Origin of the sequence: Streptomyces lavendulae subsp. lavendulae, assembly GCF_002803845.1 — a bacterium.
GTDB lineage: Bacteria > Actinomycetota > Actinomycetes > Streptomycetales > Streptomycetaceae > Streptomyces > Streptomyces lavendulae.
Genome location: NZ_CP024985.1, coordinates 8,107,645 through 8,219,794 on the forward strand (window position 1 = coordinate 8,107,645; position 112,150 = coordinate 8,219,794).

Consider the following 112,150-nt stretch of genomic DNA (forward strand, 5'->3'; position numbering starts at 1 on the left):
CGAACGGCGTGCCAGGTGCCCCGCCAGGTCCCGGTGACCTTCGACTTCCCGGCGCGCGGCAGGTAGGGGATGTCCGTCTCGGTCACCCGCCAGCCCGCGTCGGCGGCCCGTACGACCATCTGGAGCGGGTATCCGCTGCGGCGGTCGGTCAGGCCCAGAGCGAGCAATGCCTCGCGGCGCGCGACCCGCATCGGCCCGAGGTCGTGCAGCCGAAGCCCGGTGCGGCGGCGCAGCATCCGTGAGAGTGCGAGGTTCCCGGCCCGGGCGTGCGCGGGCCAGGCGCCGTGTCCTTGCGGGCGGCGTCGGCCGAGCAGGAGGTCGGTCTCGCCGGACGCGATCCGCTCGGCCATGGGCGCGAGCAGGCCGGGGTCCATGGAGGCGTCGCAGTCGCAGAAGCAGACCAGTTCGGCCCGTGCGGCGAGCAGCCCGGCGTGGCAGGCGGCGCCGAAGCCGCGCCGGGTCTCGTGCACGACGGTGGCGCCGAGGGAGCGGGCGATGTCGGCCGAGCCGTCGGTGGAGCCGTTGTCGACGACGATGGCCCGCCATCCGGCGGGCACCCGGGCCAGCACCCAGGGGAGGGCTTCCGCCTCGTCGAGGCACGGCAGTACGAGGTCCGCGAGGGGCGGACGGGAAACAGAAGGAGTCACCCTCCACAGGGTAGGAACCGCAGGGGCCGCAAGGGCGGCCGAAGACCTTACGAAACGCGGACACCACGTCGTACGGCGGCGGTCCCGGGCTCAGCCGATCGCGGCCGCCGACTCGCGCTGGCCCGCCCGCGCGAACTCGGTCATCCCCTCGGCGAAGCCGACCACCGGACGCCAGCCCAGCTCCTCGCGCAGCCGGGCGGAGTCGGCGGTGATGTGCCGTACGTCGCCCAGGCGGAACTCGCCCGTCACCACCGGGGCGGGTCCGCCGTGCGCCGAGGCCAGTTCCGCTGCCATCTCACCGACCGTGTGCGGCTCCCCGCTGCCGGTGTTGTACGCGACCAGCGCGCCCGCCTGCCCGGCGGCGACCGCTTCGAGCGCCACCGCGTTGGCCGCCGCCACGTCCGCCACATGGACGAAGTCCCTCCGCTGGGCCCCGTCCTCGTAGACCCGGGGGGCCTCGCCCCGGGCGAGCGCGGAACGGAAGAAGGAGGCCACCCCGGCGTACGGGGTGTCGCGCGGCATGCCCGGCCCGTACACGTTGTGGTAGCGCAGCGACACCGCACGGCCCTCCACGCACCGGGCCCAGCTCGCCGCCAGGTGCTCCTGGGCCAGCTTCGTCGTCGCGTACACGTTGCGGGGGTCCGTCGGCGCGTCCTCGCCGACCAGACCCGGGACGAGCTCGGCTCCGCAGTCGGGGCAGAGGGGTTCGAACCGGCCCGCCGTCAGGTCCTCGGTCCGACGCGGCCCGGGGCGAACCGTTCCGTGCCGCCCGCAGGTGTACCGGCCCTCCCCGTAGACCACCATCGACCCGGCGAGTACGAGCGCCCCGACCCCGGCGGCCGCCATCTCCGCCAGCAGCACCGCCGTCCCGAGGTCGTTGCAGCCCACGTAGTCGGGGGCGTCCACGAAGTCCTTCCCGAGCCCGACCATGGCCGCCTGGTGGCACACCGCGTCCACTCCGCGCAGCGCGGCCCGGACCGCACCGGCGTCCCGTACGTCGGCGCGGACGAACTCGGCGTCGGGCAGGGGCGGTGTGCCGGGGTGGGCGGCGGGCAGCAGGGCGTCGAGGACGACGGGGTCGTGCCCCCGGTCCCGCAGGGCGGTGACGATGTGGGAGCCGATGAACCCGGCCCCTCCGGTGACGAGTACGCGCATGCTTCCGACGCTACGCAGTGCGCGGCCCCCGGGGGGTGTCCCACGCGTGCGCGTAAGACTTCCGTCATGCGTTGACGCGGGCACCAGGGTGCCGCGCACACCGTGGGTGAGGGCCGTCCGGGGGAATCACCGGTCCCGGACGCGCCACGGCCACCGGGCGCGGCGAGACATGGGAGATGACCGCTCACGAATACCTGGCCTGGAACACCGGTTCCTACGCTCGTGCGATCCACACCCCGGAGCGCGCCCCGTCCCTGTCCCTGTGCGACGCGGAGGGCTGGTCCCTGACCCTGGACGTGGACAGGTGGTGCGCCCGGGCGGACGACGCCGACCGGACGGTGTTGCGGCGGTGCACCGGCCGGGTACTGGACGTCGGGTGCGGCGCCGGCCGCATGGTCGAGGCCCTCGCCGGGCACGGCCACCACGTCCTCGGTATCGACGTCTGCCCCGCCGCCGTGATCACGACGGCGTGCCGGGGCGGCTCGGCGGTGAGCAGATCGGTCTTCGACCCGCTCCCCGACGAGGGCCGGTGGGGAACGGCACTGCTGATCGACGGCAACATCGGGATCGGCGGCGAGCCCCGGCTGCTGCTGCACCGGATCCGGGAGCTGGTGGCTCCGGAGGGTCTCCTCCTGGTGGAGACCGCCGCCCGTGAGGTGGACGAGCGCCGCCGCGTCCGGATCCACTCCGGCCACCGCCCGGTCAGCGCCGTCTTCCCGTGGGCCGTGGTCGGAGCCGCGGCCCTCGGCCGCCACGCCGAGGCGTCGGGATGGACCGAGACCGAGCGGTGGAGCGGCGCCCGAGGACGTCACTTCGTGGCGCTGCGGGCCCGCCGGTGACCCCGGTGCAGGCGCCGGGTCCGTACGACCAGGACCACGGCCGAGGCCGCGAACAGCGCCGCGGTGATCAGTAGCCAGCGTCCGAGGAACCCGTCCGCGGGGAGGGCGGTCGCGGCCGTGTAGTGCTCGACCCGGCGAAGGACCAGCGGCCACCACACCAGCAGCAGGACACCGGAGACGAACGCGGGCACCCGGACGTAGTTCACGCTCACCCGCGGGGCGGTCCGGCCGGCGCCCGCCCCCCGCGTGAACAGCGCCTGCGCCGCCCGGTCGGTCACCGAGTACAGGGGCAGCAGGACCAGGTCGTGGAGGAGCGCCGCCCCGACGAACCAGACGGCCACCCCGAGGGTGTCCCCCTCGAACAGGCGCAGACCGGCGTAGGCGGCGAGGGCGAAGGAGACCAGGACGAGCAGCAGGTGCAGTGGGGAGGCGCCGTAACGGCGCCGGAAAGCGGTCGGTGCGCTCATGCGGGCTCTCCGAACGTCAGCCGGGTGACCCACTTGGTGTTGTGGACCCCCGGAGCCCCCGCGACGATGACCCGCGCCGGGTAGCCGTGGTCGGCCGAGAGGACCGCCCCGTTGACGCGGACGGCCAGGAGCGAGCGGCCGTCACGGACCTGGTTGTCGCCCAGCACGGCCGACCTGAACGAGCCGCCGCGCTGCACCGACTCCACGAGGACCGGCGGCGTGTCCACCCCGAGCCCGACGAGGGCGGCCAGATCGGTGAGCCGGACCCCGCCCCACCGTTGGTCGGGGGTCGACCAGCCCTCCACGCAGGCGATGGGCAGCGCCGACTCGTGCTGCGCCATGGCCAGCAGCTGCCCGTACGTCAGGTCGACCTGACGCCCCTGGCCCCGTACGGTCAGCCGCCAGGCGGGGCCGACGTCACTGGGCCGGATGCCGACCGAGGCGGCGGTCTTGTTGATCTGGAACCCGTTCGGCCCCGAACCGGGGTCCCGGCCGTGCGGGGCCAGCAGCGCGGTCTGTCGCCACCACCCGCCGATGCTCTGCCCCGCCGTGACCACCAGCAGCGCCAGAGACCCCAGACCCACCATGGCCAGGGCGCCCCGCCGGGAGATGGTGGGCGCCGCGGGGCGGGGCGACACCAGCCCGACGGCCTCCTCGCTGCCCGCGGGCGGCTCCCCGGGACCCGCCCGTACCGCCCTCAGGGCCCTGGGCAGCCGGAAGGCCACGTGCACGACGAAGGCGCCGATGAACACCCAGGCCCCGTAGAAGTGCAGCGTGTAGAAGGAGCCGGGGAAGATGTAGTGCAGCTGGACGTTCAGGATGCCGGTGACGAACTCGAAGCCGGCGCCGCCGACCAGCAGGAGCAACGACAGCCGCTCCAGGGCGTGGCTGACCGAGCGGACCGGTGGCCACTCGAACAGCTTCGGAATGACCGACCACAGTTTCGCCAGCAGCACGGGTACGAGGACGATCCCCAGCGTCACGTGGACGCCCTGGGTGAGGCGGTAGAGCCAGTACGGGGACGTCGGCCAGGGGAACAGGTAGAAGCCGAGCCAGCCCTTGTCCGGCGTCTGGTCGTTGACCGCCGCGAGATCGGGGTCGTACGCCGCGTACGACAGCAGGCCCGTCACGAAGACCACCGTGATCCCGAACAGCAGGACCAGCCCGAACACCGCGGTCAGCCACGGACCGCGCAGCGGACTCCGCCAGAACTCCGGCCGGGCCGGCCCCGGCGGCGGCGTCCGGCCCGCGCCGGCGGCCTCCTTCGGGGAGGGTCCGGCCGTCGGCGGGGCAGCAGGCTTCGCCGGTCCCTCGCCCTTCGCCGGTCCCTCGCCCTTCGCCGGTCCCTCGCCCTTCGCCGGCCCCCCGCCTTTCGGCGGCGGCACGTCGTCCGCCTGTCCCCGTCCGATGCCACTCGTACCCATCGGGTACCTCCACGGGCCACCCATTCGCGCTGTTTCTTCGCATTCCGCCTGCCCGAAGAACATGCCGCACGCGTGCCGCACCTGCTCCGGCGACACGCCAGGCAAGAGGAAGCGGAAGTCGCGTCAGATTCCGTTCGGGGACCCGTAAACGGCAGCCATCGGGGAGGCGCCGGTGGTGACGTAGTCGTGGATCCCGGCGAGGTAGGCATCGCGCCCGACGAATCCGGCGTGGCCGGTGTCCAGGTCATCGAAGGCCCGGTCGGCGTCCTGGGCCGTGTTCCGCGAGGCGACCCGCAGACGGGTGAACTCCTCACGGGAGAGCCGGCCGTCACCGTCGAGGTCGGCGACGTCGAAGAGGGACCCCAGGGCGGGACGGCAGGAGCGCTCGAACGCGTCGTGCCCGGCCCAGGTGCGGTACTCCTCGAACGTCACCCGGCCGTCGTGGTCGGCGTCCATGTCCGCCCAGACCTCCTCGTGAGCGGCGCGCGCGGCACCGACCACGGGGTGGTCGGCCCCGCGCCCCATCGCCGCAGCCGCGCGATCCACCCTCGCGAGGTACTCCGCCCGCGTGATGACGCCGTCACCGTCCACGTCCAGCATGGCGAAGATCCGCCGCTTGGCCGCATCGGTGATCGTCACGGTGGTTCCCTGAGACATCGGTCCTGCTCCCGCCTGTTCGGTCGACGAACCCCCACCGACACCCGCGGCGGCCGTGCCTCGGACCGCCGCAGGAATGCCGGGGAGGTGACACGGGCAAGATCATCACAGACCGTCAGGGAGCCGCCACCCTCCGCACCGACTGTCCCCCGGACGGCCGAACGTCCCCGGTGGACCTCCGTGTGCGGGCGACGCCGACGGCGGCTCCGGAACCCGAACGGCGGGGGATACGTCCCACCGGCGGCCGGTGTCGGGGTGCGGGAGGTCGTGGGATGCGTGTACGGACGGGAGTGGCCGTGGCGGCGCTGCTGCTCATGGCCGGCTGCGGACCGGGCGCCGTGCCCGCCGGTCCGGCGCCGGGGGAGACGGCCCCGGCCTCCGCCGGCGCCGGGTGCGGGACCGCCACCGAGGTGACCGTCACGGCGGCGGACAACGGTCATCACGTCTGTCTGGACAGGCGGGGCACGGTCCGGGTACGCCTGCCGGGAACGCCCGCCGCCCCGGTGACCGTGTCGGGGACGGCGTTGGCCGAAGTGTCCGAGCACCTCTACCGGGGCGTGTCGGCCGGTACGGCCGTGCTGGCGTCCACGGTCCCGGTGTGTGCGTCGCCCGCCGGGCCGGGCGGGGTCCGCTGCCTCGCGGTGACGGCCTGGCAGGTCACCGTGGTGGTGCGGTGACCGCCTCATGGGCGGACGGGCCCGGACCGGTGACTGCGGTCCGGGCCCGTCCTTCTTCACGTGCGGGTCAGCCGGTGGTGACCGAGGTGTCGTCGATCACGAACGAGGTCTGCAGGCTGGGGTCCTCGGTGCCGGTGAACCTGACGGTCACCGTCTGTCCCGCGAAGGAGGACAGGTCGAAGGACTTCTGCACGTAGCCGGTGTTCTTGTCGAGGTTGGAGTACGAGGCCAGGGTGGTGGAGTCGGCCTGGACGGTCAGCCTGTCGTAGGCGGTCGCGGTGGTCGTCTCCGCCGTGTCGATGTGCAGGTAGTAGCTGAGGGTGGTGTGGCAGCCGGCCGGGATCTTCACCGACTGGGAGAGCGAGTCGGTGTGCGTGGAGCCGTAGCCGTCCAGCCAGGCCTTCCAGGAGCCGGAGCGGGCCGCCTCGCCGCTGCCGTTGTCGACGACGCCGCTGCTGGCGGTCCAGGGGTTGGCGCTGCCGGTCTCGAAGCCCGGGTTGCCGAGGAGCTGCGTGGCGCCGCAGCTGCCGCCTGCCGGGGTGACGGTCCAGGTGAAGGAGGCGGTGCCGACGGCGTTGGTGGTGTCCTTGGCGGTGACCGTCACGTCGTAGCTGCCCGTGGTGGTCGGCGTGCCGCTGATCAGGCCGGTCGAGGCGTTGATCGACAGACCGGGCGGGAGCCCGGCGGCGCTGAGGGTGAGGGTCTCGCCACCGGCGGAGTCGGTGGCCTGGATCTGCAGGGAGGCCGCGGTGTCCACCGTGGTGGAGCGGGGTCCGGGGTTGGCCACGGTGACGGTGTTCCCGCCGGTGCCGCCACCGGTGAAGGCGGCGGTGCCGTTGGGTGTGCCCAGGCCGGTCGGACCGTCGTAGCCCGCCTTGGCGGTGCAGAGGTAGCTGCTCCCGCAGGAGCCGTTGGCGCCGCTGGTCACGTCGTTGAGGGAGGCGGTGTGGGCGTACGGGTACGACGAGGGGTAGCTGCCCGCCGCCGGGGTTCCGGCGAGGGCGTAGACGGCGGCGACGATCGGTGCCGAGGCGCTGGTGCCGCCGTACACGTTCCAGCCGTTCGCCTGGTAGCTGTCGTAGACGGCGAGGCCGGTGGCCGGGTCGGCGACCGCCGAGACGTCGGAGACGGTGCGCTTGGCGCAGCCGCTGTCGTGCTGCCAGGAGGGTTTGGCGGTGTAGGCGGAGCAGCCGGAGCCCGCGCCGTTGCCGCCGGAGCCGGTGCCCCAGACCGATTCGGACCAGCCGCGCGTCGTGCCGCCCGCGCGGTTCAGCGAGGTGCCGCCGACGGAGGTGACGTACTGGGAGGCCGCCGGGTACTCGACCCCGTAGCCGCTGTCACCGGAGCTGACGGTGATCGCGACGCCCGGGTGGTCGAAGTACGAGGAGTCGGAGCCCGGGTCGGTGGAGTCCTCGCCGCCGCCGTAGCTGTTGGAGACGTACTTCGCCCCCATCGTCACCGCCCGGTTGACGGCCGCGCCCAGGTCGGCCATGGACGGCTGGGCCGCCTCCACGAGCAGGATGTGGCACGACGGGCAGACGGCGCTGACCATGTCCACGTCGAGGGAGATCTCGCCGGCCCAGCCGGAGTCGGCGGTCGGGTAGGCGGTCCCGCCGTTCTGGTCGACCTTGCGGAAGCAGCCGTTGGCGGTGGTACAGGGCGGCAGGCCGTACTGGGAGCGGTACGTCGCCAGGTCGGACTCGGCGTTCGGGTCGTCGTAGGCGTCGATGATGGCCACCGTCGCGCCGGCGCCGGCCGAGGCGGGCAGTGCGTAGGCGCTCCGCAGGTCCGTGGGGCCGTAGCCGGACGGCAGGATGTCCGGTGCCAGGCTGAGCTGTTGCTTGAGGTCGGTGCGGGCCAGTGCGTGGCAGGCCATGAAGCCGGCCTCCGCGGGCTCCGAGCAGAGCCGCCGGGTGTGCACGGCGGAGGCGGAAGCGCCGGGAGCGGCGGGTGCGGCGGAAGCTTGGGCGGGCGACGCGAGCGCGCATAAGCCGCCGGACAACAGCGCGGCCGCCGACAGGGCGGCGGTCACGGCGCGGCGCGTGAGTCTTGTGGCGCGGCAGGCGGGTTTCGATGGCAATGAACTGCCCTCCATGGGGGGTCGGATCCCCGCGGCGCGGGACGTGGCCCCCATGAACTGCCAGGTCCATGACATGTCTGGGACCAGGGGACACCGCGGGTTGCGAGTGGCGCAGGTTCATTGGTGCTGACTGCCACCACGTTCAGTGGTGGCCACCGATGAACGTAGTGAGGGGCAGGCCCAAGGGAATACCCGTCGAGGGCAAAGGATTGCTTTCGGACAGTGATTTCCGCGTATACCGTGTCGTGCCATGGAGTTGGACGACGGTGCCGTCAACGACCTCGTGGCGCTGGGCCTTTCGCGCTACGAGGCACGGGTCTACCTCACCCTGGTCACGCGGGAGTCGTACACCGCGGCGGAGGTGGCGCGTGCGGCGCAGGTCCCCCGCCAGCGGGTCTACGACGTACTCGACGCTCTGGTGCGAAGGCACCTGGCCATCCCGCGCCCCGGACGGGTGGCCGGGTACTCCGCCGCGTCACCCGAGCTGGCCCTCACCCGGCTGACGGCCCTTCGCAGGGAGTCGCTGGAGCGGCTGGAGCAGGCGTCGGCCGCACTCGCCACCGCCCTGACACCGGTGTGGACCGCCGGACGGGCCCACACCGATCCGCTGGACTACATCGAGGTGCTGCGCGATCCCAAGGCGATCGCCGAACGGTTCGCCGGCATCCAGGAACAGGCCGCCCACGAGCTGCTCAGCTTCTGCAAGCCCCCCTTCGTCGCTCCCGCGGCCAATACCGAAGGCATCCGGACCGTCCGCAGGCTGCGGCGGGCCGGGGGCACCGCCCGCGCGGTCTACACCCATGACGCGCTCGACGACGCGGACGTGCTGGAGAACGTACGGCGGTTCGGCGAGGCGGGGGAGGAGGCCCGGTTCGCGCCGGAGCTCCCGCTGAAGCTGGTCGTCGCCGATGCCTCGCTGGTGCTGTGCGACATGCCCGACCCGATGGCCGGTACCGGTGCCACCACCGCCCTGTTCATCGAACACCCGGCGCTGGCCGCCTGTTTGAGGATGTCGTTCCTCGCGGTCTGGGAACGGGCCGCGACGGTGGCCGGGTTGGACGGCCCGGGCCACGTCGGTCCGTGAGACCGGCCGCGTCGGTCGGCCTCCCGGAACCGGGACGTCAGCTGGAGCCGGTGCCGCCTCCCCGTCGGCTGCCGCCGTAGGGGAGCAGGGCCATCTCACGGGCGGTCTTGACGGCCGCGGCGATCCTTCGCTGCTGCCGGGCCGTGACCCGGGTGACACGGCGACTGCGGATCTTCCCGCGGTCGGAGATGAACTTCCGCAGCAGATCGGTGTCCTTGTAGTCGATGTGGGTGACCTTCGCCGCCTCCAGGGGATTGGGGCGGGATTTCACGGGCTTGTGCGTGCTCTGACGGCGGGGCATGAGGGTTCCTTCTGCGTCGTGGACGATGGAGACGGGTGCGATCCCGGATGGTTCAGGGGACAGGGTCGAGGAGGGAGTCGAAGGCGGCGGGGAGCGTCTTCCAGGCCTCGCGTCCCGCCGCGTACTCGGCGTCGGTGAGCAGACAGGACTCCAGGAGCCGTTCCAACCCCTGGCGGTCGAGGCCGGGCGAGGTGAAGACGAGGTGCTGACAGCAGTCGCCGTGTTCGGGGTGCCAGTCGAGTGAGGCCGCCGCTCTGCGCATCGGCGCCACCATCTCCCAGGCGGCGTCCGGGAGGGAGGCCAGCCAGGGCCCGGCCTTCTCCACGCACAGGGCGCCGCCGGCGGCGTCCCAGGCCAGCAGGGTGTCGGGGCGGTCGGCGAGCCAGAACCGGCCGCGGCTGCGGGCGGCGGCGCAGCAGAGGTCTTCCAGCGCCTCGTAGAGGCGTTCGGGGTGGAAGGGGCGGCGCCGGTGCCACACGAAGGTGGTGACGCCGGCCTCCTCGGCCTCTTGGGGCAGCAGTGCGCAGGCCGGGTGCTGGGCGGCCGCCGCCGCTTCCACGTCGAAGCCGGCGAAGGCCAGCCGGGCGAGCGCGCCGGAACCCGCGGGCACGTGGTGGGCGGTCGGGTGGAGCTGGGCGAGGAGGGCCCGGTCCTCGTCGTCGGCTTCCTCGCCGTCGACGAGGGCGAGTACGGAGGCGTATTCGAGTTGGCGTGCCCAGGTGTCTCCCACGGTGCGCTGGTCGGAGGCCGCCGCCGCGAGTCCCGCGTCGGCGAGGTCGTCCCCGTTGACGAGGTACGGCAGGACCAGCGCCGGGTCGACAGCGGTCATGACGCCGGTGAGATCGAGTGCGTCCCCACCGTGTTGCGCGATGACCTCGGCCATCGCCTTGGGCTCGACGGAGTCCCAGAGCTCGACGACGGCCAGCCGGGTCGTACCGCCGACGGCCAGCCGCTCCAGCTCCGGGACCAGGTCCTCGCGCAGCGCGCAGCAGGCGCAGTCGTTGATCAGGGGGGTCTCGCCCCGGGAGAGCTCGCCCGAGGCGTCCCGCACCAGCCGCAGCACCGTGCCCGCCGGCGCGGTGGAGAGGTCGTGGTGCAGGGCGACGCTGCCCGGGACGGTGTGCAGCAGCCGGTCGACGACCTGCTTGCGGGCGTCGCAGTGGAGCCCGCCGACGATGACGACGGGCAGGGTCACGCCTTGCTCCCGTAACGGCGCTGGAAGCGCTCGACGCGGCCGGCGGTGTCCAGGACCCGGGCGGTGCCGGTGTAGAAGGGGTGGCTCCGCGAGGAGATCTCCACGTCGATGACCGGGTACGTGTTCCCGTCCTCCCATTCGATCGTCTTCGCGCCGGTGGCCGTCGAGCGGGTGAGGAAGGCGAAGTCGGCGGCTTTGTCGCGGAAGACGACGGGGCCGTACGCGGGGTGGATTCCGGGCTTCATGACGGTGTCCTTGAGTCAGGGGGCGGGGGCCGGCGCCACTTCGGCGCCGGCCGTGCCGCTACTATACGGGAATGGAAATCGTTTCCAATAACGGTTTCCGCTCTCCAGAGAGGCAGGTCCCCCTTGTCCGCCCACTGTCAGCTGACCGGCGCCCGGCCGGGCTTCGGCAACAACGTCGCCCACTCGCACCGGCGCACCTCCCGCCGCTTCGACCCCAACATCCAGAGCAAGCGCTACTGGCTGCCCGGCGAGGGCCGGTACGTACGGCTGAGGCTCTCCGCCAGGGCCGTCAAGACGGTCGACGCCATCGGTGTCGAGGCCGCCGTGGCGCGGATCCGCGCCCGGGGGGTGAAGGTCTGATGGCCAAGCGGAGCAAGGTCGCGCAGAACGAGAAGCGCAAGACGGTCGTCGCGCGGTACGCCGCCCGGCGTGCGGAACTCAAGGAGGTCATCCGGCGCCCGTCCTCCACGGAGACCGAACGCGCGGCCGCGCTGGCGGAGTTGCGCAGGCAGCCCCGCGATGCCAGCGCGACGCGGGTCCGCAACCGTGACGGCGTGGACGGGAGGCCCCGCGGACACCTCCGCAAGTTCGGACTGTCCCGGGTGCGCATGCGGGAACAGGCGCACGCCGGATTCCTTCCCGGAGTCACCAAGTCGTCCTGGTAGTACGGCGGTCCGTCACATCGGTGTGCCCACGTCCCCGACGGGATGCGGGCACACCGGAGGCCGGCGTCGGCCGGGGCGGCCGCGCAAGCCGCCGAGCCGGGGCCCCGGCGTCACGCACCACGTCCGCCCCGGGCCGCCCCGGCCGTCGGTCAGGGACCCGAGGCGGCGCCCAGAGCGGCGGTCCGCAGGGCGGCCGCGAGGCGGACGACGGGCTCGGGCGTCGGCCCGGGGAGCCGCGCCAGCAGCAGACGCCGCTGCTCCTGCCGGTCCGCCGCGGACCGGCAGGACGCGCACGCCCGGCGGAGCCGCGGCGGCCAGCCCGGCCGGCACGGTGGTCAGCCCGCAGCCTGCGGCCACCAGATGCCGTTTCGCCAGCCGGTCCCGGGCCGTGTGCACGATCTCGGGGCGCTCGTCCAGCCCCGGCCACACCCCCATCAGCCGGTCCGTGCCGGACGGGGAAGCGGCGATCCACTGCTGTCCGCGCAGGTCGGCCACGTCGACGAACTCCCCGCGGGCCGGCGGATGCTCCGCCGGCACCGCCAGACACAGGGCGCGCTCCGTCAGCGTCTCCGACGCCAGCGGCGGCGATTCGTCGTCCGGAGCGCGGAACGACGGAGCCGACGCCAGCAGCGCGATGTCGATGCTGCCCGCCCGCAGGTCCCGGGCCAGCGCCGGAGTGGTGCCCTCGCGGCTGACGACCCGCACGTGCGGCCAGGGCGCAGGGCACCAGCGTCGTACCGGAGGTGGCGCGGCGCCCCGGTACCCGGGCCCGCGTCGAGGGCCGGGTCCTCGACGTCACCGACACCGACGCCATCGACCGGCTCGCCGACGAACTCGCGGCCCGGCACGGCGGCGTCGACGTCGTGATCTCCAACGCCGTGGCCCGCGTGCTGCCGGAGGAATCACAGGCCGCACGCGCCGACGAGTTCATCGACGTGTCCAACACCGCCACCCACGCGATCCTGCGCTCCTTCGGTCCCGTCCTGCGCCCCGGCGGCCGGCTGCTCGTGGTGGCGAGCAGCCTGGGCACCCTCGGCCACCTGGATCCCCGCCTGCGCCACCTCTTCGACGGTGCGGGCCTCGACCAGGTCGAGTACGCCGTCGAGTCCTGGCGTACCAGCGCCACACCGACGGCGGCCGGGGCGGCGGCACCGTCCCGGCCGAACTCATGAAAACGGTCGGCCGGGGTGCCGCCACCACCGTCCTCGTGGCCACCTCGCCCCTGCTGCAGGGCAGCGGCGGCCGCTACTTCGCCGACTGCAACGAGGCCGAGGTCCTCGACCGCCGGGGCGCCCCGCTGCTCGGAGTGACCCGCTACGCCCTCGACCCGGCCGGGGCCCGGCGCCTGTGAACCCTGTCCGAGGCGATGCTCGCGGACGCGGCGGGGGTATAGGACCGGCCTATGGGGTCATCGGGCGGCGGGTCCTACCAGCGGCTTCGGGGCGGGGCGACATTGGGGGCAAGAGCCTTTCGATGAAGCAAGGACACCATGTACACCCTCCTCTTCCTCCTGATCTCCGTCTGCGTATGGGCCGTCCTGCGTGACTGGCCGCGCAGGACACGGCTGTTGCTGTGGGCCGGAACCCTGGTGCTCACCACGCTCGCGTTCCTTCCCCACCTCGACCGTTCCTTCGGCCTGAGCTTCTGAGGAGGGGCCGAAATGACCGCCACCGCTACCACCGTGACCCCCGAAACCTCCCCCGGGCGGGGTCTGCCCCCCGCCCGGCTCACCCACCGGCTCGGCCTCTGGTTCGCCCACGCCTACGTCCTGGGCATGTGCGCGACCATCGGCGGCGCGTACGTCTTCCAGTTCGGCCTGTGGGAGTACCCCTGCCCGATGTGTCTGCTCCAGCGGATGTTCATGCTGCTCAGCGCACTCGGCCCGGCCATGATCATCGCCCGCTCGCGCAAGGGCGCCGTGGGAACCGCCGAGTTCGCGTCCGGGTGGGGCGTCGCCATCGTCTCGGCGCTGATCGGCAGCACCGTCTCCGCCTCGCAGGTACTGATGCACATCGTGCCCCCGGACCCCGGATACGCCGGTGCCCTCTTCGGCCTGCACCTGTACACCTGGGCCGCGATCACCTTCCTGGTCGCCGTGCTCGCCGCCGCCGTGAACCTCGTCCTGGCGCACGGTTTCCAGCCCCTGGGCTCCGCCCAGGCCTCGCCGGTCCTGCGTGCCGCGGGCGGCTTCACCCTTGCCGTCCTGGCGTTCTTCGCGGTCAGCAACCTGGTGGCCTGCTTCCTGCTGCAGGGGGTCCACTGGCAGATGCCCGGTGACCCGACCGCCTACCGGTTCTTCACCGATCTGCTGTCGTGAGGCCGCGCGGCTACGATCCACGGCTTGAGGCAGCCGAAGGCGGTCCGGCGCTCCACCGGGGAGACGCCGGGCCGCCGACAGCCGCGCCGCCTTCCCTGTCGGCGGACGGAGCTGCGCAACGTCGGCGTCAAGGAATTCTTGACAAGCCGATCATGTCAAGGTTTCCTTGACGCATGGTGATCTTGAATTCGAAGGCCCGGAACCGGGCCGCCCTGGCCGCCCGGGCGGCGGCTCACGACTCCGCCGAGCAGGCGCGCCGCGACGAGGAAGTCCTCGATGCCCTCGAACCCCTTGCCGGGCTGAGCAGATGAACGACGGACCGCTGCTCCACCCGACGGAGGCGGACCGGATCCGGGAGGGGATCGCCGCAGCCGTACTCGGCGCCCCCGAAGGGCTGGCCGACTCCCTCGAACACGACGCCCACGGGTACCTGCGCCTGCTGGACGCCTCGCGCGTCGGCGCCGAGGAGGCGAGTCGGCTGCTGCGCCAGGCCGTTCAGGGCGCCAGGGCCGCCGGTCACAGCTGGGACACGGTGGGCCGCGTCCTGGGGGTGAGCCGCCAGGCCGCCCAGCAACGCTTCGCGGGCAAGGCCGGGGGAGGGGATTCGCCGGCGCCGCCCAGCGGGGGATCGGACGCCCCCGAGCGCCGCACGCTCGGCGGGCTGACCGCGTTCGACGAGATGGCGGCCCTGGAGGAGGCCGGACGTGACGGTTGGCACGTGGTGGGTTACGGCCCCTTCTTCCATGAGGTGGAGGCCTCCGACCACCCCTGGGAGCACTGCCGGGTCGCCCTGCCGTCCGCCGCGCGGCACCGGCGGATGGAATCCGAAGGATGGATTCCGGTCGGTGCGGGATGGTTCCCGTGGCGGTACTACAAGCGACCCCTCAACCCGGACGCCTGAGGTCGCGGCGGTACATGCGCACGCCGCGCACCCTTCACTTCACCTATCGATATTCGATAGATTTCCATTGAGGGTCGATGGGAGGACAGGTCGTGGGGAAACTGACAGTGGGTGCGCTGCGCGCCGTGCTCGTGGTGGTGCTCGCAGGCACCGTGTTCGTACAGGCGTCGATGGTGTGGGCGTTGGCCACCGATCCCGAGGACGGGTCGCTCCCGCTCACCCCGCTGCGCGTGATCACGATGCTGGGCATGGTGTCGGCCCAGGTCGTCATGGTCTGCGTATGGCGGCTGGTGACGATGGTGCGGCGCGGAACCGTCTTCTCCCACGCGGCCTTCCGGTACGTGGACGGAGTGATCGGCGCGATCGTGGCGGCCGCCCTGCTGTGGTTCGCGGTCACGATCGTCAATGCGCCGGGCCAGCGTGAGGACCCGGGCGTCACGGTCATCATGGGCGGGGTCGGCGTGGCCATCCTCGGCGTCGCGCTCATCGTGCTCGTGCTGCGGATGCTGCTCGCCCAGGCCGTCGCGCGCGATGTCGAAGCGGCGCGGATGCAGGCCGAGTTGGACGAGGTGATCTGATGCCGATCGCCGTCGACATCGACGTGATGCTGGCCAGGCGGAAGATGTCCGTGGGCGAGCTCGCGGACCGGGTGGGGATCACGCCCGCCAACCTGGCGGTACTCAAGAACGGCCGTGCCAAGGCGGTGCGCTTCGCGACGCTCGCCGCGCTCTGCGAGGTACTGGAGTGCCAGCCGGGCGACCTGCTGCGCTGGGAAGCCGGGGAAGCCGGGGAGGCCGGGGAAACCGGGGAAGCCGGGGAGGCCGAGGGAGCCGGGGACGGATGACGTGCCCCGGGGGGCGCCGACCGTCCTCCCGCCGGCCGCTCGGCGCCCGGCGGGGGAGGCCCGTGTGCTACCTGAACAGACGGGTCACCGGGGGCGGCCATGCGATGGGTGCCGCCATTGCGGCTCACCCAGTCGCGGACGAGGCCGACGGCGTTGGCGCACTGCCGGCTGTCGTCGTACTCGCGCACTCCGGTGAAGGCCGCGTAGCCCGCGGTGATGCCGTCCACACGCCCGTCGCCCAGTAGTTTGTCGACGTACCACGGGTCGTTGTACGTCGTGGTCCAAGACGGCGCGGCCGCGAGTCGTCCGGCGTCACGGTCCCCGGCGCCCTTCTTCGGTTCGGCGCACGTGTAGGGCGCTGATCGGCTGCTGCCGCCGGGCTCACACCGAGTGCGGTGGTGCCGATGACCGCGCAGAGGGTCGCGACCAGTGCCCGTAACGTCCGTTGGCCTGCACCACGCCTGAGGTCAGTGGTCAGAACGTACTCCTTGGAGTCGGCCTGCCGGAGCGGCAGTTGATCCCGCCGCCCCATGGCGACACCCGATACATGCATGATGAATGAAGTTCGGCCGATGGCGCCCCCGGTGAGACGTCAACTTGGGCGGTGACTGATTCACCCTCAAGTGGGTCGAGCGCTTGCGGTTTGACGGAAGCTTTCGGTCGTGACGGCGCGGACGGGTGGGCGCCGGGAGGCGAGTGTGGTGGGGGCGGCGTGCCTGTGCCGTCAGGGATGACGGCGTGGCGGGAGTGGTCCCGGGGCGGGTCCCGCAAACCCGCCGCGCGGGATTGGCCGAGCCCCTCCATTCGTCACTTTACGTGTTCGGCCGCATGGGATGCCCTTACGGAGTGTCCGCTCCGCCACGGCACGCGCGCAGTCGCGGCCGATCGGCGGTGCGTTCCGGCAGCGTCGACTCGAAGGGAACAACCATGACCACACCTCCCGCTCCGCTCCGGGTTGCCCTGGCCAACGGCAGCTTCGAACAGCCCGTCGTGGCCAATGTGGAGATCCTGCCCGACGCCTCGCAGACGCAGGCGTCCAAGCGGGTCCCGGGCTGGCTCACCACCGCCTCCGATCACAGGATCGAGCTGTGGCACTCGGGGTTCCAGGGCGTTCCGGCGGCGGACGGCACCCAGTTCGCCGAGCTCAACGCGAACGAGGTCTCCACGCTCTACCAGGACCTGCCGACGACCCCCGGCAGCAAGCTGTACTGGCGGCTGTACCACCGCGGGCGCCAGGGGGACGACACGATGGCGCTGGACATCGGCGCACCCAGCGCCCCCGTGGAGCAGCGGCGCTTCACCGACGGCAACACCGCCTGGGGTTACTACACCGGCACCTACACCGTCCCGGCGGGCCAGACGCTGACGCGCTTCGCGTTCCGTTCCATCTCCGCCGCAGGCGGGAACCGCAGCGTCGGCAACTTCCTGGACGGCATCTTCTTCGGTACCGCCCCGTACGTGGTGCTCGACAAGACCGCCGCCCCCACAGGGCCGCTGGAGGTGGGCGACGTCATCACCTACCGCATCGCCGTGAGGAACGAGGGCGGCGGCGCGGCGGAGAACCTCGCCCTGACCGATGTCATTCCGCAGGGAACGACCTATCTGCCCGGTTCCCTGAGGATCATCGACGGCCCCAACGCCGGGGTGAAGAGCGACGCTCCGGGCGATGACCAGGCGCACTACGACAGCGGGGCGGACAAGGTCGTCTTCCGCCTCGGCAACGGCGCCGGCGCCGTGGACGGGGGCAGCCTGCCCAGCACCGAGACGCTGCCGGCGGGGACCACGGTCGAGTACCGGGTCACCGTCGACCGCGCAGCCGGCGGCGGGCAGATCAGCAACACCGCGAGCGCCGCGTACGAGAACCGGCTCGGAGACAAGCCGGAACCCCTGACATCCACTTCGAACGAGCAGGTCACGCAGGTCAAGCCGGCTGCCGATCTGAGCGTGACGAAGGCGGCCGACGCGACGACCGTCACCGTCGGCCAGACGGTGACCTACCGCCTCACCGTCCGCAATGCCGGTCCGAACGACGCCACCGGCGTCACCGTCACCGATCAGCTCCCCGACGGCCTCGCCTTCCTGTCCGCCGACGGCCCCGGAAGCTACGACCCGGCCACCGGACTGTGGAGGGTGGGAGGCCTGGCGGAGGGTGCCGGTGCCACCCTCGTGCTGCGGGCCAAGGCCACTGCGGCAGGCCTGATCGGCAACACCGCCACGGTCACCGCCAACGAGAAGGACCCCGACACCACCGACAACACCGACAGCGTCAGCGTCTGCGTCGAACCGGCCCCCTCCTGCTGCGACCCCTGCGCCGGCCGGAACTAGCCTTCCTTGGCCACGCCCGCCCCCGTCAGGAAGTCCAGGAGGAGAGCGGTGACTTCCTCGGGGCGCTCCAGGGAGGGGAGGTGGCCGGCCCAGTCGAGGTCCAGGTGGCGCGCGTTCGGGAGGAGGTCGGCCAGGGCCACGGCGATCTCGCGGTAGTCGGCGAAGTCATGGGCTCCGGTGATGGCGAGGGCGGGGGCCGCGATCCCGGAGAGGTCGAACGTGGGGGCCGTCGGCGGGATTTGCTCCGCCGCCTCCGCCTCGTTCGCCGCCGGCACGGACGGCTCGGCGGTCTCGGCGGCGGCTTCGGCGGCCAGCTGGATCCGGAAGGCGTGCCGCTGCATGTCGGCGACCGCCGCGCGGGTCCCGGGGGTGGCGTCCGGGCCGAGCCAGGTCTCGACGTTCAGGGCCACCGCGCCCTCAAGGTCGTCCGCCTCCAGCAGGGCGTCCTCCCGGGCGCCCCAGGCGCGGAGTTCCGCACTCGGCGCGCGGCCGGGCAGGCCGGAGGCGAGCAGGGCCAGGGCGGTGACCCGCTCCGGGTGGCGCGCGGCGGCGGCCAGGGCCAGCTTGCCCCCGTACGAAGCGCCGACCAGGGCGGCCCGCTCGATGCCGAGCGAGTCCAGCAGCTCCCACACGTCCGCGACGGGGTCGTAGTCGCCCGTCTTGGCGGGGGTCTCGCCGAAACCGCGCAGGTCGGCGCGGACCACCCGGTATCCGGCGGCCTGCAGGGCCTCCCACTGCGGATCCCACATGCGGCGGTCGCAGACGCCGGAGTGGAGGAGGACGAGAGCAGGGCCGGAACCGGCCGCGTCATGAGAAAGGGTCACGCCGCCGATCATGTCCGGCCGGAGACCTTCCATCAAATGGGTATTCGATCACATGGGCATTCGATGCGCCTCGGCCCGTCTTTCAGGCCCGGCCGAGCAGGCCCGCCCCGGCGGCGCCGTCCGTCCGGGCGGAGAAGAACGCGCGGAACGCGGCGACGAACTCCGCCTCCTCGACCCGGCCGTCCCCGTCCGCGTCCATCTCCCGGAACCCGTCGTTGAGTTCGGCCGGGTGCACCCGAGGCCCCCCGAACAAGACCCGGTACTCGTCCGCCCCCAGGCAGCCGCTGCCGTCGGTGTCGGCGGCCCGGAACAGCGCCCGGAGCGCCGGTACGAGGCCGTTCTCCAGGTACGCCGGGTCACGGTCCACCCCGGCCAGCATCGCGGACACGAACTCGCGGCAGTCCACGCCTCCGTCGCCGTCGGCATCGGCCGCCTGCCGGAGCTGGCGCCACCAGCCCTCGAACGCGGCGTAGACCTCGTCCTCCCGTTCGGCGGGCAGTTCGAGCCGCCAGCACACGGTGTGCACCATGGCCTGGAGGTCGGCGGAGTCGACCCTGCCGTTGCCGGTCTGGTCCAGGACCTGGCGGAAGAACGCCTCCAGCCTTGCCGGACGGGAGTCGCCGCCGCTCCGCGTCCTCGGCACCACCACCCTTGCGGGCGCCGCCGCGCCGCTCACGGACCGGCGGCGGTAGCGCACCCGGTCGGGCGCCAGGGCCATGGCGTGGCGCAGCCCGTGGTGCAGCGTCCACGACAGCGCGGCGCCCCCGGCCCCGCGCGAGGTCCCGAACCTCTCGTGCCAGGCCGCCGGCAGGTCGGCGACCGTGAGGGCGGCCAGTGCGCGGGAGATCACCACCCGCAGCAGCGGCCACGCGGGTGCCAGCCGCCCCAGCCGGCGCGGGGCGGGGGCCTGGCGGAGCATCCCGTACAGCATGTCGCGGACCTCCGGACCGTACTCCAGTACCTCCCGGACGGTCCGCTCCACATACGCCGGAACATCGCCGGCGCTCGCCGGGAACACCTCGGCCGGGATCCCGAGGGCGGCGCAGACGTCCAGGAACTCCGCGTACAGCAGGTCGAGTTCGGCGGCCGACAGGGGATCGCCGGACAGTTCGCGCATGGCGGTCATGGACTCGTACAGCGTCACCATCACCCAGCCGCGGACCGCGGGATCCTCGGCGCTGTACTCCCGTCCGGCCGCGTCGGTCCCGTGGATGCGCCGGTGCGTGCGCTGGAGGCGGGCCACTTCCAGGCGCCGTTCCTCGGGCCCGGCGAAGAACAGCCGGCTGCCGCTCTCCATGGTGTGCCCGATCCGCCGCCAGGGGTGGGCGCGGTAGGTGGAGTACCGGTCCATGCCCGCGGCGACGACGGGATGGGCGATCTGCAGCACGAGCAACCGCCATGCCACGAGTCCGATGCGCCGCTCGCCGAGGGTGCGCCGCAGCAGGGTCTCGACAGCGGGTAAGGCCACAGAGGTCACAGGAGTTTCCTTCTCTCGTAGGGGCACCAACACCCGTACAACGCCCGTGACCCCTTCCCGGCCCAGCCGGGCCCTGGTCTCCACCCTGACGTGCGTCTTCCCGAACGCCCGCCCGCCCCGCGAGGCGGTCTGTCGGTGGGATGTCGGCCGTCCGGCGGGAGCGTCGGTGATCGATGGGCCAGGTGTCGGTGGCCGCCGCAACCATGGGGACCGAGTTGCCCGCCCCCAGCGGCAGCCGCCTTAACCAGCAGGGGAGCCACCGTCGCCATGTCGTCCGCATCCTTCACCCCGCCCTGGAACGTCCGACGGCTGCCGCGTGCCGACGGCAGCGTCTTCCTCGTCACCGGCGGCAACGCCGGCATCGGGTACTTCGTCGCGGAGCAGTTGTCGGCAACCGGTGCGACCGTCGTGCTCGGCAGCCGGGAGCCGGCGAAGGCCGACGTCGCCATGGCGTCGATACGCGCACGTGTCGCCGGTGCGCGGGTGCGGGCCGTCCGGCTGGACCTCGCCGACCTGTCCTCGCTGCGACCGGTGGTGGAGTCCCTGGGGGTGGATCGCCTCGACGCGGTGGTCCACAACGCCGGCGTTGCGCTGGACGACCCGCCGCGCCGGGAGACGGGGGACGGTCACGAGCTCATGTTCGGTACGAACCACCTCGGGCACTTCGCGTTGACGGCGCGGCTCATGCCGCTGCTCTCGGCCGCCCCTGCGGCACGCGTCGTGACCGTGGGCAGCTTCGCGGCGAAGTCGGAGCGGCTCGACCTGGACGACCTGCAGTCCGGGAACGACTACCGGCCCAAGCGCTCCTACGGACGGTCCAAGCTGGCGCAGATGTACTTCGGTTTCGAGCTCGACCGCCGTCTGCGCGCCGTCGGCTCCAGGGTGGCGAGCGTCGTGGTCCATCCCGGCGGCGCGCTGGACTCCCTCACCCCGTCACGGCCGCCGATCCAGGTGAGGACCGCCGGCGCACGGCTGAGCGCCGCACCCGCGGCCCTCCTCGTCCAGGGCAAGCACGCCGGCGCGTGGCCCGCGGTCCGGGCCGTGCTCGACCCGGCCGTGGACGGAGGTCAGCTGTGGGGTCCGCGCGTCTTCGGCCTGCGGGGCGAACCCCGACGGGAACGGGTGTGGAACCACCTCGCCGACGTCTCCGTCGCGGCGCGGTTGTGGGACACGAGCCGTGACCTGACGGGCGTCGACCCCGGTGACCTCCCAGGGCCCTCCGAGGGACATATGCCATGAACATTTCTATAATAGGAGGAAAGCCTCGCGCTGGCCTGTCGATGCATCGCGCGGAGGGTCCCATGGCCGGTTTCACGGTGCACCTCGACGAGAACGCGGGGCCCGCGTCCACCCACGCGCTCGTCATCGGGGTAGGGGCGTACACGCACCTTCAGGGCGGGGCCTCGCCGACGGCCCATCCGGGCGCCGTGGGAATGCGGCAGTTGACCTCACCGCCCCTTTCGGCGCGCCGGTTCGCCACCTGGATGATCGACAAGTACCACGACGCGGGCAGACCGCTCGGCAGCCTGGCGCTCCTGCTCGGCGAGGAGGTGCCCGGTCCCTTCGTCCATCCGCGGACGGGTGCGGAGCACGCCGTCGCAGCCGCGACCATCGACAACATCGTGGCCGCCGTCCTGGAGTGGAAGGACCGGGGCGACCACGACCAGGCCCGGCTGGTCTTCTACTTCTGCGGCCACGGCGTCTCGCTGGGGTTCGACACCTCCCTCCTGGCCTCGGACATGTTCGCCGACCTCAACAGCCCGATGAACGGCGCCCTGCACTTCGAAGGACTCAAGAGGGGGCTCAACAGCTGCCGGGCCGGCCAGCAGGTCTTCTTCGTCGACGCCTGCCGGGCCGGTTCCGACGCACTGGGCAGGACCGTCGGCGGAGCCTCGCTCGGACGGGTCCCGGTCGACGGCAACGAGATGTTCCGCCCCGAAGGGTTCGTGCCGCGCGAGCACGCCGTCCTCTACGCGACCCTGCACGGCGAGGAGACCTTCGGGCGGGCCGGCGAGGCCAGCCTGTTCACCTCCGCGCTGCTGCAGAGCGTGGACGGCGCCGCGAGCGAGAACACCGAAGGCCACGTGTGGCGGGTGACCACGGGCACCCTGACGCACGCGATCGGCCACTTCATGAAGGAGCCCGCCTTCGCCGGAACCCTCACCAACGCGGCCGTACCCGTCAACTCCGAGTCGTTCGACTTCGTCTTCCACGAACTGCCCGGCGACCCGATCGTCCCGGTGTACATCGGCTGCCTCCCGCAGACGGACAACGCGCTCGCCGAGTTCGTCTGCAGGCACCCCGGGCAGGACGACCGGCGCCGCCCGCCCCCGGCGGCCGGGGACGAACCCGACCTCACCGAGTGGTCCCTGTTCCTGCCGTTCGGGCAGTACGAGGTCGAGGCCGTCCTCGGTCCCGGGGACGTGCGCAGGGACGGACTCGACGCCCGCCCGCCCCTGTTCCACCTCCGATTGGCCCGGCCGTGAGCGCCGTACTCGCCGTCAGGCTGCTCCTTGCGCCCGGCGGGGAGCCCGATGAGGCCGTGATCGTCGGGGACATCCGCCCGTCCGACCTCTCGGGCACGTCCCGCCGCGGCATCCTCATCCCCTGCGGGAGCTCACCGAGCCCCAGGTCCTACCCCGTGGAACCGGGGCGCTACGTCGTCTCGGCGTCCCTGCCCTCCGGGCTGGTGCTGACGGAGGGCGCCGTGGCGGTGGAGGGCCGGGAGACCCCGGTGGACTTCGCCATGACCGACTCGCCCTACGGGACACACTCGTGGCAGTACCTCATGGGCAACATCGAGCCGGGCGGCGTCTACCACGGCGCGGCCCGGAGCCCGCTCGCGGAGTCGGTCGCCTCGCGCTCCATGGTCGCCACCGCCTCCCGGCCGGACGGCACCGTGTCCGGGGGAGCCGTGGACCTGACGGCCCTCGCCACCTGGGTCGGCGACTCCGCGCCCGCGTGCTGGTCCTTCGCGTCGATGCTGGCCCTGGCGCAGACCCCGCCGGGGACCCCGGTCGCCGGATCGATCGGCTCGGGCGGTTCCCGCGTCCTGCCCGCGTCCCTCCACCCCGCAGGAGCGGTCACGCCGCTCTACCGGTTCGGTCCCGACGGCCCCCTCGGGGCTCCCGGCGGGCCCGTCGGCGAGCGGCAGTTCCTCGTCGTGGAGGCCGCGGGGTCCGTACGGCTGGTCACCCTTCCCCTGCCCTGGGGCGAAGCCGAGGCCGAGGTGCTGGTCAACCTCCGGCAGAGCCCCACCGGCAGCGCCGTCTCCGTGGCCGTCCGCGACGCCGACGTCGGCGCGGGCCTCGCGTACATGGCCCAGGGCGCCCTGGACACCGCGGCCCGGCTCTTCGCCGACGTGGAGGCGACGCTCTACTCCAGGCTCGCCAACCCGCTCGCGGCGGCGGCCGGGTGCTACGTCCTCCTCGGCACCGACCACTCGCCGGGTGCGACGCGCTGGGACCCCTGGCTGGAACGGCTGGCCGACGGGTTCCCCCGGCTCGGCGACGGGGCGATCCTGCGGGCGGTACGCCTGCTGCGCCGGGCCCGCGGGGACCCGGGGCAGGTACGGCGGGGCCGGGACGGGCTGATCGAGGCCTTCGACCGCGGCATCCCCTTCTACACGCTCGGGCTCGCCTGGCTCGTCGACGGGCTCGCGGCCTTCCCCGAGGACCCCGAGTGCGCACGCCGCCTGGACGCGGCGCGCCGGCTCTCCTGGCTGGTCGACACGCGCGAGCCCTTCCTCATCCTCGACCTGCGGCAAAGGAGGACGTGATGATCCGTCTCAGGATGCTGCCCGCGGAGGACGGCGACTGCCTGCTGCTCGAATACGGCAACGCCGACTTCACCCGCCGGGTCCTCGTCGACGGCGGACGCCACGACACCTACCAACGGATCAAGCCGCTCCTCGCCGAGCTGGACCGCACCGTCGACGTGCTCGTGGTGACGCACGTGGACCAGGACCACATCCTCGGCGTGCTGGCGCTGCTCGATGACGCGCAGGAGCCGGTGGAGCTCGGGGACGTGTGGTTCAACGGCTTCGACCACCTCCACGACCGCGACGTCTTCGGCGCGGTCGAAGGAGAGATGCTCACGACCACGCTCATGACCCGGCAACTGCCGTGGAACAAGGCGTTCCAAGGGCGCAGCATCGCATCCGCTGACCTGGTTCGACGACGGCTCCACGATGGAGGTGCTGGCGCCGGACCGCGGTCTGCTGGAGGCGCTGATCCCCGTGTGGGAGACCAAGTGCGCGGAGGCCGGCCTGATCCCGGGGGTCGATCCCCAGGAGAGGCGGCCGGTGCCCGGCATCGAACACTTCGGCGCGGTCGACGTTCCCGCGCTGGCCGCCGCGCCGTTCCTACGGGACGGCTCCGCGACGAACCGCACCAGCATCGGCCTGCTCTTCTCCTTCGAGGGCACCCGGATCGTCCTCACCGGCGACGCGGATGACCGGCGCCTGGCGGCCTCGCTGCGCCCGCGCGCCGAAGCCGAGGGCGGCCGCCTGCGGATCGACGCCCTGAAGGTGGCCCACCACGGCAGCGCCCACAACATCTCGAACGAGCTCCTCGGCCTCCTCGACTGCGGCCGCTATCTCATCTCCACCAACGGAAAGATCCACGGACACCCGGACGACATCGCCGTCGCCCGCATCCTCCAGCACGGCGGGGAGGCGAAGGACCTCGTCTTCAACTACCGGGAACGGGCGGCGAACTGGGACCTGGACGCCCTGAAGGAGCAGTTCGGGTACCGGGTGGTCGAACCGGCCGCGCCGGACGAGGACGGCTTCGTCACCGTGGAGTTCTGACCCGGAGCGGGCGTCGCGCCCAGGTGAGGGGGCGGGCTACGGAGGGTCGGCGGGGAGGGTGAAGTGGGTGCCGTGAGCGGCGGCGTCGACGTGGACGACATGGCGGCCCACGCGGACGGTCTGGGTACCGGCCGCGGTCCAGGAGCCGGCGGGGCCGTCGCTGCCGGGCAGGGGCGTCCAGACTTCCAGGAAGGTGCTGCCGTCGAGGTTGGTGCCGGTCTCGACCATGCGGGTTCCCTCGGACCGCAGGGTTCCGATGTCATGGCCGGGGGAGCCCACGTCGTGGTGGAAGGTGACCTGCTCGCCGTCGTAGGAGGTGCTTCCGGCGAAGCCGCGGCTGTCCGCGTACAGGGTGCCGCTCTGGAGCCAGACGACGTGCTCGGTCTCTTCGAGCGGGCCGCCGTCACGGCTGATTCCGGCGCGGAGCCACGCGCCACGGGTCGGGGCGTCCATGGACCCATGGTGACAGAGGCCCGGTGCCTCGGCCGCGCCCCGGGTCGGGCCGGTCGCGCGCCCCTCCAAGTATCTTGACGTCGAGATTAATCTCGGGCAGGCTGCCTCCGGGTATCTCGACATCGAGATACTTTCGCTGAGGATTCGGGGGGCTCGGGATGCGGCGGGGCGGGGAGGGTCGGGGGAGCGGGAAGACCCGGCGGGGTGAGGCCGGTCTGGTGGCGCAGCTGCGCCGACCGCCGGGGGGACGCCCCGCACGGATCATGCTGCTCGCCCTGTTGCTGGACCGGACCGGCTCGGGAGTATGGGCCGCGGCCTCCGTCCTGTACTTCACCTTCGTCGTCGGGCTGGACGCCGGCCAGCTGGGCCTGCTGTTCGGCGTGGCCGGGGTGGCGGGCATCGCCGGCTCGCCGCTCGCCGGGCACCTGGCCGGCCGGTTCCCGGTGCGCCCGCTGCTGATCGGCTGTCATCTGCTGCGGCTGGCGACCCTGTGCGCGCTGCTCGTCGTCACCCGCTTCGAAGCGCTGCTGCCCGTGGTCGCCCTCACCAACCTGGGCGACCGGGCGGCCAAGACGCTGGAGATGCTCTTCGCGACACGCGTCGCGGGCGAACGCCGCGCCACCTACCAGGCGTTGTCGCGCAGCTCGGCGAACGCCGGTTACGCGCTCGGCGCGGGTCTCGCCGCGATCGGCCTCGCGGTGGGCAGCCGCCAGGCCTACCAGGTCCTGATCCTCGCCAACGCCCTGTCCTTCGTCGCCGCCGCCGCCCTGGTGTGGCGCACCGGGGAGGCGGGCGGCCGCCCGCGGGCGCGGGCCCGCGCGGGCAGCCGGGCCGCAGCGGACGGGCCCGCCGCACCGAACGGGCGGCGGCAGCCCGCACCGAGCCCTTGGCGGGACCGCGGATACCTGCGGTTCGTCCTGCTGGACATGCCGATGAACCTGGACGACTCGATCCTCGGCGTGGGGCTGCCGCTGTGGCTGGTCCACCACACGGACGCACCCCACGCGCTGGTCCCGGCCTTCCTCGTGATCAACACCGTGCTCGTCGTCGTACTGCAACTGCGGGTCTCCGCCCGGGTCGAGGAGCCGCGCCAGGCGGCGGCCGCGGTCCGCCTGTACGGGCTGACGATGTTCGCCTCCTGCGCCCTGCTCGCGCTGTCGACGGGAGGCGGGGCCTGGACCGCCTCGGTCGTCCTGCTGGCTGTGGCGGTACTGGCCACCCTGGCGGAGCTGATGCGGTCGGTGAGCTCCTGGGAGCTGGCGGTGTCCCTCGCGCCCCAGGAGGCACGGGCGTCCTACCTCGGGGTGGCGGGCATGGCCCAGTCGGTGCAGAAGTCGGCCGGGCCGGTGCTGCTGACGGGGGCCGTGATGGCGGCCGGCCCCACCGGATGGCTCGTCCTCGGAGCGGCGGTCGCGGGCCTGTCCGTCGTACAGCGGCGTTACAGCGTACGGCGGTTGGACGCCCTGGACGCGAAGGACGTCTTGGACGCCGCGGCGCCCACCGCCGCCGGGGCCCCGGCCGACAAGGTCCGTTGAGGGGTCACCGCCGGCGGCGGCGCCCGCCCTCGTCGGACGAGGACGAGGACGAGGACGAGGCCTCAAGGATGGTCTCGACCTCGGCGTGGCCCGCCTCGTCCGCCCCGACCGGACCCGGTTCTCGTGCTGGGCACCACCGACGCGTCCCTGAGGGTAGTCGTTGAGGAACTCCGGTGCTTCGTGGGACGGGTCGGCCTGCCGCCGCAGCGCGCTGCGGATGTGCTTGAGGGCTCCCGGCTCGCGAAGCGCCTCGGCGTTGGCGATCCCCATGAGCATCGCCGCCGCCCGGCACTGGTCGTCGCTCAGGCCCTCGATCTCCTCCTCACGGACGTAGCGGCCGTCGGTCTTCTCCGTTCCCGGATACTGCGTCATGTTGGTGGTGATCCACGGAGCTCCGCCGCGTCCCGGGCGCTCGTTGTACAGTCCGAACGGGGTGTCGTGCGTGGTGAAGCGGGCCGCTGGGGTCCGCGGCGGCAGAGCCCTTCCGTCCCGCTCGCCGCCCTCTTTCCTCCGGTCGTGACCCATGACGCCGCCGCTTCCCGTAAGGGGGCCGGAGCCCGGACGCACTGCCCGGGCTCCGAACCGTTCCGCCAGTGGCCTTCGACGACAGGCGCACCGGAGGCGTCCGCACATGCCCCTGAGGGCAGACCTGCGTCCCATGCGGAGCCGGGCGTCCCGGGGAGAGGGTGCGCGAAGGTGCCCGGAGCCTCCAGGGCTCCGGGCACCTTCGCTCAGGTCGTGGTCGGTCAGAAGGTGAGCTTGAAGTCGGTGATCGTGCCGGTGTCAGCGGCTCCCTTGTCCTGGACCTTGAGCTTCCAGGTGCCGTTGGCCGCCACGGCCGAGGCGTTCACCGTGAACGTCTTGTCCAGGTTGGCCGTGGAGTCGGACGAGGAGTTCTGCAGGCGGTACGAGGTCCCGTTGGGGGCCACCAGGTCGATCTGGAGGTCACCGATGTAGGTGTGGGTGATCTTCACGCCGACCTTGAGGGCGCTCGGCGCGTTGCCGGTGACGCCGGTGACGCTGACCGACGACGTGACCGCCGGGCCGGGGGAGTCCGGAATGGCCACCCGGGTCGTGCTCTCGAAGACCTTGCCCGGGGTGGGGGTGCCACCGTTCGAGCGGGCGCCCACGTTCACGGCGGCCCAGGCGTCGGTGACGCTGTTGACCTCGGGGCTGCCGGCCCCGTACAGCTCGGTCGCCGCGGCGATCGTGCCCGCGCGGGCCCCCGCGTAGTCCGTGCTGGAGTTGAACTTGCTGGTCAGCGCCTTGTACCAGATCAGCTGAGCCTTGTCCCGGCCGATGCCGGTGACGGGCAGGCCGTCGGAGGTCGGGGAGTTGTAGCTGACGCCGTTGATCGTCTTGGCGCCGGAGCCCTCGGAGGCCAGGTAGAACCAGTGGTTGGCCGGGCCCGAGGAGTAGTGGACGTCGAGGTTGCCGACGCCGGAGTACCACGCGTCCGCGGAGCCGCCGTCCTTGCTCGGCTTGTCCATGTAGCGCAGCGGGGTGCCGTCGCCGTTGATGTTGATCTGCTCGCCGATGAGGTAGTTGCCCGGCGCGCTGGGGTTGTTCGCGTAGAACTCGACGGACGTGCCCATGATGTCGGAGGTCGCCTCGTTCAGGCCGCCCGACTCGCCGCTGTAGTTGAGGCCGGCGGTGGCGGCGGTGACGCCGTGCGTCATCTCGTGACCGGCGACGTCGAGCGAGGTCAGCGGGTCGTTGTTGCCCGTTCCGTCGCCGTACGTCATGCAGAAGCAGCCGTCGTCCCAGAACGCGTTGACGTACGCGTTGCCGTAGTGGACCCGGGAGTAGGCGGCGACGCCGTCGCCGCGGATTCCGGAGCGGCCCAGGACGTTCTTGTAGAAGTCCCAGGTGACCCCGGCGCCGTAGGCGGCGTCGGCGCCCGCGGTGGCGGCGTTGGAGTTGGCCCCGTTGCCCCAGGTGTCGGTGGACTGGGTGAAGAGCGAGCCCGTGCCGGACGTACCGCGGTTCAGGTTGTACGTCTTGTGGCCGCCGCGGGCCGCGTCGTTCAGCGTGAAGTTCGAACCGGACGCCGAGGTGCCGAGGGTGACCTGGCCGCTGTAGTGGGTGTTGCCGACACCGGTCTCGATGCCCTGCCACTGGTGGAGCTTGGCGCCCGTCTTGGCGTCGGTGATGACGTGGAGCTGGTTGGGGGTGCCGTCGTCCTGGAGGCCGCCGATGACGGTCTCGTAGGCCAGGGTCGGCACGCCCTTCGCCATCCACACGACCTTGCGGGGCGCGGCGTCGGCCTTGTCGGCCTTGGAGCCGATCGCCTTGGCGGCGTCGAGGGCCTTCGCGGAGGCGGCCGCCGGAGCGTCGGCCGGGGCGGCGGTGGAGACGCCCTGCAGCTGGGCGGTGGACGCCTTGCTCACGCTCTGCGTCCGGTCCGCCGAAGTGCGGTTGACGACCAGGTCGCCGCCGAGGACGGGGAGTCCCTCGTAGGTGCGCTCGTATCGGGTGTGGGTGGTACCGTCCTGGTCCTTGACCACGTCGTGGACCAAGAGCTTCTCCTGGTCGCCGAGGCCGAGTTCCTTGGCCGTGGCGGCCGTGGTGCTCTGGGCCTTGGCTATGAGCTCGGCGCGCTGGGACGGCGAGAGCTGCGCGGGCAGTGCGCCCGGGTTGCGAACGGGCCCGCCCTTGGGGGCGGTCGCGTTCGAGGACCCTTCGGGCTGCGCGCTGGCGCTGCCCGCCTGGACGCCGACGGTGAGCAGTGCGGCGGCGGCGAGCAGGGCGCCGGTGGCGGTGGCGTTCCGCCGGTGCGTGGACTTCACGCGGACTCCTTCTGAGCGTGGGGGGTGGAACCGGCGGCCGGGATGAGGCCGGCCGGGTGGAGCGTGTGTCGCTCGTCGTGCTGGGGATGGGGAGAGGTTGCCAGCGATCGCCATGATCGCCATGGACACGTCAGGTATTCGCCGAAAGGCGTCCGAATTTCGCCGGGTCGCGTCCGCTGACCGGACACCTCGGGGCGGCGCAGACGGGCTTAAATGAGCTCAAAACCGCCCATACTGGACGGGATTTGACCAGAACCCGGTACTCGGCGTCGTCTTGCGCATTCAGGTAAAGCGTTCGGCATCAAGCGTCAAACAGCCTTGTAATGCGCATGACTTGGCAGGTGTGATCGCGGGAGCCGCTCCGAGCGGCGCCACCCCCCAAGGGAGTCCGCAATGCACTCAGTTCGTCGTACGTGGCCGCGCGCCGCGGCCACCACGGCCGCCGCCGCCGGCCTCGCGCTCACCGCGGTGGCGGCCGCTCCGGTGACCGGTACCGTGACCGCCTCCGCGCACACCTCCGCGGTGCCGCGCACCGTGGCCCGCCCCGCCGTCGCCGGGCACCAGCTGGTCCGCGCCGTGGGGAGCCCGCTCTCCATCGAGGAGTGCCGGACCAAGTGGAAGATCGCGTGCTACACCCCGCTGCAGTACCGCGAGGCGTACGACCTGAACCCGCTCTACAAGGCGGGCATCACCGGCAAGGGCCGCACGATCGTGATCGTGGACTCCTTCGGCTCGCCGACGGTCCAGCACGACCTGGACGTCTACAGCAAGCAGTTCGGGATACCGAGCGCCAAGGTGCAGGTGGTCAAGTGGGGCAACGTCCCCAAGTGGGACCCGAAGAACGAGGACATGCTCGGCTGGGCCGGTGAGACCACCCTCGACGTGGAGATGGCGCACGCGGTGGCGCCGGACGCGAAGATCGTCCTGGTGGAGACCGCGGTCGCGGAGACCGAAGGCACCACCGGGCTGCCGGAGATGATGGACGCCGAGAAGGCCCTGATCGACCACGGCATCGGCGACGTGATCACGCAGAGCTTCGGCGCAACCGAGAACACCTTCCCCGGGTTCGACAAGGGTGACTTCTCCAGCATCGGGAAACTGCGCTACGCCTTCGAGGCTGCCGCCCGCAACCACGTCACCGTCCTCGCCTCCTCGGGCGACGGCGGCGCCACCGACAACACCGCCGACGGCACCGGCTACTACCACGAGCGCGTCAACTCCTGGCCCTCCTCCGATCCGCTGGTGACCTCCGTCGGCGGCACCCAGCTGCACCTGGACGACGCGGGCAGGCGGACCGCTCCCGAGAGCGTCTACAACGACAACGGCGCGGGCGGCGGGGGCCAGTCCCACGTCTTCACCCGCCCGGCCTTCCAGAACGGCGTCAAGAACGTCGTCGGCGACCGTCGCGGCACCCCGGACATCTCGATGGCCGCAGCGGTCAACGGCGGCGCCTGGATCTACTCCAGCTTCGACCCCACCGCCACCGGCTGGGACGTCTCCGGCGGCACCAGCGAGTCCAGCCCCCTGTTCTCCGGCATCGTGGCCCTTGCCGACCAGGCCGCGGGCAAGCGCCTGGGCAACATCCACGAAGCCCTGTACTCCCTCTACGGGCGCTCCGCCTACGACCGTTCCACCGGCATCGTCGACGTCAACGACGGTACGGACAACAGCTACCAGGGCGTCACCGGCTACCCCGCGGTGAACGGCTATGACATGGCCACCGGCGTAGGCACCCTGGACGCGGCCCGCTTCGTGCCCGCCCTCGCCCGCGAAGGCCGCCGCGGCTGACGCTCCCCCCGCCGGACGGTCCGTCCGGCCTTCAACGAGGCCCGGGCCGCCCCGCAGCTGATGCGGGGCGGCCCGGGTGGACGGGCCCGGCGTCAGCCGGGCCCGTCGGACGACTCGGTGGTGCGGGGCTGATCCGTCTCAGTTGCCGATGCCGGAGGTGCCGACGCCCGAGTTGCCGATGCCGGAGGTGCCGACGCCCGAGTTGCCGATGCCGTGACTGCCGAGGCCCGTGTTTCCGAGCCCCGCGTTGCCCAGTCCCCAGTTGGCGATTCCGGCGTTTCCGACGCCGTGGTTGGCGATTCCGGCGTTTCCGACGCCGTCATTGACGAAGCCGGCGTTTCCCACGCCGTGGTTGCCGATGCCTGAGTTGCCCACGCCGTCGGCGCTGGCGGCGCCGGCTCCGCAGATGGCCAGCACTGCCGCGGTACCCAGCGCGGTCGTCACGCGGAGAAGAGTTGCGCGCATCGTCGCATACCTCCTATTTCGGGATATTGGCCTGCTATGCCTAACACATAGGCGTGCCAAAAATCGGAAGAAACCCCCGAAAATCGCCGTGTCGTTTCGTCCTTGAGCGCGTGTCGGGGGGGCCGGAGGGGCCCGCCGGGACGCGCTTCAGCCGCGGGCGCGGTAGCCGGGGTGGACCCCGGGGGTCAGCTCCTGTTCGGCGGCGACGCGTTCGAGGAGGCCGAGGAGCCGGGTGCGCTGCTCCGGGTCGAGGGCGGCGAGCAGGGCGTCCTCGTGGGCCGCGGCCGCGCGGGAGACCGCGCCGAGAGTGCGTTTGCCCTCCGCCGTGAGGTGGAGTTCGTGGTTGCGGCGGTCCTCGGCGCTGCGTCGCCGTTCGACGAGGCCCTTGCGCTCCAGGCCGTCGATGAGCGTGACCACGCGACTCGGTACGACGCCCAGCTCCTCGGAGAGGGCTCGCTGGCTGCGCCCCGGCTGTCCGGCGATCATGCGCAGCAGTCCGACGTCCGCCGGGGTCACTCCCAGGTGGCCGATGCGTTCGGCGAAGCGTCCGGCGGCGTGCGCGCCGATCTGGGCGAGGAGGAACGCGGCTCCGCGCGGCCCGGTGGCCGGGGCGGGGCCCGTCGTATGCGGTTGCCCTGGACTGTTCACCGGCCTATCGTAAGCCACGAGCAATGATTCAGCTCAGTGAACGATTGACTTCAGAGAACGGATTCTGCCGTGACCGCCACCCCAGAGACCGCCACCACCGCCACCCCCGCGACCCGCAGCCGACGCGACGCGCAGGCCGGGCCGCCGCCCGGCATCCTCGCCGTGGTCTTCACCGCCCTCTTCCTCGCCGGGCTCGTGCTCAGCACCCTCCTCGCGGACGGGGACACCTTCCCCTCCCCCTTCGGCTCCTCCGACACGGTGACCTCGTACTTCCGCGACCACACCGGTGCGGTCCGCCTCTCCGGAGCCCTGCAGTTCGCGGCCTCGGTGCCGCTCGCGATCTACGCCGCGACCGTCTCCGCGCGGCTGCACAAGCTCGGGGTCCGTGCCCCGGGCGCCACCATCGCCCTCGCCGGGGGAGTCCTCGCCTCGGCCTTCCTGACCTGCTCGGGACTGGTCACCTGGGTGCTGTCCCGGCCCGAGGTCGCGGATCACGCAGAACTCGTACGGGCCCTGCAGTACCTGGCCTTCGGACTCGGCGGGCCCGCCCACGTCGTCCTGCTGGGGCTGCTGATCGCCGGGATCGCCGTACCGGGCCTGCTCGCGGGCCTGCTGCCCCGCGCCCTCGCCGTGACGGGCCTGGCCGTCGCGGCGATCGCCGAACTGTCCACGCTGGTCCTGCTGGCCGACGGCGCCGCCCTGCTGCTGCCGGTCGCCCGGTTCGCCGGTCTGCTGTGGCTGATCGCGGCCGGGTTCCTGCTGCCGCGCCGCCGCGTCCGTACGGAGGGCTGACCGCCATGACCACCGCGACCACCACCCCCGCACACGACCCGGCGGAACGGATGCTCCGCTTCCATCAGCCCGAGAAGGTCCTGCGCCACCTCGGGCCCGCCCCCGACGAGGCGGCGCTCGCGGCCCTGTTCGGACTCGACCCGGCCGGCTACCGCACGCGACTGGACCGCTTCGAGGAGTGCAACCGAGCGGCCGCCGCCGCGCTCGAAGCCGCGCCGGGGACGTCCGCACGTCTGGCCGGACTGCCGTTCCGGCCGGGCGAGCACGTGGTGGCCGTCGGGGAGAGCACCACCGCCGACCGGCTCTCCTGGTTCGAGATCCTGCGGCACCTGCTCCCGGAGGGCGTCCGCTGCACCAACCTGGCCGTGTCCGGCAGTACGACGACCCAGGCCCTGGCGAACCTCCCGCTGCTCGGGTTCCAGCGGCCCGACTGGGTGCTGTGCATGCTGGGGGCCAACGACGTCCAGCGACTGGACGGGGTCCCGCTGGTCGCCGCCGCCGAGACCCGCCGCGCCCTGCGGGCCCTGCGCGACCTGACGGTCCGCCGGACCGGGGCCCGCTGGATCTGGCTCACCCCGACCGCCGTCGACCCCGGGCGCGTCGCGGAGTACGTGCACTTCCGCAGGGCGGGGCTCTCCTGGGCCGGGGAGGACCTCGACGCCGTCGCGGAACTGCTGCTCGCGGAGCCCGAGGCCACGGTCGACACACGGGCCGCCGCGCACGGCCACCTGGAGGAGGACGGCGTCCACCTCACCCCGGCCGGTCAACGACGCGTCGCAGCGGCCGTGCTCGACGCGCTCGGTCCGGTGGAGGAACGGACATCCGGCGTCCCTCAGGGAGCCGATCGCCCCTGAGCGGTGTCCTCGGCCGCAAGCGTGCGGGGGCCGGAAGCGGACCGGTGCCTGGAAGCGGGCCTTGCGGGCGGCGCGGCGGAAGACGGTGAGGACGGCCGGGCCGGCCAGGCAGATGCAGACGAGGTTCGTGACGCCCCGGCCCGCCATCCGGCACCGGCCGAGCGGGGTCAGGCGGGGCCGGTGCTCTGGCCGGGGTGGGGCGAGTCGTCATTTATGCTTCGAAGCGGCCGCGGGGCGGTGAGGCATCGCCGTCCGCGGCAAGCGCGAAGCGGTCGGTCCGGCCGGTCGAGGGGTGTGGCCGGACACGGCCGCGCCCCGGACGGGGACCGCGTGACGCTGATCATGACGATCTCGGGGAATCGAGTGCCTGCCGAAACGCGTCTCAATGGTGTGGGGTCTGCAGCGCCCCCGCCCGCGAACAGAAGACCCCCAGGGAGAAGCGAGGTATGGCAGTGATCTGCGTCGGAGGCATGATCGGAATCGGCAAGACGAGTGTGGCCGAGCTGCTCGCCAAGGAGCTGGGCAGCGAAGTCTTCTACGAGAGCGTGGAAGACAACCCGATCCTGCCGCTCTTCTACACGGCGAGCCCCGAGGAGATCCAGGCCAAGCGCTACCCCTTCCTGCTCCAGCTCCACTTCCTGCGGACCCGGTTCGCCTCGATCAAGGAGGCGTACAAGCAGGGCGACAACGTCCTGGACCGGTCGATCTACGAGGACTGGTACTTCGCCAAGGTCAATCACGACCTCGGCCGGATCAGCTCCCTCGAGATGCAGGTGTACGAGGGACTGCTCGGCGAGATGATGCGCGAGATCGAGGGCCTGCCGTACCGCAAGGCACCCGATCTCATGGTCTACCTCAAGGCGGACTTCGAGACGGTGCTGCACCGCATCGGGCTGCGGGGCCGCGATTTCGAGCAGGACGAGAGCCTGGTGGAGTACTACCGGACGCTGTGGTCGGGCTACGACGACTGGGTGCACGAGCACTACGCGGCCAGCGAGGTCCTCGTCGTCGACATGAGCCACACCGATGTGGTGAACAACCCCGAGGACGCGGCCCGCGTGGCGCAGGAGGTCAGGGACGCCCTGTCGGCGGCCAGGAGCCGCGGCTGAAGCCGTTCGAGGGGCTCCGGCCGGGCCCGGGCCGCCGGTGTCCGGTGCGGCGCGCCTATCGCGCGGGAGGGCACAGGGCCGTGTCCACCGCGGCCAGGAGGGTGGCGGCCGCGGTGTCCGTGGTGGGGGTTTCGTCGACCACGACGGTCACCTGGCGCCCGTCCGGTGCGACCGCGCCGATCCCGTGGTGTCCTGCCCGGGCGGAGCCGGTGTGCCCGGTCCACACTCCGCCGCACGACAGCGGCTCGGTGATCAGCCCCAGGCCGTAGCGGCCGTCCGGTCCGAGCCGTTCCGGATCGCCCGCCACCGTCGTGCGCATCTCCGTGAGCCGGGCGGGTGACAGGAGGCGGCCGACCAGCAGGGCGGCGAAGAACGTGTTGACGTCGTGCGGCGTGGAGACCAGTGCGCCTCCTGTGCCCCCGGCCGTGGTGTTCCACTCGGTGCCGTCCACCGCACGGCCTTGCCGTCCTCCTCGGTGGTGAAGTAGCTGCGCGAATGAGGGCCCCGGATCCGCTCCGCGTCGCCCGGCCAGTAGGTGTCGTGGAGGTCGAGCGGCTTGATGATCCGGCGCGAGATCTCGGCTTCGGCGGGCCGGCCGGTGGCCTTCTCGATCAGCAGTCCGGCCAGGATGTAGTCGGTGGTGGAGCAGTGCCACGGGTGCGCGGGCGGCGGCAGGCGCAGCGCCCGCCGGACCAGGTCCTGCGGGGTGAAGTGGTGGTGGCGCAGCCACTCGACGTCGGCCGTGGCGAGCGCCTCGCTGTGGTCGGGCGGTCCGCTGGTCTGCTGGAGGAGCTGCCGTACGGTGATCTTGTTGCCGTCGTAGCCGTTGCCCTGGACGAGGCCGGGCAGGTAGTGCTCGACGAACGCGTCGAGGGACAGCCGGCCCTCGTCGGCCAGTTGCAGGACGGTCGCGGCGGTGAAGGTCTTGGTGATGCTGCCGATGCGGAGCCGGTCGCGGACGTCCATGGGCCTGCCCGTGCGCAGATCGGCCGTGCCCGAGGCGTAGCCCCAGCGGCCGCAGGCCGGATCGACCACCTCCACCGCGGCTCCGGTGCGATTTCACCGGTGACCCGGTCCAGCGCGTTCTTGAGCTCAGGGCGGTCGCCGCAGGTCCACGCGGTGGCAGGGCTCGCGGGGGTCGTGGCCGCATAGGCCGGAGCGGCGGCGCCGACGCAAACGGCGAAGGCCGTCAACAAGCGCTCGTCCTGCGCCGGGCCCACGAGTGGCTGCGCACGGCCGGCGGGATCACCCGCCCGCACCTGACGATGGATGAGTTCAGCCGGGCCCTGTACCAGGCGGCGCAGGCGGTCGGCGCGGAGCTCGGCCGGAGCCTGTCCCTGGACTGCCGGCCGCTGATGGGCGGAAAGCCGCACGTGGCGACCGCCGCGCTGCCGAACCCGGGCCACCGGCCTAGGCAGGCCGCGGTGGAGGAGAGCCGGCAGGAGGTGGCGGCGACCCCGGAGGACCTCGACTACTGGCTGGAGAAGGCGAGCGGCCGCACCGGCGCCGACGACCCCGGCTGGTACTTCTCGGGCCGCAGGCGCCTGAACGCCTCAGTGGTCCCCTTCCTGAAGGGCCCGCCGGGGGTCCTCCTCGTCACGGGCATCACCGCGAGCGGGAAGTCGGCGATCCTGGGCCGCGCGGTGGCCTTGAGCGACGCGACGTTCGGGACGTCGGCCCTGTTCGCGGCCGCGGTCGGCCACTGCCCGCCGCACACCGTCCCGGACGAGGGCGCGGTGACCACCGCGGTCACCGCTCACAACCGGGAGCCGCTGGGGCTGTTGACGGTCATCGCGAAGAAGCTGGGTGCCGCGGCGGACCCCTCGGGCAGGGACCAGCTGAGCCGGCTGGTCGTCGCCGTCCGCAGCAGCGACGGAGCCGACGGCCCCGTCCCGGACGGTGGCGGTAGCGGCGGTGGCCGGGAGCTGCTGGGCCGGCTGCGGGACGCGTTCCCCGGGGCGGCCGTGCTGCGCACCGACGACGAGGACCTGGGCACGGATGTCGAGGGGTACGTACGGGCCCTCCTGGACGGGGAGGCCAACTGGGCGGGATACGACCTCGCCGAGGTCGCGCGGACGGTCGCCGGGGCGGTCGGGCGCGTCGTGCTCTCCTTCGCGGGGGACGCGGGGGCGGCCGCGGTGGAGATCGACCTCACCCAGTGCCGCGCGGGCGGAACCTGAGGACCCGTGACGCGGCTCGTGCCGTTCGACATCCGCCCGCGTCGGCATCGGAGACCATCGATGCCGGCAGAGCCCTGACTCGGCCGCCCATGACCCCGCCGACGACCGGGCCGCTCATGCATCGGCCCATGACACCGAGGAGCCTCGCCCAGGGCGAGAGAGAAGTACCTCTCCCGGTACACCGACGGGATCGAGCGCGTAGAGCTCGGCATCGCCGCGCGCGTGTCCGGAACTGCTCTTCTGACCGGCCGCCTCCGCCGGTTGACTCGGCAGGGTCGATCTTGTTTCGGACAGAACGGAGTGCCAATCATGTTCAGACGGCTGTTCAGCCTCACCGCAGCCCTCGCGACCGTAGCGGTCCTCGGTGCGGGCCCGGCCCAGGCCGAGGACCAGGTGCAGGAGCCGCGGGCGGCCAAGCGCGTGTACAACTCCATGCAGATCGCCTTCGACCCGGACCGCCCCGACGCCTTCTGCACCATCGGGGCGGTCGGCAACGACGATTACGGCCGCAAGATTGCGATCTCAGCCGGCCACTGCCTGAGCGCGCCGGCCTACGCCGACCGCGAGCTGCGCGACAACATCGCCCCCGTCTACCACCGGCAGGACATCGGCTACGGTCCGATCGGCTGGGTGCGGTACTTCAAGGACCCCGAGGGGTCCATGACCGGACACCTCACCAAGGACTACATGGTGATCGAGCTGGTGCCGGAAGTGACCCTCTCCTCACAGGGGCCGTACCTGAAGCAGACCGGTGTGCTGGAGGTGCCCGGCGGCACGCCCAGCCCCAACGCGCTCAGCCCGGCTCTGAACAGCGAACGACTACTCGGCGCGGCCTGGTTCAACAACAACGAACTGGTGGTCTCCGGTCAGCTCGGCATCTGGTACGGGCGGATCACCAACAACTCCCAGGGCGTCTACCAGGCACACCCGCAGCACAAGGCCGGTGACTCCGGCGGTCCCACGATCTGGCATGTGCCGGGGTCGGCCTACCCGTCCGAGGCCAACGGTTTCCACGCGGAGGGTCCCTGGGCGGGCATCACCAAGGGGATCATCATCGGCATTCCCCCGTACGTGTACACCAGCTCCGCGAACATCCTGGCCGACCTACGCGCCCGGGACGCCGCCGACCCAGCCGACGTCTTCGGTGCCGGCTTCGAGGTGACCGCCAACCCGTGACCCGGGGGCGGGGGCTCTGCCGGCCTCCGGGGTTCCCGCTCCACCCCGCTTGGCCTGCACGGTGGGGCCCATGGTCACCAGCGCCGCCCCCCTGACCGCGGGGAGGGGCGGCACGGTGCTGTGGCCCCCCACCACACCGCCGGCTACCGCTTCACCCGCCTCAACATCCTGACGGCGCCGCCGACATGGTCCGTCACACGCGCACCCGCCTCGGGCCGCACGCCGAAGTCCGGCAGCACGACCCAACGAACCCCTCGCCTGGGCCGGCGACGCCCGGTGAGGATTCATCGCCTTTCAGCTCATCAAGACCTCGGCCCGGCCTCTCGGCGGTGCCGTCGGCACGGCCGAGAGGCCGAACCAGTACAGGGAATCAGGCCGCGGCGAGCTCCCGCTCGCGGTCCGGCATCGTGATCTTGGGCTTCTTGTTCGGCAGCGAGAGCCGGAAGACCTTGCGCCACGCGGAGAACACCTGCTTGGGCAGCGGCCCGGTGACGTACTCCAACTCGTACTTCTCGAACAAGGCGCGCACCCTCACCGCGACCTCGGCGTACCGGTTGCTCGGCAGGTCCGGGAACAGGTGGTGCTCGATCTGGTGCGACAGGTTGCCGGTCATGAAGTGCATGGCCTTGCTGCCGCTGATGTTCGCGGAGCCCATCATCTGGCGCAGGTACCACTGGCCGCGCGTCTCGCCCTTGATCGACCGGCGCTCGAAGACCTGCACGCCCTCGGGGAAGTGCCCGCACATGATCACCGAGTGGGACCAGATGTTGCGGACCAGGTTCGCGGTGAACGTGGCGGCGAGCGTGGTGAGGAACGACGGGCCCGAAAGGAGCGGGTGGATCACGTAGTCCTTGAGGACCTGCTTGCGGATCTTGCGGCCCACGGCCCTGGCCCGCGCGCGGAACTCCGGGGTCTTGCGACGGTGCTTGTGCAGGTTCCTGCCGAGTTCCAGGTCGTAGGCGGCGATGCCGTACTCGAAGAAGCAGGCGTTGATGAAGTTCCACAGCGGCTGTCCGAGGTGGAACGGGTGCCACTTCTGGTCCTCGTCGACGCGCATGATGCCGTAGCCGAGGTCGTTGTCCTTGCCGATCACGTTGGTGTACGTGTGGTGCAGCTCGTTGTGCGAGTGCTTCCACTGCTCGGCCGGCGAGACGTGATCCCATTCCCAGGTGGTGGAGTGGATCTTCGGGTCCCGCATCCAGTCCCACTGGCCGTGCAGGACGTTGTGGCCGATCTCCATGTTCTCCATGATCTTCGCCACGGACAGGCCGGCGGTGCCGATCAGCCACGCGGGCGGGAAGATCGAGAACAGCAGGACGCCCCTGCTGACCAGCTCGAGTCTGCGCTGCGCCGAGATGACCTTGCGGATGTAGGCGGCGTCCTTCTCACCGCGGCTGGCGATCACCTCGTCGCGGATCGCGTCCAGCTCGCGGCCGAGCTCCTCGATCTGCTCCGCGGTCAGGTGGGCGGTGGGGTCGATGGCGGTCAAGGTGCTCCTACCGTTCGATGTCGCAGGGGCCCGCCGCGGCGGACACGCAGGTCTGGATGAGGACGCCCGGCCCGGCCTCGGTGATCTCGCCGGTGCGCAGGTCGCGGACGGCACCCGCCGTGAGCGGCGTGACGCAGCCGAAGCAGATGCCCATGCGGCACCCGGACGGCATGAGCACGCCGGCCTCCTCGCCGACGTCCAGCAACGGCGTGGCGCCGTCCGCGTCGACGGTCTTGTCGGTGGCGGCGAACGTGACCTCGCCGCCGTCGCCGGTTGCGACGACGGCGGGGCGGAAGCGCTCGGTGTGCAGGCGCTCTGGGACGCCGTGCTCGGTCCAGTGGTCCTCGGCGGCGTCGAGCAGGCCCGCGGGCCCGCACGCCCAGGTCTCGCGCTCGGCCCAGTCGGGGACGAGTTCGCCCAGACGGGCGATGTCCAGCATGCCGTCCGTGTCGGTGTGCAGCTCGGTGAGACGCAGCTTCTTGTCCGCGACCAGGTCGTGCAGGTCGTTGCGGAAGATCACGTCGTGCGGCTGCGGTGCGGAGTGGACCATGACGACGTCGTCGAACTCGACGTCGCGCAGCATGCCCATCACCGGCGTGATGCCGCTGCCGGCCGTCAGGTAGAGCACCTTGGCGGGCTTGGCCTGCGGCAGCACGAAGTCACCGGTCGCCTGGTCGAGCTGGATCAGCGTGCCCGGCTGCGCCCTGCGGACCAGGTGGTTGCTGACCTTGCCGTCCGGGATGGCCTTCACGGTGATCGTGATCCGGCCGTCCCCGCGGTGTGTCGGTGAGGTGACCGAGTAGGCACGCCACAGGCGCACCCCGTCGACGTCGACCCCGATCCGCACGTACTGACCGGCTGTGTGGCCGCGCCAGCCCCGCCCCGGCTTGATCACGATGGTCGCGGCGTCGCCCGTCTCGGGGTGCACGGCCTCGATGCGCCCCCGCAGGTCGCCGCCCGCACGCAGCGGGCTGACCAGGTCGAGGTAGTCCGACGGCAGCAGCGGCGTCGTGACCATCTCCAGCAGTTTCCACGCCCTACTGCGGAGGGCTGCACTCGTCATGACCCCAGCTTGATGCGCTTCAGGGGGTAAAGTCCTATCCACAGGACGTGAATCTAATCAGTTGAATTGTTCGCAGGGAACAAAAACGTGAGCCATGCAGTCCGGAGGGCCAGCGAACTGGTCCTGGACGAGACGACGGTCACCGCGATTCGGGCCGCGCTGAGGACCACTGCCGACGAGGTCGTCCAGGCGATCATCGACGAGGTGCCTTCCTACGCCAACGCGCTCTCGGGCCGCATGGGCGCCACCATCCGCCGAGCCGTCCGCACCGCCCTGAGCCTCTACCTGGACCTCGCGAGCGGGAAGGCCACGGGCGGCGACGCCAGTGCCGCGGCCTACGAGCTGGGCCGCGGCGAGGTCCGCGACGGCCGTTCGATGGACGCCCTGCTCAGCGCCTACCGGGTTGGCGCCCGCGTGGCCTGGCGAGGCCTGGCCGCAGGTGCCGTACCCGCAGGTCTGCCCGCCGCCCAGGTCGCCAAGTTCGCCGAGCTGACCTTCGCCTACATCGACGAGCTCTCCGCCGCGAGCGCCGCGGGCCACGCCGACGAACTGGCCGCGCGGGGCCGGGCCCACGAGCGCCACCTGGAACAGCTGGCCCGCGATCTCCTCTCCGGCGCGAGCCCGGAAGTGCTCCTTGCCGGCGCTGGGCGGGCTGGGTGGCAGCCGCCGGTTTCGCTGACCGCAGTCCTGCTGCCCGCCGCCCACGCCCGGCCGGCCTACCGCGCGCTCGACCCGGGCACCCTCGTCCTCGACGATCTGCCGGACGCCTCCGGCGTGCTGCTCGTCCCCGATGCCGACCGAGCACATCTCCTGAGGCAGCTGCCCGACCGCGCCGCCGTGGTCGGCCCGGCCCGGCCGTGGACGCGTGCGTCCGCCTCGTACGCACGAGCCGTACGCGCGCGCTCCCTCTCCTGCGACATCCGCGACACCGAGGACCACCTGCCCGAGCTGGTACTGAGCGCCGACGCGGACGCGCTCGCCGACCTGCGTGCCCGAGCCCTCGCACCGTTGCGGACCTTGCCGGCCGCGACCGCGCGGCGGCTCGAGGAGACGTTGCGGGCGTGGCTGCTGCACCAGGGCAGGCGGGACGAGGTGGCGGCGGCGTTGTTCGTCCATCCCCAGACCGTCCGGTACCGGATGTCGCAGCTGCGGGAGCTGTTTCCGGATCTCGGGTCGCCGCACCGGGTTCTCGAACTGACGCTGGCGGTCGGTCTCCGGGTGGGCTGACGTGCCCTTCCCATAGGAGCGTTGGCGGTACAGCGGCGGACCAACCTGAGGTGCGGCGCTCGGCTGACGGCCAGTCCAGTGCCGATCACTCCCAGAACGTCCCACCTCTCCCCCCTCCCCGCCCGGGCCAAGATCCGGACCATTTCCGGACCAGCCCTCGCCAACGGTGCGCGCCAGCTGCCTTCTTCCCAGGTCAGAGCGCGTGCAGCTGCTGTACCACCAGGAGACCAAGAACCTGCTCCGAACCGACATCGGGCCAGGCATCAGCGAGCGAACCTCGACGAAGGAGGTTCTCATCTATCCGTAGGGGAGCTGGTTATGACGATGCGTCCTGTCTTCCGCAAGGGTGCTAAGACGGTGGTGGCCGGGCCGGCGGCAGTTGCGGTCCTGACAGGGGGGACGGCTACGGCTCAAGCCGCGGACTCCCCCGGGACGGTCAGCGCCGAGGAGCAGTACCAGTGGGATCTGGCGGACGGAAAGTTCGACCCCGCGCATCTGGCACATCTGTAGGAGAAGGAGGAGCAGGAGCGGCGTGACGGCATCAAGGACATCCGGCTGAAGCAGGGCGTCGAGGGCAATGTCCAGCTCACTCCAGTGACCCGTGACGGAGTGAGCGGCATGGTCGCGATGCTCGAAGACGGCACGCCGATGAACAACACGTACCCGTGCACAGGCGGCTACACCTGCCTGTTCTACAACTCCACCTTCAAGGGCGCGACGATCCGCCAGGGTCAGGGCGCCAAGCCGGCCAACATCCCCGACTATGCGCCGTACAACTTCTACGGGGAAGGCGCGGGGAGTGGCCAGGGAGTGAAGAACAACGCGGCCTCGGGGATGAGCGTGGCGCCCGTCAGCAGCAGGCCTGGCGAAGCCAGGCCACTCGGGTGAAGCGAAGCGCAACACCACCAGTCCGAAGCGAAGCGGAGGACCCTCGCAGCTGGCCAGCTCGGCAGCGGCGCGGTAACTCCCCGTGAGGTCGTATGCCTCCAGGATTTCCATGATCTCCATACCTTGGTTCTGGGCTGATCCCGGTCATTCGTAAGATCGGGACACCCAGGGGTGCCAGGTATGGCTGCCATGATTTTGCCGCTGGTGTGGCTTGCAGGGATTGGCCGCCCGGCACCCCGCGACGACTCGACTGCTGATTGGATGACATGCTGTTGTCCCCTTCACCTTTCGGATCCAGGTAAGTCATTCGGCCCAGGAACCTCCTTCCGAGTTCCTCCCGGCTCAGCCGGGGATACAAACAGAGCGCCTCGTGGCGCACAAGGCTCGCTCGACGGCCCAGCGCACCTTGCCCAGTCCGGAGCCGTGGGCGACGTCGCGTCGGGCGCGATCAGCGGTTGATGCCGCGCTTTCACAGCAGGCGGCGGTACTTGTCGAAGTCGTAGCCCCGGTCGGCGTACAGGCGCCGGGGCTTGCGGCGGGGCCGCCCGCGCAGGCCCCGGATCGGCGGGACGGCGTCAAGCAGGGGCGGGAGTTGGGTGGCGTCGTGGCGGTTACCGCCGGTGAGGGTGACGGCGAGCGGGGTTCCGTGCCGGTCGACGATCGGGTGGTGCTTGGAGCCGGGGCGGGCGCGGTCGACGGGCGAGGGGCCGACGTGATCCCCCCTTTGAGGGCCCGGACATGAGAGCCGTCCACGGCGCGGTCGTCCAGGTCCAACGAGTCCGAGCGGCTCAGTTCGGCCAGCAGGGCGGCGTGCAGGTGTGGCCAGACGCCTGCCTCGGTCCAGTCCCAGTCCCGCAGCCGACGCCAGGCCGTGACTCCGGAGCAGCCCACGGTCTCGGCCGGAACGTCGCGCCAGGCAACGCCGGTCCGCAGGACGTACACGATGCCGGCGAGAGCCGCTCGGTCCGGAACGCGAAGCCGCCCTGGATGCCGGCGGCGGCGTTCGGGGGCGGGTGGCAGCAGCGGGGCCACCCGCTCGCGCAGGTCGTCAGGAACAAGATCAGCACGCACCCGGACACCCCGCCGACCAAGATCGGCAAGTGCAGGACCCGTAGCTCAACTCATTCTGAAACGGTCAGTTAGAGGGCGTTTCCTCCTGTTGTTTCATCCCGGATTGCCGGGTTGATAGTGGTTCATGCGCCGCGCCATGTGGGGGTGGATTCGGCGGTGAGTCTGCGGGTCATGAGGTTGATCATCGCGAGGTGGATCATGGCTTCGGAGCGGTGGGGGCAGGCTTCGTAGTCGCGCGTGAGACGGCGGTGGTTCATAAGCCAGCCGAGGGTTCTTTCGACGGTCCAACGGCGGGGCAGGACGGTAAATCCCCTGGTGGTGGGGTCGCGGCGGACGATGTGCATGTCGATGCCGAGGGTGGCGGCGTACTCGACGAGGTGCTGGCGGTAGCCGCCGTCGACCCAGGTCTTGCGGATGGTGGGATGCTCGGATGCGACCCGTTCGATGAGGGTCTGCCCGGCGATTGAGTCCTGCACGCTCGCGGCGGTGACCACGACGGCCAGGAGGAGTCCGACGGTGTCGATGACGATGCTCCGCTTGCGTCCGACAATCTTCTTTCCGGCGTCGATGCCCTGCTCGCAGGCGGGCACGTTGGTAGAGGTTTTGATGCTCTGGGAGTCGATGACGCAGGCGGTCGGTTCCTCCTCGCGGCCCTCCTGCCTGCGGACTTGACGTCGCAGGAGGGTATTGAGCTGGTCGAAGACACCCTCTTCCTGCCAGCGGGCGAAGTAGGCGTAGACGGTGTTCCAGTGCGGGTAGTCGTGCGGAAGGTAGCGCCACGGGATGCCCGTCCGGTTCACGTAGAGGACTGCGTCCAGCAGGCTCCGCAGATCGTGGTCCGGAGGCCGGCCGATGTCCAGGCCTCGGCCGCGGCGCTCGGACCGCCAGGCGGTCAGGACCGGCTCGACCAGCTCCCACCGGGCATCGGACAGATCGCTTGGGTATCGGCGGCGTTCAGGCATGATTCCGGGCTACCCAGGTGGCCCAGGCGCGCGGACCGGCGCCCGAAGCACACGGCGTGAAACCCGGCGGCTTGGGATGAAACAGGAGGAGGCAGCCCAAGAAGCCCGTCTGGCAGCCACTTTCGCACCATGAACCACACCAACCCCAGCAGCCCCGACCGGCCGCAAGCCCATACCGGCTCAAAAAACCAAAATTATGAGCTAAACGCCCTCTTAAAGAGCGTTTTGTCCCGGCAGGGTTGTTTGGTGGGCTTTTGGATGCATGACCTGCCTGTGAAGGTTGAGCCTGGTGGTCGCCTGCGTGACTCCGGGGCGGGTGACGACGGTCGAGGGTCCGTTTCAGTACCTTCGCTCCTGTCTGATCCCAAGGCGCCCCCACTCAACCCTGTTTGCGCCCTGTGGTCGAGGGACTAGTCCCGGTACTACCGAAACATGCGCCAACAGCGACCGTACCCAAGTGACCTGTCTGATGCCCGGTGGGAATTGCTGGAGCCCATCCTGTCGGCCTGGCGGGCCGAGCGGCGGGGGAAGGGCATAGACATCGGGCGGCCGCCCGAGCACGACCTGCGCCGGATCATGGACGCGATCTTGTACGTGGACCGGACCGGAATCCCCTGGCGCTACCTTCCCCACGACTTCGCGCCGTGGGAAACGGTCTACGGATACTTCGCCGCCTGGCAGAAGGACGGGGTATTCGACCAGCTCAACGGCCTGCTCCGCCGACTGGTCCGCGAGGCCGCAGTCCGGGACGCCGAACCGAGTGCGTGCGTGCTGGACGCACAAAGCGTCAAGACCTCAGCCAACGTACCGGCCGGCGGGCAGGGCATCGACGCGGGCAAGAAGATCGCCGGACGCAAGCGCCACATCGGCGTCGACACCCTCGGCCTCCTCCTCGCGGTCTGGGTCACCGCGGCCAGCGTCTCCGACAACGCCGGCGGCATCCACCTGCTCTCGCACATCGCCAAAGCTCACCCCCGAATCACCAAGGCCCGGGCCGACACCGGCTGTCGAACCAAGGCCATCGACCACGGCGCCAGCCTCGGCATCGACGTCGAGGTCACACGCCGCGACCGGGCCAGAAGGGCTTCAAGGTCATCCCCCGGCGATGGGTCGTCGAGCGGACCTTCGGCTGGCTCATGAAACACCGCCGCCTGGCCCGCGACTACGAAACCCACCCGCACCGCTCCGAAGCGATGATCCGCCTCGCGATGTTCGACCTGATGAGCCGCAGGCTCACACGAGAGTCGACTCCGAACTGGCGCGACACCTGAGCACATGACAATGGAGCACCGCAAGCTCGCCAACGACTCCCAAAGCACCATGCACGGCAATCCGCCAGGTCAAAACTCCTTCAGGTGGCCGGGTTCTGGGCAGGGCACCCGCCCCCGTACTCGTTCGCGTATATCGGATTACCCTCCCTGTCGCTGAGGCGGAAGCAGTGGCCGTAGGCCCACACCGTGATCGAATCGGGCCGACGCTTGACCTCGAACGGCTCGTCGCCAGACAACGTCCCACCCCAAGTACCCTTTCCCGGGGGCAAGTGGGTGACCACGATGCAGGTGTCCTTCGGCCAGATCCGGTGGATGTCCGCCCAGGGGTCCACAGTCAGCTCCAGCAGGTCCTCGCCATCGTTGCTGACCGCCAGCCGCGCCGTTCTCCCCGCGAACACTCCAGGACCCCCACTCGACCTTGCGCCGTCACGCGCGCCACTGCGCAAGATGCGGGCGCATACAGCACGATCCTCACAGGTTGATAGATCCCGAGTTACCAAACAACCCTGCTGGGACAAAACGCTCTTTTAGGCCAGCCGGCGCGCCCAAGCCGAACAAAGTGCTGTGCCACGGGCTCAGGACACGTACGGACTTCGCGAGAGACGTCTACGAGGTGTAGATGTCAGTCAGATCTGATTGATGTCGGCATATGAGAGCGGACCACCGTTTTGAAAGGCCAGCATGTCGGCGCCGCCGCAGTGGTTGAGCGCGCTCAGGAGCGGCAGTTTTCCGGTGTTGCTGCTGACTGTGCCGCTTCCGCCTGTGGTGGCGCCGGTTGCGTGTGCGCCGATGCGGTGGTTTTCACAGTCCGTGCCGAATGCGGGGCTTAGAAAGTCTCCGATCCCCCCGCTGTCGCGGGTGCGGCGGTAGTGAGGCCCGCCCCGATCGCTGCTGTGGTGAGGGCGAGGACTGTTGCTGTGCGGCGTGTGGTCATGCCATGGGAACGAGGTTCGGCGTGCCCGGTTACCGAGGCGCTGTGTCACGGCTGCCACGAGCTCAAGACCGCTACGGAGCCGCGGCCGCTCGCGCCGCACGACGTGCGCCGTTGAGCGCCCCCACCGTAGGGTTCAATATTCCGGCGGTTCCGCTGGCTGCGCTCTGCGACGCTGGGCATGGCTCCGTCGCCGCTGTCCGATGTGAGCGCGACGATCACGGCTGCCCTGGGGCCGGAACATGCCCCAGAGCGTAAGGGCACCGCCGACGACAACGGCCCACCACGGGGCGTCTCCGGCAGGGAGAACATGAGAGTGAGGCTGATCCTTTGGAGCGGACACCCTGACAATGGATCTTGATGGTCCAGGGAGGGATGTCCAGGTGGGACGTAAGTCTCCGTATCCGGAGGAGTTCGGGAAGGACGCTGTCGCGCTCTACCGCGCCGCGGCCGGGAAGCGGACGTACGCGGCGGTGGCTGCGGATCTTGGTATCATCGCGGAGTCGCTGCGGACGTGGGTCCGCAAGGACGAGGCCCAGGCCACGCCTGCGGGCCGCGATGGCAGCGTCAGTGCGACGGAGGAACCGGCCCGGCTGTGAGCTGAGAACGCCAGGCTACTCAAAGCCGAGCAGGAGTGGCGGCTGGAGCGCGAGATCCTGCGCCGGGCAGCTGGCTATTTCGCTCGGGAGGTGAAGTGAGCCCATGCCGCTGGGCCTTCACCTTCCGACGACCGCGCCGTCTTCGGCGTCAAGCGGATCTGCCGGGTGCTCGGGGCGTCCCGCGCCGGCTACTGCCGGCACTTGGGCACCGAGCAGGCCCGCGCCGAGCGCCATCAGGGGGGATGGTCAACCCCAGGGGCAGCCAGAACAGCGTGCAGAGCATGACGTAGCGGCGGCGTGCGGCGGATATGCCCAGTGGCCCGGTCATGACGCGTTGCCGGCATCCGTCTGGGCAGGGGCGGAGGCGTCCGGCTCCGTTTCGCGGGCGCGCGGCGCCAGGGGCAGCCCGGCGGTGAGGAGCACGACGTGCGCGGCGCGCGGATCCCCTGTATCGCGGGTGGTCAGATCCTGCAGTTTCCGGCCGAGGACTTCCCAGAGTTCGGTGAGCGACTCGGGGGTCAAGCGGGGCATCAGGTCGCTGATCCCCGAAAGGTCCACCCACTCCTGCCCCAGCCGTCCGTCGGCGATATCGGTCTCGTACCGGAGGAGAGAGGCCTCCAGGTGCTCGGTCCGGGCCCTGCGCGACAGGCCGACGCAGGCGCGGCTGGCCGGCGAGGCTTCCATCGCCTTGTTGTTCCAGGAGGTCACGGAGTGCACCGCCGGCCAGCGGCGCTCGCGCCCGTCACGGTGCTTCGGCCTCGGTGATGAACGCGCCTTCGCCAGGACTCGCAGGTGATAGCTGGTGGAGGCGGATGACTCCCCGGTCCTGATCGCGAGTTCGCTCGCGGTGGCCGGACCGTCCTGCCGCAACAGCCCCCGCAGCCTGATGCGCAACGGGTGCGTGAGGGCCTTCAGGGCTGCCGCGTCCTGCTCAGGATCGAGTACGCGTCTTGGTTCTTCGCTGACCATGACGCGAGGCTGGAGCCCTCGGAGATTTTCCAAAGTTTTTTGCAGAAGTTCTTTTGTGGTTGGTCGCTCATCCCGCACACCCTGGAACCCCGCCCGGCGGCGCGCAGTTGTTCGGTTGATTGCCCCGGACCCTGGTGTCGTCCAGCGTGACCGTGCCGGACTCTTTGAAGATGCCCGCCCCCGTCGGCGGCCCTGTTGCCGGTAACAGTGCTCTTCGTCGGAGTCGTGGAACCAAAGGCGTGGAAGAGGCCGCCGCCCTCGGCCGTGCCGCCTTCCGGAGCCTCGGCGGCGTTCTTGCTGATGTACGACTGATCGGTCGTCACGGAGCCGCCGGTGGCGTTGCTGATTCCGCCGCCCCGAGCCGTGCCTCCAGCGGCACGAGCGTCGTTGCCCCACACGGTGCTGCTGGTCAGGGTGAGCTCACCGGTGCGGCCGACGTGGATGCCACCGCCCCGGGCGGTGCCGCCCTCGGCGGTGGCGGTGTTGTCGATAACGCGGGTGCCGATCAACGACACGGGGAAGTTGGTCCCGACGCCGCCGCCGACGGCGAGGCCGCCCGGGGCACTGGCGTGATTGCGGCTGATGGTCCTGTGCTTGATCGTCGTGAGGGCGAAAGCGGCGTGGCCGGCGCCGAAGGCGAGCTGTCGGTTTTCTCGGTGACGCCGATGGTGTTGTCGGTGACTCGGCTGCGGTTGAGGGTCAACGGGCCGTCGTTCGCGATTCCGCCACCGTCGGCGCTGGACCCACTGGTGCCGGAGCAGATGGCGGGTTGTGGCTGACCTCGGTGTCGTTCAGGGTGGCCGTGCCGTCGCTGTCGATGCCGCCGCCCTCGACGAAGATGCCGTCCCTGCGCTATCGGCGGCGTTGTGGACCACCCGGCTGTGGTTCACCGTCGTGCCTTGGCTGTTGATGCCACCCCCGCAGATCCCCTGACCGGGAAGGAGAGGGCAGTCCGTCGCCCGGCCGCCGCTGACGGTGGCCTTGTTGAGGGTCAGGCTGCCCGCCTCGTCCACGAAGAGAATACGGAAGTCCGGGGCGGAACGGGCACGTGTGATCGTCGCGCCGTTTCCGTCGATGGTGATGTCGCTGCTGATGGCCGGCAGGCCGTTGGCGGGGTTACCGGGGTCGGGAGCCGTCAGCGTTCGTACGAGCGGAAGCTGGTCTCGGCGATGCCGGCTGCTGGCTCCGGCCCGCGTGGACGCCGGCTCCGGCTACCGCTACTACGCGCCCGAGCAGGCGCGCGACGCCCTGACCATTGCGTTGCTGCGCGACATGGACCTCCCCTTGGCCGTGATCGCCCGGACACCGGCCTCGCGCCGCGTGTACGTTACTCAACGGTAATCTGATGGGTCTTCACTCGTACGGCGGAGCGGTGTCACACTCCTGATCCAAGCGATCAAGGAGTGCCTTCCGTGACCGACGCCGCCAAGGCGGGGCTGGAGCACCTGCGCGACGCGGGTGCCTTCCAGTGGTACGTCATACCGCTGTTACTGATCGTCCTGTACGTATACGCCGCCGAGGTGGAGCGGCGGAACTGGAACGTCTTATTCGCCGGCCTCGCCTTCTGGGGCATGGACTGGTTCAACGAGATCTGGAACGCCCTGGTCTTCCACTTCACGGACCGGGCCCCGGTGTGGGGAGCGCCGGGCGGGAACTCCGCCTATCTGATCCTGATCGGCCTGAACATCGAGATCTGTTTCATGTTCGCGATCTTCGGCGTGGTCGCCGCCAAGCTGCTGCCGGCCGACAAGTCGCTGCGCGTGCTCGGCCTGCCCAACCGCTGGGTGTTGGCGGGCGCCGGGGCCGTGGCCGCGGTGGGGGTCGAGGTCGTCCTCAATGCGGTGGGCGCGCTCACCTGGGAGTGGTCCTGGTGGCACGCCGGCATGCCGCTCCTCATCTGGCTGGTCGGCTATCTGCCGTTCTTCCTGGTCAGCTACTGGGTCCACGACCTTCCCACGGTCAAGTCCAAGGCGATCGCAGTCGGTTCACTGCTGGGCCTGGACGCCGCCGCCCTGATCTTCTTCATCTCCCTCGGATGGATCTGACATGCGCCGACACATGCTGGCCGCCGCCGCGCTCCTCGCGGCCGCCCTCGCCCCCGCAACCCCCGCCGCAGCCGCCTCCGGGCCGTGCCAGCCGATCGGTACCGCGGGCCTGGCGGACCTGATCCCCGGGGACAGCACCCTGGGCCTCTCCGACCTGCCGCCGGCACCCGCCGGTGTCGACCTGCCGCAGCAGATCCACCTGCGGGGCACCGCGGAGACCTTCAACCGGCGGTGGTCCTTCGCGCTGCGCGGGGGCCTGGTCTACGTCAAGGAGGCCTCCCAGAGCGGCGGTTGGCGCACGATGTCGCTGCCGGGATGCCTGGCCGGGCACGTCACCGGGGTCTCCGTGGACGACGACGAGCTGGTCGCGGTCGACGAGGAAGGCCGCATCTACACCATGGACCACGCCCTCAACGCGCCCTGGACGTGGAACTGGACGCACCGCTTCGGCGCCCCGCTGTGGCTGGGCGGCGGCAACACCGTCCCCTACCACTCGGCCCGCTGGACCTGGTCGGTCCTCTCCCCCGGGGAGGACAAGGTCTGGCGCGACACCGCGGGCAACGACCACCCGGTCGGCGCCGCCAAGGTCTCCCACGTCTTCGCGCTCAGCGAGGACGGCAGCCGCATCACCTACGTGGACCCCTGGCTCCCGGCCGACCACAGCTACGAGATGGCCACGCCGAAGGGCGGCCGCTTCCAGGCCCGGGCACTGTCCACCACCGCCTCAACCTCGTTCGTCGTCAACCAGTACGGCGACATGTACACGCGTCTGTACGACTTCGACATCTCCGGCTCCGACAAGGTCTTCTTCGGCTACTCCTACGCGGACCAGCGCGGCGCGACCTTCCCGAAGATCCAGCTGCCCGCCCCGGACTGGGCCCGACAGCCAAAGATCCCCGGCGAGGTCACCGACCGGATCTCGGTCCACAAGACGGGCCCCGGGTCGAACGCCCGCGAACTGCGCGTCGAGGGGCGGGACCAGGGGCGCACCGGCTACTGGAGCAAGGCCCTGACCGCGCCCGGGTGGACCTTCACCGCCACGGACGAACCCCTGAGCGGGCAGCTCCTCCAGAACACCCCGGACGACCGGTCCGACGACACCCTCGCAGCGCCCTCGCCCTACGGCTACGCCGGCGCGGCGGGAGCCGTGAGCGCCCGTGTCGACGCGTTCGACCCGGCGGTCGCGGCAACGCCCCTGACCCTGCGTGCGGGCGGCCAGGAGCTGCGGGTCACCCTCCACACGGTCGACGGCCTGCGCCAGACCGCGCACGCCCCGGGGCTCAGCTCCGACCCGCGGAGCTTCTACGGCAACATCGAAGTCCCCCAGACGGTCCTCGACCACCTCGACTCCTACGACCCCGCCCTGCGCAGCCTCGTCCGCGACCGGCTGACGGGTGCCCGCTTCACCGACTCGGACGTCACCGTCACCGACAAGGCCCTGGCCATCGCCCGCCTCGACCTGCGCCTCGACCGCGTCTGACACCGTCCGCACGACGGTGGCGACACCGCATGCAGGGTGATGGATTTCGTGGAATCCGAACACCGTATCGACTATTTCCGGTGAATCATGGTGCTGTGGCTGCGATATGAGTAGTCTGCGGAGTGAACGGAGCGGGCGGGGCGTGGATCGGTCTCCGACCGCTCCGACCGCTCCGACCGCTCTGGTCAATGCCGTTGAGCACACGTATCCGAACGCGCCCCGGGAAGAGCCGACGTGAACCACAGCCCGCTGCCCACCACGCTTCCCGAGACCGAACGGACGCGCCACCGCCGACTGCGCGAGCAGGGAAGCCTCGACCGGGGCGTCCTCGACGCCGTCCTGAAGGCCGGCTTCATATGCCACCTCGGCGTCGTCCTCGACGGCCACCCCATGGTCGTCCCGACCGTCTACGGTTCGGACGGGCGCAACCTGTACTTCCACGGCTCGGTGGCCAGCCGGAGCCTGGCCACCTCGCCGGACACGACCGTGTGCATCACCGTCACCCACGTCGACGGCCTCGTACTCGCCCGGTCCGTGTTCGAGCACGGAGTGAACTACCGCAGCGCCATGGTCTACGGCACGCCCCGGCTCGTCACCGACGCCGAGGAGAAGCTCGCCGGGCTGCGGTGCCTGACCGAGCAGTCCGCGCCCGGCCAGTGGGACTACGCGCGCCGCCCCAACCGCAAGGAGCTCGCGGCGACCGCGCTGCTCGCGCTCCCGCTAGACGAGGCATCAGTGAAGATCAGCACCGGCGGCCCGGACGACGGGGACGGGCCGGACGCCCGACTGGGTCTGTGGGCCGGGGTCCTGCCCATCTCAGCGGCCTTCGGTGACGTCGAGCCGGACCCCGCGCTGGAGGACGGCATCGAGGTGCCGGCCCACATCGCCGTGCGCGCCGGCACCGGGCTCGGATGACCCCTCCGCGCCCGAACCCGGGCCCGAACCCGGGCCCGAGCGCGTGGATGCGGCCGTCCCGGACGCCGGCGGCCGGTCAGCAGGCAGCCGGTCAGTAGGTGGCGGTGATCCGCCGGGCGGGGCCGTCCACCGTGACGGCGCCGCCGAAGGGGAGCACGACCTGCGGGTTGGTGTGGCCGAAGTCGACGTCGAAAACGGCCATCAGGTCGGGGGCGTACTCGGCCAGGGCGCGGCACACCGCCTCCTGCTGCTCCTTGCGGTAGGCCGCCCGCTGTTCGGCGGTGAACTGCCGGTCGAAGAACCAGGCCTGCGGGCGGCCCATGAGCAGGGCGCCGAAGCGCTCCAGGAGGCCGCGCTCGCCCATGGAGCGCAGGACGCGGTAGACCTCGGTGGCGGAGGGCATCTCCTCGGAGGTCTCCAGGAGCAGCACGCAGCCTTCGTACGCCTCGGGCGGCCGGATCTCAGCGCCGGCCATCAGCAGCCAGGACAGCACTTCGAGGTTGCCGCCCCACGTCGGCCCTTCCACCTTCGAGGTGGCGTTGTGCCAGGTCCAGGGGGCGGCCGGTTCCATGTCGGGCTCGCGGGCCAGGGTGGCCGGGTCGGCCCAGTCGCCGATGGCGGCGCCGATCCGGTCCGGGGCGGTGACCGGCCGGGGGCCGGAGGTGAACAGGGCCGCCCGCAGGGAGCCCTCCGTCTCGGGATCCATGGCCTGCGGCCAGCCGAGCTGGACCATGACGGAACCGCCGTAGTAGGTGACGATGCCGAGGTTCCAGAGGAAGAGGTGCAGGTTGGTGTTGTCGCTGTAGCCGAAGAAGGGTTTGGGGTTGGCGCGGATCAGCTCGCGGTCCAGGTGCGGCAGGACCCGGATCTGGTCGTCGCCGCCGATGCTGGAGAAGACGGCCTTGACGGACGGGTCGGCGAAGGCGGCGTTGACGTCCGCCGCCCTGTCCTGGGGCGAGGCGCCCATGCGGCGCGTGGTGGCGTACTCGACCGGCACCAGCCCGAAGTCCTTCGCGAGCCTGCGCAGGCCCAGTTCGTACGGGGCCGGGAAGATCTCCGGCAGGCCCGCGGAGGGCGACAGGATGGCCACGCGGTCGCCGGGGACGAGCTTGGGCGGGTAAATGATCTCGTGCATGTGCGGATCATAGGGGCGGCCCCGGGGCGGGTGCCGGGCCCTTTCGCCCAGCACCGGCCCCGGGCCCCGGGCCCCCGGCCCGCCCCCGCCCCTGCGCGCGCGTCCCCCCGGCGCGCACGCTCCGCGCCCCCGGGGCCCTTAGGTCTCCGGGGCGAGTTCGCGTCGGCGCTTGGGGCGCGACGGGGTTGACGTCGTCGCGGACGATCTCGGTGACGGCTTCGAGGGCGGTCCTCGCCTTGGCGACGTCGCCGTCCTGGAGCGGCAGGTGGGTGACGATGTCGGTGAGGACCGCCGATTCCTTGTAGACGGTGCCGTCGCCGTGGAGCTGGAAGTACCGACGGTGCCGTCGCCGTGGAGCTGGAAGTACCGGATGCAGTCGTTCCGATCGCGGATGAAAGTCCCGCCGGAGTTCTGCCGGGCCCCGTCGAGGTGTGCCTCGACCGTGCCGTCGGTGATCGTCAGGTTCTGCCAGGTGGGCTGGTTGACGCCGACGATCGAGCGGTGGCCGGGCAGGGTGATGCCCCTCTGGCCGTGGTGGAAGCGGGCCGCGTTGCGCGCCAGTTCCGCGTCGCCTCCGATGGCCGCGACGTCGCCCGGGGTGAGGTGGGGTACGTCGCCCTCCGCGCGCAGGCTCCGGTACTGCGGCAGCAGGTCGTGGAGGCCGGGCATCGTGGCGCAGATCGCCCGGAGTTTGCGGTGTGGCAGCGGTACGGGGGTGCCGCGGCCGGTGGCGAGGATGATGGCCGTCTTGACCGAGCCCTGGAAGGGCGTGCCGAGGGTGATGACGCCCCGGGTGTCCGCCTGGAGGTCGCCATCGTAGCCGGGGTCGAGGGCCGCCCGGGGCACGAGCCCGCCCATGGAATGGGCGACGAAGACGAGCCGTCCCTCCCGCTGGTCCGTACGGTGGCGGCGGCCCTGGGCGTGGGTGGCGTGACGGCGCAATGCGGTGAGGTGCAGGCGCGCGGCGTCGGCCAGGAGGCGGCCGTTGGCGGCGACGGGCAGGCGCCAGCCGTAGGCGAACTCCAGGATCGCGGCGTCGTCGGCGACGCTGGTGCGGATCGTGTCGACCAGGTCGGTGTAGGGCTCGCTGCCGGCGAGGTACGGGGTCCAGGCAGAGTGTTTGAGGAGGCCGGTCGCCTTGATTCTGCCGAGCTTGGCGGCCAGTTCGTCCTCGGTCATGGCCAGGGACTTCAGACCGGAGGGCGTGGTCCAGGCCTTCAGTAGCCAGGAGACGCCGCCGAGGCCCCAGACGTCGTTGCCGGTGCGCGTGTCGTGGAGGGTGCTGCCCATGATCCCCGGTACGACGACCACCGCGTCCTGGGTGACGTGGTCGGGAAACTCGTCCGTGCCGTGCGGGCGCCGGCGCTGGCGCTGCTGCTCGTTCATGGCAATGAGGAATAGGGACCGTGGAGGCAGCGGGCGAGATCGGCTTGGCCGATGCGGTGGAGGAGGCTGCGCCGCAGGTGACGGCCGCGCCGTCGGTGGTGGTGGCCGCGCCGCAGGTAGAGGCTGCGCCGTCGTTGGTGGTGGCCGCGCCGCCGGCCGGCACCTTGTACGTCCTGCCGATGGAGGACGGGACCGAGGCCCTGCGCCAGGCCCTCGGCGCGCAGCTGGAGGCGGAGGCGCTGTGGTGGGAGCGGCCACCCCCGGCCGGGCCCGGTTTCGTGAGGGTGGCGCCCGCGCAGCCGGTGACCAGCCGTCATGACGGGAGTGCTTCCTGGAGTCGGCCGGGATCCGGAAGGCGGAGCCCGACGTACCCGTGGTGCTGTACGTATCGGGCCACGGCCTCACCTCGGGCGCGGCCAAGCACTTCGCGGTCCTGCGGGACACCGATCCCCACCGGCTCCTGGCGACGGGGCTGCGTACGACGGAGATCGTGATCGTCGCCCTCGACTCGCGCGCCCGGGACGTCCTGGTGATCGTGAACAGGTGCGAGTCCGCCGACCTGGGAGGGGAGCTGTTGGAACTCGCGCGGAGCCTGGACACCGCGCGCACCGCGCGCACCGCGCGCACCGCGCTGAACGTCCTGACCACCGCGGCGCCCAAGATGCAGGTGCTGGGCGGGGAGTTCGGCGGAGATCCTCATGGCCGCGACGCTACGGAGATCCTTCGCCTCTCGATCCGGCTGACCCCACCTCCCGGAGGTGGGGTCAGCCCCGGTATCGGCGTGACAGAGGTCTTGAGGGGCGGACGGCTACCGAGCCTGGTCCCACATCTCTCGGGTGAGCTCGTACTCGACCTCGCCGTGCTCGGAGCCCCCGATCGCCTCCGGCCAGTCCCCGGTGAAGTGCCGGAGGAAGGACAGCCCCGACTTCTCCATGACGCGCCGGGAACGGGAGTTGACGGCCATCGTGTTCGCCGTGACCCGTTCGACCTCCAGCTCCGTGAACCCCTTGCGGATAAGGGCCCGGGATCCCTCCGTGGCGTACCCGTGCCCCCAGGCCGCCAGGTTCAGCCGGTAGCCGAGTTCGACCACGGCGGGGCTGTGCTCCTCCAGCGGCCGGAACTCGAACCAGCCCAGGAAGGCGCCCGTTGCCTTCTCCAGCGTGGCCCAGTAACCGCGGGTTTCCCAGCAGGGGTGGTCGTGCAGGAGTCGCGGCAGGGTCCGCGTCTCGATCGCCTCACGACTGGTGGGGCGTCCGTCGTTCATGAAGCGCATGACCTCGGGGTCGTTGTCCAGGGCGAGCAGGTGGTCGGTGTCGGCCGTCGTGAACGCGCGCAGGACGAGCCGGTCGGTCTCCAGGAAGTTGGCCATGCCGCGATCTTCGCCACGGGCCGGGCGGACCTGCCACCGATATATGGCACACCGGACGCCACCGTGGCTAGCCGTGCGACCACCCGGGCCGGCGCGGGCCGGACGCCGGCGTCGAGCGCGTCGTCATCGGGCACCTCCACGACGCGGGCCGTGGGGCCCGCTGCTGGAGCCGCTGGCGCACGACGGCGTCGAAGACGACGGTGAGCACGATCATCAGCAGGGCCGCGGCCGCCAGGGCCACCAACGAGAGCCGGCCGCGCAGGGTGTACGGGCGCCGCCGACGGCCGGGCGGCTTTCATGACCTGCGGTGTCCGATCCCGCGGCTGGTGCCCAGCGTACGGTCGCAGCCGGCGGTACGGAGCTTGCGGCGCAGCCGGTGTTGTTGCTCACCCGGGCCCCCTCGGGCCAGCCCGCCCGGACACCAGGGCACCATGGGTGACCAGGCCGCCCGCGGCGGCGATGAGTACCGCCGGCAGCCGGAACTCGGTCGGCGTCAGGTCCACGGGCGGATCGAGCAGCAGGGCGCCCGCCGCGGCGGGCGCCGACGGGCGGCGCGCCCGCCGGGGGTGGAAGGGCTTGGCGAGGTAGTCGTTTCCTCCGGCGGAGAACCGGGTCAGCCGGTCGTCCAGGGCGTGGTGCGCCGTCAGGAACACGACCGGCGCCGTGAAACCGCGCGCCCTGAGGGCCCGGCAGATGTCCCAGCCGTCCGCGTCGGGCAGACGTACCGCAGGGCGTGGCCGTCCTCGACGACGAGGATGCGCTGCTTCACGTCACCCGTCGCCCGTCGCCCGTCACCCGTCGCCCGTCGCCCGTCACCCGTCGCCCGTCACTCGTCCGCCGGATGCGGGTCACCCGTCGGCCGGTCATCCGTACGCCGCAGGTACACGCAGGCCAGGAGGGAGAGCCAGGCGGTGGCGAAGAGCCAGCCGCCGATCACGTCGGTGAACCAGTGGACCCCCAGGTAGACGCGGGTGAGGCCGACGGCCGCGCCCCACAGCAGGATCAGCGCCACGGCGGTCCCGGACGGCGGCCGGTCCGCGCGCAGCTGCAGCGCGGCGACCAGCAGCCCGGCGGTCATCGCGGCGGTGGTGGTGTGGCCGGAGGGGAAGGACCAGCCGGAGGCGTGGGCGGCCCAGTCCTCGACCGGGGGGCGCGCGCGGGCGATCAGGGTCATCACCGCGTACCGCAGGGCCTGTCCCGCGCCGAGGCACAGTATCAGCGCGGCGGCCGTCCAGGCCCGCTGTCGGGTGGTGCGCCCGGCGTACAGGCCCGCGAGCAGGAGCAGGGCGTAGGGGATGAGGCCCGTGCCCGTGTCGGTCAGGGCGCGGGCTGCGGCCGCCGCGGCGGCCGGGCGGTGCTCCACCGACCAGCGGTGCAGGCCCCTGTCCCCCGGCAGCAGGTGCAGCGGGGCCCGTACGACCCACACCGCCAGCAGCGCGAAGAGCGCCGCCGAGGCCAGGGCCACCCAGCCGGCGCGGCGGGAGAGTCGGGCGCGGGTCATCAGAGGGATCCGTTCCGGATTCGGGCGGCCTGCGATCCAATCCAGCAGGGAGTCTACTGAACTGTAGACGATCCTGGGTAAGGTCGGGATCAAGGACAGGGCCGCCAGTCGGCCGCGAATCCGCGGGGGAGCAGCGCGAACGCCCCGTGACGTCGGCGGACCGATCTCACGGGGCGTTCGCGGCGGGGCCGTCCGGACGGCTGCCGGCCCGCGGCTAGCGGCTGAGCGACTTGAGCGCCGCCGCGTCGTACGGCTTCAGCTCGTCGAAGCGGTTGCCGAGGACCTTCGCCGCCCACTGCGGGTCCTGGAGCAGCGCCCGGCCGACGGCGACCATGTCGAACTCGTCGCGTTCCATGCGGTCCAGGAGGTTGTCGATGTCGCCGAGCGCCGCGCCCTCGCCGGCGAAGGCGCGGATGAAGTCGCCGTCGAGGCCTACCGAGCCGACGGTGATGGTCGGCCGGCCGGTGAGCTTCTTGGTCCAGCCCGCCAGGTTCAGGTCCGAGCCCTCGAACTCCGGGAGCCAGTAGCGCCGGGTGGAGGCGTGGAACGCGTCGACGCCCGCCGCCGTCAGCGGGGCCAGGATCGCCTCCAGTTCCTCCGGGGTCTGCGCGAGCCGGGCGTCGTAGGCCTCCTGCTTCCACTGCGAGTAGCGGAAGATCACCGGGAAGTCGGCCGTGACGCGCTCGCGGACCGCGGCCACGATCTCCGCGGCGAACCTCGTACGGGCCGTCGCGTCGCCGCCGTAGGCGTCGGTGCGGCGGTTGGTCCGCTCCCACAGGAACTGGTCGAGCAGGTAGCCGTGGGCGCCGTGCAGTTCGACGCCGTCGAAGCCGATCCGCTGGGCCTCAGCGGCGGCGTCGGCGAACGCGCCGATGACGTCGTCGAGGTCGGCGCGGGTCATCGCCCTGCCGGTTCCCTCGGTGCCGTCGACGCGGATGCCGGAGGGGCCGACGGCGGGCGCGTCTGGGTACGGGGCCTCGCCGTGCTTGCGCACCATGCCTATGTGCCACAGCTGGGGCACGATCGTGCCGCCCGCCTCGTGCACGGCCGCGGCGACCTTCGCCCACCCCGCCAGCTGATCCTCGCCGTGGAACCGGGGCACCCGGTCGCTCTGCCCGGCGGAGTCGTGACCGACGTACGTGCCCTCGGTGACGATCAGGCCCACACCCGCGGCGGCCCGGCTGGCGTAGTACGCCTGTACGTCCTCGCCGGGCACGCCGCCGGGGGAGAACATGCGCGTCATCGGAGCCATGGCGATGCGGTTGGGGACGGTCAGGCCGTTCAGGGTGACGGGCCGGGCCAGGATCTCGGCCGCGCGGGAGGCGGCGGGGTTGGTGACGGTCATGCGGGTCCTCCGGGTTGAGGCTGCTGCGGTTCGTCAGGGTGACAACGGGATATGCATGATACACAGGATATGTATCATGCATATTGCGCTGTTCGGCGGCGCCGGACAGCGCGGAGCCGGCCGCAGATCGCTCCGGCAGGGGCCCGCCGGTCCGCGGGGCGGCGATAATGGAGCGCCGGAAGGAAGCGGGAGGCGAAGTGCTGGAGAAACTGGAGCGGGAGCTGATGCTGCTCTCGCGACACCAGGTGCTCGCCCGGCGCGAGCGCGACGCCGAGCGTCTGGAGCGGTCGGCGTACCTGCTGCTCTGCCGGATCGACACACAAGGCCCCATGTCCATCGGACAGTTGGCGGAAGCCTTCGGGCTCGACACCTCGACCGTGAACCGCCAGACGGCCGCACTGCTGCGCTGCGGACTGGCCGAGCGCGTCGCGGACCCGGACGGCGGCATGGCCCGCAAGCTGCGCATCACCGCCGAAGGCGGGCGCCGCCTCGCCGCGGACCGTGAGGTCAACCGGTCCTGCCTGGCCCGGGTGGTCGCCGGCTGGTCCCCCGAGGAGATACGGGAGCTGGAGGACGTCCTGGTCCGGCTCAACCGCAGCGCCGAGGCCCTCGAAGGCCGGTACTGGCCGCGCGCGGAAGAAGCCACCCCCCGCACCGCATGCGCCCCACCGGTCCCGCAGGAATCGGCGACTCCCGCCCCGTAGGCGGTCCGTCCGCCGGGAGCGGAACCCGTCGCGCGCCCTAGCGGATCCCGGGCCACGGGCCGGGGCCGGGTCACATGACCCGGCCCCGGCCTTGCTGTTGTCAGGAGGCGAACTTCGCGACGGCGGCCGGCGTGACCGGGGTGAAGAAGTTGACGAGGTTGCCGTCGGGATCGCGGAGGAGGAGCGAGCGGTTGCCCCAGGGCATCGTGGTGGGCCCGCTGACGAACTCGTCCACGAAGCCGCTCAGGTCCTCGTGCACACCGTCCACGTCGTCGACGAGGAATTCGAGGATGACGCTGTGGTTGTCGGCCGGGCGGGCGGAGCCGGGGGAGAAGAGGGGGACCGTGCGGGTGCTGCCGATCGCGAGGGTCGCCGAGGCGGTGCTGAGCTCCGCGAAGTCCTCGTTGGCCCAAGTCGCGGACACCTTGGTGGCGCGCTCGTAGAAGTCGACGAGGCGGGCGACATCGCCCGTGATGATGCGGATGGAGACGAAGTCCACGGAAGTTCTCCTCTGGCCGGTCGGTTGCTGGTGACCGCACGCTACGACCTATACCGGGCGGAACCCGCCCGGTATCTGCGGGAGACTTTCCGGTATGGCCCGCCCCCTCGCCCGTGTCCTCACCCTGCTGGAGCTCCTGCAATCGGGTGGCATCCGTACCGTGCCCGAACTCGCCGATCGGCTGGACGTCGACGAACGCACCGTACGGCGCTACGCGCAGCAGCTCATCGACCTCGACGTACCCGTCGAGTCGGTGCGCGGCCGCTACGGCGGCTACCGGCTGGCCCCCGGATACCGCATGCCCCCGCTCATGCTGAGCGACGACGAAGCGCTCGCCGTGCTGCTCGGCCTGGTCGCCGGCAGCCGCTCGGGCCTGACGGCGGCCACGGACACGGCGTACGAGACGGCCACGGCCAAGATCCGGCGGGTGCTGCCCGAACGGCTGCGCCGCAGGCTCGACGCCGTGCTCGGCTCGCTCGCCTTCGCCGATCCGCCCGGCAGGGCGGCCGCAGCCCCGGAACCCGCGGTCCTCCTCCCGATGGCCGATGCGGTACACCACCACCGGCCGGTCTCGATCCGGTACACCGCGGGCGACGGCCGGCGCAGCGAGCGCACCCTGCACCCGTACGGGGTCGTCGCGCACTCGGGCCGGTGGTACGTGACGGCAGCGGACCTTTCGTCGGGTGAGGACCGGACCTTCAGACTGGACCGCATCACCGGTGTGAGGACCCTGCCCGGATCGTTCGAGCCGCCCGCCGGACTCGATCCGGCCCGGCGCGTCCTGACGGCGCTCGCCACGGCTCCGTACCGGCACGAGGTGACCCTGCGCATCCAGGGGACGGCCGAGCAGCTGCACACCGCACTGCCCTCCGGCGTCGCGGTCGTGACGGAACTCCCCGCCCCGGAAGGCGCGGGCCCGGGGGCCGGGGCCTGGTGCCGTGTCGAGCTGCGCGTGGAGAGCCTCGACTGGCTGCCCGCCGTGCTCGCCTCGATGGACCGGCCTTTCGTCATCGAACGCCCGCATGAACTGCGCGTTCTCGTCGAGGCCTTCGCCGAACGGCTCGCGGACTCCGCCCGGCGCGGCCCGTCATGACCGGGGCCGGCGGGGCGGAAGCCGCGGGCACCCGGCAGGGCCCGGGTGGCGGCAGCCGGACGGCCCCCGCCGAAAACGCGGTGCCGGGGATCGCGGTGCCTTGCATACTGGGCCGATGATCAAGCCCCCTGCCGCCGCGCTGGACTCGTTGTCCGGTCTCGCCTTCGGTGATGCCTTCGGCGACCGCTGGTTCGGGATCCTGCGCCGCGAGGGCCCGGCGGCCCTGGAGGCACGCATCCTGCCCCCGGAGCCGCTGTGGCGGTGGAGCGACGACACCGCCCAGGCGCTCGTACTCGTGCGGGAACTCGCCGAGGGCGGCGGGAGCGTGGACCAGGACCGGCTCGCCCTGCGCCTCGCCGAGGCCTACGCCGACGACACGCACCGCGGCTACGGAGCCTCGATGCACGACGTGCTCCGCCGGATCGGCGCGGGCGAGGCCTGGCAGGAGGTGGTCGCCGGCCAGTTCGACGGCCAGGGATCCTGGGGCAACGGCTCCGCCATGCGCGTGGCCCCGCTCGGAGCCTGGCTCGCCGAAGACCTCGATGCCGTTGCCGGGCAGGCCGCCCGGCAGAGCGAGGTCTCGCACCACCACCCGGAAGCCGTCGCGGGCGCGGTGGCGGTCGCCGTGGCCGCGGCGCTGGCCACCCGCAGCCGGGGCGGGGCCGCCCCTGCGAGACCGGACTTCCTCCGGGCCGTCGCCGAACGGCTCCCGGCCGGCGACGTCCGCTCCGGGGTCCGCACAGCGGCCCGCATGCCGGAGCACACCTCGATCCGGCACGCGGCCGAGGTCCTGGGCTCCGGCTACCGGATGTCCGCACCCGACACCGTCCCCTACGCCCTCTGGTGCGCGGCGGGCCACCTCGACGACCTGCACGAGGGCCTGTGGTCCACCGTCGCCGGACGCGGGGACATCGACACCACCTGCGCGATCGCGGGCGGGGTCATCGCCGCCCGCACGGGCGTCGCCTCCCTCCCGGCCGCCTGGCACGCGGCCCGCGAACCGCTGCCCCTCGCCGTGTACGGGTAGCGACCCGCCGGCATCCACGGCGGTGCAGCGGGCCCCGTACGGCATGCCCGCGAGCCCGGGCGGCGGCGGCTCAGCCGCGGTGGGCACGGATGAGGTCGCGGTACCAGGCGAAGGACGCCTTCGGGGTGCGGACCTGGGTGTCGTGGTCGACGTGGACGAGACCGAAGCGCTGGTGGAAGCCCTCCGCCCATTCGAAGTTGTCCATCAGCGTCCAGGTGAAGTAGCCGCGGACGTCCACGCCCTGCGCCACGGCGGCGTCGACGGCCCGGAGATGGGTGTCCAGGTAGTCGATGCGGTCCAGGTCGGGGACGGTGCCGTCCGCGGCGACGACGTCCTCGACCGAGCAGCCGTTCTCCGTGATGTAGACCGGAGGGAGGGCCGGGTAGCGCTCCTTGAGGCCGACGAGCAGTTCCCGCAGGCCGTCGGGGACGACGGGCCAGTCGAAGGCGGTGCGCCGGTAGCCCTCGATGGGAGCCTCTTCGAACGGCAGGCCCTCGGACGTCGGAGCCTGGATGCGGGTCGGGTTGTAGTAGTTGATGCCCAGCGCGTCCAGCGGGGCCGAGATCAGTTCGAGGTCGCCGTCCCGCACGGAGCCGCCGAGGGTGGCGTCCGCGCCGTAGGCCGACAGGTCGGGGTAGGCGCCCGTCAGGAGCGGGTCGTTGAACAGGCGGTTGTGGAGGTTGTCGTAGGCCTGTGCGGCGGCGCGGTCGGCGGGGGAGTCCGAGGCGGCCCAGACCGGGGTGCAGTTGTTCGCGATCATCACCTGGAGGCCGCGCGTCCGCAGTTCCCGCAGCGCGAGCCCGTGGCCGAGCAGTTGGTGGTGGACGACCGGCAGGCAGCCCAGGAACAGGGCGCGGCCCGGGGCGTGGACGCCGAGGCCGTAACCCCAGACCGCGTGGATGAACGGCTCGTTGAGCGTGATCCACTTCCGGACGCGGTCGCCCAGCCGGTCCGCCACGACGGCCGCGTACTCGGCGAAGCGGTACGCGGTGTCGCGGCTCAGCCAGCCGCCCTCGTCCTCAAGGCCCTGCGGGAGGTCCCAGTGGAACAGGGTCGGGACGGGTTCGACGCCGCGGGCGAGCAGGCCGTCGACCAACCGGTCGTAGAAGTCCAGGCCCTTGGGATTGACCGCGCCCCGGCCGGTCGGCCGGATCCTGGGCCAGGCGATGGAGAAGCGGTAACCGGTGAGGCCCGCCTCGGCCATCAGCTCCAGGTCCTCCTCGTACCGGTGGTAGTGGTCGCAGGCCACGTCACCGGTGTGCCCGTCGCGGACCGTGCCGGTGCGGGCGGTGAAGGTGTCCCACACCGACGGTCCGCGGCCGTCCTCCTTCGTGGCGCCCTCGATCTGGTACGACGCCGTCGAGGCGCCCCACACGAAGTCCGCCGGCAGATGGTCCAGCTTCATCTCCTGCACCCTCCCAAAATGTGAGCCTGACTCATGTTAGTTCTCCCGGTGGGATGATGGAACCGTGAACCAAGACCGCACCCCGGGGACCCTGCGCCGCCAGCCCGTGCAGAAGCGCAGCGCCGAACGTTTCCAACGGCTGCTGGACGCCTGCGCCGAACTGCTGGACGAGGTCGGCTACGCCGCTCTGACCACCAAGGAAGTGGCGCGCAGGGCCGAGGTGTCCATCGGCACCCTCTACCAGTTCTTCTCCGACCAGGAGGGGCTGATCGGCGCGCTCGCCACCCGGAACCTGGAGGCCTTCCTGGAGCGGGTCGCGGTCCGGCTGGAGCGCGAGAACCCGCAGGACATCCCGGGCGTCGTCGAGGTGGCCGTGGAGGAGTACGTGGCCATGCGCCGGACGGTCCCCGGTTTCGGCGTGGTCGACTTCGGGGCCGTGGGCCGGGACCACACCCTCGATCCGGCCCTGGACAACAACACGGCCGTCGCCGGACGGCTGCGCTCGCTGACCGCGTCCCTGTCCGGCGTGCGGGACGACGCCGAACTGGAGATCGCCGTCCGGGTGGCCCTGGAATGCGCGGACGGCGTGCTGAGACTCGCGTTCCGCACCGATCCGCAGGGCGACCCCCAGCTGATCGCCGAGTGCAAACGCGTCCTCAACAGCTACCTCAACGATCGGATCCGCTCGCTCGGGGCGGGCCGGGAAGCGCACTAGCGGACGCCCCTGACCTTCCAGACCAGTACCGCGCCCAGCGCGGACATGGCCGCGGAACAGAGGAACAACGAGGGGTAGCCCCCCAGGTCCCCGAGCACGACGGAGGCGATCGGGGGGACCAGGACGTAGGGCAGGGAGGCCATCAGGTTGGCCAGGGCCATGTCCTTGCCGCGGTCCGCCGAGGCCGGCAGCACCTCGGTGACCAGGGCCGTGTCGACGGCCAGGTACACGCCGTAGCCCAGGCCCAGGATGACGGCCGCGACCAGCGTCATGGTCCAGGTGGGCGACAGGGCGAGCGGGACCGCGGCGACGGCCATGGTGAGGCCGCCGACGAAGACGAGCATGCGGCGCCTGCCCAGCCGGTCGGAGAGCCAGCCGCTGAGGACGACCGTCGAGACGGTGGCCAGGCAGTTGACGCCGACCACGACGAGCAGGCCGTCCTCGGTGGACCGGCCGGGGAACAGCTGCTCGTAGTGCAGGACGTCGTCCAGGAAGTACGGCATGTAGAGCGTGCCCAGGCCGTAGCCCAGCCCCATGACGAACCGGGAGCCCATCGCCCAGACGAAGTCGGGGTGTTCGCGCGGGCTGATCCGGTAGCCGGCCAGGAACGCGCGCAGCGAGAACGGCTCGCGGTGCCCGGGGGGAAGCGGCGGGTCCTTCATGACGGCCGCGAACACCACGATCAGCAGCGGGAACGCGGCCATCAGCGCGTACTGCGCGGAGAAGCCCGAGACGAGTCCGAGCAGCAGCCCGCCCGCGATCATGCCGCCGGCCTGCGGGACCGTGGCCCAGCCCAGCACCACCCCGCGTTGTGCGACGGGGACCCGGTCGGGTACCACCGGGGCGATCCCGGCCCCGATGATCATGAAGGAGGCGGAGAGCACGAGAGAGCCGAGCGCGATCCCGGCGACGGTCGTCTGGATCCCGGTGAAGACCAGTGCCGCCGCGCAGGCCAGCGCGCCCGCGGCCATCCACGGGCGGCGGCGGCCGAGACGGCCGGTGGTGCGGTCACAGAGCGCGCCGGCCAGCGGGGCGATGACGATGCCCGAGATCGCGCCCATCATGCTGACCCAGGCGTAACCGCCGACCTTCCCCGCCGGATCGATCTCGGCGATCTGCGCGGGCATCAGGAACGTGGTCGGCACCTGCATCGGTATGAACAGCCCGGTGTTGGCCAGCACGTACAGGAGGATCCAGCCGGGGCCGACCTTGCGGGTCGGCTCGGCGAGGGCCTCGGGCCGTGCGGGGGCGAGGCTCATCGGGGCACTCTCCTGAGGTGGACGAGCTCGCTCGTGCAGTCGAAGGACAGCAGCGGCGGGAGGCCGTGGCCGAGCAGGACGGCGCCCTCGTGGACGGCCCCGGTGTCCTCGTCCCGGTAACGGGCACGGTGGTCGAGTCCCTTGAGCCGGGTGCGGGCGACGGTGCGGTCCAGCCCGGACGGCCGGAACCGGAAGACGACGACCTCGTCCCCGGTGAGGTACTGCACGGCGTCGTCTCCCAGGCGGTACAGGGCGCCGCCGTGCACCACGGGCCGGATCCGCTTGTACTGCTCGACCAGCGCCCGGGCCCAGGCCAGCTCGTCCTCGCTCCATGTGCGCAGGTCGCCGCCGATGCCCATGGCCCCGGCCATGGAGACGTGGAAGCGGTACCGGACCGGGGCCGGGCGGGCGGTGAAAGCGTTGGGGCTGTCGGTGACCCAGGCGCCCATGGTCCGGGCCGGCAGCAGCTGGCAGTGGCCGTGCTGGATCGCGACCCGTTCGGCGGCGTCGGTGTTGTCGGAGGTCCAGACCTGGTCGGCGCGGGCCAGCACGCCCAGGTCGGCCCGCCCGCCGCCGCCCGCGCACGACTCCAGGTACAGGCCGGGACGGGCGGCGCGCAGCCGGTCCATCACCTCGTAGACGCCGCGCGTGTGCTCGATCCAGACCCGGTCCGGATCGGCGGCCCCCGGCTGCCCCGCCTCGCTGAACGACCGGTTCATGTCCCATTTGAGGAAGACGACGTCCAGCTCGGTGACGGTCCTGACCAGCCACTCGACCGCCCATTCGCGGACGTCGCGGCGGGCGAAGTTCAGCACGTGCTGGTTGCGGCCCTGCGTGCGCCTGCGGCCCTCCTGGCACAGGATCCAGTCGGGATGCGCGCGGAACAGGTCGCTGTCGGGGTTGACCGCCTCGGGCTCGACCCACAGGCCGAAGCCCATGCCCAGCGCGCGCACGCGGTCGGCGAGCGGGCCCAGGCCGTCCGGGAAGCGGTCGGGGTTGGGCCACCAGTCGCCGAGCCCGGCTGCGTCGCCGGTGCGGGCGCCGAACCAGGCGTCGTCCACCACGAAGACTTCGACGCCGAGCCCCGCGGCCAGTCCGGCCAGTTCGGTCTGCTGCTCCTCGCCGATGTCGAACTCGGTCGCCTCCCACGAGTTGAAGACCAGCGGGCGTTCGGCCGGCCGGTCGGGCAGTACCTGGTCCTCGACGTAGGCGTGCCAGCGGCGGCTGGTGCCGCCGAAGCCGTCGGGGGCGTACAGCCCGGTGAAGGCGGGGGTCTCCAGTCGCTCGCCGGGGAGCAGCTTCCAGACGAGGCCCTCGTGGCCGAAGCCCCCGGTCCAGGAGGCGCGGCCGTAGGGGTCGCGGCGCAGGGTGATCCGGCGGCTGCCGCTCCAGGCCAGGGCCGTGCTCCAGACCTCGCCGTGCTCCTCGGCGGCGTCGTGCGCGTCGAGCATCAGCCAGGGTCCGGCGTGCTGCCCCGTGATGCCGCGCCGGCTGGTGAACACCGTCTCCCCGACGGGCACCCGGTCGCGCCGCAGCTGGAACTCCCTGCCCCACTCTCCCACCACGTGGCTGACCCGGTAGTCGTCGCGGGCGGGCAGGGTCCAGGCCGCGGAGTCGAAGCGCAGGACGTCCACCGGCTCGTCCGCGGTGAGGACCGCCCAGCGCTCGATCTGGTCGTGGCCGTCCCGGATCCGGTAGTGCAGGTCGAGGCCGAGGGAGCGGACGCGGTCGGTGAAGGAGAGGGTGAGCAGGCCTCCCTCGGCCCGGTGCGAGACGAACCGCCACTCGAAGCCGCGGACGCCGTCGTCGAACCGGACGGTCAGCGACGGCGCCCCGAACCGCAGCCCGCCCTCGACGGCGTACTCCTCGCCGCCGGGGTCGTCACCGCCGGGGTCCTCGGCGGGCAGGTCGGCCGCGATCACGACGGCCTGCTCCAGGGTCAGCGGCCGGCCCCAGTGCACGTGCCGGGGGACGTCGTCCGCGTCCAGTCGCAGGGCGTAGGAGGTGCCGGGCGTGCTCAGCAGCCACAGACGGGCTTCGGAATCGTAGGTGATCACACGCGGCCTCAATGTGAGTAGGGCTCATGTTTTGCGCGTATGCTACGGGAGCGCACCTGCGACGCCAACCACCCTGACGGGGGCCGGTGTTGGGAAGGGAAAAGGATCGCCCCCGAACCGCACCTGACGGGGACCGCGCCCCGGCACCGGAGTACGAAAGAAGGGGCGAACCGTCACGCGTAGGGCGGAGTTCCCGGCTGCGCCGCTCGGGTGCGTACCCGCACCACTAACCTGGAGCCCGTACAAAACCGCCGATGCCGGGCAGACCGAACGCAGCTCAGCGTCCGCTCCGGCATCCCAGCCCAGCAAGGGACTCCGGTTGACGGGACGCAGGACCACCGCCCGACGCGCGAGCCCCGCCTGGCCGCGGCTGCGCTACTGGTTCGACACCATCGTGGCCCGCGGCACCGCCGTGCTGATCGGCTGGCTCACCCTCATGTGCCTGGCCATCGTGGTCCCGGCGAGCGCGGCCCTGGTGTGGGCCAGACAGGACGGGCCCACCACCTGGTCGGAGCAGGTCGTGGCCGTGTGGGTGAGCGTGGGCCAGACGCTGAAGATCGGCGGCGCCGTCGGCCGCCCCCTGTACGTGCTCATGTCGGTCCTGCTGGCCCTCGTCGCCCTGCTGTTCGTCTCCACCCTCGTCAGCCTCATCACCAACGGACTCAACGACAAGGTCCTGGCCCTGCGCCGCGGCCGGTCCACCGTCCTGGAGGCGCGGCACACGGTGCTGCTCGGCTGGTCCGACCAGGTGTTCCCGATCATCTCCGAACTGGTCGAGGCCAACTCCAACCGGCGCAGGGCCGTCATCGCCGTCCTGGGCCCCAAGGACAAGGCGGAGATGGAGGACGAGATCGCCACCGCCGTCGGCCGGCTCGGCCACACCCGGCTGATCTGCCGCAGCGGCGTCACCACCGACCCCGCTGTCGTCTCCCTCGTCAGCCCCGAATCGGCCCGCGCCGTGCTGGTCCTCACCCACGAGGGCGAGGACGGTGACGCCCACGTGGTCAAGACACTGCTCGCCGTGGACGCCGCCGTCCGCGGCCGGGGCAGCCCCGCCGTGGTCGCGGCGGTCCGCGACGGCCGCCACAAACGCGCGGCGGACCTCGCCGCGGGTCCCCGCGGCAAGGTGCTGGACATCGAGGACGTGACCGCCCGGCTCGTCGCCCAGACCTGCTGCGAGCCCGGACTCTCCCTCGTCTACCAGGAACTGCTGGACTTCGACGGCGACGAGATCTACACCGTGGCGGACCCCACCCTGACGGGACGCACCTTCGGCGAACTGCTCCTCGCGTACGACACGTCCAGCGTCATCGGTCTCCTGCGCCGCGCCGGGAGCCGGGCGGACGAGGACGCCGACGGACTCGGCGGATCCGGCCGGAGCCGCCTCGAACTCAACCCCGCCACCGACAGCGTGCTGGGCGAAGGCGACCGGATCGTCCTGATCACCGAGGACGACGACACCGCCACCCCGGCCGCCGAGCCGCTCGCCGTGGACGGACGGGCGATCGTCGCACCGCCCCGGACACTCCGGCCCCCGGAGCGCTTCCTGCTGCTCGGCTGGAACCACCGCGCCCCGCTGATCATCGACCAGCTCGACGCGTCCGTGCCGCCCGGATCCGTACTCGTGGTCATGGCCGAGGGCGAGGAGTGCCTCCGTGAGGCCGACCGCTGCGCCCGGGCGCCGGACCGGCGGATGCGCGTCGACGTCCACCGCGGCGACATCACCGATCCGCGGGTCCTGGACGACCTGGACGTACTGTCCTTCGACCGGGCCGTCGTCCTCGGGTACGACGTCCGGGACACCGCCCCCGGCGCGCTCACGGGCGACGACAGGACCCTGGTGACCCTCCTCCACCTGCGCGCGCTGGAGGAGGCGGCCGGTCGCGATCTGGCCGTCGTGACCGAGATGACGGACGACCGGAGCCGGTTGCTGGCTCCCGCCCGGGAGGGTGCGGACTTCATCGTCGGTGGCCGGCTCATCAGTCTGCTGATGACGCAGATCGCGGAGAACCGGCACCTCGCCGCCGTCTTCGACGGCCTGTTCTCGGCCGACGGCGACACCATCCACCTGAGACCCGCGACGGAGTACGTCCGGCCGGGGTACCCGGTCGGATTCGCCACGGTCGTGGAGTCCGGCCGCCGCCAGGGGCACTGCGTCATCGGCTACCGGCTCCACGAAGCCGTTGCGCAGGGCCCCTCGTACGGGGTGCGGCTGAACCCCGACAAGCGGGAGCGGCTGGCCTTCGGCCCCGAGGACTCGGTGATCGTCCTCGCCCCGGGCGCCGGGGCCACCACGCACCGCGAACGGTGCCGCACCGTCCCCGGAGCGCGCGCCGGCGGACTGCCGGGCCGGCCCCCCGGGAGGGACGACGGCCCGGGCGGCGGCTGGTGACACGGCCGGGCGGTACGGGGCGGGTGGGCTACCTCGGGCTGATCGTGACCTTGTAGGTGGCCCCGGCCCGGCCGCGGGTGTTCAGGGTGAGGGTCTGGCCGTGGTCGTCCCAACTGGCCCTGCCGCCCTTGACGTCGACGCGGTAGCCGCCCGGGTACGTGTCCCGGGGCACCGTGATCTGGGTCGGGCCCTCCGCGCTGTCGCGGGTGCGGAAGGCGAGCGTGTAGGTGCGGGTGGCCGGGTCGTACGCGAACGCGAGCGGGTCGCCCGCGACGGCCCGCGCGTAGGGCTGGACGAGCAGCCGGGCGTTGGGCTTCACCGCGCCCGTCTGGTCGAGGAAGCAGTAGCCGCCGCCCCGGCACCACTGCCACCACGTCCAGCCGCTGGCGAAGCGGTCCATGGAGGCCGTCATGTCGTTGACGAACTGGCTCGCGTGCGGGACGTAGGGGTTGCCGCCCCACTCGCCGACGATCACCGGCATGCGGTTGCGGGTCGGGTAGTCGCTGATCGCGGCCTCGTAGGCGGGGATGAAGGTGCCGTTGGGGTCGTAGTCGGCGCCGGTTTCCATCGAGGTCTCGTAGAAGTGCGGCGCGTATCCGGCGTGCGGGTCGTCGATGCGGCCCAACTGCGTCGGGACGCCGACACCGACGATGACGGTGGGTTCGACGAACACCCACGACCGGTGGTCGACCAGGCGGATCGCCCGCGCGAGGCGGTTCCACAGCTCCGTGAGCTCGGTGGACTCGAAGCGGGCCGCGGCGGCGGGGAGGTCCTCGCCTTCGAGGAACTTCGCGAACGGCTCGTTCATCAGGTCGTAGCCGAGCAGCGCCGGATGCCCGCCCAGGGCGGAGGCGACCGTCAGCCACATGCGGGCGTGCGCGGCACGGAGGTCGGCGTCCTTGTACAGGTGGTCGAAGGCGGTCTGTACGGACGGCTCGAAGTACTCGGAGAACCAGTCGTCGGGGATCGGCGTGAACGGCAGCCCCTCGTCGCGGGTGGCCCAGTCGGGGACGCCGCGGGAGCCGAAGTGGGGTCCGTACACGTCCTGGTGGGCGTCGAGGACGACCTTGACGTGGTAGCGGTCCGCCCAGTCGAGGATGCGGCGCATCTTGGCGAGGTAGCCGCGGTCGTAGTGGCCGGGGGAGGGTTCGAGGTCGTCCCAGAAGAACGCGAGGCGCGCGAGGTTGAAGCCCCGCGCCGCCATGTCCTTGAGGTCGCTCTCGTGGATGTCGGCGAACGCGTTCGCGCCCCGGCTGCTCTTGTCGGCGAGGTTGAAGCCGCGCCACTGGAGCGCGCGTCCTTGCCCGTCGGCGATGTAGGTACGGTCACCGACCGTGACCCGGTCGGGGGAGCGGTCGGGACGGGCCTGGGCCTGCGCGGGGAGGACACCGAGCAGGAGGACGGCCACGGCGGCGAGGGCGGCGGGGGCGACGCGGGAGGTCAAGCGCATGCAGGGGACCCTTTCGGGGGTGGCTGCTCGGGCGGCGGGCTACTGGCGGGTCGGATGTTACTGGCGAGTGGGCCAACTTCCCAGAGATTCTTGTCAGTTGGTGGAACTTCGGCCCCGCGGCCGATCGCGGGGGCCGATCGGCCCCTCGAACGTCGCAAAGGGGGGATATCCCCCGTTCGAACCCGGGGGGAGCCCTCAGTGCGGTCCGTTTCCACCCCAGGCCATGATCGTTTCACCGCAGGGGGACAAGAACGAGCCGAGGAGTTCAACATGACAGCGCACGACCGGGTGATCGGCCGACGGAGGCTGCTGCTCGCCGCGACGGCCGGACTCGCGACCACGGCCCTGCTGGCCCCCGCGGCCGCCGCTGCACCCGCCCCCACGGGGACGACAGGCCGACAGGCCGAAGCGCTCCGCGCGCTGGAGCGGGCGGCCCACCCCCTGCGCTCGACGGAGCCGGGCGGCAACACCGCCGACCTGCGGGCCCTGGACGCCATGATCGGCGAAGCCAGGGTGGTCGGACTGGGCGAGGCGACCCACGGCTCCCACGAGTTCTTCGCCATGAAGCAACGCGTCTTCAGCCACCTCGTCGAGGAGAGGGGATTCACCACCTTCGCCCTGGAGATGAGCTGGACGGCCGGCCTGCGGATCGACGAGTACCTTCAGGGCGGCCCCGGCGACGCCCGGCGGATAGCCAAGGAGACGCTGGCCGGATCGCCCTGGGAGCGGGAGGAGTTCGTCAGCCTCATCGCCTGGATGCGGCGGTACAACGACCGTCACCCCGGCCGGAAGGTCCACTTCATGGGCAACGACATCGGCGCCCCCCGGCTCGGCGACGCCGTGTTCGACCGGGTGCTCTCGTACGTCCGCGCGAGTCGCCCCCAGGACGTCGCGCGCCTGGAGGAGCTGTACGCGCGCCTGCGCCCCCTCGACGACGTCTTCGCCCACCTGCGCAAGCCCGTCGCCGAACGCCGCCTCGACGCCGCCACGGCCCAACAGGCCTTCGACCTGGTCACCGGGCTCAAGGGAGCGGGAGGCGACGCCTACGAATGGGCCGAGCAGCACGCCCGAAGCATCGCCCAGACCTTCGCGTTCGCCTCGCTCGACCTGTCCGACCCGGCATCGGTGTCCGCCGCGGAGCACTTCCGCGACCGGGTCATGGCCGACAACACCGCCTGGTGGCAGCGTCGGACGGGAGACAAGATGCTGCTCTCGGCGCACAACGGCCACGTGGGCTACCTGTCCAGTGACCCGGTGATGTACCCCAAGACCCAGGGCGCTTTCCTGCGCGAGGCCCTCGGCCGCGACTACGCCGCCATCGGCTTCACCTTCGGCCGCGGATCGTTCCTCACCGCGACCACGCTCGGCAGCCCCTGGAGCGAGGTCACCGTCCCCGCCGCCACCCCCGACATGCAGGAGCACACCCTCGGCCGGGTGCGCCACCGCGACTACTACCTCGACCTGCGCACCCTGCCCGCGGCGGGCCGCACCTGGCTGGACACCCCCCGTCCCATCTACGAGGCGGGCTCGACCTTCAAGAAGGACCCGCTCCCCACCCTCGCCATCACCGGGGCCTACGACGTCCTCATCCACCTGAACCAGGTCCACGCGGCCACCAGCCTCTGACTGCTCCGCCCGGCGGTCCTCGGCGAGTGCGGACACTCGGGAGAACCACCGGGCGGATCGACACGGGTTCAGGCCGACGGGCCCGTCAGTGGTTGAAGATGAAGTCGTGCGCGAAGGCCCAGCGCTGGTTGTCGCCGTTGTTGCAGCCCCACAGCTGCGCCCCCGTGCCCCAGGTGCCCGCCTGCCAGCCGTTGATCTCCAGACACCCGGTGTAGGCGCTCTTGAGCTCCGCCGTGGCCTGGCCGTTGACGTTGCGCCAGTGGTCGAACCACCAGAGCTGGTTGCGGCCGTTGTTGCACGGCCACTGCGTGACCGCCGTGCCGTTGGAGGTCGTCGGCGGCAGCCCGGCCAGCTCCAGGCACTGGCCGGAGGAGCGGTTGACGATCTGGAAGAAGCCACCGCCCATGCTGTTGAAGACCCAGTTCTGGTTGTCGCCGTCGTTGCAGCCCCACACGGCGGCCTGGGCGCCCGGTTGGCCGGTCCAACCGGGCATCTCCAGACACGATCCGCCGGCCAGGTTGGTGACGGTGGTCATGTTGGTGGCGGGGGCCGCGCCGGCCGGGGCGGCCGTCGCGGCCAGGCTGCCGAGCAGCAGTCCGAGCGTGCACGTCATGCGTGCGATCAAGTGCTTCACTGAAGCCTCCCTGGGGAGCAAGTTGCTTGGAGGGAAAGGACTTTGGTGGTGCGCTGGCAGCATATAGGAACAGGTGTGCGAATCGATGGGTTTTAGGGCCCGGTGGAGGTGCAGGGTCTGCGTGGAGCCGATGACGCAATAGCCTCCGCCCATGACCCACAGCCGCGTTGAGCCCGACCCGCGGCGCTGGAACGCCTCACCGACCCTGACCTGGTGGTCAGGGAGTCCGCTGTCCGGGCCGCCAGTACGGCCCGGCCTCACCGGGACCGCGCCCTGGACGCGCTGAGGGCATGGGGCCACGACATCGGCAACCTCGAAAACGCGTCCGACACCGCAGCCCGCGAACACTGCGTCCGCCTCAGGGCCGCACGAGCGTCCGGCTTACGCAGAGAAGGGCGACGGGATCGGGGGCCCGCGGCCGGGGACAGTCCATCGCGGCCGCCGAGGCCGACCGCTCCGGAAGAACGACCTGTTCCGCCAGGGCCGGGGTGGGGGCCGCGAGGGTCACCGAGGGGCGACTGCGCGGAGGCCGGCGGGCAGTCCATTGCCATGGCCGGACACCCGCCCCCGGCCGGGAGCCGGACCGACGACAGTACCGAGGCACCGGTCTTCGGTGACGGCCGGGCTGTCGTCATCCGATTCACCTGCCCAGCGGCGGGATCACGTGGCCCAGGGCAGTCGTAGGGCCTCGATCTCCATGTCGTCGAGGAGCGCCTCGACGAGTGCTGTGGGGCCGGCCACCTTGGTGGCCCAGAGGTCGTGGTCCGTGCAGAGGACCCAGGACCGGTCCTGGGCCCAGAGGTTGGACGGGGTCCAACCGTCTTCCCCGGGGTGGTCGTACAGCGCCGCGGCGTCCGCGAGCGTGCAGGCCCGCACGTGCAGGTTGTCGAAGTCCTCCGCCCCTTGCAGCAGAGGGTTGTAGTAGGCGAGACAACGGGTGTCCGGGCCTTGCGCGCTGTGTTCGGTGAGCATGTCGACCAGCCGGTTCCAGTCGGCGCGGTACAGCCTGCCCTCGGAGGGTCCCGAGATGCCGACCGGCCAGCCGCCCGACTCCCGGAGCGAAGGGAAGGAGCGGTGGCAGGGCAGCCGCCCCTCAGGTGCCACGGGGTCACCGGTCCGCCGCGAGAGCTCCGCCCAGCGCAGGCGGCGCCAGCGGGGTCCGGGATGTTCGCCCACGGTGCCGGTGAACACGTCCGCGGGGTCGAGGCCCGGGAGGATCTCGGGTTCGCCGCCGTTCAGTACGGCCCGTTGGTACGCGAGGTAGGGCGTGTCGGTCGGCCCGAGTTCGTGTTCGTACATGGAGTGGAGCACCCAGGCGGCGTCGGGCAGGCCGGGCGGCATGAAGCCGGTGAGCCCGTCGTCGTCGGTCAGTTCCCGAAGCCAATCGGTTTCCCCGGCCGGGGCCAGCGGCCATCGGGCGGCCGCCCGAGCGGCGGACGTCTCGTTCATCGGCTCAGGATCTCACTCACCGGGGCGAGCGCCGGCCGTGGCAGCGGCTCTGCCGATGTGAGCCGCGACCATTCGAGCCTCCTGCGCGGGGGCCGGTCACCGCCCCCTCCTGCCGAACCGCTCCGTCGCCTCCAGGATCGCGTTCCGCATCGCCGGACTGCCCGTGTGGCCAGAGTCGTCGAGCACCTTCAGTTCCGCGTCCGGCCATGCCTTGGCCAGCTCCCACGCGGTGTTCAGCGGGCTCGCCAGGTCGAGTCGGCCGTGGATCAGCACCGCCGGGATCCCGGCCAGCCGGCCCGCGTCGCGCAGGAGCTGCCCGTCGTCGAGCCAGGCGTCGTTCGCGAAGTAGTGGGCGCAGATCCGGACGAAGGCCATCAGCGCGTCGTCGGGCTTGCCGCTGTACGCGCCGGGAGTGCCGAGTGCCTCGTGCGCGATGACCGCGTCTTCCCAAGCGCACCAGTCCCGTGCGGCCTTGATCCGGACCGCCTCGTCCGTGCTGTTGATCAGCCGGTTGTAGGCGGCCACCAGGTTGCCGCCCCGGTCCGCCTCCGGCAGCGCGTCACGGAACGCCTCCCAGGGGCCCGGCAGCAGGCGCCCGACGCCGTGGTAGAGCCAATCGGTTTCCTCGGGCCGGGTCGTGGTGACGCCGGCGATGACGATCTCGGAGACCCGTTCCGGGTAGCGCTCGGCGTAGGCGAGGATCAGCGTCGAGCCCCAGGAGCCGCCGTAGAGGAGCCAACGCTCGATGCCGAGATGCTCGCGCAGCCGCTCCATGTCGGCGATCAGGTGCTCGGTGGTGTTGTGATCGAGGCTGACGGCCGGGTCGGAAGCGTGCGGCCGGCTCTCACCGCAGCCGCGCTGGTCGAACAGGACGATGCGGTAGACCGCGGGATCGAACAGGCTGCGACCGCCGCGGCGGCCTCCGCCGCCGGGACCGCCGTGCACGCACAGGGCCGGCTTCCCGTCGGGATCACCACTCGTCTCCCAGTAGATCCGGTTGCCGTCCCCGACATCGAGGAGCCCGTGCGCGTAAGGCTCGACGGGCGGGAACTGCGTGCTCATGGCCGGCTCCTGCTCAACGTGTGGGGGAACGACCTCGCGAGGCTATCCGGTGACACGAACGGTGTCTTCCGATTTGCCCGCACCCCGCACCCCGCACCCCGCACCGGCCCGGGCGTGCAGCCGCACCGCGGCGGCGCCGCTGCCGGTGGCGGACCGGTCCTCGCGCCGCTCGGACAGAAGCGCGAGGACCAGCGTCACCCACTTGACCTCCGCCCCGTTGCTCAGGAGCGCGGTGAGACCTGGACGATGGCTTCGATCTCCACGAGCTGTTCGGGCACCGACATGTCGCTGACACCGACGATGGTGTCGGTGGTGCGGTGGTTGCCGACGTACTCCTTGTGCAGCCTGGCGGCTGTGTCGAAGTTCTTGCGGAGGTCCTTGGTGAAGATCTTCATGCTGATGATCTGGCTGCGCGGGACCCGGTAGTGCGCGAGCACCTTGTCCAGGTTGTCGAACGACGTGCGCACCTGCTTCTCGAAGTCGCCGGCGCCCACGAAGTTCCCGGCCGCGTCGTGGGACACCTGCCCCGAGATGTAGATCGTGTCCCCGGCCCGGATGCCCTGCGAGTACCCGTAGGACTCCTCCCACGGCACCCCGAACCCGAAGTGGTCCCAGCCCCGGCGTGCCTGGTCCTGCGCGCTGGCTCCCTGCAGTCCGGTGAAGGTGATCATCGCGGCCACGACCGCGGCCACCACGGCACCGATACCGAACCTGCGCCCTGACTTGGTCATACCTCGTCCTTTCGTCCCCGGTGGAGCCCGGAGCACCGACGCTCCCACGGCAGAAGGGAGAACCCCTCGTACGGGAGTCGACCCGATCGTGTCGCTGCTTCTCGGGGTGCCCCTAGAGTGTGTGCATTCTGAAAGGGGAGGGAATCAATGCAGGTCAAATACGGCAGACCTTTGGCTTATACGGCCATCTGGGGGGCGATCGCGGCGGCGGCGATCGCTTTTGTGCCGGACATGTTCCCGGACTGGGAGTCCGATCCCGGGCCCGCGCTGGATGCGTACGCGGCGACCGCGGACATGCCGGAGACCCTGCTGGAGGACGGTACGACGATCTTGGTGGGGGATCGGAACGCCGGAACGGTCGTTCGCCTCTACGAGGACCCACGGTGCCCGATCGTCGCCGACTTCGAGGCCAGTGGAGCCAAGGCCATCCACTCGCACACCCTCCAGCGCAAGACGGTGACGTCGTACACCCTGGCTTCCTTCAAGGACAAAACGCTTGGCGGCGACGGCTCCAAGCGTGCGGTCAACGCGCTGCGTGCCGCGCTTGAAGTGCAGAAATTCGCCGAGTACCACGCCGTCCTGATGGAGCACCAGGCGGAGACCGAGGCGTCCGGCGGGTACACCACGGAGCGCCTGCTGCGCCTCGCGGATCAGGTGCCGGGGCTGCGCGGTGAGAGCTTCGACGGGGCAGTGGCCACCATGAAGTACACCGATTTCGTGAGCGCGTCACAGGCGGCGTACGAGCGGACAGGGGATGATCCGGCCGGACCGGGTACCCCCACCATCGTGATCAACCGGACGATGCTGGGCGGCGAAGACTACAAGGCCCTCTTCGACGAGGACCGTGCCGCAGACGTGCTGGCCGTGGTCGAGGACAGACCCGAGGCATTGAACCGGCGGACCTGAGGGCATCCGGGCGAAGATGTGCTCGACGCGGGCTCGGGCCTGCTCGGGGGACTTGTTGTGCGCTTCCTTCCGGTCGGGCAGGTCTTCGCCCGTGCATCGACGACGGGGCATGACGAGTTCCGTGCCGGGATGGCCGCCGTCGGCGTTGGTGAGCGTCCTGGCGACGGCGGCCGTGGTGAACCGCTTGCGAGGCTGGGCCATCGCACCGGCCGGCGCTCCCTCCGCCAGCCTCCCCGCCTCAGCGGAACTCGTGGACCACCTGGATCTTGCCGACGATGTGGGCGTTGAAATCGTCCAGTTCCTCGGCCGGAACCCAGAGTTCGAGGATCGTCTGCCCGCCGGCCTGCTGGACGGGATACCGGCTCAAGAACGCCGACTCGACCTCAAAACGAGTGACGAAGCCGGCGCCATCGTGCTTCACGTTCCAGTCCCGCGCGATCCTGACCGCGTAGTCCTCGTTGAGGACGGGGTAGAAGATCGGCTGCTCGGGCAACCGGGGCGGCCAGGCACGCCAGTTCAGCTCCCGAACCAGATCCAGCTCCTTGGGGCCGGTGGGACGCCACAGGGCCGTCGTCGCTTGCTGGCTGGTCATCTGCATCGTTCCCTGAACGTAGGTCGCTTCGCCGGTTCGGCAGGTCGGAGAGCGGACCATACCGGCACCGCGAACTCGCCGGCCACGCAGTTTCCGTACCCCGACCATCGCCGTGACCCGGTTCGGCAGGCCGACGGCACCGGGGTCAGAGGCGGGCGCCGGATACCATCGCGGCCGAGATCCGGCGCGCGGTGTTCGCAGGACACCGACTGCGCATCCACTACGCGGCCGTGGACCAGACGCCGAAGTGGCGCACGGTGGACCCGATCGGCCTGGTCACCGTGCGCGAGCACGGCTACTTGCTGGCCACACGGTCCGGCGCGGACCGCACCTACCGACTGTCCCGCATCCTGGCCGCCGAGGAACTCGCCGAACCGGCACAGCGGCCGGAGCGGGTCGATCTGGACCGGGCCTGGCAGGAACGCGGCCCACGCTTCAGGACCGGCGACGACCAAGTCACCGTGCTGGTACGGGTGGACCCGGCGCGGCGGGACGACCTGCTGGGCACCGCGCTGGCCGTCCGCGCGGAGGAATCCGACGCGGACGGCCGACTGCGGCTGGAGGCGACCTTCCAGGATCCGAGGCACGCCGAATGGGCGCTGTGGCGCCTCGGCACGCACGCGGAAGCCCTGGCTCCGCAGTGGTTGCGCGACTCCCTGCGACAGCGCGCCGCGGAGATCGCCACCCGCTACGGAGCGCCGCCGGGGCCCGCTACGGCGTGAGCCAGCTGCGCAGGAGTCGGCTCACGACGGGCATCGCGACGTACGTCATCAGCACGTTGAAGACGGCGGCCGTGATCGCGCTGTTGAGCAGGAGGGGGAGTGCGGTCAGGTGCGGCATGAGGAAGAAGCCGCCGAGTACGGAGATCGGGTAGATCGCCAGGGTCGCGCTGATCGCCATCTTCCACCGGGGCGGCGCCGGCCGCATCGAGCCCGGTTCGGCGAACCAGGTCTCCATGCCGGTCAGGGTGCGCCGGCCGACCTCGGTGTGGTGGTGCCCCTGGCAGTCGGCGAACCAGGCCGCCCGTTCGGGCGACTCCTGCCAGGCGCGGCAGGCCTCCGCATCCCGGAACCGGTGGATGAGGAACCAGGGGGCGTCGCCGCCGGAGGAGCGGAAGAGCCCGTACCCCAGATGGCCGGGGAAGGCCGCCGCGCTCTCCAGGATGCCCTTCGCCCACAGCTCGAAGTCGGCCTCGTACCCGGGGTCGACCCGGCGGGCTATCAGGAGGGTCACCTCGCCGGTGTCGGCGGGGACGGTGGAGTGCTCAAGGCTGACCGCGGTCACACGTACTCCTCGTGATCATGCCGCGCCCGAGCACACTCTACTCACTCCTCCGCCGGGGAATCAGCGCCCCAGCCGGGCGTCGAGCCAGGTGAGTACCTCGGGGGTGACGGGGTCGGTGATGTCCGCGAACTCCCGGTGCTTGGTGAGGAACTTGGCGACGTACGGGCAGACGGGCACGATCCGCAACCCGGAGGCGCGGACGTCGGTCAGTGCCTGCTCGACGAGGATCGCGGCGAGTCCCTGGCCGGCGTAGGCGTCGTCGACCTCGGTGTGGAAGAAGACCCGCCGGCCGTCGCGGTCGCGGTAGGCGGTCAGGCCGGCGCGGTGGTCGTCGACGAGGATCTCGTAGCGGTGGCGGTCGTCGACGCGGCGGACGACGGGGGCGGTGGTGGTCTGCTCGCTCATGGCGGAGGTCCTTTCGGTGCGGGGGTCAGTGGCGGGAGGGGTTCTTGCGGGGTGCGATCACGGCGTTGGGCAGGGCGGGGGCGGGCAGCCGCTCGCCGGGGTAGCCGCCGACGGTGCCGAAACGGTCGGAGGCGCGCTCCCATTCCTCCCGCGCCAGGGCGATGTCCCGGTGGCTGCGGCCGATGAAGTTCCACCACATCACGATCTCCTCCTCGAAGGGCGGGCCGCCCAGGAGGACCGTGCGGGCCGGGTGGCCGGAGTCGTTGGTGAGGGTGAGGGTGGTGCGGCCGGGGGCGGCGTAGCCGAGCTCCGCGGGGCGCAGGGGAGTTCCGTCGAGGCGGACGTCGCCCTCGTCGACGAGGAGTCCGTGTTCGAAGCCGGGGTCGACGCCGAGGGTGACGGTGGCCCCGGCGTCGATCAGGACCTCGGCGCCGAGGAGCGGGGTGAAGGTGCGTACGGGGGAGGTGTCGCCGGCGAGGGTGCCCAGGAAGATCCGCAGCTCCGCGCCGTCGACGCGGAACGGCCTGGGGGCGTGGTGCTGGAACTCGCGCGGCGCGTGACGGTGTTCGCCGGGGAGGGCCACCCAGAGCTGGACGCCGTGGAGCACGGTGGTGGCGGGGGTGGAGACCTCCGTGTGGCTGATGCCGCGGCCACCGGTCATGAGGTTGATCTCCCCGGGCCGTACGAAGGCGTGCGTGCCCAGGCTGTCGCGGTGCTCGATCTCCCCCCTGAACAGCCAGCTGACGGTCTGGAGTCCGGTGTGCGGGTGGGGCGCGACGTCCATGCCTCCGGAGTCGGCGACCCGGTCGGGGCCGTAGTGGTCGGCGAAGCACCAGGCCCCGATGAGCGTCCGGGACCGCTGCGGCAGGGTGCGCCGTACGGTCATCGCCCGCGGCCCGCCCAGCGGGACGTCCCGGGCGGTGAGCACCTCGACCTCGACCCTGGCCGTGCCTTCAACCTCCGTGTGATCCATCTCCCAGCCCCTCTCCCACCAAAGTAGTTTCGATTTCAACAACTATGGGTGATCATAGTCCCGAAGGCAACCCGGGACAACAGGCGAAGGAGCACGGGTGATGGAGACGGCACAGACCGCGGGAACCCATCGGACCAACGGCCGGATCTACCTCGACAAACAGAGCCCCGCCGTGTACCAGGCGCTGGTCAGGACCGCCGACGCCGTCCGCGCGACGGCGGCCGAAGCCGGCCTTGACCGGCTCCTGGTCGAGCTGGTCAACATCCGCGTGTCCCAGCTCAACGGCTGCGCATTCTGCCTTGACGTCCACACCCGGGCCGCGCTGCGCGCCGGGGAGACGACCCGTCGCCTCGGCGTGCTCGCCGCCTGGCGGGACACCGAGCTCTTCACCGCCCGCGAGCGCGCCTCCCTCGCCCTGGCCGAGGCCACCACCCACCCTGCCGACGCCCTCGCCCAGGAGCGGGCGTACGCGCAGGCGCAGGAGGTGCTGGACGACGACGAGATCTCCGCCGTGGTCTGGGCGGCGATCACGATCAACGCCTTCAACCGCGTCTCGATCCTCAGCAAACACCCGGTACGGGAAACCCCCGCCCGCTGAACCGCTACGACGCCGTCGCCCGCCCCGCCCGGGACGGGGGAGCGAGAGGGAGGGAGAGCCCTTCGGCCGTGTGGCTCAGCTCTGGGCTGCGGTTCATCGATTGTTGCCGTGACCGGATGAGTGGCTAGGTCCTGTCCGGCGGATCATGTGACGGTCGCCTCGCGTGGGGGTCATTGTGCGGTTTGTGGGGCGGGGCGATCTGACGAATGACGAGTGGGCGCGACTTGCGCCCCTTCTGCCGAAGTCCGGGGGCCGGGCCGGGCGTTGGAGTGACCACCGAACAGTGATCAACGGGATCTTGTTCCGGATCCGCACAGGAGTCCCTTGGTGGGATCTGCCGAACCGGTTCGGGAGCTGGAAAACGGCCTATGAGCGTCACCTCCGGTGGTCGGCGGACGGCACCTGGGATCGGACCGTGCAAGCCGTCCAGGCCGGTGCCGACGCCCGGGGCCAGATCGACTGGAGCATGGTGAGCGTGGACTCCACCTCGTGCCGAGCCCATCAGCACGCTGCCGGAGCTCCGCGCAGGACGCCGCGAGTTCCCAAGCGGAGATCAACACCTCGGCAGCACCGCCCCGACGAAGGACTCGGCCGTTCGCGGGGCGGCCTGACCTCCAAGATCCACCTTGCCGGGGAAGGTGGTCTCCGTCCTCTGTCGCTGCTGATCACTCCTGGTCAGTGGGGCGACAGCCCGCAGCCGATCCCAGTCCTCGAACGCATCCGGGTAAAGCGCCTCGGCGGTGGGCATCCACGCACTCGTCCCGACCACTTGGGCGGCGATAATCGCCGCTACCTACGCAGACGCCAGATCAAACACACCATCCCGGAACCGAAGGACCAGCGAGCCAACCGCAGGCGCCGAGGAAGCCGAGGAGGCCGGCCGGCGGGCTTTGACAAGGAGAGATACAAGCGCCGCAACGAGGTCGAGCGCACGATCAACCGGCTCAAGCGCTTCCGCGCCGTGGCTACGCGCTACGACAAACGCGCCTCCGTCTTCCACGGTACTGTCACCGCGGCATCCCTCCGCCTGTGGCTCAGCCCGTGATCGGACGGATAAAACGGTGGCTTCCTGATTCGCTTCCCTGCCACGATCTGGGGGTGACCACGTTGTTCCTGATGGTCGGCCTGCCAGGGGCCGGAAAGACCACACGGGCTCGGCAGCTCGCCGCAGAGCACGGCGCGCTGCGTCTGACGCCCGACGACTGGATGATCCCCCTGTTCGGCGAGGCGGAGGCGGACGGGAAGCGCGACGTGCTGGAGGGGCGCATGCTCTGGCTCGCCCTGGAGGCGGTCAGACTGGGCACCGACGTCGTCGTGGACTACGGCTGCTGGTCACGGGACGAACGGTCCGCGATCCGCTGGCTGGTGGAGGCCGAGGGGGCGTGCTTCCGCATGGTCTACCTGCCGGTGGACGAGGAGACCCAACGCACCCGTATCGCCCACCGCTGGGTGACCACCCCCGAGGAGACGTTGCCGATGTCCGAGGCCGACATCCTGCACGGGCGCGCGCATTTCGAGGAGCCCGACGCGGCGGAGCTGGAGGGCCGCAGGGGCGCCGGCCCGCCGCCCGGGTGGGTCGACTGGCGGGAGTGGGCCGCCGACCGGTGGCCGTCGTTCGCGTGACTGCTGCGGCCCACGACAATCAGCCGTACCGGGCCTGCCTGCACCAGCCCGAGATGATCCGCCGGACAGCCCCGAGTCGGAAGGGCGCCCCAGCGGGGCGCCCCGGCCGGACTGGATCTCGAACCGGTACGGGCTGATGTCGTACTCGGTCTCGCCGAGCTTGCGGACGATCTCGAATCCCGCCAGGCCGGTCTCCTCGCGTGCCTCGCGCAGTGCGGCGGCTTCCGGGGTTTCACCGGGGCGGATGCTCCCTGCGGGGACCTGGATGCCGACCTCTTCGCAGGAGTAGTCGCTGTGGCGGAACACGAGAAGGCGCCCGTCACGTACGACGTAGACGAGGACCTTCTCCTTCGTGACTTTCTCGGGCATGGCGACAACCTCCACTCGGTACGGCAACCGGTGCATGAACCCTTGTCGCCGCCCGATCGGCGATTTCGCCGGCACAGCCGACGGACGGCCGCCGGTACTGCCGCTGACGCGTCAGCGACGTTCGCTATTGTCCGTGCCATGACCTCAAGTGATCATCTGCTCGACCTGATCCAGACCAACCCGGAGATCGATCTGCTGCTGCGGTCGTCGTTCGGCTTCGACATCCACCGGAAGTACTACGGGGATGACCTGAGCCTCGCCTCGGGTGCGCCGCTGGAGGTGATCGCCGGGGAGTCTGCCGGTGGCGCGTACTTCCTGGGTGTCGAGCAGAACGGTCGCCGGCCTGTGGTGTTCGCGAGTTCCGAAGGGGAAGGCGGACTGCTCGCCGATGACCTGGCGGACGCGCTGGAGATCATCATCGGGCTGGAATGGCGGGACTGCCTCTCCTTCTCGGGCGGTGGTGATCTGGAGGTCATGCAGGCCTCCGCCCAGCACCTTGAACGGTCCCGCTACAAGGACAACCCGGACATCGACAGCGAAGCCGCCCAGGTGGCAGCAGCCCTGTCGCTGCGCATCGTGCCTGTCGCCGACCTCGTCATCCGGTTGCAGGCGGCCGCCTCGAAGACCGAACCGGACTACGTCGTGACCGGTGACGGACAGACGTTCGATCCGCTGTTCGGCGAGTACGCGGAGCCTCGCCATGGTGGCTGGCGCTGAACCCGACCGGCCACTGCCGGCCGTCGCATCGGCACTGATGTCGCTCAGTTCGGGCCGGTGGTCCGGACGAGCGCCAGTTCCCGGTCCGTCAGGGGCGGTTCGGTCAAGGGTGGGCGCAGCGGGCCGCGCAGGGCGCCGAGGAGGACGCGCGGCCTGACCAGAGTGGTCAGGGGGGCCTGGAGTGAGGTGACGTCGAAGAAGTCCCTGGTCATGGTGGAGTTCCCGCAGCACGTGCTCAGCAGGCGGTAGGTGTAGGCGGACAGGACCTTGTCCTTGCGCGTCGGGGTGCTCTGGGCGCTTCCCTGGGCTCCCGGGTAGAACACGTCGTGTCCGAGTGCCAGGTCCCAGGCCGCCGCGACCGGTTTGGCCATGGCCTTCTGGACCCGTCGTGCGAGCCGGGGCGCGTCGATTCCGTCGGCCGCGGCGAGGTCGCGGAGCACGAGCGCGGCCTGGGCGGCCACGGACATGGCGTGCCCGTAGATGGGGTTGAACGCGGCCAGGGCGTCGCCGAGCACCACGAACCGCTCCGGCCAGTTCCCGACGTTCTCGAAGTGGCGACGGGTGTTGCGCGTGCTCCGGTTGACCGTGACGTCCGTCAGCGGCTCCAGGTCCGAGATGATCTCTCCGATGACGGGGTGACGCAGCCCGCGGGCGAACGGCTCGAAGTCCTCGTTCCTCGCCGTCGGCTCGCCCCCTCTGGTTCCGGCCGTGGTGACGATCCACTGGCCGTGCTCGATGGGCAGGATGCTGGCGCTCTGCCCGGGCCGTGCCGTCCGGGGGTCCGACTGCACGACGACCATGGGGAACCCGGCCGTTCCCCCGGGTGCGCGGAAGACCCGGCTGGCATACGTCAGGCCGAGGTCCAGGGAGCGCTCGGGTGCGGGTCGGACCCCCAGCTCCGCCAGGTACCGCGGGGTCCGCGAACCCCGCCCGCTCGCGTCGACGACGAAGTCGGCCTCCAGGTCGGTTTCCCGGCCGTCCGCCGCCCGGGTGCGCACGCCGGTGACGCGGGCGGCCGTGCCGATGAGGCCCTCGACGCGGGTGTGCTGGCGGACGGTCACCCTGGTGTCGGCCAGCACGAGGTCGCGTACGGCGTGGTCGAGCACGTCACGGCTGCAGGCGATCAGGAAGGCCGTCTCGGCGGTCCAGCGGCGGAGCCAGCCCTCGGGAGTGAACCCGACCATGCCGGTGGGGATGGGGATGCGGTTCGCACCCGCGGCCGTCCACCGGTCGGTGACGCCGGGCAGAAGGGCCTCGGCGGCGCGCACTCCGCTGCTCCAGAACATGTGCGCGTGGCTCGCCTGGGGAAGTCCCTTGCGAGGGCCCGGGACGGCCGGCAGTTCGTCGTTCTCGATGATGAGCACCTCGTCCACCACCTCACGCAGCGCGGCGGCTGCCAGGGTCCCGGCCAGACTTCCGCCGATGACGATGGCCCGTTGGCGTGCCGGTGCCGTGGAACTGATGCTGGGGCGGGTCATGTGACTGCTCTCTGGCGGGCCGCCGAGGCGCGGGCGGCATGGTTGTCGGAGGAAGGGGCCCGGCCGGGCGGACCCCAAAGGGTTCTGGGTGACGGCTTGCCGACGGGTGCCGACGGGTGGGATCGGTCAGCCGTCCGTGTGGCCCGGATGCGGCGGCGGAGTGTCGGGGAGCGGTCCGACCAGTTCGGAGGGCCCCTCGAAAGGCCCCGCGAAGGTCCCCTCGAAGGGCGACGGCCACCCGGATTCCCGGCCGGGGGTCTGGTCGGGGACAGCCATCACGCGTAGGACGTCCGAGAGCCGCAGGAGCTGTTCGTCGTCGCCCGACAGCATGTCCTCCAGGCTGCATGCCGCTCGGTCGGCCTGGGCGGCGCGCAGGGCTTCGAACGCCGCGGCCACCATGGCGATGTGGCGTGCGGCATTCGGCTTCAGCGCGCCGGGCAGCGCGTCCGGCTGTTCCTCTTCCTGCGCGCGGCGGCCGAGACGGGGCGCGATCAGCCGGAGACCGTCGCGGATGTCGCAGGTCCGGCGCAGCTGGCGCTTGCCGAGCGAGGAGCCCCAGGGAATGCGCACCAGTTCGTACGGGGTCACCGCGCGCATGGTCACCCACAGCGGGCGCAGACGCCGGTACCGGGACCAACGGTTCCACAGACTCGTCACGCCCTGGCTGGCGGAAGGCAGCGCGAGGCCGACGCACTGGAGGAGCGAGGCCAGTGAGGACACCGTCGGGGCGACGGTGGTGCTGACGCCGTCCCAGTCCTGGCCGGCCCATCGCGCGCCGATGGCCAGGAGCTTGCACGCGACGTATCCCAGGCTCAGGACCGAGCCGGTCACGATGAGGAGCAGCCCGCTGCGCAGGAGGCCCGGCACCTCGCGGGACCAGCGCCAGCACAGGCGGGCCAGCACCAGGTTCGCCAGCCCGTAGGACAGCACGCACAGGACGACCATCTCCCGGACGTACGGGGTGGTGGCGTAGTAGGTGTCGAAGTCACGGAGGCGTTCCTCGGACGCGTCTCCGAGGGCGAACAGGGTGAACTGCGTAGCGATCACCGCTCCGTAGATGCCGACGCACCAGCGCGTCGCCGCCCGGCGCCGGTCCTCCGGCCCTCCGCGCCAGGTGATCGTGAGGTTGACGAGCGCGGCACTGGCGGCGGTGACGATGCCGTACACCAGCGGAACCGAGAAGTTGGGGACCCCGGTGAGCGCGTTCACCTGGGAGATCGTCGGCGGCGCCGCGAAGAAGAAAACGGCGGCGCCCAGGGGGAGGAGCAGGGAAACGGAACGGACGAGGGGGTCACGCCAGTGTCGTACGAGTCCGGGCGCCCTCAGGGCGAAGGCGACGGAGAGCACGCCGACGAGAAGATAGAAGTACAGGGTGGTCATGCCCGCCCCCTCCCCGGGGTCGGCCTGCCCGGGTCCCCGGCGAGGGCCCGGACCAGCGCGTGCGAGATGCGTACGAGGTCGCGCTCCTCACCGGGTCCCGTCTGGAGTTCCCGGGAGGAGGCGATCACCTCACGCTCGGGGTCGGCGCGCAGCGCGTCGACCGCGGCGATGACCATGACGGCGTCGGCATCTGCGGCGGCATCCTCGTCGGTGGCACCCTCGGCCAGCGCGCCGGCGAGCGCGCGGGCCCGCAGGGCGAGGTCGAAGTAGGGATTGAGAGTGAGCAGTCCGTCGTGGATGCCCGATTCGCGGTGCAGCCTGCGTACGCCCACCGTGGAGAGCAGGGGCATCCTGACCACGGCCGTGGTGGGCGTCAGCCCGTGGAGCAGGCGTGACAGAGCGCCCAGTCGGTGGTACCGGGTCCAGTCCCGCCAGGGTTCCTTGAAGCGCTGGACGATGAGGGGGACACCGAAGCCGAGGAGGATGAAGCAGAAGGAAACCGTGACGAAGGGCCGTGCCGCTTCGGTGCTGAGGACGTCCCAGTCGGCTCCGGCCCATCGGGCGCCCACGGCCGCGAACTTGCACACGTCGAAGCCGAGGACGAGGGTGAAGCCCACGATCAAGAGGCCGAGACCCGCGCGGAGCTCCCGGGACACACCGCTCAGCCAGCGCCCGCACAGGGTCGCCATGACCACCGCCGCGGCGGAGTGGCCCGTCAGGTAGAGCACGATCATTTCGCGGATGAACGGCGTGTTGGCGTAGTAGGTGTCCAGGTCCTCCAGCCGTTCGACCGGTGCATCGCCGAGGGCGAAGAGCGTGAACATCGCGACGGCCAGGGCCGCGTAGGTTCCGGCGCACCAGCGCGTGGCCCGGCGGACACGGGCCGGCGGGCCCCCTCGCCAGTTGATGATCAGGATGATGCCGGATCCGCAGCAGGCCATCAGGATCGAGTAGAGGAGGGGCGCGGCGAAGTTCGGAACGCCCGTCACCTCGTTGACCTTGACGATCACCGAGGTCGCCCCGAAGCAGAAGACTCCGGTGGCCGTCAGCAGGAACACCACCACGGCCCGGAGAAGGGGATCGTGGCGGTTCCTGCGGAGGCTGGGCAGCCGGACGAGGACGGCCACGGTCCCCAGGGCGGCCGGAACGAAGAACGCGAGATCGGACACGGGATCAGCCCCGTATGCCGTGCTGGCGGAGCGCGGCGGCGATACGGCCGGACGTCGTGTCACGGTCGAGCGCGGGTGCGAGGGGCGCCGCCAGCAAGTGCTTGACGGCGTGCGCCAGTTCGAGGCCGTAGCGCTCGGCCGCCTGCTCCTCTCCCCGGTGCTTCCTGGCGGCAGGCCCGTCCTGCTTCAGGAAGGCGGGACTGTGGCGTCCGGCAACTGCCAGGGCCGACTCGACCACCTCCTGTAAATCGGCGTCGTGGCGCAGGAGACGAGCGGCCGCGGACCCCTCGGCCACGTGCCCGTGGCAGTGGCCCAGTTCCAGGTGGCGCAGCTCGTGTCCGGTGATGATGATCTGGTGTTCGGCCGCGGTCTTCTGTTCCACGACGACGAGGTCCTGCTCCCCGAGGTTGAGGGCGAGACCGCTGGCCGTGCCCGGAGGGAAGGCCGTGGTGCGGAACTCGATCCTGCGCCCCCGGCGCTGCCCCATGGCATCGCAGAGCGCGCGACAGACCACCTCGGCCGGAACCGGAGATTTCAGATGGCCGATTCCCTCCACGAGGGCTCCGACGGACCGACGTAACTTCCGCTGCTTGAACACGTACCTCTCCCATGCCCCTGTTCCGCGAAGGGCAGGAGTGCGCGCCCTCGTGGATTCCACGAAACCGGCCCGCTCCACGCGACGGGCCCGCACCACCCCCGCACAGCAGCCGGCCGCCCCACACACCCTCCTCGCGACGATCGGAGAGGGGCACGGCCTTCCGGGCCCCCTGGCGCGTACCGGACGGCACGCCTCACCCGGCGCTTTCCTCCGCCGCACGCTCGTCCATGTAGTTGTCGAGCCATTCGAGCAACTTGGTGCGCCCCTGGGCAGGAAGCAGGGCCGCGCGCAGCGCGATGCCGTCGACGCCGTGCCGCTCGTAGAGACGGGGCCCTCCGGCGCCGGCCGGGGCCGCCGAGAGGGCGTTGCGTTCGCTGTGCTCCTGGTACTCCTGGAGCAGGGCCTTCTCGATGACGGCCAGGGCACAGCTCAGGGCCTCGACGTCCTCCGACTGGAGGAAGCCCGCCGGTCGTTCGAAGAACCGCTCCAGCCGCGCGCAGTGGTCCATCGTCGGGCGCCGGTCTCCGCCGAGCAGCGCCTGCACCTGTTGCCGGGAGATGCCGCTCTGACGGGCGATCTCCCCGTGCGAGAACTTCCGGCCGTTCTCCTTGAGGTACGTGGCGTGGAGCAGGTCGAGCCGCTGCCGGAAGCGTTCGTGGATGTCCGGCTCGCCGGCGGTGCGCCCCTGGAGGAGGGCCCGTACGACCTCCAGCGGGACCCCGGAGGCGATGTGCAGCTCCTCGGGATCCAGGACATCGGCGCGGCGGCGGCCCAGCTTGGCTCCCAGGTCGGTGACCCGTTCGACGGCCGTGGTCAACTGCGAGGCGGTCGCGGGCGGTACGGGGAAGGGCTCTGTCACCGGCTGATCTCCCGAAGTCATGCAGGACGAATCACCTCGGAACCCCCGGAACCCCCGGAGGCACCGAAGCGGCGACTGCTACGAAGCTGATGCTGCCACAGCCGTGGCAGGTGATCCATGGTTCTCCGGCCAAGCTGCCACGGTGGTGGCAGAAAGTCGATGGTGCCCACGGCGGTGCGGCTACGCAGCCTTCATGGCCGCCTACGGCACCGGAGGCATCGATCGTCCGGAGACGGCACGGTTCAGAAGACGGGCGGCCTGCCCGCCCGAGTGAGCCGGGCCGCGGTCTTCCAGGACATGGGCTGCCGGGGCCCCTGGCCGCCGGCCAGGCCTTCGCGGAACCCGGCGACGGTGACGCGGAGGGCTTCGGGGTCGCGGATGCGCCAGAGGGTGATGAGGCTCCAGGTGGCGAGGTTGAAGGGGACGAGGGGGCCCGGGAGGTTGCGGCGGGCGACCCAGACCCGGTTGCGGGCGTTGAGACGGTAGAACGTGTCGTGACGTGCCGGGTCGGTGGCCGGATGGTGGACGACGATGTCGGGGACGTAGCGGCCGTGGCAGCCGAGGTCCCACAACCGCCAGGCCAGTTCGACCCCCTCGTGTTTTCTGACCTCGGAACGGCTGGCCTGGTGTGTGACCTGGAACAGCACGTCGTGGACATGTGTGTGAGGTGGTGAGGGGGCCACGCTGAGCGACGCTAGCATCGGCACTTCGCCGACGACTGGAGTTTGCCGCTATGACGTTGCCGCGCATCGGGGTCGTCATCGTGACCATGGGCACTCGCCCGCGGGAACTGGACGCCTTGCTCGCTTCTGTGGAGAAGCAGGATGTTCCTGCGGCGCGAGTGGTGCTGGTGGGCAACGCGACCCCTCTCACCGATGTCTCGGCTGATGTCACCAAGATCCCGCTTGAGGAGAACCTTGGCTGTCCCGGAGGCCGCAATGTCGGCCTGAAGGCCCTGTGCGAGTCGGATGAGGTCGACGTCGTCATCGAGCTGGACGACGACGGGCTGCTCATTGCCGACGACGTGTTCCGCACGGTCGGGCAGCTGTTCGCCTCAGACCCCAAGCTAGGAATCGTGGGATTCCGTGTCGCTGACGAGCACGGACACACGGAGCGGCGCTGGGTACCCCGGCTGCGTGCCGACGATCCGATGCGCCGCGGCTTGGTGACTGCTTTCCTCGGCGGTGGCCATGCCTTCTCGGTTCCGATGCTCAACGAGATCGGCCTGTGGCCAGCGGAGTTCTTTTTCGGGCATGAAGAGACAGACCTCGCCTGGCGTGCACTCGATGCCGGGCGGAAGATCCTCTACGAACCCAAGCTCGTCCTCCAGCACCCCAAGACCTCACCAGCCAGGCATGCAGTGTACTACCGGTTCACCGCCCGAAACCGGGTCTGGCTTGCCCGACGCCGACTCCCGCTTGCCTTGGTCCCGGTCTATCTCGGTGTGTGGATCCTACTCACCCTTGCCCGCATCCGATCCCTGACCGGCTTGAAGGCGTGGTGCCGTGGGTTCATTGAGGGAGCGCGGACTTCATGCGGCCAACGTGAGCCAATGAAGTGGCGGACGGTGTGGCGTATGACGCGGCTGGGCCGGCCTCCGGTTCTCTGAGCAGTCATAGCACTGCCTTGCCCCCATCAGAACGGGAGAGCGTCGACAGGATCGATCAGAATGCGGCCTCAGTGCCTCGCGTCAGCGAATTTCCGGGCCAGGATTATTTCACAGCAGCCTGATGGCCTGCATTCGATCCCTACCATTGACCTATTCGCGGATCAATGCAATTGCGGCCTGCGCCTCCTTGTTACGTTCTCTTCGAGCCAAACGGACTTTCGTGCGAGCATTCTTGATACTCTCTTCGTCACTATGGAGGAGCGCAGTCACCAAATCATCTTCCGCTGCTTTGAGTCTTCTCTCCGCTTCGATTAGCTTCGTGGGGAGCACGTTAGGGCCTCCTAGCTCGACTTGACAGGTGACCCGAGGAGGCTGGGCCAAGGGCTCGTGGCTTCCACTAGGCGGCGGGACGCTTCTCCCGTGGACAGAATCGCCCATGACTGCACACCCGCCCATTGCTTTGTTCTCAGGCTATCGATGGTTCGATTTACGTCCTTCTCCGCATCGGAGAGCAGCTCCTCTGGGACGATGCGACCCGTTTCTACGGCCCGCACGCGAATTCGATCTTCCGCAACAGGAAGCGGGCAGGTTGCAACCAGTACGTGCACTTGACACTTCGCTTCTGTTAGCAAGTCCACGCAGAGGGTCACATGCTCTGGGCGGCCGAGGGAGTCAACCACCACGTCTGCGCGAGATTGACGCGCACGCGGAAAGTGAATGCGGTAAGTCAAATAGGCGGACTCATCCTGCACTACACCGCTCCCCTGACCGCCGGCATATTCAGGAACGCGAACCCGTATATCATCACAATCGACATGTATTAGCTGCTCCGTCGCAATCCCCAATGCGCTCCGGTGTACATCAACAAGGGGTCGCAGATTCGTCGTCTTGCCCGAACCAGGAATTCCGCAGAACAAATACGCCTGCCGCGTTGCGGCTTTACTGCGAATCCTCCGTTCTGGAATTGGGCATAGCCTTCTATGGACAGCCTGCCGGAACGGATCCCATGCTCCACTTTCCTCATAAACATCCTCGGTGTCGACCGCCCCTTCTTCGGCAAGGAATTGCAGGTATTGCCTGAGGCTAGGCTTTTTGGCGCACATTCGGGACACGCCATCATCGTGCATCCACCATTCGATCGCGTACCGATCCGCCATATCGCGTATGTCGATGTAGCGTCGCTCGTATTCAGAAATCACAATCTCCCCCTTTCGCTTTAGCTCCCACCCTTCCATCCTGGGACATTCGGGTAAGATGTGCCAGCTGACAGATGCGGGATTGCTCTGGCTCTAACGCAATGAAGCGGTAGCGATAGCCAGTTGGGTGCGACGACCGCGGTAGCTAGCTTCCAGCTGTCCGGGCGGTTGTGAATGTCTGAATGAGGTCGGCACGGTGTGGGTGAAGCCCGCTCCCAGACCCAACCGTGCTTGACACAGGCGTCCCAACGGCTGTGTCAATGCGCCGGACTCAATGCTGGTTGCACTGGTGATCCTGTGTCCTCACAAGAATCCCGCCTCGATGACACCTCCTGGCCTCCCCCGCGACCAGGTCCGCGGTCGGATCGATCTTCGGCGACCTCATGCCGACACGTCATCCCTGAAGAGGGCGAAGGTGGCGAAGGGGGGCTGGAGGCTGATGTTCGAGCAGGCGAGCCTGGAGTTCGGCGATCTTGCGGTCCTGCGAGCGGTTGTTGTCCCGGGCGGCGGCAAGTCGGTTCGTCAGAGTGTGGTGATCTGCAGTCAGAGTGCGGAGCTGCTGCTTGAGGGTGGTGTTCTCAGTGGTCAGCCGCCGGACGGCATCGGCGGGCAGGTCCAGCTCAAGGTCCCGGATCCGGCCCATAAGCTCGCCGATGTGCCGACGATGGGCCTGGATCTCCGCCACCGCCTGCCGCAGCGCGTCCTCGGCATTCAGCGCACGCTCGCGCCAGGACGCCTCCACGGCATCGACGGTCTCCTGTCTGCTGCGACCCTGGCGGCCCTCGGCTTGGGCAACGGCTTCGGCAACCAGTTGGCGGGCGGTGGCGTTCTGGTAGAGGAAGGCGCGCGAGACGCCAGCACGTCGTTCGACGGCCCGGACGGTCACCGGGGCCCGTTCCTTGCGCATCGTCGTGAGCGCGTCCTGAACCCGGGCGAGGAGCTTCTCGGAGTGCTGTCGGCGGGCCTGGATAGCGCCGGCGGTCTGGGCCGATGTGCTGCCGCTCACGCGACCTCATCCTCCTGGTCGTCGTGGTCGTCAGGATCAGCGAGTTCCTCGACAGGGAAGCCGCTGTTCCACATGTTGCTGAAGTAGTCCTGCGGACGCCGCAGATCCATGGCGAGCGCTTGGTCGAGCAGTCCGAGCCCGGCCAGGGCCCTCTCGAGGCCGTCGATCGCCCGCGCGGTGGGCTCGAAGACCTTGTGGAGGTAGTCGGCCGTGGCATCATCCGGGGCTCGTTCGGCGATGGAGTACCACTGCTCCCGTTTGCGTCGCCAGTACAGAAGGTCCGCGCCGGTCATCACGAGCTTGTCGCAGCTGTCGCAGTCCAGGTTCCGGGGGCATTTCCCGCCGTCCACGACGACCTGGGCCGTGCAGAGGCCGCCCAGGGTCGGTGTGCACCGGCGGCCCACGTCCACCGCCATGGCCAGCGCGGTTTCCCGGCTGAGTGGGTTGGTGGCGGTGTCGAAGAGCGGCTCACCGGGGTTGGCCGAGCCCGGACCGCCGACCCAGACGCGGGGCAGGACGTCGTCCAGTTCGGAGCCGGCGATGTCGACGTAGTGCTCGGCCATGTGCTCGGAGATCTGCCCGAGGTACTTCCTAATGTGCGCGAGAGATGCGCCGGCCCGAAGGAGCTTGGTGGCCAGCGTGTGGCGGGCCTGGTGCGGGACTCCCCGCCCCAGATCGAGAGTTGCCACCCACTCCCGGAACGAGCTGCTGAAAAAGCCGTAGGAGATCGATTCGGTCTCCCTGGGGTTCTTCACGTGGGTGGGGAACAGGGCCATATGGTCTCGCTCCAGCACGGTGGGCAGGCGTCCCTGGCGCCGCTCGAAGCGCTGAAGCGTGGTCTTGCGCCGGTTGTCGAGGCGGTTGAAGAGGTATTCGGGGATGCGGATGCCCTCGTCGAGGTTGCCGACCTTGGTCTGGTCGTGCCAGAGCATCGGGACCCCGTTGAGGTAGGAGATGCAGTTGAAGCGGAGCTTCAGAACCTCCGAGCACCGCCGACCGGTGTACACCAAGGCTTCCCAGGCATCCCGCAGCCCGCGGTTGTTGGCGTCCCACGTCGCAGCGAATCGCCGCAGGTTGCCCTCGTCGGCCAGGGCCCGCGCGAGCCGGTCGTCGAACGGACGCCGCTTGCGCTCCGGCAGCCTTCCACCACGTGGGAGCGCGGTGATGAACGACCGATCAAGTCCGATCGCGTCGGCTTCCCCTCGCTCCAGGAGCTCGTAGAGGAGTTTGCGTACGTAGTTGAAGGTGATCCTTGCGCTGTCCTTCGTCACGGTGCCAGGGGCGCCGTCGGTGCGGCGCACGACCAGTGACTGCAGGTTACCGGCCGCCCGGTGCCGGTGATCGGCGGCGAAGTTCTCCGCATGCCTGCTCGTCAGCAGCTCCGGAGTGCGGCCGCCTCCCGGCGCGTCGACATCCAGGAAGGCCCCCAGCTCCGACAGCGCCCGTCGGGCCGAGTCCAGCGTGCCGCGCGAGCGGGGGCAGTCCACGGACTGCAGCAGGCGGGCGATGTGGTCCCAGAGCACGTCGCGCAGCCAGCGCTGCGGCACCGCGGACAGATCGAAGCAGGTGTCCATGCCCGGGAACCGGCGCCCGAAGTGCGCGGTCTCGATGAACCCGGCCTCCCGGCTGTCCTCCTTCGTGTAGTAGAGGGGACGCAGCCGGCTCAGAATCTCCCGGGCGATCTGGCGGGGCTTCATCCGACACCGGTCCAGATCGAGACCCGCGAGCGAATCGACGTCGTTCTGCCGGCACTCGTTCGTCAGCATCCGCAGGTCAGTGATGGTCCACCGGGTGCGGCTGCCGTCCCGCGTGTGGGCCTCGAGACCCCACTGCAACTCGGCCTTGGCCAGCGGGCGCATGCCGACCATGCTGATCTGCCCGATCTGGTAGACGGGCTGCTGCCCGGCGCACCATGCCGCGAACGCCGAGGGATCTTCGGTGGATACGGGGACGGCCTCGCGTGTCCGCTCGTAGTGCCGCTCCCACAAGAGGGGCAGACTCACACGGCCCGGCCTGCCCGCGGCGATGTAACGCTCCCTGTGCTGAGCACACAATCCCAGCGGTGTGTCAGCCATACGGTCGCACGTCGCCGCCCGGCATGTCCCGTAACCCTGCGGATAGGGGACCTGGTCGCGCAACCACGAGGCGAAGTCGGCGGATGCTCCAGCCCGTCGGGCGTAGCTGTCCCACAGCCGATAGTGGAACAGGCAGATCCGTCTCGAGTAGTTGTAGGCGGGCCGGTCCGGACAGACCGCGCAGAGGACCTCCTCGCGCCCTCCGGCGGGCTCCAGCGGCTGCGTGGCGCTTAGGAACCCGGTCCGGGTCGCACCTTCAGGATCACGGGCCAGGTGGTCGATCCACTCCTTGCGGTGCGTGGAGCAGAAGTCACTCGTGCTGGTCCGGGTGCGCAGGCACTCCAGGACCGCGCAGCCCCACCCGTACGTCTCGTGATCGGGCGGGATATCCAGCACGTCACCGCGGAACAGGGGATCGAAACGCGGCCCGCTGATCAGGGCCTCCAGCAGTTCCAGGCGGTCCCGCCCGACCTGGCCGAGACCACGCTCAGGAAGTGCGCGCAAGGGCGAGCTCAACTCGGCTCACCCCACACGGTGTTCAGCGCAGTGACGAACGCCGGGTCGTGGACATCCGTGTGCCCGTAGACTTCCTCGACGGTCTGCGCCGAGGCCCAGCCTCCTGCATCCCGTGCGATCACCGCGTTGCCGTCCGCGGCGTCGAGGACGTCGCTGCCGAACTGATGCCGAAACATGTGCGGCCGGACCAGGCCCAGGGCGAGCCGATAGCCGGCCCGCTTCAGCAGCTTGCGCGCCGAGTCGGTCGTCCAGGGCAGGCCGGCGGTCGGTCCGGAGAGGTTGACCAGGAGCATGCCGTGCTTGGCGTCCGGTGGATACTCGGTCGTCATGTACGCGAAGTAGGAGTGGACCATCGCGGGACTCGCTCGCCGGATCTTGCCTCCCTGTACGACCCCGTTGTGAACGCTCCAGTCCTGCTTGGTCTTCACACGAGAACGGTTCGCGTTCGTCTCGCGATGGCAGATGTGCACATGCGCCGAACTGCACTCACCACAATGCGCGTTCTCCCGAAGATGCAGATCGACCAGGTGTATCCCCGTCAGCTCACCGATGCGGAACCCGCCGTCGTCCAGCCACGTCACGACCATCTGGTCCCGTGCCGTCTTGAAGTCCTCCAGCAGGACCTCGCGGGCGCCTTCCGGAGGAAGCTTCGGGTGGCGCCGCCGGACCACGCGCTTCGGCCGCAGCTTGTTGGCCGGCATCTCCTTCAGGATGTGCCCAAGCAGGGCCCGATTCCGGTCTGCCTTCGTCGGCAGCCGGGTCCCGCCGAACTCACCGGCGACGACCTCGTTGATCCCCAGCTTGCCTTGGTGGACGTAGAACCCCTTCAGCGCCGCCGCCGCCGTCTCCAGGGTGCTCTGCTGGTACGGCTTCTTCCCTGCCCGCCACGGCTGTCCGAACGGGCCGTTGAACTCGGCACCGACAGCACCCATGTACCGCTCAAGGTCGTAGAACGTCGTCGTCTCCGGCGACAGGCCCTCGTAGGGCAGCCAGCGCAAATGGTCCACAAGGAGGTAGGCATACGTTCTTGCCGTACCGACGTCGCATGTCCGCAGGAAGCTGTCGGCAACAGGATGCACGGGACCGCCCGGTTCCGTGATCGTGTACGCGACCCTGCCGTCCCGCCGACGGATCTCCTGCACTCGCAGATCGCCGATGACCGTACGTCGGCTCACTCGCCACCCCTCGCTTTCACCTGGCCACACATCACACACACTGTGTGCACAACCGGTTAACGAGGCTGGGAGGTGAGAGGCAACGCCATAGACGCACATCAACTACATAGGGCAGGTGGGCAAGTTAACTCGTGGAAGAGGAAGAAGTGCCCCGGCCAGCCCCCGGCCCGGTCGTAGGCGTCGCGCCGGACTATGACGACGCCCTCGGCCATGACCGTGACGATGCCGGGGCGGGCCGGATCGGAGGCGCGCAGGCGCGGTACCCAACGCCGGAGGGTCACACCGGTCTCGGGGTCGCAGAGGCGGGGCTGCGCGTACGCGAGCCGCGGGTCGCGGGCGAACTCGGCGACCGGGCGGGCGAGGGCGTCGGTGTCGGGGAGGTGGGCGTCGTTGTCGAAGAAGAACAGGTAGTCGCCCTTGACCCGGTCGGCGCCGATGTTGCGGCCCTCGCGGATGCCCACGTTCTCGGGGAGGCCGACGGTGCGGACACCGGCGGGCACCTGTTCGGGTACGCAGCCGTTGCCGACCACGACGACGTCCAGCTCGATGCCCTCCTGCGCGAGGAGGGAGGCCACCGCCCGGGGGAACTCCTCGGGGCGGTCGTTCATCGTCAGGACGACGGCCGCGACCGTCGGACGGATCGTGCCGGCACTCACAGAACAGCCCTCCACTTCATACGGTCTTCAACGCTATGCCCAGTTCTGGAACCCGATGAGGCGCAGCCGGCCGTGAAGGCGGTGCGCAGCACTCATCCGGTGGCCTTCATGACGTGGGGAAGTCTTCCCGCGCCGGCGGGGACGATCCCGGGCGGCGGCGGAAAGGAGGGGCTTGAGCGGATTCGTGTGGCGAGCCGGATGAATCGGCCCCCCGGGTGGGAAGGAGCCTGCCAGGATGGAGTCCCCCTGTTGCGAGGAGGCCGCGTTGACCAGTCCCGAGGCCAAGGGGCCCAAGGTGCCGCCGAGTCACCCCCCGAGGACTCCGCCACCGCAGAAGAAGCCGGTGGAGCCCCCACGGCCTCAGCCGGCGACGAAGTCGGCCGACGAGATGCCAGTGCGTAGCCAGTTGCGCATGGTGGTGCGGAACCGGCGTACCGCCGCGCACCCCTTTCGGGCGGATGAATGGGCCCCGGCGAAGGCGGTTCGCCAGGTCCTGGGGACGGTGCGGGGGTGGGGGTACCCGGACCTGGACGAGGACGACCTGGAGAGGGTCGTACGGGTCCTCGTCACCGCGGCCGTGGAGGATGGGGGGAAGCGGCTGAGCGTGCATCTCGGCGACCAGGACCACAAGGTGCTCGTCGCCGTTCTCAGCCACACCACGGGAGCGCCTGACCAGGCAGTGCTCGGCACGGTGGCCACCCTCGCCACCGTCGACTCGGTCGGCACGGACACGGGTGAGGACGGCCGGCGCATGTGGGCGGTCCTCGACGCCGAGCCCCGTCGCCGGCCGGTCCGAGGCACGGCTGCCGTCAGGGGCGAAGCCCCTTCGTAGGGAGGTCGTGCACCGGCCTGCCCGTGGATCAGGCAGGCCGGCGAGGCGTCCCCGAGGATCGCGGAGCCTCCGCGTTCTGCGTGACGCCGGTGACGCCGGTGCCCCTGTCCGTATGGGCGGCCGGTCGGCAGAACGCTCTCCTGGGGGCGAGTGGAGGTGGACCGGGGAAACGACTCGACCGTTGGTCAGGTCCACCCGAGCTCGGTGTAGATCCGGCCCGCCCGGATGCCGTCGAGGGCGGTCGCGGTGTACGGGACGATCGGCTGCGGGAGGGCGTCGGCCGGCCACCAGCCCCAGGACACGCACCGGTCCGGCTCACGCACCACCGGTGTGCCCCGCCAGCGAGCGGCTCGGAAGAAGAGCGCCATCATCGGCTGCGATCCGGGCGCGTCCACCATGTGCACCACGTGGACGAGTTCGACGTCCGCCGGGTCGATGACCAGACCCGCCTCCTCCGCGGCTTCCCGCACCACACAGCTCACCGCCGCCTCCTGCTCGCAGTGCCCGGAGAGCAGCTGGAAGGTGGAGGGAGCGAACACGCAGTCCGGGTGCCGCAGCCCGAACAGGATCGAGCCGTCTTCCCGCTGGAGGCAGAGGTGGACACCGACGGTGTTCATGCGGGGCCGGCCCCCACCGGCCTGCGCGGGGCGGCTCTCCGGCCTCGGCGCGGGGACGGGTGCGGTGCGCTCGTGCAGGGCGATGACATCGGCCGTCCACGGGCACATCGTCAGCCACGCGGTCTTCGCCGCGTCGAACCAGCGGAACATGATGCCCTCCGGGCACGGCAGGGCATCAGCGTCACCGTCCCAGGTCCCCAGGAAGACGCTGATCCGCCCCGTAGCGCCGTCCGGGCCGTGGGCGTCGACCACCGTGAACGGCTCCAGCGGTACGGACAGCCCGGTTTCCTCCAGCAGTTCCCGCTCCACGGCCTCGCGGGACGTCTCCTCTCCCTCGCGGTCGCCTCCCGGGATCGACCAGGTACCGGGGTCGCAGATGTGCGGCTTGTTGGCGTCCCGCAGGTGCAGCAGGTACTGACCGGCGGAGTTGACCAGGAGCGCGGCGGTTCCGCGCGGCTCGGCGGACAGGTAGGTCACGTTCGACTCCTCAGGATCGGGAACGAGTGGTGCCGGCGGCCGCGGTGGCGGCGGGGGTGCGCCGGACGCCGCCCCGGGCCGGGAGGCGCAGCGCGCCCTTCATGAGCGCTCCTCCGCCCTGGTGTCCTCGGCGGGGGCGCGCTGGGCAGGTACGGTGTCCGCGAACGCGGCGGCCTGAATCAGGTAGGAGTCCCGGAAGTCGCCTGTGCCGGTGTCCTCGTCCATGAGTTCGGCGAACGTTCCGGACTCGGCGAGCCGGCCGTCCTTCATGACGTGGATGACGTCGGCGTGCCGCACCGAATGCAGTCGGTGGGTGATGAAGATGATCGTCTGCCCGGTCGCGGCGAGCGCGCGGATCTGATCGAAGACCCGCTGCTCGGCGACCGCGTCCAGGGCGCTCGTGGGCTCGTCGACGACCAGGATCTCCGCGCGTTTGTACCAGGCGCGGCTGATGCCGACCAGCTGCCATTCCCCGCCGGACGCCTCGCGCCCGCCCTTGTACCCCCGGCCCAGGAGCGTCCCGAAGCCCCGGGGCAGCGCGGCGATGAACCTGTCGGCGCCGGAGAAGGCCGCAGCGTTGCGTACTGCCTCGTCCTCGATGGGCACGGTGGGGCGGCCGATGCCGATGTTGACCCGTACCGTGAACGGCCACCGGAAGAAGGACTGCGACATGAGGGCGATACGGGCGAAGATCTGCCCGCGGTCGGCCTTGGCGGCATCCACGCCGTCCCACCAGATCGTGCCGCCGCCCTCGTCGGGCAGGTGCAGTCCGGCCAGCAGCTTGACGAGGGTGGACTTGCCCGAGCCGTTCGCCCCGACCAGGGCGATGACCTTGCCCATCGGGAAGGACAGGGACACCTCGCGCAGGGTCGGGTCAGGGGTCTCGCCGCCGGAACCCGGGTAGGTGAACGTGACCTTCTCGAAGCGGACTTCCCGCACCCGCCCGGGCAGGTCTTCCCCGGTCTGCGGGATCGCACGGGCCTGCGCCTCCGCGCACAGCCGTTCGTAGTCGGCGACGAACAGGGACTCCTGATGCAGATCGGCCATCTGCAGGACGAGGCCGTCGAGGCTGGAGGCGCCGGCGCGGATGGCGAGAACCGCGGTGCCCGCGACCGCGAGGTCCATCCGCCCGCTCCACAGGAGCAGCCCCAGCGCCCCGTAGGTGAGGAGGGTCGCGGCCCCGGACGCGCCGTCGGCGACGAGGCCGATCCTGGCGGCGTTGCGGGCCAGGCGGGTCTGCTCGCGCTCGCTGGTCTCGGCCATCTCCCGGAAGTGTCCGAGGAGGAACGGTCCGACCTCGTGGACCCGGACCTCGGCCGCGGCCTCCCGCTGGGTCAGCAACTGGCCCAGCAGGTGCCCGGCCCGCGCGTGCTGCACGAAGGTGTGGAAGCTGATGTAGCGCTGCTTGGAGATCGTCAGCGAACTCCACGCGCTGGGCAGCGTCATCAGCACCAGAAGGGGCAGGAGCGCGACGTGGAGCACGGTGAGGACGCTCGCCGCGGCGATCAGGGAGATCCCCGAGTTCAGCGTGTTCGTGCAGTAGCGGATCATTCGGCGGGCGGAGTCGGCTCCGTAACGGGCTGCGTCCAGCAGCCGGTGGAACTCGTCGTCCTCGATCGCCGCGAGCTCCACCCGGTGCACCAGCCCCAGATACCGCTCCGTCGCGACCCGCTGGACTTTGGGTTCGAGCTCTCCGGTGGCCGCCGTCGACGCGGAGCGCAGCAGCGATCCCAGCAACGCGGTGACCGCGACCAGTCCGAGTGACGGAACGGCCCGGGCGAGGCGTTCGTTGGTCGTGCCGCCGGCCAGGACGTGACCGAGGACGCTGTTGACCGCGACCAGCCCGACCGCCTGGGTCACGCCCCGCCCGACCTCGGCGCCCAGCACCACGCGCAGAGCCCGGGCGTCGGCGAGGTGGGCGAGCCTCAGCCCGGTCGCGACCATGCGGGGTAAGGCCCTGGCCATGGCCAGCAGGCCGAGCTTCAGCCACGCGCCCTCGTGCTGTTCCCAGCCGACGTCGTACGCCAGCTCCCCTCCGAAGAGCAGTCGCTCCGAATCCGACACGGTGGGCGCTTCGGGAGGCTCCGGTACGGGGTCCTCGTGCCGGGTGTCGGCGGGGGTGTGGGCGGGATGCACTGCGTCCTCCAACTGGGTGGCGTGATGGCACTGGTGCTCTGGGAAGGGCCTCGCTTTCGCGGCCGTAACGGCCTTGAACAGGGGAATGTGTCGCATGTATGTCTGACTTTGGCATGTGGTGCGGCAGCCCCGTGGCCGAGCGCTTTGAACTCACACATTCGAGTGGTTGCCGACGAGGGGTGCCCGATCAGGGGCTTGCGGGCGAGCGGCCGGCTGAACGTCTGGTCTTCCCTGCACTGTCACCGCAAGGACCTACGCTGTCGCGAGTGCTCGGCACGACGGAGAGACGACACGCGGCATCCCGGAAGCCATGGCCGTCCAGGTCGGCGCGGCACTGTCGTACCGTCAGTCGGCAAGTGGCCGAACAGGCCTGACGGTCAGTCGGGCAGCACAGATCAAGACCGAGGTCCCCGCCCACATCGACGCGATCTCGCGGGCCATGCGCCGCACCCGAGCCATCGGGAACATCCGCCTCCAGGCGACCATCGCAGAAAGTGTGACCCCCCATGTCTGAGATAACCAGCCCCGCACGGCCCACCGCCGTCGTCATCGGTGCGAGCGCCGCCGGCCTCTTCGCCGCATCCGTGCTCACCGAGTTCGCCGACGTCACCCTCATCGAACGGGACGAACTGCCGGAAGGGCCCGAGGGCCGCAGGGGCGTGCCCCAGGCCCGCCACGCGCACCTCCTGTGGAGCGGCGGTGTCCGGGCCTTCGAAGAGCTCCTGCCCGGCCTGACCGACGACATCGTCGCCCGAGGGGGCCGACTGGTCCACATCATGGGAGACATGGTCTCCCGGGCGCCGAACGAGGTCTGGTTCCGCCGGTTCAGGACCACCCACCACCGCAACCTCGTCTGCTCCCGCAACCTCCTGGACCACGCCCTGCGGGAGCGGGTGCTCCGGGATCCGCGCATCAGCCTGCTCGACGACACCGTCGTCGAAGGACTGGAGGGCGATGCCACCCGCGTCACCGGCGTCCGGATCCAGCCCGCCACCGGCGGACGCACCCTCTCCGCCGACCTGGTCGTCGACGCCTCCGGCCGCGGCTCCCACGCCCCGGCATGGCTCACCGACCTCGGCCTGCCCCCCGTCACCGAACGCCAGGTCAACGCGGGCGTCGCCTACGCCACCCGCGTGTACCGGGCCCCCGCGGCCACAGTGGGCTCCTTCCCCCTGGTCAACGTGCAGGCCAACCCGGCCAGAACCCCCGGCCGGGGCGGCATCATCCTCCCCGTCGAGGACGGCCGGTGGATCGTCACCCTCTCCGGCACCCGCGGCGGCGAACCCACCAAGGACCCCGACGCCTTCGTCGACTTCGCCCTCAACCTGGGCGACCCCGTCATCGGCACACTCATCGAGAAAGCCGAACCCCTCGGCCCCATCGCGACCACCCGCAGCACCGCCAACCAGCGCCGCTACTACGAGAAGATGCGGGCATGGCCCGACGGCTTCGCCGTACTCGGCGACGCCATCGCCGGATACAACCCCGTCTACGGACACGGCCTGACCGTCACCGCCCAATGCGCCCTCGCCCTCAGACGAATCCTGCGCACCACCGGCCTCGCCACCCCCGGCACGGCCCGCCGCATCCAGCAGTCCGTCTCCCGGCCCGTCGCCGGCGCCTGGGACCTCGCCGTCGGCCAGGACGCGTTCTACCCCGGCGCCGGCGACACACCCCCCAAGACCATCGAAAGGCTCCTCGCCCGCTACGTCGACCGAGCCGTCGAAACCGGCGCCCGGAGCCCCCGCGCCCTCGGCGCCCTCCTGGACGTGATGAGCCTGGAGAAGCCCGCCACCCGCCTCTTCTCCCCGGACATGCTCCTCCCCATGCTCTTCGGCCGGAAGCTGCCGCGCCTGCAGGCCCCGCCCCTCAGCGACACCGAAAAGGCAAGCGTCTGAACCGGCCCCGTACGGCCGTGGGCCGGCCCGTCACGCCCCCGCGGGCCTCAGGACCGCAGGCCACAGACGTTCCTCCAGCGGGGTCCTGCGGTGGCGTACCGCGGCGTCGCGGAGGCCGGCCATGGCCACGTCGCGGTACGGGCTGGCCGCGAGTTCCCGGGCGGCGTCGGCGCGTACGTCCTCCTCCCGGCGGCGGGCGGCGGCCGTGTCGAGGGCCTTCTGGAGCATCGCCTGGGGACCGTCGGCCAGGCCCCCGATCAACCGCAGCCAGTCCTTCCGGTCCGCGGTCGCGGCCAGCCTGGTCAGCGGCTTCTGCCACTTCCACCCCAGCCGGGTGACGTGGTGGGGGTCGGCCAGGCCCGACCCCGCCGTCCTGCGGGCCACCTCCAGCGCCACCCCGACGGCCCGACCGGGGTCGAACTCGCAGAGGCGTTCGGTCAGGAACCCGGCCCCCGAGTCGTGGATCGCCGCGGTGTCGGCCGACAGCCGCACCTGCCCGGCCACGGTGTCCACCGCCGCCGCGACCTCCTCCCGCGTGCCCAGCGGCGCGAAACGGCAGCGCAGGAGCGAGCGGAGGAGAGCGACCTCCCCGGCCGAGGCCTCCGGGACGGCCGCCGAGGCCAGGGCGGAGCCCAGCGCCGCGTCCAGTTCCTCCCAGCCGGGTTCGCCGCCGACGGCCGCGACCGAGGAGACCTCGTGGCCGTTCCAGTGCCGCAGCACCGTGCACGCGGTGGACCACCGCCGGTTGCGCACCGTCGACGCCAGCCGCGCCTGCACCGCGAGCGGCGGCCGGTCGGCGGCGCCCATGCGGACCAGATCGCCCCACAGGCGCAGCGCCGCCGTCCTGGCGTTCGGGTCGGGACACGGAGTGCCGTCCCACAGGCCCGCGCACCACTCGGCCAGATCCGGCCCGAACCGGTCGAACAGCGCGCGTGCCGGGGCGGCCGCCGGACCGGGCTGCTCCACCGTGCGCTTGGCCAGGGCGGCGAGCCAGGGGACGTCGGCCGTCGGCACCCGCGCGCGCAGGGCCTCCATGACCAGCCGGTGGGCCTGTGGGGCGTGATCGGCGAAGGCCGCCTGGATCACCCCGGCCATGCCGTCGCGGTTCCGGGGGCCGTGGTAGGGCCTTGCGCCCCGGAACTCCGGCCATGCGTTGCGGCCCCGGGCCAGCTGCTCGTGCCGGAGCCCTTCGAGGGTCCGCCAGCGCTCCAGCGCGACGACCGCCCTGGCGTGGCCCGCCGCAGCCAGGGGGACGAGGAGCTTGGTGGCCCCGTCGAGAGCCAGGAAGGTGTCGTCGATCCTGTCATCCTTCCACCGGCCCCCCTTGGCAGGCCAGGGCACGATCTCCGTCAGCCGGGCCGGCGGCAGCTGCGCCAGGCCGGCGACCGCGAACCGCAGTTCCGGGGATCCCGTACGCAGGCCCCGGCCGCCACGAGTGCCGACGACGTCGAGCCGAGCGGCGCACCAGGCGGCGGCCGCACGCGTCCCCGGGGCGTCGGCGGGCTCACGGAGCAGGGGCGGCAGCAGGGAGACCGCGATGCCGTCGACGGTGTCCCGGCCCTCGCACAGGGCGACGGTCTCCTCCAGGAGCCCGGGCACCCCGTCGGCCGTCTCGCGCAGCAGCGTGCCGACCCGGCCGAGCACCGCCCTCAGCCGGGGGTTCGGGACGTCGAACGGGCTCTTCCCCTCGGCGGCCAGAGCGCGGATCACGTCCCCGGGTGAAGACCTGTCGGGAGCGGAGAGGGCGGCGGCGAACCAGTGGGCGTCCAGCGCGGCCTGGGCCTGCCGCCACTCCTCCACCGGCGTACGGGCCCCCCACGCGCCGGCGCCGGCCTCCGGCTCTTCCCCGCCCTCGGCCGGAAGGGCCCTGTCGGTACCGAGCCGCTGGGCGATCCGGGCCGCGACCGGGAAGAGCGCGTCCCATTCCGGATCCCCGGCACGCCGGCGGATGACGGCCACGCACTGGAGTACCTGCGGGCGCGAGCGATGCCGTTCGGCCAGCGCGAGCAGCTCCCGCATGCGCGCGGCCGTCCACTCCCCCCGGTGTTCGGCCAGGGCCTCGACCAGCCGTACCGCCTGGTTTCCATGGCTGCTCGCACTGTTCGAATTCAGGTTGACCAGCCACGACCACAGGCAGTGCGCGCCACCGCAGCCGCCCGGCGCCGCGTCCTGCGGCTCCGGCTCGCGCCTCAGACAGCGCGCAGGGTCCGCGCACAGCTCGCGCAGGAACGTCCAGACCACGTCCGCCGTCCTCCCGTCGAGTCGCCCGAACCTGCACAGCACGTCCAGTACGCGCCACTCCATCCGGGCGCCGGCGCGGGAGTCGCGCTTGAGGACGACGCCCAGGTCCTCGGCCACCCGCCCGGGATCCGTGTGCTCACGGGTCGGCAGCAGGGCCAGCACCTCGCGCACCATCGCCGGTGACGCCTGCTCCCGCAGGTACCGGTGGAACACCGCGCGGATGTCGCCGTACAGGTCGTCCGGCAGCAGCGCGCAGGCCCGTACGGCGATCACCTGCAGGTCGACGTCCTCGCTCCCCAGCAGTCCGGTGAGCAGTTCCTCCGCGTCGTCCCGCACGCGGCCCTTCGCGCGCATGCCCTGCACCAGGGCCTGTTCGGCGACCACCGCACGCAGGTGGTCGTCCGGATGCGCGGCCAGGTGCCGGCCGAGCGCCCCGAAGTACGACTGCTTCTTCTCGGCGGCGAGGCGCACCAGGCAGCGGCCCGCCGCGTACTCGAAGAGCGTCTGGTGGAAGAAGTGGACGTTCGAGCGGCCGTCGGCCGTGCCCGCGACCACGCTGCGCCGGTCTAGCTGTGCCAGCTGCTCCAGCGGATCGCCGTCGCCGGCCTCCGGGTTCGCGCCGGGCAGGCGGCCGACGGCGTCCGCGACGGGCAGCGCCACCGTTCCGTCGTGCAGCATGAGGCGGGCGAGGGACTGGGCGGGCCAGGAGAGGTCCGGCGAGTCCGGTACGGCGTGGCCGGCGGCTCCGTGGCGGGCGTCCTCGCGGACCCGCCGCTCCCAGTAGCGCTCGTACAGCCCCGCGGCGTCGATCTCGGGGGAGGGCGACTGCGGTGCGTACACCTCGAAGAGCATGCGCAGCGTCAGCGGCCTGGCGACCACCTCGCGGACGGGCAGCCCGCGCACCGCGGCCGCCAGCAGGTCCGCCACCGCCCCGGCGCGGGCGGCGGGGGTGGCCGCGGGCAGGTAGTGCAGGCAGTACGTGGCCAGGGCGCGCTCCAGCTCCTCCCCGCTGCGGAAGTCGCCGACGTGGAAGACGACGTCGGACGGTGTCCTGCCGAGGAGGTCCTGGAGGGCGGTCCCGTCGCGGGTGCGGCAGGTCAAGGCGAGCGGTACGCCCCGCTCCTGGCAGGAGGCGACGATCCGGCCCAGCACGTCCCGGCCGTCCCCGGCGTGCAGGAGCAGGTCCGCCGTGTCGAGGAGCGCGACGCAGCCGGCGGTCAGGCTCGGTCCGAAGGACTCCAGGAGCCGTCCGCCCTCGCCGGGGACGAGCAGCTGCTCGGCCCGCAGCAGGACCGGCCGCAGCGCCGTGCCCGCGCGGATCTCGTCGGACGGAGGGCCGGTGCGCGTCTCCTGAAGCGGGGCCGCCGCCCGTCGGCCGTCGAGGAGTTCCGCCAGGTACCACAGCAGGCTCGACTTGCCGGTGCCCGCCTCGCCCAGCACCACCTGGACCGGCTGCCCGGGGCTGCGGGCCAGGGCCTGCTGCTGCAGGACGCGCGCCAGACGCTCCTCGGTGCCGCGCCGCACGTACACGTCCCGCAGCGAGACCGGCGGGAGGTCCGCGGAGCCGTGGTCGAGGAGCAGCATGTCCCGGCGGGCGCGCTCGCTGATCTCGTCGACGAGCCGCCGGTGCCCGCTGCCGCCGTCGCCGGCCCGCCGGGCGGTGAACCGCCACAGCTGCCGGGCGGCCCTCTCCAGCCCGAGGCGGAGACCGGAGGGCAGCACGTACTCCGGCTCACCGAGGCGTGCCAGCGCCTCCACGACGCGCCGGCGGTCCTCGGTGACGGGCCGTTCCGCCGCGAGGTCGGCGCGCAGCTGCCGGAACGTCTGCAGGCCGAACGTCGTGTACCGGTCGGGTGCCGTACTCGCCCCCGCCCGCCGGTCGCGCTCCATCTGCCGGGCGATCCGCGCGTGGACGCGCCGCCAGAGGAGGGGGTCCGGGCGGTCGCGCATCTCGCCGTCGCGGGACGGGGGCCGTCCGGACTCCTGCCGGTCCTCAAGGTCGTACAGCAGGGACAGGGCCCGCCGCAGGTACGCCCGCACCTCCTGCGCAACGGCTTCCTCGGACGCCATCGGCCCCTCCCCGCTGACGGATCGACAGGCGTCCAGCGTAGGGCACGCCGTCCGGCCGCGTGGGGGATCCGGCGTCCGGCCCCCGATGAACGAGACCTCGCGGGAGTTGTGCACACACCGCCTCCGACCTGCGCGTCCACACCGCCCGGACGGGATTCCCCGCGGGATTTCCGGACCGCCGACACGCCTGGCGAACCTGGCAGGGCACGCCGACGAACCGGGGTGCGGGCCCGCACCTCACCGACTCAAGAAACGGTGAGGTCACCACACCATGCGTCATGTCCGTTCCGTCATCGACTCCTTCACCGACCACGCACTGCACGCCGCCGGCACCGTCCTGTCCTGGCACCCGAGCCCGGAGGTGCGTTTCCTGGGGCAGGTCGTCCAAGACCTGGCCTCCAGCGAAGCGGTACGCCTGTGGGTACGCACCACCGCTCAGGTGTACCGGGCACAGCTCATGGCGCGCATGAGCCGCCGCGCCGATCGCTGACACCCCACGGCTCGCCTGCCGACCGCCCTTGCGGTCGGATCAGTGCGGGGCCGCCAGGTTCACGCCCAGCAGGGCCTCCAGCCGGGAGACGGTCTGCTCGGGCTGCTGGGCGTGAACTCCCGCGAAGCCGAGCTTCTCCGCGGCCCGCACGTACTCTTCGGTGTCGTCGACGAAGACGCACTCGCCGGCCGGCAGCCCCAGCAGCTCCAGCATGACCTCGAACAGCTCCGGGTCGGGCTTGCGCAGCCCGTGGCACTCGGAAATGACCACGCTGTGATAGAGCTCGTCGAGCTCGTAGCCGTCGTAGAGATTCCAAGGAGCGAGCCCCACCGAGTTGGACAGGATGCCGACCTTGATCCCGGCCTGCTTCGCTGCGGCGGCCGCATCGATCAGGGTCTGCTCCGGCCGCAGGTCGGCGAAGATCCGGCCCATCAGATTGTCCGGAGATACCCCGAGCTTGGGGGCGGCGGCCTCGTTCCATTCGGTCTGGCCCATGGCGCCGCGCTCCAGCTCGTGGGTGAGCCGAACGCCTTCCTCGTCCATGTACAGCGCCTTGACGCACGCGCCCTGCGGCAGTCTCTCGCGCTGTTCGAAGGCCAGCACCGCCGGCAGCAGCGGCGTGGTGAGCACCCCGCCGAAATCGAGGACGAGACCGGTGCGGTGAGACATGCGGGAACTCCAACATTGGTGATCGGCCGGGTGGAAGCCGGGGCGACCGTCGAACCCGGTTCGACGGTCGCGCCTCGTCATGGGGGAGCAGCAAATCACACAGCCGCACAGCGACCTCTCCCACTACGGTCAAGACCAGCCGTGAGATGCCGCGTACCACGACGGACGATAGGCTTGAGCCGCCATCAGTACGGCGTAGCGGCTCGACCGCTGCTGCGGGTTTCGGAGCCGTCGTGTCTCACCGGCCGTACCGTCAGCGTCCAAGGCAGGTTGAATGATGAACCGAACGCGTCGTCTTGCAGCACTCACGCTCTTGGTTGCCTCACCTCTCGCCGTGGGCCCCGTCATCGCAGCCCACGCCTCGACCACCGCGGCCCCCGCTGCCGCGAAGTGCAACGTCGAGGTGGACTCGGCCGGCAAGTACCACGTGTGGGGCGAAGGATTCCCCGGCGGCACGACGGTGACCTACTCCGGCTCCACCTCGGGCTCGGTTCCCATCGACAAGTCCGGAAGGTTCGACCTCGGCGGTCTCACCGGAAGCAAGTACGTGGTCAAGACGGCAGACGGCAAGACCACGGTCACCTGCGCAGCGGTCCACCACTGAGGCTCACGCGACGCCCTGCGCCGGGTCGGTATCCTCGGTCGTAGATCGCCCGCCGCCACGGTTCCCTCACGGCGGGCATCCGCGCGAGCGTGTATCGGAACGCCTCCCTGGAGGGCTGGAACGGGCACCACGGGTGCGGCGGCAGCGGGTCGTCCCGCTCCACGCCGGCCGGCAGCCCGCCGACCACCGGAAGCCGGGTCCGGGGCGGCGCCGGGCTGCCATACGTCTCCGGTCTGCGGATGGACCGGCACCAGCACCAGGTCACCGGCCGGCTCGCTGACCGACGCGCCCCCGGCGGCCGCCACCACGTGCGCGAGAGCCACGCCCGCGGGGATGTCCCGGTACTCGCTCAGCCGGTGCCACAGGGGGCCGACGGCCAGTAGCTCCGCCCAGTCCGTGACGGGCCGCTCCGGCGGGCCGGACAGCCGGGTTCATGAAGAGGCTTCGTCCCGCCCCGCGT

The 112,150-nt window shown here is 71.2% G+C and carries 103 protein-coding genes and 13 pseudogenes (1 of these 116 cut by a window edge); 53 read left to right on the forward strand and 63 right to left on the reverse strand.

Going from position 1 to position 112,150, the window contains the following annotated elements:
* Together SLAV_RS36455 and SLAV_RS36460 are read right to left on the reverse strand one after the other, a co-directional pair.
* Positions 1–647: the 5' portion of a glycosyltransferase family 2 protein gene (locus SLAV_RS36455; RefSeq protein ID WP_030238125.1), read on the reverse strand. Its footprint begins 67 nt before the window's first position; the window shows 647 of its 714 coding nt (coding positions 1–647); it begins with the start codon at positions 645–647; its stop codon lies beyond the left edge, outside the window.
* 90 nt (positions 648–737) lie between these two features.
* Positions 738–1,802 (reverse strand): NAD-dependent epimerase/dehydratase family protein, encoded by a 1,065-nt coding sequence (locus SLAV_RS36460; RefSeq protein ID WP_030238122.1) that lies wholly within the window; start codon positions 1,800–1,802, stop codon positions 738–740.
* A 176-nt stretch (positions 1,803–1,978) separates the two neighbouring features.
* On the opposite strand from SLAV_RS36460, the gene SLAV_RS36465 reads away from it, so the two are divergent.
* Positions 1,979–2,641: a class I SAM-dependent methyltransferase gene (locus tag SLAV_RS36465; RefSeq protein ID WP_167456815.1), complete on the forward strand. Its 663-nt coding sequence runs from the start codon at positions 1,979–1,981 to the stop codon at positions 2,639–2,641.
* On the opposite strand, the gene SLAV_RS36470 is transcribed toward SLAV_RS36465, so the two are convergent.
* The 3 genes from SLAV_RS36470 to SLAV_RS36480 form a co-directional block, all read right to left on the reverse strand.
* Positions 2,611–3,108, reverse strand: a complete 498-nt coding sequence (locus SLAV_RS36470; RefSeq protein WP_030238117.1) for a hypothetical protein — start codon at positions 3,106–3,108, stop codon at positions 2,611–2,613. The two genes, SLAV_RS36465 and SLAV_RS36470, sit on opposite strands and share 31 nt — an antisense overlap.
* Positions 3,105–4,532, reverse strand: coding sequence for a molybdopterin-dependent oxidoreductase (locus tag SLAV_RS36475; RefSeq protein WP_078950584.1), 1,428 nt, complete (start codon positions 4,530–4,532; stop codon positions 3,105–3,107). The genes SLAV_RS36470 and SLAV_RS36475 overlap by 4 nt, the downstream gene beginning before the upstream one ends.
* Before the next feature lie 123 nt (positions 4,533–4,655).
* The gene (locus tag SLAV_RS36480) at positions 4,656–5,171 is read right to left on the reverse strand and encodes an EF-hand domain-containing protein (RefSeq protein WP_267884271.1); all 516 of its coding nucleotides are present in this window, start codon (positions 5,169–5,171) and stop codon (positions 4,656–4,658) included.
* 290 nt (positions 5,172–5,461) lie between these two features.
* Here SLAV_RS36480 and SLAV_RS36485 point away from each other — a divergent pair, with 290 nt between their 5' ends.
* Positions 5,462–5,866, forward strand: a complete 405-nt coding sequence (locus SLAV_RS36485) for a hypothetical protein (RefSeq protein WP_030238109.1) — start codon at positions 5,462–5,464, stop codon at positions 5,864–5,866.
* A 67-nt stretch (positions 5,867–5,933) separates the two neighbouring features.
* Here the strand turns inward: SLAV_RS36485 and SLAV_RS36490 are convergent, their stop codons facing one another.
* The gene (locus SLAV_RS36490) at positions 5,934–7,961 is read right to left on the reverse strand and encodes a putative Ig domain-containing protein (RefSeq protein WP_051841327.1); all 2,028 of its coding nucleotides are present in this window, start codon (positions 7,959–7,961) and stop codon (positions 5,934–5,936) included.
* A gap of 235 nt (positions 7,962–8,196) precedes the next feature.
* Here SLAV_RS36490 and SLAV_RS36495 point away from each other — a divergent pair, with 235 nt between their 5' ends.
* On the forward strand, positions 8,197–9,030 hold the full coding sequence (locus SLAV_RS36495; RefSeq protein WP_100661196.1) for a TrmB family transcriptional regulator: 834 nt from the start codon (positions 8,197–8,199) through the stop codon (positions 9,028–9,030).
* A 37-nt stretch (positions 9,031–9,067) separates the two neighbouring features.
* Here SLAV_RS36495 and rpsR read toward each other — a convergent pair whose 3' ends face one another.
* The 3 genes from rpsR to SLAV_RS36510 are packed head-to-tail and all read right to left on the reverse strand — an operon-like array spanning position 9,068 to position 10,771.
* On the reverse strand, positions 9,068–9,331 hold the full coding sequence (gene rpsR, locus SLAV_RS36500; protein ID WP_030238104.1) for a 30S ribosomal protein S18: 264 nt from the start codon (positions 9,329–9,331) through the stop codon (positions 9,068–9,070).
* A 52-nt stretch (positions 9,332–9,383) separates the two neighbouring features.
* Positions 9,384–10,526: a CobW family GTP-binding protein gene (locus SLAV_RS36505; RefSeq protein ID WP_030238101.1), complete on the reverse strand. Its 1,143-nt coding sequence runs from the start codon at positions 10,524–10,526 to the stop codon at positions 9,384–9,386.
* The gene (locus tag SLAV_RS36510) at positions 10,523–10,771 is read right to left on the reverse strand and encodes a type B 50S ribosomal protein L31 (protein WP_030238099.1); all 249 of its coding nucleotides are present in this window, start codon (positions 10,769–10,771) and stop codon (positions 10,523–10,525) included. Before SLAV_RS36510 ends, SLAV_RS36505 begins: the two co-directional genes overlap by 4 nt.
* Positions 10,772–10,894: 123 nt before the next feature.
* On the opposite strand from SLAV_RS36510, the gene rpmB reads away from it, so the two are divergent.
* Complete coding sequence (gene rpmB / locus SLAV_RS36515) at positions 10,895–11,131, forward strand: 50S ribosomal protein L28 (RefSeq protein ID WP_030238096.1); 237 nt, start codon at positions 10,895–10,897, stop codon at positions 11,129–11,131.
* Positions 11,131–11,436 carry a 30S ribosomal protein S14 gene (rpsN, locus tag SLAV_RS36520; RefSeq protein ID WP_030238093.1) on the forward strand — a complete coding sequence of 102 codons (306 nt, stop codon included), beginning with the start codon at positions 11,131–11,133 and terminating at the stop codon, positions 11,434–11,436. Before rpmB ends, rpsN begins: the two co-directional genes overlap by 1 nt.
* 149 nt (positions 11,437–11,585) lie before the next feature.
* Here the strand turns inward: rpsN and SLAV_RS36525 are convergent.
* Positions 11,586–12,147, reverse strand: a pseudogene (locus SLAV_RS36525) (LysR substrate-binding domain-containing protein); the annotation flags it as partial.
* Positions 12,148–12,176: 29 nt separating this feature from the next.
* Here SLAV_RS36525 and SLAV_RS36530 point away from each other — a divergent pair.
* The 9 genes and pseudogenes from SLAV_RS36530 to SLAV_RS36565 form a co-directional block, all read left to right on the forward strand.
* Positions 12,177–12,557, forward strand: a pseudogene (locus SLAV_RS36530) (SDR family oxidoreductase); the annotation flags it as partial.
* A 47-nt stretch (positions 12,558–12,604) separates the two neighbouring features.
* The gene (locus tag SLAV_RS36535) at positions 12,605–12,787 is read left to right on the forward strand and encodes a hypothetical protein (RefSeq protein ID WP_030238089.1); all 183 of its coding nucleotides are present in this window, start codon (positions 12,605–12,607) and stop codon (positions 12,785–12,787) included.
* A 138-nt stretch (positions 12,788–12,925) separates the two neighbouring features.
* Positions 12,926–13,084 carry a hypothetical protein gene (locus SLAV_RS41260; RefSeq protein WP_158740843.1) on the forward strand — a complete coding sequence of 53 codons (159 nt, stop codon included), beginning with the start codon at positions 12,926–12,928 and terminating at the stop codon, positions 13,082–13,084.
* Between the two features lie 12 nt (positions 13,085–13,096).
* Positions 13,097–13,753, forward strand: coding sequence for a disulfide bond formation protein B (locus SLAV_RS36540; protein WP_051841326.1), 657 nt, complete (start codon positions 13,097–13,099; stop codon positions 13,751–13,753).
* Positions 13,754–13,926: 173 nt separating this feature from the next.
* Positions 13,927–14,064, forward strand: a complete 138-nt coding sequence (locus SLAV_RS41265; protein WP_158740842.1) for a hypothetical protein — start codon at positions 13,927–13,929, stop codon at positions 14,062–14,064.
* Positions 14,061–14,654 (forward strand): hypothetical protein, encoded by a 594-nt coding sequence (locus SLAV_RS36545; RefSeq protein WP_051841325.1) that lies wholly within the window; start codon positions 14,061–14,063, stop codon positions 14,652–14,654. Before SLAV_RS41265 ends, SLAV_RS36545 begins: the two co-directional genes overlap by 4 nt.
* Before the next feature lie 92 nt (positions 14,655–14,746).
* The gene (locus SLAV_RS36550) at positions 14,747–15,232 is read left to right on the forward strand and encodes a DUF2975 domain-containing protein (protein ID WP_030238081.1); all 486 of its coding nucleotides are present in this window, start codon (positions 14,747–14,749) and stop codon (positions 15,230–15,232) included.
* Positions 15,232–15,498 carry a helix-turn-helix domain-containing protein gene (locus SLAV_RS36555; protein WP_030238077.1) on the forward strand — a complete coding sequence of 89 codons (267 nt, stop codon included), beginning with the start codon at positions 15,232–15,234 and terminating at the stop codon, positions 15,496–15,498. Before SLAV_RS36550 ends, SLAV_RS36555 begins: the two co-directional genes overlap by 1 nt.
* A gap of 927 nt (positions 15,499–16,425) precedes the next feature.
* On the forward strand, positions 16,426–17,823 hold the full coding sequence (locus SLAV_RS36565; protein ID WP_030238075.1) for a CLIPPER-2 domain-containing protein: 1,398 nt from the start codon (positions 16,426–16,428) through the stop codon (positions 17,821–17,823).
* Here the strand turns inward: SLAV_RS36565 and SLAV_RS36570 are convergent.
* Both SLAV_RS36570 and SLAV_RS36575 read right to left on the reverse strand, forming a co-directional pair.
* On the reverse strand, positions 17,820–18,647 hold the full coding sequence (locus SLAV_RS36570) for an alpha/beta fold hydrolase (protein ID WP_030238072.1): 828 nt from the start codon (positions 18,645–18,647) through the stop codon (positions 17,820–17,822). The two genes, SLAV_RS36565 and SLAV_RS36570, sit on opposite strands and share 4 nt — an antisense overlap.
* An 82-nt stretch (positions 18,648–18,729) precedes the next feature.
* Entirely contained in the window at positions 18,730–20,124 is a 1,395-nt protein-coding gene (locus tag SLAV_RS36575; protein ID WP_030238069.1) for an oxygenase MpaB family protein, read from the reverse strand.
* Between the two features lie 267 nt (positions 20,125–20,391).
* Between SLAV_RS36575 and SLAV_RS36580 the strand changes: the two genes are divergently transcribed.
* From SLAV_RS36580 to SLAV_RS42775, 5 genes and pseudogenes are all read left to right on the forward strand, one after another.
* Positions 20,392–21,363: an SDR family NAD(P)-dependent oxidoreductase gene (locus SLAV_RS36580; protein WP_030238067.1), complete on the forward strand. Its 972-nt coding sequence runs from the start codon at positions 20,392–20,394 to the stop codon at positions 21,361–21,363.
* 62 nt (positions 21,364–21,425) lie between these two features.
* A complete protein-coding gene (locus SLAV_RS36585) occupies positions 21,426–22,610 on the forward strand; it encodes a caspase family protein (protein WP_030238064.1) in 1,185 nt (394 codons plus the stop codon).
* Positions 22,607–23,902: a hypothetical protein gene (locus tag SLAV_RS36590; RefSeq protein WP_030238062.1), complete on the forward strand. Its 1,296-nt coding sequence runs from the start codon at positions 22,607–22,609 to the stop codon at positions 23,900–23,902. Before SLAV_RS36585 ends, SLAV_RS36590 begins: the two co-directional genes overlap by 4 nt.
* 14 nt (positions 23,903–23,916) lie before the next feature.
* Positions 23,917–24,090 (forward strand): annotated as a pseudogene (locus tag SLAV_RS42770) (ComEC/Rec2 family competence protein); the annotation flags it as partial.
* A gap of 223 nt (positions 24,091–24,313) precedes the next feature.
* Positions 24,314–24,934 (forward strand): hypothetical protein, encoded by a 621-nt coding sequence (locus SLAV_RS42775; RefSeq protein WP_234333829.1) that lies wholly within the window; start codon positions 24,314–24,316, stop codon positions 24,932–24,934.
* A 36-nt stretch (positions 24,935–24,970) separates the two neighbouring features.
* On the opposite strand, the gene SLAV_RS36600 is transcribed toward SLAV_RS42775, so the two are convergent.
* Entirely contained in the window at positions 24,971–25,387 is a 417-nt protein-coding gene (locus SLAV_RS36600; protein ID WP_051841324.1) for a hypothetical protein, read from the reverse strand.
* 218 nt (positions 25,388–25,605) lie between these two features.
* On the opposite strand from SLAV_RS36600, the gene SLAV_RS36605 reads away from it, so the two are divergent.
* Positions 25,606–26,922 carry an MFS transporter gene (locus tag SLAV_RS36605; protein ID WP_234333825.1) on the forward strand — a complete coding sequence of 439 codons (1,317 nt, stop codon included), beginning with the start codon at positions 25,606–25,608 and terminating at the stop codon, positions 26,920–26,922.
* 746 nt (positions 26,923–27,668) lie between these two features.
* Here the strand turns inward: SLAV_RS36605 and SLAV_RS36615 are convergent.
* Positions 27,669–29,711 carry a M4 family metallopeptidase gene (locus tag SLAV_RS36615; protein ID WP_030238054.1) on the reverse strand — a complete coding sequence of 681 codons (2,043 nt, stop codon included), beginning with the start codon at positions 29,709–29,711 and terminating at the stop codon, positions 27,669–27,671.
* Positions 29,712–30,104: 393 nt separating this feature from the next.
* Between SLAV_RS36615 and SLAV_RS36620 the strand changes: the two genes are divergently transcribed.
* Positions 30,105–31,499 carry a S53 family peptidase gene (locus SLAV_RS36620; RefSeq protein ID WP_030238050.1) on the forward strand — a complete coding sequence of 465 codons (1,395 nt, stop codon included), beginning with the start codon at positions 30,105–30,107 and terminating at the stop codon, positions 31,497–31,499.
* Between the two features lie 138 nt (positions 31,500–31,637).
* On the opposite strand, the gene SLAV_RS36625 is transcribed toward SLAV_RS36620, so the two are convergent.
* Together SLAV_RS36625 and SLAV_RS36630 are read right to left on the reverse strand one after the other, a co-directional pair.
* Positions 31,638–31,943: a hypothetical protein gene (locus SLAV_RS36625; RefSeq protein ID WP_234333824.1), complete on the reverse strand. Its 306-nt coding sequence runs from the start codon at positions 31,941–31,943 to the stop codon at positions 31,638–31,640.
* Positions 31,944–32,111: 168 nt separating this feature from the next.
* Entirely contained in the window at positions 32,112–32,612 is a 501-nt protein-coding gene (locus SLAV_RS36630; protein ID WP_030238047.1) for a MarR family winged helix-turn-helix transcriptional regulator, read from the reverse strand.
* A gap of 69 nt (positions 32,613–32,681) precedes the next feature.
* Between SLAV_RS36630 and SLAV_RS36635 the strand changes: the two genes are divergently transcribed.
* Together SLAV_RS36635 and SLAV_RS36640 are read left to right on the forward strand one after the other, a co-directional pair.
* Positions 32,682–33,404 carry a hypothetical protein gene (locus tag SLAV_RS36635; protein ID WP_051841323.1) on the forward strand — a complete coding sequence of 241 codons (723 nt, stop codon included), beginning with the start codon at positions 32,682–32,684 and terminating at the stop codon, positions 33,402–33,404.
* 5 nt (positions 33,405–33,409) lie between these two features.
* On the forward strand, positions 33,410–34,258 hold the full coding sequence (locus SLAV_RS36640) for an SGNH/GDSL hydrolase family protein (protein ID WP_030238041.1): 849 nt from the start codon (positions 33,410–33,412) through the stop codon (positions 34,256–34,258).
* A gap of 27 nt (positions 34,259–34,285) precedes the next feature.
* On the opposite strand, the pseudogene SLAV_RS42780 reads toward SLAV_RS36640, so the two are convergent.
* Positions 34,286–34,399 (reverse strand): annotated as a pseudogene (locus SLAV_RS42780) (ECF transporter S component); the annotation flags it as partial.
* Positions 34,400–34,704: 305 nt separating this feature from the next.
* Between SLAV_RS42780 and SLAV_RS36650 the strand changes: the two are divergent.
* Positions 34,705–35,367: a deoxynucleoside kinase gene (locus SLAV_RS36650; protein ID WP_030238039.1), complete on the forward strand. Its 663-nt coding sequence runs from the start codon at positions 34,705–34,707 to the stop codon at positions 35,365–35,367.
* A gap of 55 nt (positions 35,368–35,422) precedes the next feature.
* Here SLAV_RS36650 and SLAV_RS42785 read toward each other — a convergent pair whose 3' ends face one another.
* Positions 35,423–35,686, reverse strand: coding sequence for a hypothetical protein (locus SLAV_RS42785; RefSeq protein WP_234333823.1), 264 nt, complete (start codon positions 35,684–35,686; stop codon positions 35,423–35,425).
* The gene (locus SLAV_RS36655) at positions 35,620–36,408 is read right to left on the reverse strand and encodes a serine hydrolase domain-containing protein (RefSeq protein WP_051841321.1); all 789 of its coding nucleotides are present in this window, start codon (positions 36,406–36,408) and stop codon (positions 35,620–35,622) included. Before SLAV_RS36655 ends, SLAV_RS42785 begins: the two co-directional genes overlap by 67 nt.
* A gap of 224 nt (positions 36,409–36,632) precedes the next feature.
* Between SLAV_RS36655 and SLAV_RS36660 the strand changes: the two genes are divergently transcribed.
* Positions 36,633–37,547, forward strand: coding sequence for a hypothetical protein (locus SLAV_RS36660; protein ID WP_030238036.1), 915 nt, complete (start codon positions 36,633–36,635; stop codon positions 37,545–37,547).
* A gap of 309 nt (positions 37,548–37,856) precedes the next feature.
* A complete protein-coding gene (locus tag SLAV_RS36665) occupies positions 37,857–38,723 on the forward strand; it encodes a hypothetical protein (RefSeq protein WP_030238033.1) in 867 nt (288 codons plus the stop codon).
* Between the two features lie 370 nt (positions 38,724–39,093).
* On the opposite strand, the gene SLAV_RS36670 is transcribed toward SLAV_RS36665, so the two are convergent.
* Positions 39,094–40,212: a fatty acid desaturase family protein gene (locus SLAV_RS36670; RefSeq protein ID WP_030238030.1), complete on the reverse strand. Its 1,119-nt coding sequence runs from the start codon at positions 40,210–40,212 to the stop codon at positions 39,094–39,096.
* A gap of 7 nt (positions 40,213–40,219) precedes the next feature.
* Positions 40,220–41,275 (reverse strand): ferredoxin reductase, encoded by a 1,056-nt coding sequence (locus SLAV_RS36675; protein WP_030238027.1) that lies wholly within the window; start codon positions 41,273–41,275, stop codon positions 40,220–40,222.
* Between the two features lie 87 nt (positions 41,276–41,362).
* On the opposite strand from SLAV_RS36675, the gene SLAV_RS36680 reads away from it, so the two are divergent.
* A complete protein-coding gene (locus SLAV_RS36680; RefSeq protein ID WP_030238025.1) occupies positions 41,363–42,502 on the forward strand; it encodes a PucR family transcriptional regulator in 1,140 nt (379 codons plus the stop codon).
* Positions 42,503–43,120: 618 nt separating this feature from the next.
* Positions 43,121–43,390, forward strand: a complete 270-nt coding sequence (locus SLAV_RS41270) for a hypothetical protein (protein WP_030238020.1) — start codon at positions 43,121–43,123, stop codon at positions 43,388–43,390.
* 381 nt (positions 43,391–43,771) lie between these two features.
* Here the strand turns inward: SLAV_RS41270 and SLAV_RS36690 are convergent.
* Both SLAV_RS36690 and SLAV_RS36695 read right to left on the reverse strand, forming a co-directional pair.
* Positions 43,772–44,461: pseudogene (locus SLAV_RS36690) on the reverse strand (IS5 family transposase); the annotation flags it as partial.
* A 122-nt stretch (positions 44,462–44,583) separates the two neighbouring features.
* The gene (locus SLAV_RS36695; protein ID WP_100661198.1) at positions 44,584–45,423 is read right to left on the reverse strand and encodes an IS5 family transposase; all 840 of its coding nucleotides are present in this window, start codon (positions 45,421–45,423) and stop codon (positions 44,584–44,586) included.
* A 432-nt stretch (positions 45,424–45,855) separates the two neighbouring features.
* On the opposite strand from SLAV_RS36695, the pseudogene SLAV_RS36700 reads away from it, so the two are divergent.
* Together SLAV_RS36700 and SLAV_RS42790 are read left to right on the forward strand one after the other, a co-directional pair.
* Positions 45,856–46,694 (forward strand): annotated as a pseudogene (locus SLAV_RS36700) (IS5 family transposase).
* 1,314 nt (positions 46,695–48,008) lie between these two features.
* A pseudogene (locus tag SLAV_RS42790) lies at positions 48,009–48,455 on the forward strand (transposase); the annotation flags it as partial.
* A gap of 93 nt (positions 48,456–48,548) precedes the next feature.
* Here SLAV_RS42790 and SLAV_RS36715 read toward each other — a convergent pair.
* Together SLAV_RS36715 and SLAV_RS41275 are read right to left on the reverse strand one after the other, a co-directional pair.
* On the reverse strand, positions 48,549–49,193 hold the full coding sequence (locus tag SLAV_RS36715) for a helix-turn-helix domain-containing protein (protein WP_030227940.1): 645 nt from the start codon (positions 49,191–49,193) through the stop codon (positions 48,549–48,551).
* Entirely contained in the window at positions 49,136–49,708 is a 573-nt protein-coding gene (locus tag SLAV_RS41275) for a hypothetical protein (protein ID WP_158740589.1), read from the reverse strand. Before SLAV_RS41275 ends, SLAV_RS36715 begins: the two co-directional genes overlap by 58 nt.
* A 75-nt stretch (positions 49,709–49,783) precedes the next feature.
* On the opposite strand from SLAV_RS41275, the gene SLAV_RS41280 reads away from it, so the two are divergent.
* The 5 genes from SLAV_RS41280 to SLAV_RS36735 all read left to right on the forward strand — a co-directional run bounded on the left by SLAV_RS41280 (position 49,784) and on the right by SLAV_RS36735 (position 53,633).
* Positions 49,784–49,972 carry a hypothetical protein gene (locus tag SLAV_RS41280; RefSeq protein WP_158740587.1) on the forward strand — a complete coding sequence of 63 codons (189 nt, stop codon included), beginning with the start codon at positions 49,784–49,786 and terminating at the stop codon, positions 49,970–49,972.
* A gap of 271 nt (positions 49,973–50,243) precedes the next feature.
* Positions 50,244–50,534 (forward strand): MerR family transcriptional regulator, encoded by a 291-nt coding sequence (locus SLAV_RS43430; RefSeq protein WP_100661201.1) that lies wholly within the window; start codon positions 50,244–50,246, stop codon positions 50,532–50,534.
* Between the two features lie 71 nt (positions 50,535–50,605).
* Positions 50,606–51,238: an AF_1327 family membrane protein gene (locus tag SLAV_RS36725; RefSeq protein ID WP_030227935.1), complete on the forward strand. Its 633-nt coding sequence runs from the start codon at positions 50,606–50,608 to the stop codon at positions 51,236–51,238.
* 1 nt (position 51,239) lies between these two features.
* A complete protein-coding gene (locus SLAV_RS36730) occupies positions 51,240–52,718 on the forward strand; it encodes an SdpI family protein (protein ID WP_030227932.1) in 1,479 nt (492 codons plus the stop codon).
* A 234-nt stretch (positions 52,719–52,952) separates the two neighbouring features.
* Positions 52,953–53,633, forward strand: a complete 681-nt coding sequence (locus SLAV_RS36735; protein ID WP_030227928.1) for a pyridoxamine 5'-phosphate oxidase family protein — start codon at positions 52,953–52,955, stop codon at positions 53,631–53,633.
* 91 nt (positions 53,634–53,724) lie between these two features.
* Here SLAV_RS36735 and SLAV_RS36740 read toward each other — a convergent pair whose 3' ends face one another.
* The 7 genes and pseudogenes from SLAV_RS36740 to SLAV_RS36770 form a co-directional block, all read right to left on the reverse strand.
* Positions 53,725–54,768 (reverse strand): S66 family peptidase, encoded by a 1,044-nt coding sequence (locus SLAV_RS36740; RefSeq protein ID WP_030227926.1) that lies wholly within the window; start codon positions 54,766–54,768, stop codon positions 53,725–53,727.
* A gap of 138 nt (positions 54,769–54,906) precedes the next feature.
* Entirely contained in the window at positions 54,907–56,154 is a 1,248-nt protein-coding gene (locus tag SLAV_RS36745; protein ID WP_051840569.1) for an esterase/lipase family protein, read from the reverse strand.
* 808 nt (positions 56,155–56,962) lie between these two features.
* On the reverse strand, positions 56,963–57,523 hold the full coding sequence (locus tag SLAV_RS36755) for a GNAT family N-acetyltransferase (protein ID WP_030227921.1): 561 nt from the start codon (positions 57,521–57,523) through the stop codon (positions 56,963–56,965).
* Positions 57,524–57,590: 67 nt separating this feature from the next.
* Positions 57,591–57,764 (reverse strand): hypothetical protein, encoded by a 174-nt coding sequence (locus SLAV_RS41285; RefSeq protein WP_158740585.1) that lies wholly within the window; start codon positions 57,762–57,764, stop codon positions 57,591–57,593.
* A 54-nt stretch (positions 57,765–57,818) separates the two neighbouring features.
* A pseudogene (locus tag SLAV_RS36760) lies at positions 57,819–58,248 on the reverse strand (response regulator transcription factor); the annotation flags it as partial.
* A 101-nt stretch (positions 58,249–58,349) separates the two neighbouring features.
* Positions 58,350–59,024, reverse strand: a complete 675-nt coding sequence (locus SLAV_RS36765; RefSeq protein ID WP_051840565.1) for a phosphatase PAP2 family protein — start codon at positions 59,022–59,024, stop codon at positions 58,350–58,352.
* 214 nt (positions 59,025–59,238) lie between these two features.
* A complete protein-coding gene (locus SLAV_RS36770; protein ID WP_030227915.1) occupies positions 59,239–60,369 on the reverse strand; it encodes an NADH:flavin oxidoreductase in 1,131 nt (376 codons plus the stop codon).
* A gap of 167 nt (positions 60,370–60,536) precedes the next feature.
* Between SLAV_RS36770 and SLAV_RS36775 the strand changes: the two genes are divergently transcribed.
* Positions 60,537–61,073, forward strand: a complete 537-nt coding sequence (locus tag SLAV_RS36775) for a MarR family winged helix-turn-helix transcriptional regulator (protein ID WP_051840563.1) — start codon at positions 60,537–60,539, stop codon at positions 61,071–61,073.
* Positions 61,074–61,173: 100 nt separating this feature from the next.
* Here the strand turns inward: SLAV_RS36775 and SLAV_RS36780 are convergent, their stop codons facing one another.
* Positions 61,174–61,572: a VOC family protein gene (locus SLAV_RS36780; protein ID WP_030227909.1), complete on the reverse strand. Its 399-nt coding sequence runs from the start codon at positions 61,570–61,572 to the stop codon at positions 61,174–61,176.
* A gap of 94 nt (positions 61,573–61,666) precedes the next feature.
* On the opposite strand from SLAV_RS36780, the gene SLAV_RS36785 reads away from it, so the two are divergent.
* Both SLAV_RS36785 and SLAV_RS36790 read left to right on the forward strand, forming a co-directional pair.
* Complete coding sequence (locus SLAV_RS36785; protein ID WP_030227907.1) at positions 61,667–62,665, forward strand: helix-turn-helix transcriptional regulator; 999 nt, start codon at positions 61,667–61,669, stop codon at positions 62,663–62,665.
* 115 nt (positions 62,666–62,780) lie between these two features.
* Complete coding sequence (locus SLAV_RS36790; protein WP_030227899.1) at positions 62,781–63,692, forward strand: ADP-ribosylglycohydrolase family protein; 912 nt, start codon at positions 62,781–62,783, stop codon at positions 63,690–63,692.
* A gap of 70 nt (positions 63,693–63,762) precedes the next feature.
* Here the strand turns inward: SLAV_RS36790 and SLAV_RS36795 are convergent, their stop codons facing one another.
* Entirely contained in the window at positions 63,763–65,097 is a 1,335-nt protein-coding gene (locus SLAV_RS36795) for a GH1 family beta-glucosidase (protein WP_030227897.1), read from the reverse strand.
* 64 nt (positions 65,098–65,161) lie between these two features.
* Between SLAV_RS36795 and SLAV_RS36800 the strand changes: the two genes are divergently transcribed.
* Positions 65,162–65,812 (forward strand): TetR/AcrR family transcriptional regulator, encoded by a 651-nt coding sequence (locus SLAV_RS36800; protein WP_030227895.1) that lies wholly within the window; start codon positions 65,162–65,164, stop codon positions 65,810–65,812.
* On the opposite strand, the gene SLAV_RS36805 is transcribed toward SLAV_RS36800, so the two are convergent.
* Both SLAV_RS36805 and SLAV_RS36810 read right to left on the reverse strand, forming a co-directional pair.
* Entirely contained in the window at positions 65,809–67,071 is a 1,263-nt protein-coding gene (locus tag SLAV_RS36805) for an MFS transporter (RefSeq protein WP_030227893.1), read from the reverse strand. The two genes, SLAV_RS36800 and SLAV_RS36805, sit on opposite strands and share 4 nt — an antisense overlap.
* Positions 67,068–69,128 (reverse strand): alpha-galactosidase, encoded by a 2,061-nt coding sequence (locus SLAV_RS36810; RefSeq protein WP_030227891.1) that lies wholly within the window; start codon positions 69,126–69,128, stop codon positions 67,068–67,070. Before SLAV_RS36810 ends, SLAV_RS36805 begins: the two co-directional genes overlap by 4 nt.
* 319 nt (positions 69,129–69,447) lie before the next feature.
* Here SLAV_RS36810 and SLAV_RS36815 point away from each other — a divergent pair, with 319 nt between their 5' ends.
* On the forward strand, positions 69,448–71,520 hold the full coding sequence (locus SLAV_RS36815) for a CASTOR/POLLUX-related putative ion channel (RefSeq protein WP_063760264.1): 2,073 nt from the start codon (positions 69,448–69,450) through the stop codon (positions 71,518–71,520).
* Positions 71,521–71,548: 28 nt separating this feature from the next.
* Here the strand turns inward: SLAV_RS36815 and SLAV_RS36820 are convergent, their stop codons facing one another.
* Positions 71,549–72,970 carry a cellulase family glycosylhydrolase gene (locus SLAV_RS36820; protein ID WP_030227887.1) on the reverse strand — a complete coding sequence of 474 codons (1,422 nt, stop codon included), beginning with the start codon at positions 72,968–72,970 and terminating at the stop codon, positions 71,549–71,551.
* Positions 72,971–73,240: 270 nt separating this feature from the next.
* Here SLAV_RS36820 and SLAV_RS36825 point away from each other — a divergent pair, with 270 nt between their 5' ends.
* The gene (locus tag SLAV_RS36825; protein WP_037686702.1) at positions 73,241–74,596 is read left to right on the forward strand and encodes an erythromycin esterase family protein; all 1,356 of its coding nucleotides are present in this window, start codon (positions 73,241–73,243) and stop codon (positions 74,594–74,596) included.
* A gap of 85 nt (positions 74,597–74,681) precedes the next feature.
* Here SLAV_RS36825 and SLAV_RS36830 read toward each other — a convergent pair whose 3' ends face one another.
* The 5 genes from SLAV_RS36830 to SLAV_RS36850 form a co-directional block, all read right to left on the reverse strand.
* Positions 74,682–75,230 carry an RICIN domain-containing protein gene (locus tag SLAV_RS36830; protein WP_159038072.1) on the reverse strand — a complete coding sequence of 183 codons (549 nt, stop codon included), beginning with the start codon at positions 75,228–75,230 and terminating at the stop codon, positions 74,682–74,684.
* A gap of 660 nt (positions 75,231–75,890) precedes the next feature.
* Positions 75,891–76,679: a hypothetical protein gene (locus SLAV_RS36840; protein WP_030227881.1), complete on the reverse strand. Its 789-nt coding sequence runs from the start codon at positions 76,677–76,679 to the stop codon at positions 75,891–75,893.
* Positions 76,680–76,775: 96 nt separating this feature from the next.
* The gene (pip, locus tag SLAV_RS36845) at positions 76,776–77,741 is read right to left on the reverse strand and encodes a prolyl aminopeptidase (RefSeq protein WP_030227879.1); all 966 of its coding nucleotides are present in this window, start codon (positions 77,739–77,741) and stop codon (positions 76,776–76,778) included.
* Between the two features lie 42 nt (positions 77,742–77,783).
* Entirely contained in the window at positions 77,784–77,939 is a 156-nt protein-coding gene (locus SLAV_RS41290; RefSeq protein ID WP_158740583.1) for a hypothetical protein, read from the reverse strand.
* Positions 77,940–77,962: 23 nt separating this feature from the next.
* On the reverse strand, positions 77,963–78,472 hold the full coding sequence (locus tag SLAV_RS36850) for a RidA family protein (RefSeq protein WP_051840561.1): 510 nt from the start codon (positions 78,470–78,472) through the stop codon (positions 77,963–77,965).
* Between the two features lie 147 nt (positions 78,473–78,619).
* Here SLAV_RS36850 and SLAV_RS36855 point away from each other — a divergent pair, with 147 nt between their 5' ends.
* Positions 78,620–79,378: a DsbA family protein gene (locus SLAV_RS36855; RefSeq protein ID WP_030227874.1), complete on the forward strand. Its 759-nt coding sequence runs from the start codon at positions 78,620–78,622 to the stop codon at positions 79,376–79,378.
* A 3-nt stretch (positions 79,379–79,381) separates the two neighbouring features.
* Here SLAV_RS36855 and SLAV_RS42800 read toward each other — a convergent pair.
* Together SLAV_RS42800 and SLAV_RS36865 are read right to left on the reverse strand one after the other, a co-directional pair.
* Positions 79,382–79,549: pseudogene (locus SLAV_RS42800) on the reverse strand (IS5/IS1182 family transposase); the annotation flags it as partial.
* A gap of 67 nt (positions 79,550–79,616) precedes the next feature.
* On the reverse strand, positions 79,617–79,976 hold the full coding sequence (locus SLAV_RS36865) for a hypothetical protein (protein WP_030227873.1): 360 nt from the start codon (positions 79,974–79,976) through the stop codon (positions 79,617–79,619).
* Between the two features lie 152 nt (positions 79,977–80,128).
* Here SLAV_RS36865 and SLAV_RS36870 point away from each other — a divergent pair.
* Positions 80,129–80,692: pseudogene (locus SLAV_RS36870) on the forward strand (helix-turn-helix transcriptional regulator); the annotation flags it as partial.
* Here the strand turns inward: SLAV_RS36870 and SLAV_RS36875 are convergent.
* Genes SLAV_RS36875 through SLAV_RS36885 form a run of 3 tightly spaced genes read right to left on the reverse strand, consistent with a single transcriptional unit; the run spans position 80,682 to position 82,632 of the window.
* Positions 80,682–81,254 (reverse strand): antibiotic biosynthesis monooxygenase, encoded by a 573-nt coding sequence (locus SLAV_RS36875; protein ID WP_030227868.1) that lies wholly within the window; start codon positions 81,252–81,254, stop codon positions 80,682–80,684. The pseudogene SLAV_RS36870 and the gene SLAV_RS36875 overlap by 11 nt on opposite strands.
* Before the next feature lie 60 nt (positions 81,255–81,314).
* Positions 81,315–81,659 (reverse strand): GNAT family N-acetyltransferase, encoded by a 345-nt coding sequence (locus SLAV_RS36880; RefSeq protein WP_030227865.1) that lies wholly within the window; start codon positions 81,657–81,659, stop codon positions 81,315–81,317.
* A gap of 25 nt (positions 81,660–81,684) precedes the next feature.
* Positions 81,685–82,632, reverse strand: a complete 948-nt coding sequence (locus SLAV_RS36885; RefSeq protein WP_030227863.1) for a pirin family protein — start codon at positions 82,630–82,632, stop codon at positions 81,685–81,687.
* A gap of 100 nt (positions 82,633–82,732) precedes the next feature.
* Here SLAV_RS36885 and SLAV_RS36890 point away from each other — a divergent pair, with 100 nt between their 5' ends.
* The 3 genes from SLAV_RS36890 (at position 82,733) to SLAV_RS36900 (ending at position 84,853) form a co-directional block, all read left to right on the forward strand.
* A complete protein-coding gene (locus SLAV_RS36890; RefSeq protein WP_030227861.1) occupies positions 82,733–83,230 on the forward strand; it encodes a carboxymuconolactone decarboxylase family protein in 498 nt (165 codons plus the stop codon).
* A gap of 184 nt (positions 83,231–83,414) precedes the next feature.
* Positions 83,415–84,275, forward strand: a complete 861-nt coding sequence (locus tag SLAV_RS36895; protein WP_078950214.1) for an IS5 family transposase — start codon at positions 83,415–83,417, stop codon at positions 84,273–84,275.
* Between the two features lie 53 nt (positions 84,276–84,328).
* Positions 84,329–84,853 carry a P-loop nucleotide/nucleoside kinase family protein gene (locus SLAV_RS36900; RefSeq protein WP_030227856.1) on the forward strand — a complete coding sequence of 175 codons (525 nt, stop codon included), beginning with the start codon at positions 84,329–84,331 and terminating at the stop codon, positions 84,851–84,853.
* 192 nt (positions 84,854–85,045) lie between these two features.
* On the opposite strand, the pseudogene SLAV_RS36905 reads toward SLAV_RS36900, so the two are convergent.
* A pseudogene (locus tag SLAV_RS36905) lies at positions 85,046–85,222 on the reverse strand (NUDIX domain-containing protein); the annotation flags it as partial.
* On the opposite strand from SLAV_RS36905, the gene SLAV_RS36910 reads away from it, so the two are divergent.
* A complete protein-coding gene (locus SLAV_RS36910) occupies positions 85,148–85,939 on the forward strand; it encodes a hypothetical protein (RefSeq protein ID WP_158740581.1) in 792 nt (263 codons plus the stop codon). The pseudogene SLAV_RS36905 and the gene SLAV_RS36910 overlap by 75 nt on opposite strands.
* Before the next feature lie 44 nt (positions 85,940–85,983).
* Here SLAV_RS36910 and SLAV_RS36915 read toward each other — a convergent pair whose 3' ends face one another.
* The 6 genes and pseudogenes from SLAV_RS36915 to SLAV_RS36940 all read right to left on the reverse strand — a co-directional run.
* Entirely contained in the window at positions 85,984–87,417 is a 1,434-nt protein-coding gene (locus SLAV_RS36915; RefSeq protein WP_051840559.1) for an NAD(P)/FAD-dependent oxidoreductase, read from the reverse strand.
* A 126-nt stretch (positions 87,418–87,543) separates the two neighbouring features.
* Entirely contained in the window at positions 87,544–88,797 is a 1,254-nt protein-coding gene (locus SLAV_RS36920; RefSeq protein ID WP_051840557.1) for an MAB_1171c family putative transporter, read from the reverse strand.
* Positions 88,794–89,966 carry an MAB_1171c family putative transporter gene (locus SLAV_RS36925; protein ID WP_030227848.1) on the reverse strand — a complete coding sequence of 391 codons (1,173 nt, stop codon included), beginning with the start codon at positions 89,964–89,966 and terminating at the stop codon, positions 88,794–88,796. Before SLAV_RS36925 ends, SLAV_RS36920 begins: the two co-directional genes overlap by 4 nt.
* A 4-nt stretch (positions 89,967–89,970) precedes the next feature.
* Complete coding sequence (locus tag SLAV_RS36930) at positions 89,971–90,522, reverse strand: toxin-antitoxin system, toxin component (protein WP_244225269.1); 552 nt, start codon at positions 90,520–90,522, stop codon at positions 89,971–89,973.
* Between the two features lie 235 nt (positions 90,523–90,757).
* Positions 90,758–91,423 carry a helix-turn-helix domain-containing protein gene (locus tag SLAV_RS36935; protein WP_078950210.1) on the reverse strand — a complete coding sequence of 222 codons (666 nt, stop codon included), beginning with the start codon at positions 91,421–91,423 and terminating at the stop codon, positions 90,758–90,760.
* Between the two features lie 242 nt (positions 91,424–91,665).
* A pseudogene (locus SLAV_RS36940) lies at positions 91,666–92,022 on the reverse strand (glycosyltransferase family 2 protein); the annotation flags it as partial.
* Between the two features lie 134 nt (positions 92,023–92,156).
* On the opposite strand from SLAV_RS36940, the gene SLAV_RS36945 reads away from it, so the two are divergent.
* Positions 92,157–93,032, forward strand: a complete 876-nt coding sequence (locus tag SLAV_RS36945; protein WP_030227841.1) for a glycosyltransferase family 2 protein — start codon at positions 92,157–92,159, stop codon at positions 93,030–93,032.
* 341 nt (positions 93,033–93,373) lie between these two features.
* On the opposite strand, the gene SLAV_RS36950 is transcribed toward SLAV_RS36945, so the two are convergent.
* The 5 genes and pseudogenes from SLAV_RS36950 to SLAV_RS36970 form a co-directional block, all read right to left on the reverse strand.
* Positions 93,374–94,231 (reverse strand): zeta toxin family protein, encoded by an 858-nt coding sequence (locus SLAV_RS36950; protein ID WP_158740577.1) that lies wholly within the window; start codon positions 94,229–94,231, stop codon positions 93,374–93,376.
* 391 nt (positions 94,232–94,622) lie between these two features.
* Positions 94,623–95,234 (reverse strand): DUF6262 family protein, encoded by a 612-nt coding sequence (locus tag SLAV_RS36955; protein WP_051840552.1) that lies wholly within the window; start codon positions 95,232–95,234, stop codon positions 94,623–94,625.
* The gene (locus tag SLAV_RS41890) at positions 95,231–97,813 is read right to left on the reverse strand and encodes a tyrosine-type recombinase/integrase (protein ID WP_037686699.1); all 2,583 of its coding nucleotides are present in this window, start codon (positions 97,811–97,813) and stop codon (positions 95,231–95,233) included. The genes SLAV_RS36955 and SLAV_RS41890 overlap by 4 nt, the downstream gene beginning before the upstream one ends.
* Before the next feature lie 8 nt (positions 97,814–97,821).
* Complete coding sequence (locus SLAV_RS36965) at positions 97,822–99,000, reverse strand: tyrosine-type recombinase/integrase (protein WP_030227837.1); 1,179 nt, start codon at positions 98,998–99,000, stop codon at positions 97,822–97,824.
* A 128-nt stretch (positions 99,001–99,128) separates the two neighbouring features.
* Positions 99,129–99,656: pseudogene (locus SLAV_RS36970) on the reverse strand (glycosyltransferase family 2 protein); the annotation flags it as partial.
* A 412-nt stretch (positions 99,657–100,068) separates the two neighbouring features.
* Between SLAV_RS36970 and SLAV_RS41895 the strand changes: the two are divergent.
* Positions 100,069–100,488 carry a hypothetical protein gene (locus SLAV_RS41895; RefSeq protein ID WP_199922141.1) on the forward strand — a complete coding sequence of 140 codons (420 nt, stop codon included), beginning with the start codon at positions 100,069–100,071 and terminating at the stop codon, positions 100,486–100,488.
* Between the two features lie 185 nt (positions 100,489–100,673).
* On the opposite strand, the gene SLAV_RS36980 is transcribed toward SLAV_RS41895, so the two are convergent.
* On the reverse strand, positions 100,674–101,582 hold the full coding sequence (locus tag SLAV_RS36980) for an NUDIX hydrolase (protein ID WP_030227831.1): 909 nt from the start codon (positions 101,580–101,582) through the stop codon (positions 100,674–100,676).
* A gap of 99 nt (positions 101,583–101,681) precedes the next feature.
* Positions 101,682–103,547, reverse strand: a complete 1,866-nt coding sequence (locus SLAV_RS36985; RefSeq protein WP_234333506.1) for an ABC transporter ATP-binding protein — start codon at positions 103,545–103,547, stop codon at positions 101,682–101,684.
* A gap of 481 nt (positions 103,548–104,028) precedes the next feature.
* Here SLAV_RS36985 and SLAV_RS36990 point away from each other — a divergent pair, with 481 nt between their 5' ends.
* Together SLAV_RS36990 and SLAV_RS36995 are read left to right on the forward strand one after the other, a co-directional pair.
* Positions 104,029–104,232, forward strand: coding sequence for a hypothetical protein (locus SLAV_RS36990; protein ID WP_030227828.1), 204 nt, complete (start codon positions 104,029–104,031; stop codon positions 104,230–104,232).
* Positions 104,225–105,616, forward strand: coding sequence for an FAD-dependent oxidoreductase (locus tag SLAV_RS36995; RefSeq protein WP_030227825.1), 1,392 nt, complete (start codon positions 104,225–104,227; stop codon positions 105,614–105,616). The genes SLAV_RS36990 and SLAV_RS36995 overlap by 8 nt, the downstream gene beginning before the upstream one ends.
* A 30-nt stretch (positions 105,617–105,646) precedes the next feature.
* On the opposite strand, the gene SLAV_RS37000 is transcribed toward SLAV_RS36995, so the two are convergent.
* Positions 105,647–109,927, reverse strand: a complete 4,281-nt coding sequence (locus SLAV_RS37000) for an NACHT domain-containing protein (RefSeq protein WP_030227823.1) — start codon at positions 109,925–109,927, stop codon at positions 105,647–105,649.
* A gap of 271 nt (positions 109,928–110,198) precedes the next feature.
* Here SLAV_RS37000 and SLAV_RS37005 point away from each other — a divergent pair, with 271 nt between their 5' ends.
* Positions 110,199–110,417 (forward strand): hypothetical protein, encoded by a 219-nt coding sequence (locus SLAV_RS37005; RefSeq protein WP_030227821.1) that lies wholly within the window; start codon positions 110,199–110,201, stop codon positions 110,415–110,417.
* A gap of 39 nt (positions 110,418–110,456) precedes the next feature.
* On the opposite strand, the gene SLAV_RS37010 is transcribed toward SLAV_RS37005, so the two are convergent.
* The gene (locus tag SLAV_RS37010; RefSeq protein WP_030227818.1) at positions 110,457–111,086 is read right to left on the reverse strand and encodes an HAD-IA family hydrolase; all 630 of its coding nucleotides are present in this window, start codon (positions 111,084–111,086) and stop codon (positions 110,457–110,459) included.
* Positions 111,087–111,420: 334 nt separating this feature from the next.
* Here SLAV_RS37010 and SLAV_RS37015 point away from each other — a divergent pair, with 334 nt between their 5' ends.
* On the forward strand, positions 111,421–111,690 hold the full coding sequence (locus tag SLAV_RS37015; RefSeq protein ID WP_030227815.1) for a hypothetical protein: 270 nt from the start codon (positions 111,421–111,423) through the stop codon (positions 111,688–111,690).
* Positions 111,691–112,150: the final 460 nt, after the last annotated feature.

Excerpts from the sequence above, each read along its gene's own strand:
- SLAV_RS36460 (WP_030238122.1), bottom strand. The coding sequence starts at position 1,802 with ATGCGCGTACTCGTCACCGGAGGGGCCGGGTTCATCGGCTCCCACATC.
- SLAV_RS36465 (WP_167456815.1), top strand. The coding sequence starts at position 1,979 with ATGACCGCTCACGAATACCTGGCCTGGAACACCGGTTCCTACGCTCGT.
- SLAV_RS36470 (WP_030238117.1), bottom strand. The coding sequence starts at position 3,108 with ATGAGCGCACCGACCGCTTTCCGGCGCCGTTACGGCGCCTCCCCACTG.
- SLAV_RS36475 (WP_078950584.1), bottom strand. The coding sequence starts at position 4,532 with ATGGGTACGAGTGGCATCGGACGGGGACAGGCGGACGACGTGCCGCCG.
- SLAV_RS36485 (WP_030238109.1), top strand. The coding sequence starts at position 5,462 with ATGCGTGTACGGACGGGAGTGGCCGTGGCGGCGCTGCTGCTCATGGCC.
- SLAV_RS36490 (WP_051841327.1), bottom strand. The coding sequence starts at position 7,961 with ATGGAGGGCAGTTCATTGCCATCGAAACCCGCCTGCCGCGCCACAAGA.
- SLAV_RS36495 (WP_100661196.1), top strand. The coding sequence starts at position 8,197 with ATGGAGTTGGACGACGGTGCCGTCAACGACCTCGTGGCGCTGGGCCTT.
- rpsR (WP_030238104.1), bottom strand. The coding sequence starts at position 9,331 with ATGCCCCGCCGTCAGAGCACGCACAAGCCCGTGAAATCCCGCCCCAAT.
- SLAV_RS36510 (WP_030238099.1), bottom strand. The coding sequence starts at position 10,771 with ATGAAGCCCGGAATCCACCCCGCGTACGGCCCCGTCGTCTTCCGCGAC.
- rpsN (WP_030238093.1), top strand. The coding sequence starts at position 11,131 with ATGGCCAAGCGGAGCAAGGTCGCGCAGAACGAGAAGCGCAAGACGGTC.
- SLAV_RS36535 (WP_030238089.1), top strand. The coding sequence starts at position 12,605 with ATGAAAACGGTCGGCCGGGGTGCCGCCACCACCGTCCTCGTGGCCACC.
- SLAV_RS41260 (WP_158740843.1), top strand. The coding sequence starts at position 12,926 with ATGTACACCCTCCTCTTCCTCCTGATCTCCGTCTGCGTATGGGCCGTC.
- SLAV_RS36540 (WP_051841326.1), top strand. The coding sequence starts at position 13,097 with ATGACCGCCACCGCTACCACCGTGACCCCCGAAACCTCCCCCGGGCGG.
- SLAV_RS41265 (WP_158740842.1), top strand. The coding sequence starts at position 13,927 with ATGGTGATCTTGAATTCGAAGGCCCGGAACCGGGCCGCCCTGGCCGCC.
- SLAV_RS36545 (WP_051841325.1), top strand. The coding sequence starts at position 14,061 with ATGAACGACGGACCGCTGCTCCACCCGACGGAGGCGGACCGGATCCGG.
- SLAV_RS36555 (WP_030238077.1), top strand. The coding sequence starts at position 15,232 with ATGCCGATCGCCGTCGACATCGACGTGATGCTGGCCAGGCGGAAGATG.
- SLAV_RS36565 (WP_030238075.1), top strand. The coding sequence starts at position 16,426 with ATGACCACACCTCCCGCTCCGCTCCGGGTTGCCCTGGCCAACGGCAGC.
- SLAV_RS36580 (WP_030238067.1), top strand. The coding sequence starts at position 20,392 with ATGTCGTCCGCATCCTTCACCCCGCCCTGGAACGTCCGACGGCTGCCG.
- SLAV_RS36585 (WP_030238064.1), top strand. The coding sequence starts at position 21,426 with ATGGCCGGTTTCACGGTGCACCTCGACGAGAACGCGGGGCCCGCGTCC.
- SLAV_RS42775 (WP_234333829.1), top strand. The coding sequence starts at position 24,314 with ATGGAGGTGCTGGCGCCGGACCGCGGTCTGCTGGAGGCGCTGATCCCC.
- SLAV_RS36600 (WP_051841324.1), bottom strand. The coding sequence starts at position 25,387 with ATGGACGCCCCGACCCGTGGCGCGTGGCTCCGCGCCGGAATCAGCCGT.
- SLAV_RS36620 (WP_030238050.1), top strand. The coding sequence starts at position 30,105 with ATGCACTCAGTTCGTCGTACGTGGCCGCGCGCCGCGGCCACCACGGCC.
- SLAV_RS36640 (WP_030238041.1), top strand. The coding sequence starts at position 33,410 with ATGACCACCGCGACCACCACCCCCGCACACGACCCGGCGGAACGGATG.
- SLAV_RS36650 (WP_030238039.1), top strand. The coding sequence starts at position 34,705 with ATGGCAGTGATCTGCGTCGGAGGCATGATCGGAATCGGCAAGACGAGT.
- SLAV_RS42785 (WP_234333823.1), bottom strand. The coding sequence starts at position 35,686 with ATGCGCACGACGGTGGCGGGCGATCCGGAACGGCTCGGACCGGACGGC.
- SLAV_RS36660 (WP_030238036.1), top strand. The coding sequence starts at position 36,633 with ATGGATGAGTTCAGCCGGGCCCTGTACCAGGCGGCGCAGGCGGTCGGC.
- SLAV_RS36665 (WP_030238033.1), top strand. The coding sequence starts at position 37,857 with ATGTTCAGACGGCTGTTCAGCCTCACCGCAGCCCTCGCGACCGTAGCG.
- SLAV_RS36675 (WP_030238027.1), bottom strand. The coding sequence starts at position 41,275 with ATGACGAGTGCAGCCCTCCGCAGTAGGGCGTGGAAACTGCTGGAGATG.
- SLAV_RS41270 (WP_030238020.1), top strand. The coding sequence starts at position 43,121 with ATGGTCGCGATGCTCGAAGACGGCACGCCGATGAACAACACGTACCCG.
- SLAV_RS36695 (WP_100661198.1), bottom strand. The coding sequence starts at position 45,423 with ATGCCTGAACGCCGCCGATACCCAAGCGATCTGTCCGATGCCCGGTGG.
- SLAV_RS36715 (WP_030227940.1), bottom strand. The coding sequence starts at position 49,193 with ATGGTCAGCGAAGAACCAAGACGCGTACTCGATCCTGAGCAGGACGCG.
- SLAV_RS36730 (WP_030227932.1), top strand. The coding sequence starts at position 51,240 with ATGCGCCGACACATGCTGGCCGCCGCCGCGCTCCTCGCGGCCGCCCTC.
- SLAV_RS36740 (WP_030227926.1), bottom strand. The coding sequence starts at position 54,768 with ATGCACGAGATCATTTACCCGCCCAAGCTCGTCCCCGGCGACCGCGTG.
- SLAV_RS36745 (WP_051840569.1), bottom strand. The coding sequence starts at position 56,154 with ATGAACGAGCAGCAGCGCCAGCGCCGGCGCCCGCACGGCACGGACGAG.
- SLAV_RS36755 (WP_030227921.1), bottom strand. The coding sequence starts at position 57,523 with ATGGCCAACTTCCTGGAGACCGACCGGCTCGTCCTGCGCGCGTTCACG.
- SLAV_RS36765 (WP_051840565.1), bottom strand. The coding sequence starts at position 59,024 with ATGACCCGCGCCCGACTCTCCCGCCGCGCCGGCTGGGTGGCCCTGGCC.
- SLAV_RS36770 (WP_030227915.1), bottom strand. The coding sequence starts at position 60,369 with ATGACCGTCACCAACCCCGCCGCCTCCCGCGCGGCCGAGATCCTGGCC.
- SLAV_RS36775 (WP_051840563.1), top strand. The coding sequence starts at position 60,537 with ATGGAGCGCCGGAAGGAAGCGGGAGGCGAAGTGCTGGAGAAACTGGAG.
- SLAV_RS36785 (WP_030227907.1), top strand. The coding sequence starts at position 61,667 with ATGGCCCGCCCCCTCGCCCGTGTCCTCACCCTGCTGGAGCTCCTGCAA.
- SLAV_RS36790 (WP_030227899.1), top strand. The coding sequence starts at position 62,781 with ATGATCAAGCCCCCTGCCGCCGCGCTGGACTCGTTGTCCGGTCTCGCC.
- SLAV_RS36795 (WP_030227897.1), bottom strand. The coding sequence starts at position 65,097 with ATGAAGCTGGACCATCTGCCGGCGGACTTCGTGTGGGGCGCCTCGACG.
- SLAV_RS36805 (WP_030227893.1), bottom strand. The coding sequence starts at position 67,071 with ATGAGCCTCGCCCCCGCACGGCCCGAGGCCCTCGCCGAGCCGACCCGC.
- SLAV_RS36820 (WP_030227887.1), bottom strand. The coding sequence starts at position 72,970 with ATGCGCTTGACCTCCCGCGTCGCCCCCGCCGCCCTCGCCGCCGTGGCC.
- SLAV_RS36825 (WP_037686702.1), top strand. The coding sequence starts at position 73,241 with ATGACAGCGCACGACCGGGTGATCGGCCGACGGAGGCTGCTGCTCGCC.
- SLAV_RS36840 (WP_030227881.1), bottom strand. The coding sequence starts at position 76,679 with ATGAACGAGACGTCCGCCGCTCGGGCGGCCGCCCGATGGCCGCTGGCC.
- pip (WP_030227879.1), bottom strand. The coding sequence starts at position 77,741 with ATGAGCACGCAGTTCCCGCCCGTCGAGCCTTACGCGCACGGGCTCCTC.
- SLAV_RS36850 (WP_051840561.1), bottom strand. The coding sequence starts at position 78,472 with ATGACCAAGTCAGGGCGCAGGTTCGGTATCGGTGCCGTGGTGGCCGCG.
- SLAV_RS36855 (WP_030227874.1), top strand. The coding sequence starts at position 78,620 with ATGCAGGTCAAATACGGCAGACCTTTGGCTTATACGGCCATCTGGGGG.
- SLAV_RS36865 (WP_030227873.1), bottom strand. The coding sequence starts at position 79,976 with ATGCAGATGACCAGCCAGCAAGCGACGACGGCCCTGTGGCGTCCCACC.
- SLAV_RS36880 (WP_030227865.1), bottom strand. The coding sequence starts at position 81,659 with ATGAGCGAGCAGACCACCACCGCCCCCGTCGTCCGCCGCGTCGACGAC.
- SLAV_RS36885 (WP_030227863.1), bottom strand. The coding sequence starts at position 82,632 with ATGGATCACACGGAGGTTGAAGGCACGGCCAGGGTCGAGGTCGAGGTG.
- SLAV_RS36890 (WP_030227861.1), top strand. The coding sequence starts at position 82,733 with ATGGAGACGGCACAGACCGCGGGAACCCATCGGACCAACGGCCGGATC.
- SLAV_RS36915 (WP_051840559.1), bottom strand. The coding sequence starts at position 87,417 with ATGACCCGCCCCAGCATCAGTTCCACGGCACCGGCACGCCAACGGGCC.
- SLAV_RS36920 (WP_051840557.1), bottom strand. The coding sequence starts at position 88,797 with ATGACCACCCTGTACTTCTATCTTCTCGTCGGCGTGCTCTCCGTCGCC.
- SLAV_RS36945 (WP_030227841.1), top strand. The coding sequence starts at position 92,157 with ATGACGTTGCCGCGCATCGGGGTCGTCATCGTGACCATGGGCACTCGC.
- SLAV_RS41895 (WP_199922141.1), top strand. The coding sequence starts at position 100,069 with ATGGTGGTGCGGAACCGGCGTACCGCCGCGCACCCCTTTCGGGCGGAT.
- SLAV_RS36985 (WP_234333506.1), bottom strand. The coding sequence starts at position 103,547 with ATGGCCAGGGCCTTACCCCGCATGGTCGCGACCGGGCTGAGGCTCGCC.
- SLAV_RS36990 (WP_030227828.1), top strand. The coding sequence starts at position 104,029 with ATGGCCGTCCAGGTCGGCGCGGCACTGTCGTACCGTCAGTCGGCAAGT.
- SLAV_RS36995 (WP_030227825.1), top strand. The coding sequence starts at position 104,225 with ATGTCTGAGATAACCAGCCCCGCACGGCCCACCGCCGTCGTCATCGGT.
- SLAV_RS37000 (WP_030227823.1), bottom strand. The coding sequence starts at position 109,927 with ATGGCGTCCGAGGAAGCCGTTGCGCAGGAGGTGCGGGCGTACCTGCGG.
- SLAV_RS37005 (WP_030227821.1), top strand. The coding sequence starts at position 110,199 with ATGCGTCATGTCCGTTCCGTCATCGACTCCTTCACCGACCACGCACTG.
- SLAV_RS37010 (WP_030227818.1), bottom strand. The coding sequence starts at position 111,086 with ATGTCTCACCGCACCGGTCTCGTCCTCGATTTCGGCGGGGTGCTCACC.